A 115,343-nucleotide genomic window follows, 5' to 3' on the forward strand; every position below is an offset into this window, starting at 1 on the left:
TTCCTGGGTCAGATGCTAATATGACGATAGAAGGATGATCTCTGTTGGTAATTTTCAATTCTACTTCATCTCCCGAGAATACCCAGAAACTCTCTTTAGTCGCCAGTCGGGAAAGAAATATTTTCAATGTTCCGATTTGTCCTTCCAACTGGTCAAAAGCTTTATTATCATACGCTGTTTTAAATGGTGAAAGCAAGGAAAATATTTCTTCATTGGTAAAAAGGGTATCAAAAATTTCTTTATAGTTTCTGTTCATAAAGGAAAGAATATGAGGTAAATCAGAATATTTTCCATTTTCATGAGTAGCAAAAAAATAAATGCAGGAAGACAAGAAATTGATTGCCGATTGGGTAAAGAATGCATCTGAGCCTCCTCCGGAGCTGCTTCCTCCTTTTTGTAATGATGACACCATCGATTCTGCCATTTCCTGCGCTTCTGCCAAGGTTTGAATGTATTTTTTATGAAATGGATTTACTCTTTTTGATTTTTCAACTTGGTTCAGATTAATAATATTGAAACTATAATTATAATCTGTTTCTTTACTTTTTTTCAACAGATAATGATAGTAAGCAATCTGCGCTAAATCAGGAAATTTAAAATCATAAATGCAAAGACAGAAACCTTTGGCAATCATTTGTCGAATGGCAGGATTAATCACACCGAAAGATTTTCCAGAGCCAGGAGTTCCGATGACCATTGTTCCTCTGAATGGATTCAGATTGATCCAACCGTTATTACTTTTACCTTTGAAACGGAATAAATAAGGAATATTGATCATGACATCTGATTTTACAAGCTCCTGATTCTGGTCAAAGGATTCTTCTTCTACATTCCATCGGTCTTTTCCCATTTTTTGCTGCATTAATTTTGAAATACTATCTGCTCCCATCTGAAGAATGACGGCTCCTAAAAATGAAAGTGTTGCATATATAACCTGATACAAATTCATTCCAGGAAATATCTTTGGAAGTTTTGTATTTCCAGCCTCGTTCTGCCAAACCAAAGAAGAGAAAATCAGAAGCAATCCCATAACCATTGGAATTACTATTTCTGTCGTAATATTCAGGTCTTTCTTTTTCTTTGCTTTTGTCCCAACTGCAACCAATCCAATTAAAACTAATGTTGCAAACTTGGCATTGATCGGAGGATAAATGAAACTCATTTTGCTGAAATTCTTCAATAAATTGGTAACTACAGGAATATTGGCATTCAGATAAAAGAGCGATGCACAATCTAACGCAACCACGGTGTATACTGCCTTTTGTAGAAAGCCATAAATCTTGATTTGATGTTGTTGCTCTTGCATTAAGTATAATTTTCGAAATATTGATTCAATAATTTGTGTTCTTCTAATAGATTACTATGAAGCTTCTGTTGTTCTTCCTGTAGTTTTTTTTGCTTTTCCTGTATCTCAATAAAATTGTCATTCAACTTATTCAATTGATTAATTACTTCGTGTCCTCTTTTTTCAACACTCTCAATAATGTAGGAGTGATTTGCCTCTTCTGATACTTTTTCATACCATTCTTTAAGAATCAGTAGTTGTTTATAGTCATTTATGAGTCCTTTCCGCTTTTTATAAAAAATGATTATCAAAACAGAATAACCGCTCAAGATTAATAGATTGAGTGCGAAGTACATTATTATAAAACTGTCCATTATATTAATAATTAAAAGGTGTCGGCTTTAAGAATATCGGAATAGTTCACTTTCATTTCAATGGTTCTTCCTGAAAGCTGTTCCTCAATTAACCTTATCATCATTACCTTGGAGTTCGGATAAGTGAATTTTTTGAACACATAAATATTTCTGAAATTTTTTCTGAAATGTTTATTCTGATTCAACTGGAAAAGCGGAGTCATTTCAATGCTTTGATTATTGGTTGCCTTATGGATTTTCTTATCCTCTATTGAAAATTTCAAATCTTCAATATTATAGCTCAGATTAGAGTTGTTCTTAAAGGTCATATCTAAAAATATGTAATCACTCATGACATATACATTATTGAGCTGGACATTAAGCTTGAGATTTTTTTCTTTTCTGATTGGATTTTTTTCTGTTTTTTTCTGAACAATATCCATAGCAAATTTTCTGAGTTCAAGATTGGAAAAAACCATTGTAGAAAACTCTATCGGCTGCATTGCTTCGGGCTGAATTTGAATATTAGTGATGGTATTCAAATTTTCAGAGTTTCGGTAAACGGCTTTGTATTGAGCAATAAAGGATTGTCCGACTACGGTGATAATTCCAATCTGATCTCCATTAAATAATGCAACAGGCTTTTTTACTTTCTCTTTCCCGTCAGAATCAGGAGTATCAGTGATTTTAATTCTGGCAATATTGGCAGTTGGCAAATCTCCTGTAAGTTTCTGAGTAGATAAATCCACATATTGGATGGGTTCCGGTGAAATAATATGGAGGTTGATTCCTTCTGTGATTTCTATTTCAGGCAGATCTGAAAAGATCTGTTCTTTGGTTGCTGTTTGGGCGGTTAAGAATTGTGCTGTAAACAGCAACAGGCTGTATAATATCGTTTTCATTTGTTTATTTTTTTTGTTGGTTTTTTGAATCTTTCAGTTGTTTTTCTTCAATCAGAAATACATACGAATTGTACTTTAATTTGGCTTTGTTGGTCTTTATCAGGTTGGCGATGGATTTGGAAGTGGAAGTAAAAAACTTAGACCCGATACTGGTAAAAAATCCTTCTCCACCCATATCCATCTGGGTTCCCTGTACCGAATTGCTTCCCATTTCTTTGAGCATATCCCTGAATACACTTTGCGGAACATACAAACCTTTCATTCCGTCAACATCGTAAATAGATAAGTTGACAGGGAGAATATCCCCTTTGGTAAATACGGATACAATAGTGAGTTCAACCCTTTGCATTGAAAATCCGGAGATTTGACCATATAGGATAGAACCTTTGTTGAGTTTTCTGTTTCCTACAAAAATGTCTTCCAATAATCGGAACCTGATTCTGCTTCCCAGAAAGCCTTTGTTGTTTTCGTCAATTACCGCTTTGATAAAGCTGTTTTCTTTTTCCTTGTAAAAAGCATTGAAATCGTTATTAATGCCTGATTTGCTTACATTGAAAGTAGAGTTCAGAAACTCATCCATTTTATCTTTGTTTGCTTTGAGTTTTTCTTCAGCTGCCAGTTTATTTTGATATTCAGGATCTCTTGATTTTTCTAAAGAATCCATCACAAGCATTTGTTGTTTTAAATATTTAACCGGATCAGGACTTTGTGTCTTTTCTTTTGGTGTATCAGCGTATCTACTTTCCTGATTTCCATACGATTTATCATTCAACATCCTGATGATTTCCGAAGACCTTTTATAATCCTTATCTTCATTTTGCTGTTTTGGATTATAATAAGAAGATGGGTTTCCTTTTCCCTGATACCCGTTTTGTCTTGAAGACATTGATTTCATCGAATCGATTTTCCTTTTCTGAGCCAGTGATAACTGATCAGCATAGCTTAATAAGCTGTCCTCTTCCTTGTCTAATCCGCTAAGCATCGTTCTATTATCGTCTTTTTTGAAAAATGCATCGTAGGCATCATTTTTCGTCAGAATAGAATCCTGCGTATCTCCCAATGAAACTGAAAGTTCTTTGGGTTTGTCTTTTGGCTTATCCTCTTTCATAAATTGGGCTCCTATGTACGTAAACAGGAAGACAAACGGCAGAGCCAAAAGAGGCAATACATATTTTTTTTGTTTGAAATTAAGTTTTTCCATTTTTTTGATTTTTAGATAAATTACCTCCGGTGCTACCTGCCATTTTTTAATTTTTGAAATTGGTCAAACAGGTATTCTATTCTCAGGCTGTCCTCTTTCTGTAATTCGTTACGATCTCTTTTTACTTTCAGTAATTTGAGTTCATTGACAATCTTTTCCATTTCTTTATCATTGTTTACAAATGATGTCTGACTAGTCTGGCTTTTGGAATACAGAATTGGAGGCTTTATTTTAAAAGCATTTTCAGAAGGATAGAAAATCCCCTGAATCAGTGAGCCTATAAATGAAACTGATAAGAAGATCATTGAATAGGTAAAAAACTTCTTCGGATTCTTTACCGCCCAGCCTAACCATCTTTGTCCGGTTTGTTTGAAAAAAGCATTCATTTTTAGTAAGAGTTTTTTGTTTGATTGGAGAGTTCTTCGTTATTAATAATCCGCCAGTTTTTAAGCAGCACACCGTGAGGATTGTTGGGACTTCGAATAATGTCCTCAAAAAAGCCTTCCGTAATTAATTTTCGGGAGATTACCGATGATTTTCTTGTAATCATTTGCTTTCCGAAAAAAGAAAACTTCTTTTGCCCCATATTGAGCGCAATCGAATCGGTGTGTATACTGACCATTGAACTGGAAGCAACAATCTGATTGAAAAAACCCTTTTCTTTCAGGTTGGTATATTCCTTTTTTCCACTATCATCAATTAGATAAAGAGATTTTTGAATATTTTCCTTAATGTAGTCATCATCGGGAGCCAGTGTGAAAAATAATCGGTGGAACAGCTCAATCTGCGCTTTGTACTCTACAGGTCTATTAAGTAAAACATCAGTTTGTTTTGCCAATACAGGAACCCCATTATCCAGAATATAAATGGATTTTCTGGAATCCTGAATCATTCTGAAAGCAAAGAAAAATCCTGCTATAACAATGAAACTAGCAAAAGCAATACTCGCTATTGAAACCATCTTGTTGATTTTAATTCGTTGTTCTATGTTTTTGATAAGCATTTTTTATTTATTTCTTTTTATTATTCATTGCACTATTCACTCTTCCTGATGCTGAACCCGCTGCTACCGATTTTACAGCAGTAGCTCCGCCTGTTTTTACAGCTAATACAGCTGCCTTTGCACTGCTTGCCACTTTTCCTGCAGCACTTTTCATTTTGGTCATCGCTCCTGCACCTCCAGCTGTAACAATGGTGTCAGCAATGGTTGGTGTCATAAGAACCCCGATTCCGGTAACGATATACGCCACACAAGTAAAAAGTTGATTGTAAATCATGCCAGAATTGCTCACATATAGCATCAAAGCATCTAAATTGGTAATGGTTCCATTGGTTAACAGAGTATCATACCTTTCTATTTCCATGGTATAACCAGAAGCAATGAGTTGCTGCCCAATATTAATCACTGTGTAAGCAACAAAAGTGTAAAGGTTAATATTGATAAATTTTGAGACCCAACTGTATAAAGAATTTTCAAATCCTGGAACTAGCGCCATTCCAACGGCAATAGGCCCTAGGATAATTAAAATATAAGCCCATATTTTTTGTATAAAGAATATCAGATAGACGCAAACTCTAAGAATAGAAAGGCATAAAAATTCAATGATTTCAGCTACCAGTTTCTGAAGTTGAAAATCCATCCTTATAGACCATTCCTTGATGGGTTGGATGAGTTTATCTATTCCATCACTTATGTCATACCATGAATCATCAGCATCTTCATTAGTATTATTAATAATTTCTTGTTTAGCATCTTCCTCCGCTTTTAATTTAATTACAGCATCAAGAAGTTGCTGTTGCTTTTTGAATCTCTGTACCCGCAAATCATTGACTTCGGATTCTATATCGCTGAAAATTGCTATTCCAGGTTGAGCAATGGCTTCAAAAGGAGCCTGTATCAAATTAACAAATCCTGTCCAGTACACAAGAGTAAAACCAATAAGGATAGGTTTCAACATTGGAGTAATTTCCCACTCTCTATCTCCTGCCGCCATTTGCCAGCCCATATATCCGAGATACATCAATGCTCCCAATCCGCCTATTGCTCTTCCTACCAATGCAGAACCTTGTGCACTATCCTGTACGCTATTATCCAGCTTGGTGAAGACTTCCATAAACCACTTTTCAAAAGCACCATCACCTTTTAAGAATTGGAGCAGGTTGCTGTAATCGCTATCTGTCTGAGCAAAGCCCATAACGGGTATTATCATTGCGAAAAGACAAAATATTATTGTTGCTTTTTTATTCATATCTAGTATTTGTGTTGGTATTGCTGTATCACATTCTGAACAATCTGCTTATCCGATGCCGGAGTCCACCCAGAGAGCAAAGCAGTGGATAAATTGTTCTTTAGAATATTCTTATAGTCCAAAAGAAGTGTTGTCCGGTTATTATAACCTCTCAGTTCCTGCACGAATTTTCTCCAACGTATCAATGTTTCGTGGTACATGATGAATCGCTTCCCTCTTGGCATATCCATACTTCTGGACATCGAGTACTTTTCTTTGATTAAGTCCAGTTCTTCCTGCATTCTTTTTAATGTTCCTGTGGTATTCAGCGTTTCGTAGGTTTGCTGGTCTTTCAACCTCCATTCCATAAAGCTTTGTGGAGTATCAGGAAATTCAGTAATTGGTTTCAGCATATGTTTGTAATAAAGCAACCAAAGAGGGTCTGCATCTACCGTGGCGGAAGTCCAATGTGCAAAATCCTGAACACTCCTTTTATAAATGGTATCGGATGTTGCTTTTATTTTTTTTGCTTCTTCTTCCTCATATTTTAATTGTGTGAATCTTAAATTTTGTTCTCCGGTTGGTTTTAATGGTCTTATGTCATTACCTTCCTTATAATCTCTGTTGATATTGGGAGCCCACATTCCCCAAACTGTAGCATAGGCAAAATTGGTCTGAATTCCTAAGAAGTATTTAGGATAGGGACGCCAATCACCCCAACTTTCAAAAACCATCCGTTTATGCTGGGCAACAATAGAGAGATCATTCAGTCGTTTCACACTTTGCCCAAAAACATTGGTGATCACAAATAATAAGAGGAAAAATTTTCCTTTTTTGAATAGCTGTTCCATAATCTTAGTTAAATAGGTATTTGTATTTTTGAATAATATCACTGACTATTAACTTGTCTATATTGAGGTAATTCCGAAGTACTGGAACTTGATAGAGATAAGGAATCTTTTTTGCATTTTCCAACCGTAAAATGATATAGAGAATATTACCGTTGATGTTCCTCACTCTGGTAAAAACCTTTTCGATAAGCATTTCTCGATCACTAGCATCCAACAGAAAGTCCTTATTTTCATTGAGAATATCCTGCGTTACTTCCCGTTGAAGCTTCATTGTTTGTTTGCCGATTTCAACATAATACTTTGACACGAGGATGGCATATTCAGGATGTTGTGCAGTTAAATCCAGCATTTTATTGGAATTGTTTACTATTCTACCCAAATACTGATAGAGATATATCAGCTTTTTACTTTGCGTAAGAGCAGAGTTGACATTTTTTAATTGCTGGTAGATGTATTCCTGAATGGCAATCACCTGAGTAATTTTATTATTAATCTCATCATAAAGTTCTTTCTGTTTTTTGTAGGAATCTAAAAAAGTCTGTTCGCTGACTAGACGAACTCCATGATTGACAGTAATCTGTGATAAAAGTTTTTCATTGATTACCACCTGCTGACTGTTTACAAAGACTCCTATAAACATCAGGATAACAAAGCTTAATTTATTCTTCATTTCTAAAAGGATTTAATATTGTTCATGATACTTTCCACCACTTGTTTATCTCTGTTGATATAGTACTGGAAAGCTCTTTTATTGCGTAATACTTTTGCTTTGATATCCCGTATTTTTAAAAGCATATGGGTAGAGTTTCTACTTAAAGTTTTGACTTCTCCCAAAGCATAATCCAACAAAATTTTACGTTCTGATTTTTCCATTTGATTAATTGCTCCGTAAGACAGGATGATACCTGTTATAAGGCGTACCGTCATTTGCAAATCATCTACAAATTGAACCTGAGAAGGTAAAACCGCTATAATGGAGTAAGGAGCTGTATTGATTTCATCAATAATAGCCGTTTGATTGTCGGTAATTTTGGTGATCTCCCTGCTCATCGCTATTCCTGTAGGAATAGCCTGAATAGCAAATGAAACAATTCTTAGCCTGTCCTGAATTTTGGTTACCTTATCTTTGAAGCCTTTCCATTGCGATTGATTGGCAGTTTCAACAGTAGCATTCAGCGTTTGCTTTTGTCGCATTTCTTTCTGCCTGTCATGTTCTTTCATCGTGGAACTTATTTCTATATTCATCATTGGAAAGGAAACATTTTCTTGCTCCCATGCTGGCGTAGAACCACCACTTGATGATGTAATTATTATATAAACCATCAAACACAATAGAATTTGAAAAACCTTCATCATTTTAGGACATTTAAAAATTTCGTTTATACCTATTCATTATGTTTTCTACAATACCTTTATCAGTATTGATATACCCGGCAAATGGATTAATGGAATTCCAGAACCCTAAGCGGTTGACTTTTTCCAATCGTAGCTTGATTGCCAATAACCAAAGCTTTAGTTTTTTTACATTTTCGGAAATATTGTGCAGGATTTTGTAACGGTCTCCCGTTGTTGCCAAATTCAGCTCACCCGATGCAAGAATATCAGATACATCCGTTACGATTTTCAGACTTTGCTCATACGTTTTTTGAGAAGCTTTTACACCGAATATCGCATACTGAGGATGCTGTGAAGCCAAATGGACAACCTCTGACGAATAATTGTAGCATTTATTCAGCTCGGAATAAATCTGTTGTACCTGAATTCCATTCTGTAATGTCCCTGAAACTTCTTTCAACCCTTTCAGTATTTTATTCTGAATGTCATTAGCAGCTACCATCTGGGTTCCTACCCATGTTTGTGCATCTTTTAACTTTGACGTTTCCTCAATGACTTCATTCTGTTTGGCTTTTAGATTTTCCGAATACAAAATCATCGCAGCCGTAACCGTAGGATCTATGTAGGTATTTTGGGAATACATTAAACTCCCGAATGCTAAAAATAATAGGCTAAACTTTTTCATATTGATATTCCTCTTTATTGATTAATTCTGAAAAACTGATATTTTGATCTTCCATTTCCTGGGAGATGATTTTGAACACATTAAGTTTTTTATTTTGGTTTTTCATTTTACAGTAGTATGACATTACTTTTTCATCCAAAGGATTCCGGTATAGATTGACCAGCGATACGAGGTTTTCAAGACTGTCACCAAACCTCTTCAAATCGCTTACAATCTTGAGCAAAGCTTCATCATAGCTTCCATATTTTTGTACATAATACTCAACAGCGGATTTTTCTGGTTTTTCTGTGGTGTAGGTCAGATATTGCTCTATAGAAACTTCATTCCCGTATACCTCTCCCTTAGAACCTCGTTTGAGATAAAACTCCTTAAAACGGCTTCTTCCGGATTTGTTGTTGAGATTGTTAATCGTAAAAATCTTGTTTTGCTCCACCTTATTTAGGGAAAGCAAAGCTGCAATCCTGTCAAAGTTGTCCTTGAATTTGGTCTGGTCAAGAAGAATAAATGTATCGGAATTATTAATGATAGAATCTTTTACCACCGCATTCCCGATAATATCGTCCAGTTCCTGTGTTACCACTACTGCTTCGCCCCAGAATTTTCTTACGGTTTTGTAGAGATACAAAATGTATCCTCCCATCAGTTTTGAGGCAATAGCTTTCCATGCTTCTTCTATGATAAGGGCTTTACGGCGGTCTTTTCTTAACCTCATTTTCTGGATGAAGGTGTCCATAATAATGAGTGTTACAATGGGAAAAAGCTTTGGATTATCCTTTACATTATCAATCTCAAAAACAATAAATGATTCGTTAAACAGCGTATTGTCAGCAGATTCATTCAAGGTTGTACCGTAACGTCCGCCCCTGTAAAAGTCCTTCAGAACAAACAAGAAAGTTCTCAGATTAAATTCATTCTCTTTGATACTATGCTTCTTATTATTCAAATAAAGAGGTAGGAATTTGCTGCAATAATCATAGAATCCATTGAAGGAAAGCTCTTTGATTGCTAACTTTTCTTCCAATTCCTTAATTTTCCTGATAATGGCTTTTCTAAATGATTCGTTCCATTCTTCGGGTGTTTCAGGTGGTTTGATAATGTCATTGGATGTAATAAGAATCATCTGCGTTTCATTATAGATTTTTCTCCTGTCTTCATCACCAAGCGTTTCATAAGCTTCATATACCTGATAAAACTTTTCACTGTCATAGTCGGGATTATTGATGTTTTTATCAGGATGATAGAATTTCAATAATTTTCTTCCTGCTTCTTTAACTTCATCTGGACTCGCATCGAATGCAATCCCTAAAACATCGTAATAAGTATGTTGTCCATTGACTTCATTCTCATATTGAGCATAAATATCTTCTTCATGAATATTATATTTACCGAGATAAAGAATGAGTTCTTCAGAACTTTTATTTTCATACCACTCAGTTCCCAAGTTGAAATATTGATGATAATAAGACATCAGCACATTGTCTAAAATGGATTTCTGTGCTGACGACATCGTAGCATCAGGACCTTGCCAGATCAGGAAAATCAGATTGGTTAAAAATTCTATTTTTTCAATATTGAATTCTTTTTTATCCATTAGGAAAGGATTCATAGTAATCGGTTTTTCTTCGGTATACTGAATGTATCTTCCTCCTTTATATTTGCATGTTCCCGAATAGGAATCTCCGGTATCCACAATAACCACATCATAGTTGTAGGTCAGATATTGCTCGATAATATTGTTCATTAAAAAACTCTTGCCTGAACCACTAGGTCCTAAAACAAATTTGTTCCTGTTGTTGATTCTCCCTGACTTCATTGGTAAATCCGAAGGATCTACTTTTAGAGGTACACCCTGTCTGTCGGTAAACCGCAGATAAAAATTGGATTCTTCATTCAAAGGGTAACTTTCTTTAAAAAAAAAACACAACGCCGCTTCGCTTGTCGTCATAAATAAATCGTATTCCCTGAGTTCCGTAGCATTACCCGGAATGGCTGACCGAAAAAGTTCCAGCTGGTTATACGCATTTTTAGAAACAATAATTCCTTTTGTGAAGAGCTTGTTTTCAATCATGGACAGTGTTCTTTCCATTTCTTCCAGAGTATTTGTTGAAAATAAAATGGAAAAATGGGCATTGACCACGAGTTGTCCATCAATAGCGATATTATGGAGAAGGCTTTGTATTTCTTCTGCTATAATGGCATTGGACGGAGAATTATTAGCAGCTCCTTCGTGCTTTTTCTTTTTTTTGTCGAGTTCTCTTTGCTGTGGTGCCTGTAACGGAATGGTAATAACCTGATTGTAAATAATGGTTTCATAATCTTCTAGTTCATTGATGAAAGTAAAATTATCAACGGCTGTTTCAGATGCGGCTCCGTTTCCTCCCAATATGGAATATGGCTCTATTTCAGAGGGCAGATCAATGTTTTCTACATCGACATACGAGATATTCTTAACGAACCTATTTCCGATTTGCAGATATTCATTGGTACTTTTGATATTATCAAAGGTGGGAGCATCATTAAACTTCATCGACAAAACACCTGAAATGTAATATTCCAAATCTTTCTCGAATAAAAACTCTGGTTCACAATCGCTCTGCTTCAAAAACATAAACACCTTTTGGCATTTGTCACGAAGCTCTTTATAGCTTTTTTCAGAGAACCCGTAATGCTTGTTCTTCTTTTTCAGCTTATCATCTACGATATCCGTAAATAGTAGTACTGTTTCAATGGTTTTGAATAGCCTACCGTCAAAATGTTCGGAATATTTTTGTTGCAGGAACTGGTTGGATGGTTCTGCGGTATATCTTTTTTTACTGAAAATATCCAGCTTCTGAACTATTCTACCTTCACCGATTATAGACACTACCTGATTGAGAACCGTATGAAAATGCAAATAATTATCGGGGTCTGCTGAATACTGCTCAACAATATTTTTTATTTTAATACCGATTATAGGATTCCCATACTGCCCAAAAAGAACATCAAAATCCCAACCCTTATCTTTTCCATAATCGTAGCCGATAAAAGGAATGTTAAATGCTTGTTTTTTTGTTTTTGCCATTTTGTAGAAGTCTTTTGTTGTTGAACTTTTTGGAAAAAATGAATATCTGATTGAAATTTTTGGTCTTGCTATAAAGACCATATTTATCTTGTCTTTTAAAGAGGACATAAACGCCTCCTGCTGTTGCTACCAGACCCAACAAAGAGCCTAGTAATCCGAACTTTGAGAGCACCAATGCTGCAATGACACCACCTCCAATAACACCCACTGCATAAATGATATACTTGCCTTTGAGTCCGAAGAATACAAGAGGCTTTTTAAGCCCCTTGTAGAGATAGAATCCCATGTTAAGCAAAGAATGAGGTTACAAATTCCGGAACGACAATCAAAAAGATCATTGCACCTCCAAAACCCAAAATTTCTTTATTAACATCTTGATCACCATTCGTCCATTTGTTATAGACTCTAAGACCGCCAATAAATCCTACTAAACCACCAACAGCTTTTAGAATCAGTTTAATTGGATCCCAATAATCTTTAATGTCATCAGCAGCATCCGTAATTGCTGTAGCACCACCTTGTGCCAATATTGGGGTTAATGCAAAAAACAGTAATACAACAGCAAATGATTTTGTAAATAATTGATAATGTTTACATTGTTGTTTCATAATAATTAAAATTTATAGTTAGAATTGTGTGTGTTTTATTAAAAAAAATCATAGAAGGTGTGCAATCCATCATTAATTGAGTGGATCTTATAAGAGATAAAAAGTACTTGCTAAATTTTAAATCATTGAATGATAAACCTTATGTCCTTCTTTATTTGAAATCAACTGGACACTGGTCTCGGCTAAATTTAGGATCTGGAAAAATTTTTCATGATAAGTTTTTGAGAGTTCCTGAGTTGTTTCCGTAGGTTTTTCTTGTGGTACAGTTTCCTCTGTACTAACAGCAGATAATTCATTCTGTTCTATATGTTCCTCAGTATTTTTGTCATCAAGGTAAAAAGCATCAATATCCTCTTCGGATTCAAATTTCTTTCTGAAGTAACTAAGGTCACGACTCTCATCCTGTTCTTGCTTTATTATAGAAAGCTCTCTTGAGTTGAATGAACTGGGTACATTGATATTTTCTACATCGTCAATTCTGATATCCTGAACTTTATCATTGTTATATTCAGCAAATTCATTTAAGGAGAACTCTTGGATTTCTTCTTTTTTTTCAGAGTTATCCTTTTTAAAATAAAGATCGTTGATAATATTTCCTGCGTAATAAAACAGATAAATGGCTAGAATGGTAATTATTATTTTGGTCATCTTCGGTAGAGTATTTTGGGTTATAAAGTGATTTCAAGAGTGTTATTAATATGATCTATCAACTCAGTGAACGAATTCTTTACGGCATATTTCTGTTCATAGGTCAGTTTACGTGTATCAATAGTTTGCAAACAATTCCTTTTGAATACCGGACTTTTCAACAGGGTTCCATATTTCCTGATCTCGGCATCCATTGATTCCTGATTCAGATATTTATAGCCCTTATCGTATTTGGAGCGGATAAATATTCTTTCTGCCTGGCTTTCAAGTAATCCCAGAAAATTGATAAATACCAGTGTCGACTTTACAGAAACATTGGAATACTCGAAAGGAATGACAATAAAATCGCTGTAAATAAGCAGGTCGCTGTATTTCACATCCAGTGTTCCGGCAAGGTCAAACAAATTAATATCTTCACTCTCCTTCAAGTTAATCAGCGTTTCAAAATCTGTAAACGGCTGCTCGTTTTCTTCTATAATTTCTACATCATACAACTTGGGAATGTCCAGTATTTCATCTTCTTTCCATTTGTGGTAAAAGGATTTCTGAAAATCAAAGTCGAATACATTGATCTTTCTTTGGGAACTCATTGAAATATAATTGGCGAAAGCAATAGCAAGTGTCGTTTTGCCAGTTCCGCCTTTTTGGGTTGCAAATGTGATAATCATATATTTAGTTGTTGGTTGTTGGTTGTCAGTTGTTGGTTTTAAAGAAGTATGTTGATTTTTTCATCAACTATCAACTAAAAACCATCTACTATCTTCTCTTTTTCCTTCTTTTCTTGAGTTCATTTTCAGCAGGATCTTTTGCTGTTCCAGAGCTTTTCATCAGCTCAAAAAGCATTTCGTCTATGGCTTTACTCAGCTCATTTCCTAAGCTTCTTTCCTCTTGCATTTCCGGTTTTAGAAATTCCTGATACTGCTGTTCTCCAATCATAGATTTCAGTTCTCCGATGTAATGAAGTCTGGAATGAATGGCGTAATATTTTCCATCCTCCCCCATTATGATGCTGATATTTTCTTTATTTTGTGTTTTGAGGTATACTTTAACATCATCTCTTATAGCACTATATATTTTCTTGTTCTTCAGTTTCTTATTTTCAAAGAGCATAAAATCCTTTATCTGAGCTTCTGGATAATGTTCTTTTAATAATTCCATCAGCATCTTTTTTGTTTCCTGATTAGCGATATTGTAATCCTTCAGGATTTCAAAAAGTTTTTTGTCTAATGTTTCAGAAGTGAACTCAAATAAGTTGTTCATTTTTAAAATATCACTACCTTTATAAACGCTCCCTGTTTTGTGGTCAATAATGGTGTAGCCAAAAGGGCGGAGTCCGCCTTCCAATTTTTCTTTGGTCTGATGTTTTTCATAGGCTTGGTGAAAAACAATGTCGATTCCAAAAGTGTCTTTCAACTTTTTTTGCAGTTCGCTTTCAAACTCGATTTTTGGTTTCCAATCTTCTTTTTGCTTTTCTTCTGGAAGCATTCCCTCTTGTTTCCGTCTGTCTTCCACCTTGAAAACTTTATTGGAATAGATGTTTTTATATTTTTCCAAAATCATTCTAATCTGTTTCGACCTCCCATCGCCTTTGTTATTGTGAAATACAATCTGCTTTCCTGACAGTGTCCGCTGTAGTACTCCGTTTTTTAAAATGTCTAAAGCATTTTCATCATTTGTGCTTTTTTTAAGCTTATAACCATTTTTAGTGAGTAGAGTTTCCAACTGATGGAGGGAACTTATTTTGTAAGTTAGCAGATTGCTTAATTTTTCTTGTTCTTTGAGCCCGTAGAGTTTTTCCATTGTATTGCTCATGGCTCTCTGGGCTTTCAGCTTTTCATAGCTGTCATTGATTTTCTTTCCGGTCTGTTTACTGACTCTGGTAGAAACCAAGTGGACGTGATTGTTATCGGTATCCTTGTGATAAACCACAATATAAGGCTGTTTACCGTATCCCATCTCCTTCATAAAATCTTCAGCAATTTTGGTTAATTCTTCTTTGGAATGCTCCTGAAATTTGGTAGAAATCACAGCGTGAAACTGTGGTTTTCTAACTTTTTCATTTTTCGAAACTGATTTAAGATAATCTCGAACTAGCTTCTTATTGCTCTCTTCAATAATGAATGATGGAAAATTTTTCATCAGCATCAGTTCTCCTTTTCCCTTATCGATTTTCTTATCATTGTAATTGACTCCCGGAAAATCAGACCCTGCCGCATCCATAATCTTGACAATCATTTTGCGAGCATTGAAAAGATTTTGAGAAAAACTTCATTCTGCTGCTTTTTCAAAAGAACTATTTCAGAGAGCTTTTCCGAAAAATCCTTCAGGTCTTGTGTACTGATAAATTTCTGAGCATTGGCAATTTTAGCAATTTGGTTGATATTAGTTTCAATCTTTATAAATATATTATCTTGCTTTTCAATGAACGTTATTACCTTTCTTCTTTCGTCGTTCATCACTCTATTTTCAACAGAATTGATTATCAAGCTAGTAAGTGATATATTCATTGTTACACACTTTTTCTTCCATTCTTTCTTCATTTGTTTATCAATCCTGAAAAAAATAACATCTTCTTTAGTTCTATCTAAATTCATCTTTTAATTGTATGAATATTCTTACGGAACTACCCAGTTTGCAACACCATTGACGGACTTAAGTATATAGGTACCATTGGCTGGAGGAGCAGGAAAGTTTAAATAATTTGTTGTTGCTATTTCACCACTTAAAGGATTTTGAAGTAAGACCTTCGTATAAGTATTATCAGCGATAGATATGTTTGCAGGATTTATTTGAAATCTACCATTCAATCTAAGCCATCTTTCAGAAAAATCACCGTAAATCAAAGTATTAGTTCCCACGGGAGAAATGGGAAGATTACCAGAATTGTCAAATGTATGATTGTGAATCATTAACTTATTCTCATCATTGAAAGCTTTTGAATATAATTCAGAACCTGCAACCCAATTTCCTATAATAACATTATTTTTCCCAGTCATTCTTACTCCAGCAGAGCGTCCAATAACAATATTTCCAAATGGTTGGTTTGCTAGCCTTAAAGCATTACTCCCAATTGCAGTATTATAAGAAACTTTTTCCGTTCCAATTCCTTCTGACATTGCTTGCTGACCAACAGCGGTATTTTGTTCACCAATCCAATTGGAGTTCAAAGCTCCAAATCCAAGAGCAACACTATGGTCTCCTTTGAAAAGATTGCCAACATTATACCCTATACCTGTATTGTATTCATTTTCTATTTCTCCAACTGTTCCAGTAGAAGTTTTAAAGGCATTATTTCCAATGGCAACAGTTCCATTTCCTGTAGTTAGATTTCCAAGAGCATCCATGCCTATTCCTAGATTATTTTGTCCTGTGTGAATGGGATTTAGATTTCCAAAAAAATAAGATTTTGTTTCAGCCTTAAAACCTAAAGCCGCATCTCTTGTTCCTTTCTTTGAATAATAATCTCCTGAAAAAGAAATGAATTGTCCTGAATAATTTCCTCGCTCTACAACATCGTATAATGAATCATAATTTCCAAAAGGAATCCATTTAGTGCCATCAAATACATAATAACCAATAGACTTAACAAGTTCTAATTGTTCTGTTGCTACAGAATCATTATCAAATTTTTCAGTGACATAAATTAATGTGCCCTTTTGTTCGATAGTATAAGTTTTTGAATTAAGTTGTGAAGCTGTTATTCGAGGTGCTATAATTCCATCTAAAGAAGTTTTATCTAATGGCTTTCCAACAACATCAAGTGTTGCTTTTGGAGTTTGTGTATTAATACCGACCTGTCCTTTAGTTACAATAACAGCTAAGCACAGAAAAAAATAAATTAATGTTTTCATTTTGCTTTTTGATTAAAAATTCTGTGACAAAATTGAGTGTAAAGAATATTAAAAACAATAGTATTCAAAGGCTGTGGGTTAAATAAGAACAATACTGAAAAATCTAGATTTTTTAAAGATTAAAAAAGAATATTTTAGGTTAATTTGGATTCTTCTAACTAATTTCAAGAAAAACAAAAAAAACAAGTTCCGCAGTTTTTCATTCCTTTTTGAAAAAAAGCAAGAGAGTCTTTGGATGTAAAACTTGAAAAAGTTTGTATATACAAAGACACATCTTGCCGAAATAAAAGTTAATATTTTTCAGACCTCTAAAAAGCATTGCAAAGTATTGATTATAATTAAATTAAGATTAGTTGCTTTGGAAATAATAAAACTCAAAAGAAATGGATATCTAGCCTGTATCCATTGTGCGCAGGTATTCAATTAACCTGCATCTATTTTACCCAGGTTGGAACTTAACCTGTATCTATTTCACGCGGGGCAAATAATAAGTTGTATCTTTTTTACTCAGGTTTAGAAATTACCCAAGAATCTTTTATTTTGGTTTGAATATAAGCTGTAAATTTCACGAAATTGTATTCATTTCTGATTTTATACATAATATTTGAAATATTTTGAATTCGCTTTTTAACTTTGGTTTTCAATCAAAACTACTGAAATGCAACAATCGTATTCTCGTTACCATACCAATGTAAAACTCTGCTATTCTCCTGGTATAGAAAAACAAATATTCCCTAAAGAATTTACCGATAAAATACCTGCTACTACTTCTCATTATTGGAAGAATAAAAATGTTAATGATTATTTGGGTTATGAATACGAAGAACTCTCTGCAAAAGCTATTGAAGATTTTAAAATATTATTTGATGCTAGAGCAAAGAAAATCAAGCAGCTCTTTTTTGCTTTTTTGAAATTATACCTTTCAATTATAACTATTATTGGGAAAACAAACATTCAAGAAATTCTAAAAATCAATAGAAAAAAACTTATTCCCAATATTGACAGCCTTATTAATGAATTTGGGAATAAGAAAATGATTTTAAAAAAATTAGGAATTACTGTTCAGCAATATGCTCATTGGAAAAAACTAGAACAATATGTTTGCCCTAATTCTTTGATTTGGCTTTGTTATCATAGAGCACCAACTCAAATTAGTATGAAAGAAATTGGGATAATGAAAAAACTAATGACGGATAAAACGATGCTTCACTGGGCATCGGCTTCTGTGTGGGGATATGGTGTGAAAAACGGAATGATATCTATGGCGAGAACTACTTGGTATCACTATTGTAAACTTTTACGGCTGGGAGAGAATAGAAAAAAGTATAAGCCTAAGAAAAAGAAAATCTCGATAAGGGCTGAAGCACCCAATAGAATTTGGCATATGGACGTAAGTGTTTACAAAACTTTAGAAAACACCAAATATTACATCTATACAATTGTAGATAATTTTTCTAGAAAGATATTGGCTTATGATTATGCTAAAGAATTAAATGGTTCTACAAGACTGAAAAGCTTGAAAAGAGCCATAGAACAGGAATTTGGAGTAGATTTAGAAGTCAACCAAATAGTTCCTAAATTAGAATTAATAGTAGATGGAGGAACAGAAAACAATAACAAAACCGTAGAAGATTTTATTAAAGAAAATCAAATAAATATAACCAAATTAGTTGCTTTAAAAGATATAGTCTTTTCTAACAGTATGGTAGAAAGTAGTTTTAGAATGATGAAAACGTATTATCTAAAACAAGGGATACCAGGAGACCAATTTATAGAAGAATTAAAATTTTCTATAGAAGATATTAATACGAGAAGACCACACTATGCACACTTGATTTATACACCAGAAGAAATACACCAAAATCCTGAACTAAAACAAACTAAACCATTTTTGCAGAAAGTAAACCAAAATAGAATAGCAGAAAATAAAAGTTATTCTTGTGAAAAAGGATGTACTTAATACAAAAAAGCAATAATCTTTAGATAATTTTATTAGGAATAATTTCTTTCTATTTTTTTTGAGCTAAGAATCTGTTCTAATTACAGAAATTTTAGAAAATACAGTAAAAATACCGCTATACGAAATTTCGTATAGTGGTATTTAGATTTTACAGAAATTACAACTCTCTACAAAACAGAATTTTAACTAATATAATACCATTTTAAAATGTTAAAACTATTAGAGGTAGCCGTCACATAATGCGCAGCGTGAGCTATTCTTTTTGCCTGTTAGAAGTGGTCTTTTAGAATATACTTTAGACTATTCTGTTTTATAAACCATTCTTGTTCATTATAATCATTAAAATGATATTGATAAGCATTAATATACAGTATATAGATAATAGAAATTCTTTCTTTATCATTTAGGTTCTTATATAAGAATACTTTTTTATCTTCATAATAAGTATATTTCTCCAAAACATATCTTAGTCCATTTTTATTATATTTATCAATAATATTGACATCTAAATCAACAATATCATCTATATCAATAAGAGTGAGAGGAATAACTATTTTAAAATTAAGAGCATTATATAAAAATTCTGAATAATTTTCAAATTTATCTCTGTAGTAATCCTGATAAATAAGATATAGTTCATCTGCATTTATTCTTACAACTTTATGGGGAAAATCTGTACTTTTAATAAATAAAAATTCCTGAAAACGCCCAATATCTATTGTTGATAATTTTACCAAACCGTTGTCTAGAACTGTACCCATATTATCATTAAATACTAAATCATCTTTTTTGAATAGTTCAAAATGATTTGTTTGTTGATTATTTTTTTGACAGGAAAATAACAACATTAGCAAAAGAAGATAGTTTATTTTCATTTTAATTTATCTTAGGACGTTTAAAATTAGGCGGATTTTTTAATGATTTTTTATTTATTTCACCACCATAGCGCGTCCTTGTTTTTTTTCCATTTAACACCCTTTGAATGTTTTCAGTATAAACAGCTCTTATTTCTATAGGATTATCTTGATTGTGTTGTCCAGTATCATCAGATGAATTTCCAATAGCCTCATCGTATTCGTGTTGCGTTTCATGGGCTACTAATTCATCAATAGAAGAAGATTCTATTCCTTTCCAGTCTTTGCCGCTTAAGTCATTTATATTAAATGTTGTCAACGTGTGTTTAGAATCGTTGTCTTTTTTCCCGTAATTCATAGACAGTTGTGTATTATTTGGATTTACAGGATCAGTTACTTCATTTACAGCACCTTTTTGATGTAGGTGTAGTAATTTATCATTTGCTAATTGTTTTATTTGTCCTCTTGAAATTAAATTTCCACCATTTTCGATCTTTCTTAAAGCTTTCAAATATTGATACATAGTAGGATTACCTTTTGAAATTGCTGGATTATATCTTTTACCAGTATTTTCTACTGAATATTGTTTTGTATCTTTATTATAATAAATATTAGCTACATAAAAATTTCCGTTTTTATAAACATAATTAATGCCACTATTATTTACATATATTATCCATCTTCCGTCAGGATCAATTGCATTTATTGGATTATTTGCACAATAAATATATGGTGACATACTCGGATATTTTTCAGCAAGTGGGTCTACATTTAACCACAGTGATACCCTTGGATTATAGTATCTAGCACCATAATAGTAGTAACCCGTTTCAGAATCCTGCTCTTTGCCGTTAAACTTATAAGGAGTATTGTAAGAATTTTTATGGTTCTCTACAAATACCTCTCCACTTGGGAAATACTCTATACTCTGCGTTACCTCACCGTCTAAACCTGTAATAAAACTACTAGAACCAAGATGATCAGGATGATACCAGTACACATCTTTCTCCTGCGCTGTTCCTGTATACGAAGATACACAATTTTCTGCATATCCCGCATTTTGTCCGTAATTAATTGGTAGCGTAATGCTGTTGGCTTGCATAATGGCTAAGCAGGCAGCAGTATTGGCCTCTAATTTTGCTTTAGCAGTAGATTTTTCATTTATATCTGTTGCTCCACTGCCAAATGGAGTAATCAGCCAATTACAATTAAAACTACCAACATTGGCTCCTAATCCTAACCTACTGCTTACTCTTTGTGAACCTGCATAATAATGTTTAGTGTATTTAAGATTAAATTTATTATTGCTGTAGCTAATGCTGGCATTAATTAATCCATTAGGATAGATACTGTATTCACTGGTAGTAGCTGTAGTGCTCACTTGCTCTGGCAATAATACAGAGGATGAATGAGAGACTTGTTTTATTATTCTTTCTCCGCCTGCATCATACGTATAGATTGCTGCGCCATCAACATCTGGAGTAGAAGGATTGGTGTCTACAAAACGTAAGCGGTTTTCTTCGTCCCAAATAAAGGTTTTCTTTTTTACATTTTGGGTGTCACTTATTTTTTTGTTAATTTCAGTAGGGTTTCCTACGGCATCATAGGTATATTGCTCAAAATTAACAGTAGGGTCTGTTGTACTGCAACAAGCAGCATTAGTACCCGGTTCATCTACAATCTGCTTAGGTGCATGCGGTCTTGCTGCATCATAAGAATAGGTAAGTCTATAAGATGTTGGAGTAATTGCCGCCCAAGTAGTGCCATTATCTAGAGATTTATCGTGTTTTTGTTTTTTCTCTGTTACATTGTGCAATTCGTCATAAGACATGGCTACATCATAACGTTGTTTTTCTATCTGGTTAGCGGTATTATATCCATTCCACGTACCGGTAGCAGAGGTAAGTCTGTATAAATCGTCATAATTGTAGGTCATTTCTGTACCTCCACCTAAAAGACCGGTTAATATGGTGGCATTGTTTTTTACAGATTTTACGTTGGATACTTTGTCATAAACATAAGCGTTATCCATAAACAATCTGCTGCCTTTTGCTGCAGAAGTTTGGGCTTTCATACTGGCTAATCTTCTTCTGTCAGCCTCATAATCATAGGTGGTTTCTGTACCGTTACCATATTTTAGATAAACTCTTTGTTCAAATTTATCATAACCTAAATCATCTATGATACTCTGAGTATAACCGTCTTTTACAGAAGACATTGATTTCAGGTTACCTCCTTGGTTATAGGTGTAGGTAACTTTTTCGCCATCAGAATAGATAATAGATTTTACACGGTTCCAAGTATCATATTCCCAAGAGGTATCAAACCAATATACACCTGCTCCAGGAACAGCTACAGAACGTCTGTTATAGACCAACTCACCTAATTTTCCGTATTTAAACATTTGCGTACCTGTAGCATCTGACTGATAGGTTAATCTGCCTACAGAATTATTATCCATCGCTGCCTGATCTTTGGCTTTTCCATAAAAATATTTCACGTTATTCTCTGGAAAATCAGGATAATTAACTGCTTTTAATCTGCTATAGTCGTAATCATACGTTATCGTTTGGTTTTTGGCATTTTTCCTTGATATAAGGTTGCCAGCCAAATCATATTCATAAGTAGAGATTCCACTATCAGGATGTTCTAATTTAGTTCTCCTGCCAAAATCATCATATGTGCTCTTAGTAAGGTTTCCTTTGGTATCTCTAACTTCTAAAATATTGCCTACAGCATCATGTGTAAAGCTGGTGGTTATATCTCCTATTGAGTTGATTTCTTTTACTGTAGTGGTTCTGCCCTTTATATCTGTGTAGGTTTTCTTTATTTTTCCTAATTCATCAGTAAAAGTAGTTTCCATCATTTTCCTTCCCAAATAATCAGTACTGAAGTCATAAGAAATTTGAGATATACCGCCATCTGGCAATGTAGTAGAAATTGCTCTATTAAATATATCATAAGTAGTAACAGTAGGGGAAACACTCGTATCATAATTTGTATTAAATGAAGTGTTTGATGCCCCTACACTTTCTATTGTAGGATAATAAGACCAACCCGGTAAACCTGGTTTATATTCATCAACAAACCCTGAAACTATAAATTTCTGTTCTTCCTGTTTTGTTGAAGAATTAAAAATTGATGCAGATTTTTTCACCTGAACAGGGGATCCCAATCCATCTGAAATAGTAATTGTTTTAATAGATGAAGAAGGAAATTCTGGATTATAGTGCTCCGTAATGGCAAAAAACTCATTGTAAGTTTTATTCGCAGTGAAAATTGACGGATATGTAAAATGAATTGTCCAATCTATGTTATTGAATAATTCATAAGGTCCCACAATATCAGTAGTTCTGCCAAAAGCATCATATTTATACTTCATTGGCTGAAGATTCATTTCTTCTGTATAAAGAGGTACTCCAAGTTTGAAATCATATGTACTCTTACTAGAATAGCCAAAAGCATCTTTTACCTGAATAGGATAAGTTGCTACTTTATCATCATATACATATTCATGATAGAATCTTTGGTTATCAGCATTAGCCGGACCGGTAGATTTTATAATATTGCCATAGTCATCATATTCAAAATCATAGATAGCTGAAGTTCCATCAGTATAATTTTTTATTTCTACTTTTAATAAATCTCCATTTGAGTTATATTGAGCTTCCCTTTCTCTACTAACTGTAGTACCTGTAGTACTTACAATTGTTGGAAGAGACAAATATTGAGAAGCATTATCTGTAGTTTGATAAGAAACAGTAGAGGTTAAAATCTCAGAGTTTCCAATTTCCTGATCGCCATAGTCTTTAAAGCTAGTTAAATTTCCATATGAGTCATAAGAAATAAATTCTGATTTTGTAGATTTAGAACCACCATTAATTTCATAAACTGTTTTTGTAATTAAAGATGGTGTTGGAAAATATGAGAAAGATTTTCGTTTTTTTTCATCTTCTTTTACATAGATAAATTTATCTTCATCTCTCACAAATATATCATCAACTGTATTTGCTATTGATATATCAGAAATAGAATTCTGAGTACTTCTATCCCTTAGAATATAATTATTAACTTCTGAATTTATTTTTTTGTCAAAACTACCTGAATAAGAAGTTTTTTCTTTTAATAGTCCTTTTTTATAATAACTATTATTATAATATTTTTCTTCTAATGATGTTTTATTAGAAGCTATTGTTCTAACTGTTTCAAATCCATAAAAACTTCTCTCAAACCTGCTATAAAATCCATTTTTATACTCTACATTATAATGTTGGTCTAGTTTACCATATGATTTTGTTGCATTATTCTTTATGTCACAATAGCTAAGTACCATTTTTGCATGAGGAGAATCATAGGTATTATCAGATTTTTTATACTCACATTCCCAACTTCCGCCACTTGCTAAAACGACCTCTTTTAATAAATTTACCTGAGATAATAAATTCTTATAAACAAAACCACTATTAGAATCAGATGCAGTAACCATATCCACATATCCGTCCCCATCCATATCTTTAAAGGCAGCTTCAGTAAACCCAACTGTAGTTCCTGAAGATTTACCAATTGTTGTAGTAATCTTAATTCCAACAATAGTAAAAATAGCAGGAAAGACAATTGGTATTAATATAGTTCCTGCTGCATTCCCTCCATAACTGGTAGATTTATTTATACTTTGTAAATAAATTCCTTTGGTACTTCCATAAGAGTAAAATGTATTACCTGCATTAATATAGATCATATTATTACTATAATCAATAACATCTGGTAATCCATCATTGTTAATATCTAAGAGTTCTTTATTTACTTTGTCTTTTGATGTAGAATAATTAGATCCTGCGTCGAAACTACCTTTAAAAATTGAAAGACCTAACCCTGCAGAAAAACTATCTGAAGAAGAATTAGAAAAAATTAAATCATTATTTGCCCAATCTCTACTATTATCAAAAAAACCTTTCGTTACATTCAATTCAAATTTTTTATTATCATATCTATCAGGTAATCCATCTCCATTAATATCAACATAGTTATGTTCTACATTTTGAATGTTTTTATTATAATCAACATTTACTGAAAGAGAGTGAGCACCACCATTTTCTCCTGAAGCTTGATTAGCCATCGACATTCCATCTGTACCAGTATTGATAAAAAATAGTCTACTACTTTTTCCATGTGAAAAACCAAATCCTGAAGAAACACCATTATTATTAGCTTTTGATAACGAAGCAACATCTAAATTATTAATTATAGAATTAACATTTCCAGACCTATACCCAAGGGAATTAGATAATGAAATCTTGTCAAGAATATAATCATCAGGGAATCCATCTCCATTGAAATCTAGCAGAGATCTCACAGACTTAGTTTGAGATTTAAGATTAGTAGATGCTCCAAAACTTAAATTACCTCCAAATAAATTAGCTCCAACTTTAGCACTCGTACTTTCGTTTTCAGTAACAAAACTAGGCGCACTCATTAGATATGATTTAGTATTACAAATCAAATCATTTTCTAAGTCTACTAGTTCTTGAATATTAGGGATTCCTTTTCTACTAGAACTCAAAAATTCCCTATCAACATATGTCTCATAATTTAAAGAAATCCACTTTCTAATATAGTCATAACTTTCTCCAATAAATGGATTACCAGTAGTACATCCACCATTAATAACATCGCCGGCTTCATCTGGACAATTATCATCTGTGTCAGGAACTCCATCACCATCACTATCAGGTTTTTTCAAAAAAACTGCACTTGAATAAACTGGAGTAAAATATTGATTAGCAAAATCTAAAAAAGAATTATCTATTATTGGATTTCCATCAGTATCCAAAGAATAAGGAAGAACATCAGGTGCTGTAGTATTGTTTTCATCTTCATCATACAGACCATCAGTCTTCCATCCAGGACTTAAACTAGTCATTTTAAGTTTTGTAACATCTATTTTCATATCTTGTACAGTCCCTGTATTAGCAAGATGGGGATTTTTGGTTATGTTACCATTAAGAGAAAATGCACCCCATCCTCTATACAATTGTCCAAATCGTTGATCTACTGATGTATTAGAAAGTGCTATATTTAAATCTTGTTCAGAAGAAATCCCTAAATAAGGTGAACTTAAAGAATTCTTGATAACGCATATAGCATTTGACTCATTCACAATTTCTAAATGTAAACCTCCTGCTGGAAGCTGATTTCCACCACCTGTCAATGTTACAAGATAATCACCAGGTGTTAAAGGATATAGTTTCTCATCACCACAAGATTTAACATCATTATATCCACTAGAACATCCAAAATAATCTCCAAAACTAGGACCAATAGAAAGTCCTACAAAATAGCTACCTCCATACGAACTAGTAAAACCATAAACTCTTTTTAAACTTGCGTTACTTTCTAAATGCAAATTACCACTATAAATATTATTATTTGAAAGATTACGAAGATCAATTACTGAGAAGCTTTTATTTCCTGAACTACCTAGGTAGTTATTCATTAGACTCTTCTTTTTGAGATTATGACTTGAAGCTAATAACCTATCAATAAAGTCTTGATTATATTCAGGTGTTGAAACCTCTAAATACATCTTTTTCCCAAAGTCTAAATTTGTAATTGTATAATCTTTAAATGAACTTATGGTAAGAATTCCATTACTTACAGTATATGACTTTTTAGCTATAAGTTTACCTTCAATTTTAGCAGTAATAGTAAATTTTCTACCATTATCCGATGATTTTGGGATAAAATCTGAGTCTAAATAAATAGGGCCAGAAATTGAAGGAATAATATTGTAAATAATGTAATTTCCAATTTTTTTATTATAACTGTATACAACATTTTGAATATCTTGAACAAAATTTAATGAATTATCATTAGAATTAAGTTTAGACAATTTAGCTTTTACAAATAGATCAGGCCAATGAATATTAGAATCAGACAATACTTTTAATTCAGCAGTTTTATCTTTATCGATAGTTATAACTTTAGAATAATTAGAATCGAATAATTTTCCACTTTCAAGAGTTATTGTTGAAGCTGTATCTTCAACTCCATCAATATAAAGAGCTAGCTTTACATCATCTGATAAAATATTAGTGTTTTTATAGGAAACTTCTAAATTGTAAGATCCAGTCTCTTGGGATTGAAAAATATTACTAGGTGTAATGGTAAAATCTTCATTAGCATTATAAACCAATAAGCTTTTTTTATTTTCATCTACTGTTATTGTAGATGAATTAATGTCTGTGTAAGTAATTGTAGGATTCCAATTGACTTTATCTAAGTCACCATTATATTTAGATGAAACTCTAAAAAATAGTTTTTCACCCTTTTGAATATTTAATGATGAAGCATTAAGATTATAAGTTGTAAAATCTCCAGCATTAATATTCTTGACAATTGGATCTGAATCAGACTTTTGAAAAGAAACAGCAACACCATCTAATTTTGTACAGTCTATTTCTTTTGGACATGCGCCATAATCTACAAGGTTAAACTTGTTAACAACATCAATAACACCATTTCTAGGAGCTACCCATACCCTAACAATATCATGAAGAGGATTGTTTTTCTCCATTTCAGTTATTTCATCACCAGAAAAAATTGGTTCAATTTTATTTGTTATACATTCCTTAATGAAAATAGGAACTGGAGTTTCAGCGCTATCTTCAATGAATGTTGGAATTCCATTTTTAATTCTGTTAAAATAGACTTTATTATCCTTAACAAAATCAACTAAACCATCTCCATTAAAATCAAAAAAATATTGATCATTAATAGATTTACCTGAATTTTTATCTACTCCTATATTAAAATATTTAGCTAGCCAAGCTGCTCCATAATTAGAAGAATAATCTACTGAATGTCCAAGAGAATTAATCGTTTGAATTGTTTTAACATTATTATAGCTATAAGAACCGCAATTATCAGTTTCAGAATTATTTTTAAACTCTTCTCTTCCTGAAGAATATGAAACAGAATTTCCCTTAAGAAAAACCTTATCAAGCAGACCATCTCCATCAATATCTATTAAAAAAGTTTTAATATTAGTATTTGACTTATTAGTACCATAGTGTGCTCCAATTGTACCAACATTAAAATTAAATAAGCTCTTGAAACCTTTTACAAATCCAACTCCAAGTCTAAAATTTGTTCCATTACTAGATGTTTTTGACCCATTTATAATAGAATAATTTCCTGAATAATCTCCTCTTGATTTAAAAGCAGTATCATTAAATACTCCACCACCAGCATTAATTGGCTTTTTTACATCAAATGATGAATCAGCAGAAGGAGCTTCATAATAATTAAATCTATGAGTATAAAATACTTTTTCCTGCCCATTTTCAATATAAACTTCTGAAATATCAGATAAAACACTTTTAAATAGTGTTTTATAATCTGATGGTTTATAATTAAGTTTATAAGCTCTTATAAAATTATTATCATAGTATATATTAATTCTATTTAATAATTGACTTTCAGTTCTCAAGAATCCCATTCTCGCGTCAGATCTTATATCTGATCTACCTCCAGATTTATCAAAAGAAACTTTATAAAGTTTAAGAGAAGTATTCTTAGTAGATTTGGTATAAACAATTTCCTTAAGATATAATTCTTTACCATTTTGTCCTGGTTTATTTTCTGTATAAGTTATTTTTTCATAATTATAGATTGCATAATTCCCATCAGCATCTATAATTTTGTATAAAGCCCAATAACCTATATTTCCATTACTATCCTTTAACGTATAGTTTTCATTCGTTTTGTTATCATCGTCATAACCATAAATATATTTTGTTCCATCTTTACTTATTATTTCCCACCAATAATTATTTGGTGAAGTTCCATGCCTTAAAACTTTCTCATATCCTCCTTCTACCCTAGGATAGAATCTGGTAATATCAGAAATAGTTATACTATCTCTTTTAGTTTTAAAAGCAGAAATTCTGTGAGACATTGTGTATTCTCCATTAATATTTTTGAAAGTTAATTGCTCTCCATTATATGTATATGTTTCAGACTCATAAATATTATCATAAGAAGGAGTTCCCCATCTTGTATCTATTGAAATAGAAGGTGTAGAAAGGTTCCAACCTTGACCTAGCCAACTATTACCACCATCACTACTATAGTTAATACTTAAAGATGGTTGAATTCCACTTCTACCTGCGGGTATTTTTAAAGGAAAACTAGTTGTAAGAGTTCCCATATTATTTGGAGTTGGAGGTGGTATATTAACAACACCTTCAGTAGGATTAGCGGCTTTAATGTCTTTAATAGAATTTGGAGTATAATTACCTGTTTCAGGAGACTCAGGAACCTTTATAATCCCATTGATCATATCTGTAAAATGAGTGGTTTTTGAAACTAAGATATTTTCATTTGTAATTAATGAGTCCTTTTCAAGAACTAACCACTTTTTTTGATTTCTATCAAAATAATAGGTTCTTATATCCTGTTCTGTATACCCTACAGGAATTTTTGTTTTATCATATCCTATAGAAACTTTTGCAGGCAAAACAAAATGTTCACCATGTGGGAGGAATCTGTATCCCGATGATTGCGCTGTTACATTGATAATTTCAGAATTCAGAACTGGTAAATCAATTTCATTTAAAGATGATATTGAGAAAGTTTTTCCTTCTTTTAAGGCGTCTTTACCAATATCTAATTTGGCACTTTCATAACTTAAAGAGGATTCCTCAGATTTATCAATAAATTTTTCTGATAAATTAAAACTCTTATTTTTTGGGATGATATAATTTTTTCCTTCTTCAAAAGAAATTTTTATGTTTTTAACTTTATAATAGTAATTAGCGTTTTTAGGGATTGTAAATGTCACATAGTTTTTACCTTTGTTAATTTCATCATAGCAAATCATTTCTTTTTGATGTGACCAAGTATTATTTACTTCTATATTTGGGTTTTTTCCAACAATCTCATCATTAATGAATTTAGATACAGATGTATGGTCTTTCAAACCATATAAGTCATATTCTAAATAATATGTTTTATCAGATTTAATTTCATCAGGTATATCAATAATAAAAACATTATCATAAACTTGATCAATTGGACTCAAGTTATTAACACCTATAATCCCTTCTTGTAAATCAGAAAAATAATAATGAACTTCAGATTTTCTTGGAAAGAAAGAAGATGAAAATTTATCTGTATGCTTATTATCAGATTTAGTGTTACTTCTTATACTATGTAGATTTTCATCAATACTATTTTCTGTATTATTCTGTGTTTTTGAATATTCTTTATCTTTTGTATAATCGACCTTCATCAAAGGTGTGATCTTCTTATTGCTATAAATAAAATTATTTAGCGAATATGCGTGTAACTGAGTCCAACAAAGTAAAAATACGATAAATTTAGAAATTTGATTTTGTTTTCTAAAAAAGTTGAGTAAGTTAGGTTTCATAAAAAAATTATGTTTTCTAGTCGATTATTAGTTTAAATACTTTTTTCTGAGATTCTGAATTAATTATAAGAATGTAACTTCCTTGAGTATATAAAGAATCTTTTATTTCATAAAACTTTTTGCCAGACAATTTTCGAGATTTAATTAGTCTTCCTGAACCATCAAATAGATGAACATTTACTTCTTCTGGCTTTTCCAAAGCAACTTTTATAGTGAAAAATTCTCCAGATTTTGTTGGATTTGGAAAGACTTCAATTCCATATCCTTGAGACTTATATATTTTAATTGATGCGGTTTTTACACATCCTTCTTTTGTAGTTGCAATAACATTATATTCACCTGGGTCATAAATTTTAATCTTGGAGAGATTACTGGAAAAACCATTTGATGAACTCCATTGATATTGGGTAGAATCATCAGTAATATTTTTTGAAGCATCTAATTCAATATACTCTCCAATTTTTAATTCTTTACCCTCACCTAAATCTATTGACAATTTATCATAGCTTTTGATATCAAAGTTAAATGACGAAGTATTATTTTCAGAATCCTTTATTTCCATTTGATATCTTCCTTCTATTAAGTCATCTAATTTGAATTTACCATCATTAGAAGTATGTGTTTCAATAATTCCTTTTTTATTTTTTGCAGATAGAACATATGGTGGAAAACCTCCTTTCATTTGAAGAGAAACACTACCTGTAGTATTATTACAAGTAGGTTGTAATAATTCATGTCTAGCAAAAAGTTTTTGTCCTATTGCGAAAGTGAAAACATCTGTTGAGGAATGATTCTTATCAAATTCAACATTTTTAAAATGTGCATATCCTTTTGTATCTATATAATCACATGGAACGGCTTCTACATTTGTACTGTTGAAATCATTTTTCCCATCTGTATTTATTAATAGCCAAAGTCTTTTTCCTTCAGGCATAATATCAATAATTTCTGAAACTTTAAACAAAACCTCGGACTTAATTAATTCATTTGAATCTGAAAAGTATCTTGTTTTCCACTTTCTTTTTAATATTTGATATCCAAAATCTTCTTTTGCTAATGACAAGGAATCTTTATTATTACCCCATATCAAAAATGTTTGATCTTTAAATTCTGTTTTGTTAACTCTATTATTTCTTTCAAAACTTGAAGCTGCAATAATTAAAGTGTTATCTGAAGAACTTTTAGATTGTTTCTGGTATAAACCCGAAAAATCATCTCTTGCTATTCCTGCTATATTTTCTGAATATTCATTATAATCTTCTTTTTTCCAAATTTTAATACTTCTAGAAGATAAATATTCTTTATATGGATTTGATACTCCATACTTAATAGATAAATAGGTATTGATTCTATCTTGTTCATTTTGATCTAATATTCTTCTATAAATAAAAAACTCAGGGATTTTTCCCTTAAAATAATCCCATTTACTTGAAATATCTTTTCCTATATATAAATTACTTATTCCAGAATTTCCCTGAATATCTTTTATTTTATTTGATGGAAAATCAAACTTTGAATACAATGAAAAAGATACTAATGAGTCTATTTTTTTTGGATCTATAAAATTAATTTGCTCATTATTATTTCTATATAAATTAGATGATGAATAGAAAAGAGATTTTTCTCCAGATTGATCCGTTGTAAATAATGCTGACTCTTTGTCTATTATATCATTTTGATAAACGGTATATAAACTTACTTTATCTAAGTTTTCAAATACAAATGGAGTTTGAAGAAAATTTTCTTTTCCATCAAACAATAATGTTTCGTTATAATTTATTAGTGAGTATTTTGGCTTATTATTGTCTGTTGGGGAATAGATTGTATTTAAATTATTACTATAATCAAAATAAGTCAATTTCTGATTCTTTAAAGAATCAGTTTTTATCCATATACTAACTCCATATACGCCTCCAGGGTTTTGAGAGTAAAGAAAAAATGAAAAAAATAGAGCTATAAATATATTGATTTTGTGCATAACTTTTTTATAATTAAAATTTAACTTTTTAATCCTCTATTCACATATAATTTTATCAATGTATGCATATGAAAAATGCCCATTCAAACCACATCTTGCGGCTATGAATTCAACAGTAAATTCTTCATTATTAGGAATAGAAGAAATGTTTAAATTTCCTATTCTCCATTCTGGGGTATATAAAGTATAAACTTGATCATTTTCCTTTCTTCTCTTATAAATACAATTCTCAGTATCTGCAACAAGACAAAACTCATCAACAGCAACTCCTTGTTGATTTAATATCCTCGCTTTAAAATATGGTTGCTTTCCAATATGTGAGTCATCCATAATCGTTTGCATGACAACTTTATAGTTAAACTGAATCTTATTTGAAGTCTTTATTCTTTTTGAAGTTGTAATTGCGTTTTGAGAGCCATTATAATTTAATTTTAATGCATATTGGTCAAACGCTTTTATATTTCCTAAATAGGGATCAATGTAATTTGAAGGTACCATAGCTGCATAGATATTAGCATTAAAATTATATTTTGGTATATAGTATGTTGATATTGTATTAGACGGAATAATTGCGTTACATTGTGAATTTGAAACATTTGTAAGATAAAAATTAAAATCTTTAGCATATGGGACACCATTATTTGTTATAAATTCCTCAAATTCACCATTAGAGCATTGTTGTACATTATTTTGAGTTGTCTCAACTTTATAAAACTGTTTAATTTGATTATTTAATTCTAAGACTCTTAAGGTCTCTAACTTTTTTTGCTCAATTTCATTCGTTATTATATTTCCCTTATCATTTTCTAATATATTTTTTTGTTTATTTTGGGGAAAAAAAGAAATAGAAATCAAGATAAAAAATAATATGTAGTATTTTTCTTTCATAATCTATTTAATTATAAGTTTTTTTGTTTCTTTATATTCATTGGTTTCTACTAAAACCTGATAAACACCTGTTGGTAATATTGACGTATTTATAGACTTTGTAAAGTTGCCTTTAGGAAAATTCTCCGAGCTAGAATTCATGAAAATTTGCTTACCAGAACTATCATATAAACTGATTTTCACAAACGATGGTTGATTAACTTTAAATATTACATTTACTTCTTCTTTTGCAGGATTTGGATAAATAATAATAAGATTACTCATTTCATCATTTAGTATGGGAGAAGTCTCAACTATATTTGTTCTTACCTGAGCTCTATAATTCATTGTCGAAGTATTACTAAAACAAGGGGTTAAATATGCTCTAAAACCAGCTCCAGCCTCTACTTGAAAACCAGGTTGAAGCGTAATATACTCTGACGCAACATATTCTACTCCTTGAACTGGATTCTTTATTATATTTGATGCTGTAATTATTTTTCCTTTTAATATTTTATTTGTAGTACTTGAAGTTATATCACTTGAGGTTCCTATTAATGAAAGATCATCTTTATAACAAAAATTAATATTACTTACTAGAACAGAAAAATTTTGAAATCCGCTAGGTTTTAATAAAACTTGTTTATTTTTAGGCGAGATAACTATTTTATAAGTAGCATTTACATCAGGATTTTTTATGTCAACTCTTTCAATATTGTCAACATTGTTTATTCCTTTAATTGCTGGACTATTTACGCTATTAATCCCTCCTAATTTCCATGGATAAAAGATTTCTTCTGTACCATTCGAATTTATCTTAACAATTTTCAAGTCCAAATCATTAATAATGTTAGGTGTAGAAATATTAGCTTGCAAATTGCTATCCAAAACTCCTTGAGGATCTGTCCATGAAATTGTAGCTGACAATGGCTGTGTACTAGATAATGGCACGACATAAATTGAATATTCGGTTCCTTGACTTAAAGTTTTTTCTTGAATCAAAGTTGTTTTCTTTAATCCATCGTATGACCCCTCAATATTATCATGAATTGCTTGAGAAGCTCTTTGAGCATCTACTAAACCCCAACCATAAATATAATCTGGTCCTTCTGGTCCTTTATCATTTGCAGTATGTGCCAAAAGTGCTCTTACTGTTGATGACCACATATAGGCAGAATTAGGACTTACAGATTTCCAGTATTGTTGTAATAAAGAAATAATTCCAGAAACAACTGCTGCTGCAGAAGAACTCCCTTTGTAGGTACCATAAGCCTGATCATAAGTGTCAATTGAAGAGTAAATATCTTCTCCGGGTGCGCAAAAATCGGGTTTTATTCTTCCATCATCAGTTGGTCCATAACTACTAAAATCAGATACATCATAATTTTCGTCAGTACTCATAGAAGTGTTTTTCTTAGCAGATCCAATGACTAAAACATTTTTAGAAATACCAGCGCCTTCTAATAAATCATATCCTCCTGACGTGTTAAGTTGAGGAAGTACATCTGGACTTAATCCTCTAGCATTTCCTGCAGCTTTTACAATTTGAAAATATGGTTTTACATACATGAGATTATCCCAATTTTGTGCTGTAGAGTTATATTTTCCAAATTGATAGGATTGTAAATAAATTGGATCAAAACCATAACTATTATTTGCTACTAAAATACCATTCGTATTAGAAATAGGATCATATGCCTCAGATAACATCTCCGTGACATCGTTAACCCAATCATAAGCTCTTAATTTAGAATCATAAGATATTCCTCTGGCATTTGAATCACCATTATTACCAACCAATGTTCCTGAAATATTTGTGCTATGTCTAGAAATTGTTTGATTTTGATTAGACGGATATGTTATTTTTCCTGAAAGAAGTTCATGAGTTGTTCTGGGCTTTGAAAAATCCCATTGTCCAATCACCATACCTGCTCCCGTCAGACTTTGTCTTTGGCTGTTTGCTGTATATAAAGTATTAGCTTTAGTCATTTTGGCAGCTTCTGCATTTAAAGTTGTATAATACAATGGATTTCCATTTTCGTCTGCATCAATCAACTGACTAATATTGCCTCTTTTCTCAATATATTCTTTATAGCCTTTTGATTTTAACAATTGTATATTTCTTTGCTGAATATTCGAAAATTCATGAATCTTATTTTTGAATGAATATTCTTGTTCTTTAAGTGCTTTATTTATTTTTAATGTATCTATTTTCTGTGCATTAAAATTAGTTAACATCATAGAAAAAGTTACAACAAGGAGTCTATTGTAAAAATGTTTCATACATTTCTTTATTTTTTGTTACTTTCTAATTTTTCCACTCGTTCTATTAGTAGTTTAATTAATTTCTCCTGCTCATCTGAACTATTCTTCAAATCTTTGTTCTCCTTGTTTAATTGAATTGAATAAAGCGTTAATTCTTCTATCTTCTGAAGCAATTTAATCTGAAACTCTCCTACATTAACCCCTTCTTTTTCCATTTCTTTAGCCGAAGCTATTTCAGGTAAATGTTTCTTTTCTTTGATGTGTTTTTCTACTTCTTCTAACTTTGGCAATTGATAATCTTCAGCAAATACAAAATCTGCTGTTGGCGTGGCGGTTACTTTTATCTCTTTAGTTTCCACTTTTGCATTAACTTTCATATTACCACTAAACGAGGAGGTCCCTGTGACATCAAATTTAGCTGTAGGGGTATCAGTTCCTATCCCAACATTTCCATTCGGCTGTTCCGCAACAATTTTCCGCCATGCTTGATTTACTTGATTATCGGTTTTTCTATACCATAAATTTTGATCAAAAAAACTTCCAGATATTTGTAGTGCATAGTTATTTGATGGATTACTATGTCTTATATCCAATAAATGCCACCATCCTGTTGCCCCGCTGGGATAGTTAACAGGATTATATGTTTGATAAAAACCACTTCTTACATTACTACCATAACTTCCAGCATCATTCCTATATAATGTATTAGACTGTTGATCTCCATACGAAAGATCTCCACTAATATCTAATTTTGCTTGAGGATTATTTGTCCCTATTCCGACATTTCCAGATGTTGTATTGAGAGTTACTCCATTTACTCCTCCACTTGGTGTATATATTTGTGAGTAGCTAATACCTGAAATTAGAATTGCTGCAGTTAGTATAATTTTATTCATTTCTTATTTTTTAATTTATTGATTTCTTCTTTTAACTCTTTTATCTGTTTGTTTTGCTCTATTGAATAAAGCGTTAATTCTTCGATTTTCTGAAGCAGTTTAATCTGAAATTCTCCTATATTAACTCCTTCTTTCTCCATTTCTTTAGCGGGTGCTATCTCTGGTAAATGTTTCTTTTCTTTGATGTGTTTTTCTACTTCTTCCAGTTTTGGTAAATGGTAATTTTCTGCAAATACAAAATCTGCTGTTGGTGTTGTGGTTACTTTTATCTCCTTTGTTTCTACTTTTGCTTCTACTTTCATATTCCCACTAAACGAAGAGGTGCCGGCTACATCCAATGTTGCTTGTGGATTAGTTGTACCAATACCTAATCTACCATTAGCAATTCTTGCTGATTCATACCCATCATTTGTTATAAACCTAATAGTTCCAAACTTTGTTTTCAAGCCTATATAATCATCATAAGCGATAGAAGAAGAATATCCTACTAATGCGCTCCTCCAGGAGTTATCATCTGGCCTAAAAACAACATTATACTCATGACTTGTCATATTACCAAGCGTTATATCTCCGTTAACTTCTAACTTAGATTGGGGATTCATGGTGCCTATTCCCACATTGCCATTATTAGCAGGGTTTAATATTAAAGGATTGTAGCTAACTCCCTGCTCCTTAGATTGAATAATGCTAATTCCATTATCTAACACCGCTAATTCTAATGACTTGTTATCTGAAACTCTACCTATTTGAAATTGAGAGTTATTTTGAGCTATTTTAATGTAATCATTGGTATTCAAATCTTTTCTTACATCTAATTTTGTTAATGGGTTAGTAGTGCCTAACCCTACATTCGTTCCTGAGACTGTAAATGGGCTGTTTCCAGAACCTGTATTGTTACTGGACTGAGTTACTGCTCCTAAAAGTGTTACGTTATTAAGTCTTAGAGTTCCAGTCCCCGAAGAAGCTTGCCATCCGTAAATACGAAAACGAATTATATATCCTGATTGAACAGTATAATCTGCAAAGTCCCAAGTTATCGTCTGTGAAGATTCGGTAGGAGTAAAATCATTCGTCTGTGAAAAAGTTCCGGTACCATCATCCATTGCTATTCTCCCTGCTACAGGTCCTGAAGCACTTCTTACCAAATCAAACGAAAAAGATGCAAGATTCATTTGATAACCAGATGTTGCAACAATAGTCACTTCTACATAACTGTTCAAATCCTGAACAGTGGCAGTAGGCCAGGCATTGCTGTTAAATGAAGAAGCCGTAGCACTACAATTAACCCCTTGCCTGAAAAAAGGAGTAACATTAACGTTTGGGTTCTGTATGAAAGGTGTATTATTTGGAGTTGGACAAGTTGCCGATCCTGTAAAAGAAAATTTAAAAATTTGGGTTATATAAAAATTTGGAATAATTGATAATAAAATAATGTAGTAGATTTTTTTCATGTGGTTATTTTTTTTATAAAATTCGACTTCTAAAAAATTCATAACTATTAAAATGTAATAATAGAGTATAAACTATTTTGATATTTAATAATTCTTTAAAACTTGTAATTTTTATTTTGGAAATTCGATTATGGCTGAGGTTAACTGAAAGAAATAACCTAACTTCAAGAATTAGGCTCTCTAAATTAAGAGATTCCGACCTAATGTCTTTTTGCCAACGTACTTCTACTTCTTGGGCACATGCAAGGATTCCTACCAAACCGAGTAGGCTCATGTAGAGTTTCTTCATAGATATTGTTTATATAGGGTAACTTGAGAATTACAAAGTAACGGTTGTTACTTTAGATTTCCTCATGTTTAATTATTACATTAGTTTATATAATGTTGATTTGCGTTTTATGGTTAAAAATATAGTGATACAAATGTATATTTTTTTTCAATTCTTTATAATTAATTATATATGAATATTATCATAAAAAATGTTAATCTTAACTCGTAGTGCATTATCAAACGAGATTTATTTTTAATTTATAAATATTTCTATTAAAGACAAATTTATTCAAATATTTGGATGTTGTCAGTTGTAATAACTTCGCAACCTCTTTTCAAAACATCGGAGGCTACATAAAGGAATGTTTTAGAAATGGGGTTGCTCCAATTTCCACAAAAACACGTTTCCGACCATAGGGAGGAAATGTATTTTTGCCGCCCACCCCTATTTTCGGGGGTTTAGTTGGACGGCTTTGTTTTAGAGTTTTATCGGTTGGGACTGAAAATTTTTCAGATTAAGAAAAAAACCTCTGTTTTCTGTCAATCCATTACGGAATAAACTCCAAAACAAAGAAATCCCCATTTGTGCCAGACTAGAATTAATAAACAAATCTTGTTTTTCTAATGCTTCCGCTAAACTACAGCTTGGAGTTTTATCTTCCGCTTCTGAAATTTTTAAAAGTTCTCCAAATTCATCGGTAATAAAAGGCAAATTCTCCACCGTTTCATATTTCTCGGAATTAGGTTGTTTGATATTTCCAATAGTAGAAAGCAAAACCTGACCTGTACATTGACTATTTCCAAAATCTATCCAATATTTGCATTGATTTCTGTAATATCCTTTATCAATTTTCAGTTCATTCAAAATTTCAGCTATTTCAAAACGTGACTTTACACTATCCACACAAGAAATATAAATTTCTGATTTCATATTACTTTTTAACCTCCCTAAATCATCTTTTTCGAATTTTTGAATTTCAGCTTTCCAATCTGTTCCGAAAAATCGATTGATACGATTGATTAATGCAGCTGATTTGTACAATTCCAATTCACTTTCTGCAAATAATTGTCTGCCAAGATTAGCTACTGTAACCACATCATCGTCCCACAATCGAACGGATAATCCTGCGTGATTGAGTTCAGTCAAAGCGTGGTTCATTCTTGCCAATGTAGTTAAGACCTGCGAACCTGTTCCACCAGCTCCGATTAGGTTTACTGATATTGGATTGGTTGGATTGATTAAATTGTTATCCGTGAAATGGACTTTGGTTTTGATTAATTCGTTTTCGGTTTTGGTTGTATATTTTATATTCATTTTAGTAAGGTTTTTAAAGTTCTATTTGCTTTTTTTAATGCATCTTTTGGAAAATTTTTATCCGCATTAATAAGACCTTTCCAAAGGTTTACACAATTTCCGTTGATAGGGTTATGTTCATTCATCAAATGACTGAAATATGAATTAAAAAAATAGTCTTCCCATTTTTCCATAAATTCTTCTACCGAAGAAGATTTTTGAATATTAACATCCACCGTTCCCATACATACATTTCCATTTTCATAGACATTGAAAAAAGGAGCGTAATACAAAGTTGTTTTCTCTGTCGGTCTTCTGTTGTTCGCAAGAGCAAAAATCTTAAGACTTCGTTGAGTTGCCAACCATAGCATTGCAGGAATTTCTGCCGTTCCGTTTGGAATTTCAAGATTTTCGGTAAAAAACATTTGTCGTTTCATTGATTTGGTGTACCACATCACATATCCATTCTCTGCATTTGGATTGATATGCAGAATAGTCGTGGGTAAAATTCCTTTTGGTTTTAAAAACTCTTGGCTTTTTTCTTTTTTGGTTTTTACTGTAAGTGCTTTTGCCAATATTTCAGCTTCCCTTTCGGTCAACGGATGTGCATTGATAGGATTTCCGTTTTTATCCATATCAAAATACTCTACATAAGTTTCTCTGTTTCTTTCATCGGTTTGGTAAAATACCAATGCGTTTGTTGGGTGGTAAAGGTTTCCGAAGTCTTGGGTAATATTTTTCATTTTTAATTCTTATTAAGGTTTTAATATTGTTTAAATGCTTTGATTTTTTTTAAACATTTGAATTTATTATGATTACATATTCTTTTAGCGTAAAGCAATTTGCCAATCACTAAAAACTATTCAAAATATAAATCAGTTCTTCAATCAAGGGAAAAATGCGGTTTTCAAAATCGAGATTGCTGTTTGTGATATTGCTTCCGTCAAATTTTTTAATAACAATTGGTTCTTCCATCGTGGCACATTCCTGGAACTCGGAGTTTACCGTTTCAAAAAGTGTTTGAAATAGTAAGCCTTTATCATCAGCACAAAAGGAAATATATTTGTCCATCGATACAATGGTATCTCTTTCGTACTCATCTGCTTCTCCATTGAATTGTGCATTTCGGTAAATGCTAGCATTGGGATATTGCTGAAAAAGGGAAAATATTTTTCTCGCCAACGAAAAGCAATCATTATCAAAATGGTCTTTGACATTGAAATTTCTCAGACGCTCTTTAAATCGGATTAAATTATGATGGTTGTAAATCTTCTGTTCCATAAAATCACCGATTTGTTCCATTTGTTTTATTTCTGATAAGTTAATTGGAATTTCTTCGCTTTCATCATCAGAAATAAGCCATTCTGTAACCATTTCGTACATCCAAAACAAATAGCTGTTTTGCTTTCTGTAGTATGGAATTTCTACGATGTGATAGAGATATGAACAAACGGATTGCAAAAGCTGTACGGATTGTTTCCGCTTTGGATTTTTGGATAATCGATATAATGGAAGTATGGGAATATAATACAATGTTGCTCTTGTATTATATCTTTCCTCACTTACAAAATAAGTTTTCCCTTTTTCCTCTATCAATCGGACTTCTTCCCAATCTCTTACTTTACTTTTTAGTTGCTTTTGAATATCGTCCAATGCTAGTTTGATATTATAAGGATAGCCTAAATGTCTTGTTTGCGTAGGTTTGAGATTATAATGTTTTGTCAATAGAGAAAGGGACCGATAAAAATCTCTTTCTCTATTATTATTTTTTCTTTGAGTTTGAATTGAATCTTGCTCTGATGATATTGAATTTTGTATATCATTCTCTTTGAGTTTAGGCAAAAAAGTAGTTCTCAAAAAACCATTGGCAATTGGTTTATAGGTACAGATTTCCTCTTGTCTTTTTGTATTTCGGAAGCATCTTTCGGTCGTTTCATCCACTCTGCAAACTCGCCCAATTGTTGGTGCAGTTGCCTTTGTTTTTGGTCTTTGGGAATTTTTAGTTTTCCCGATATAATTTTTCGTTGCATTCATCTATAATTATTAATGGTTAATTGTTAATGATTAATTGTTAGCGATTGGGCTATAATTAATAATTTTAAACAGTTATCCTTTTGTTCCCATTACACTTTCAAATTTGTACTGTACTGTATCATCTTTGATTTGCGGAGCTGAAACTTTTGCGGTGGTTAATATTGGATAGGTATTGGCGTAAAAATTCATTACCGCTTCTACAGTCCATTTTGGTTCGGGGTCTGTCAATTTTATGTCCTGTCCGTTATCTTTGAGTATAAAAACTCTCTCTAATTGGGTTGCTAATAACATATTTTAAAAATTAGAAGTTAGAATTAAGAAGTTAAAAATTTGTTTTAAGGTTGATTTTCAGTAAAAAGACTTGGTGCAAAATGCCTTTCATATTCGTCTTGCTTTTTACGAATAGTCTCTGCATAATCGGGAAACTCAGAAACTTTAGGAAGTGCTGACCACGATTCTTTGTATTTGCCCTCTTTTTCGAGTTCTTCTGCTTTCTGAAAGGCTTCTTTGTATTTCTTTTCTTTGGCTTCCTTATCTTTTTTCTCCTTGTCGTTCTTTTCCTTTTCCAAAGCTGATTGCTTTTTGGCTTCTTCTAGCTGTTTCATAAAACTTTCCATATCCACCATTAATCCCGATGCCGATTGTAATGGTGTGGAAATACTTTCAAAAAATCCGTTGTCTAGTTCTTCGGCTGTTCCTCTAAGATTTAAAGGAGGTATTAATTTTCTTGCTTCGTCTCCGCATTGCTCGTTATTGAGCAATACGGAAAGGACAAAACTGTTTTCTTCTGTTAGTCTAAGTATCATTTGCAAATCACCTGTAAGGTTCAGATTAGCGAGTTGTCTGAAAAAATTAGTTTGCATAATTGTTTTAATTTTTATTTTATGGTTGTTGGCTAATTGTTTTTATATGATGGCAGTATCGTTCCGTTATATCCTTACCTATTCTGAAAGTATCTTTTGTATAATCGTAATGTTCTTCAAAAAATCTCACTTCTTTTGTAGTAAGGTCAATGGTATAGCGGTATGTTGCATTTGCTCGCCTTTCATCCATTGTGCAATGTTCCGAAAGCAAAGCCATTTCTTGTTCGCTGTCGTTAAGCAAAAGAAGTGGCAATATTAGTTGCTCTACTATATAACCTTGTTCGGGTGCAGAACTACTATCCGCAACACATATCAATGATTTTCCATTGCTCAATTTGATATGGAGATTTGAACGTGTCATAATTCTTGGTTTTTAATCACATTAAACTGATTTTTGACTTTCCGTTCCAAGAGGAGTTCCAAGATTTCGCTATCGCTTTCATATTCTTTGTCTTCAAAATGATAACAATCTGTTTCTTCATCATACTCATACTGTTCAAAATCTTCATCTTCGAGATAAATGTCTTGAAGTATTCCATTGTGATGTATTGCCTGTCCGTATATAAGATTTCCCATCTCTTCGTAATCCTGTACAAAATCTACTTTGTAGTATTCTGCTATCTCTTGGATAATTTCAATATTGGGTGACCATCTGGTCTGATATTGAAATACTCCTGTTTCATCATTGTCAAAGTATAAATCGAAGAAAAACCCTCCATTGTATTGATTAACAAATTCGGGAAGTTGCCCTTTTTGTTCTTCTTGTTCTTTTTCAGCCATTGCTTGAAATAGCCATTTTATCTGTTCAATCGTTTCGGAATTCCCTTCGAAAACAACTGTATTACTGCACCAGTTTGCCATAATTTTTGATTTTTAAAGGTTCTGCGTTTTCATAAATGTAAGTACCGCTTGTTTTAAATGGATTTCCTCCCTGTGTCATTCTGATTACTAAATTGAATATTTTGGAAAGTTTCCTTGCATATCGTATTGCTGTGGTTCTGTCGCAATGAGTTTGATAATAAACCTCAATGTCTTCCCATTCTTTTTTGTCATTTCGTTGTTTCATCTGAAAATTAAATTGTGTTTCCATAATTTTTAAGTTTGAATTAAAATGGTAAATCATCATCTGCATCATCAAAAGGATTATCATTGACATTCTGTTGATTGGTGGTTGGATGGCTATTGGGTTCAGATTTTTGAGTGCCACCGTGTAATTTAATATTTGAGGTATGGAAGTTCAGTCCAGACTTTATTTCTCCGTCTTTTCCTATCCACGCACTACTACTTATTCTGCCCGATAACTCCACCAAAGTACCTTTGGTAAGATATTCTGCTATTTTGGCATTTATCCAATAAGAACAGTTGTAATAAGTGGTTTGCTCTTTGCGTTCACCTTGCTTGGTTTTGTAGCTGTTATTAATGGCTACCGAAAAGTTCACTACTTTTTTGTCGTTTTTTAAAGTGTTGATTTGTGCGTTCTTGGTAATTCTACCGATAATTGTGTTCATCATGTTAAATTGTTAATTTTATAATTGATTTTTGTCTGTTATTAATTGAAATTCTCGAGTGAATTGATTGGGTATCGAGGACACTCGGCTTTTTTCTTTTTTTTATTTGGGTCTTTAAAAACAGTATTCTTCGTTGTTTTTTAATTTTTCTAATGATGTTAAAGAGCGACTGCTATTGAATTGATTCGTATAACTGAGGTTCCGACTTTTTCTTTGCCGATGATAATAGAACAGCATCAGGCACACAAAACCCGATTCAATTCCCGTAATTGCTTACAAGTTTTGAATCGGGCTTGAAATCTTTTTGTCCGAAGGATTTAGGAGTGTCTGGAAAAATTATAGGAGAGAAAACGGATAGAATTTTTGTAGAAACCCAAAAAGATTTTTTTGAGTGAATAATGCTGTTCTACATTTGCAATAGTAAAAAGTAAAACCGCAGTAATGCATTATTTCAATGATGCTAAGGTCAACGAAAGAAGAAAGAAAAATACATTAGAAATGGTTTTTGTAGATTTGAAAGTTGGCAAAATATTTGTTTTTAGAGCCACATAAATATAAACAAATTTGTTTATATTTGTAATATGAATTTGCAATGGTTTAAATATAAAGGAATCCATCCTGGTATTATTCTGGAAAGGGAGTTACAAAAGCGGTCAATAAAAAAACGTCCGTTTGCCATTTCTTTGGGTGAATACCCTCAAATCATCAATGATATTACCAAAGGCAAGAGAAGTATTCCTATTTCATTAGCTCTAAAAATAGAAAAGCAACTGGATCTTGAAGAAGGAACGATTGTACTTCTCCAAAGTTATTATGACATTGAAAAAGAAAAAAGCAAGATGCAGATTTCACCAAATCTTTCTATCCTTCGAAAGTCTTTGTTTTGGGATACCGACATCCAAAAAATCGACTGGAATAAACAATACAAAGCAGTTATACAACGTGTTTTTGAGCGTGGAAATAATGTTGAAAAAGAAGAAATCTATCGTTTTTATGGAAAACAAAAAATAGAAACCTCTCTTCATTCCGAAAAAACAAAACCAATGCAACTTCACAAACAATCGTAATTCCAAAAAATGCTATACTACAATACCGTAAACGATTTGCTGAAAAACAGTCTGGAAATTTTAATGGCTTCAAAAATTTTTAAGGATTTCAGACTGGTTGGTGGCACTGCATTAAGTTTACAACTGGGTCATAGAATTTCTGTTGATATTGATTTGTTCAGTGACGCACCTTATGGAAGCATTAATTTTGAAGAAATAGAAACCTACCTTACATCTAAATTTCCCTATATAGATAACTTCTCAAATGTTCAACCTGCGATGGGAAAATCCTATTTTATTGGTACAAATAAAGAAAATACTATAAAACTTGATGTATATTACACAGACGATTTTATACAACCAGTTAAAACAATGGATAATATCCGAATGGCAACTATTGAAGAAATTATAGCAATGAAAATCGATGTTGTACAAAGAGGTGGGCGAAAAAAAGATTTTTGGGATTTGCACGAATTACTTTCAGACTACAAAATAGGTAAGATGCTAGAACTTCATGAACAACGTTATCCGTATAGTCACGAGAGAGATTTGATTTTGAAGAATTTTACTGATTTCAGCCTTGCAGATGACGATTTTGTACCAGACTGCTTAAAAGGTAAATATTGGGAATTCATCAAAGAAGACATTGAAGAGATGGTAGAAAAATTCACAAAATCATAAAACCATATTACGATTACAAAACCATTCATTCAAATCCTTAAAATCAACATACAACAAAGAACAATCATCTACATTTTTGAATTGATTTTGAAGCTTTATTTTAACAGAATTTCCATTAGCATCATTATCAAGAAAAAGTGAAATTTTATCATACCCTTTCAATACTTCCTCAACTTTAAAAAGCATTGCCGTAGAATTGAGAATCAAATAATCTGAATTAGTATTTTCTTTTTTTTCCAAATTTTTAAAAGTCAAATAATCAAAAAATCCTTCAAAAACTAGAATTTGATTAGAACCACTTAACTCATTTTTAATTAAAGTCACATCTTTTTTCCCCAAACACATTTTAGAATATCTATTTCGGACTTCTACTCCGTTTGAATTATTAAAAAAGCCAATCCCAAAATATTTTTTACCTTTCACTTCATACTCAATTTCTTTCACCAAATCTTTTTGTTCATACACTTTTCTGGATTTTAAATACTGTATTAAAGCTGGATGGAGAATTTCACGAATGTTGAGAATTTTGTACTCTTTTTCTTGCATTAATTTTTCATTTTGAAAATCACTTTGTACAAAAAATTCAAATTTCTTCAAATATTTTAAAGCATCAGAAACAGAACATCTATTCATTAATTGAACAATCGAAATCACATCATAACTTTTTCCAGTTCCAAAATCGAATGCTCTATTTTTCACAAAATCAACAGAAAAACTCGGTATTTTTTCTTCTCTATCAAGCGCAAAATAAAAAGCTGTTTTACTGTTTTTTTTCACAGGGAACAAGTTGTATGATTCCAAAACCATTTTAATACTTATTTTCCTTTTTACTTCTTCACAATTCATTTTTTTCTTTTTTAAAGCATATTTTTCATTCCTCTTTTCCTTTTAATAAAAAAAAGACTTTTTAATTTCTTTTATTATACTTTTAATTATTCGTCCAATCAACGTATAGAAAATATTTTAGCTCCTTTTTTTGGTGAGTGCAACTCCGAATTTTGATGAGTGCAATTCCGAAAATGTAGCGAGTATAAATCCGAAAATTTTTCAAATTTTTGGAGAGTTCAATTCCGAATTCAATTTTTTATTTTTATATAAAACATATAATCATTACAATTTCTAATACTTTTATAGATAATTTGAGGTTTCAAAAACATTTAAGTGAGTACCATTCCGAATTCTTATTAAACAAATAGGATATTTTAATATCACATTAACTTAAGAGAGTCCAATTCCGAATTATTAGTGAGTTCAATTCCGAAATTACATAATAATAGGATACCCATTAGGAAGCAACACTCCCATTTTTGAACATTGATATAATTGAATAATTATCTTTTGCATTTCATTTAAAAAATCCATTCCTTGAAAAACAGTTGATTTAATTCCTTTCAATCTATTTTTTTTGATAAACTCAATAAAAGCATTTTCTATCAAAGCTCTAGTTTGCGGAATATTTCTGTATTGATGCGAGAATTGAATCATTTCATTCTCATGCAGTCCATATCTTTTTTTAAAATAGAATAATCTTTTGGTCACATTCTTATTATGTTCAGAAAGCTTTTCATTTGAAAGAAAAGATTCTTTAGAGTTTGAGAGAGGATTATCTTTCAAAAACGTATTATTAAAAAAAGGAATAATGAAGATTGTATCATTGTTGTAAGTATAGTTAAAAGAAAGCGTATTGAATGTATTCAAACTTATTCTTGCGAGTTTCAAAAATTTAAAACAGAAATCTTTAGTAGTTTTATAATTTAACCCAAATTTTTTATTAAACGTAGAAAGTTTCAAAGCCGTTCCTTTTTCAGGCAATTTAGAGAGCCAAATAGCAAAAATAACATGCTTATTATTTCTCACATTATAGACTAAATTATACAAGATATAGTTATATTCAGGAATCACCAAAAGTCTTTTCAGCCAATAGCTACTAACTAAAAAAGTAGTATAACCTCTTTTTTCATAGCTAGGAGTAGAAATCAAACCGCCAAAAGTTCTAATTTCTTTTCCTTTAGAATTGACAGATTTATACCAACCCATTTTAAATTTAGCAAGAAATTCATAAGCATCAATTACCTGTTTAGTAGATCCGCTAGGAGAAATTTTGTTATTTTTGATTTTAATAGACACAAAAACATTGTTTTCTGTTTCAAAGTCTTCATCAAAAAGAGAAAGTTGCTTCGGTCGATCTTGTGGTCTAAACTGTTCATTACTAATAATAGAAATAATATTAAAAATTACACGAAGAGCATTAATTGGAATATCAGCGGCTTTAGAATCTTCAAAGATAAAATCGTCCACAAATTGGTTTCCAAAGCGAATTTTATCAATATTTCTATCTTTTTTTTCTTCAAATCCTTTACGAATAATCCTAAAATTTTTATCAGAACTTGCCATAACCTACACAATATTTATTCGAAACAATTCAATCAATGAGAACTTCATTTTAAAATTCAAATTTTACAATAACCTAATTTTCTCACTATTCAGATTTTTAGAGCCATCATTAAGCTGTATTATTTATAATTGTTTGAGTCAAAGTATTGAAAAACTTTTTTTTCTACTTTTCCGAAATTATTAATTTTTATTTTTTTGAATCCCTTTATATTCTGCCGTCATTCCATTGATGCTCACTTTTTGACTAGGTTTTAAATCAGATATTCTCATTGTATTGTGTTTTATTTTTTTGCCAATCATATTTTTTGAATTTTTTTTATTAATTCTTACTTTAAGATTCTATACGTTTTATGTTTGGAATGTCTTGCAGTGAAATAGAATGTTCCTCATTACTATTTTTCAAATAAGGCAAGGTGCTTTTTAAGGTAGATTTCCAATTGCTAATGGGACGATTGGAGGCATTTTTCCAGTTATTACTTCTCCAATTTTCATATTTTTTAGTGATACTCAAATCCAATTCTGGGTCATAGTCTTTCAATGATTTTGCATACTTCATAAATTCTTCCAAAGAAGGCATGTCAACAATGTTGCTAGAAAGTTTTGGCATACGAATTAGAGTTTCATCATTCAAATTGGCATCTTGTGCAATGTTATTAACTTCCAGGAAACGAATTAATTCTGAATCATTATCATCTTCCGTATTCTTAATTTGTAGATCAACCCTATTATTTTTCAATTCTTCATTTAATTTTATTTCCTTTTGTAAAGGATAATTCAATAATATTAAATAATTACAAGGAAGACCATTTCTACTAACATACTTTATTAAACCTAATTCACTAAGTTTCTCTTTAGTAACCTGAATCGTTTTTCTAGATATTTTTAATATTTTACTTAGTTTAACATCAGAAATACTAACACAATAACTTTTAGAATCATTTCCCAACTTTAATAAATACAGATACATAGCAATAGCATTAGAACCAATAAGTGCATTCTTATTAAACTCCCAAAATCGTTGAATTAATTCTAGGTAATACATGTTATTTTTTTGCAAAAAGCTTTATAGCAAGTGCTTTGTCAATAATAATAATATTACCCCTTTGAATAATGGCTTCATTTAATATTCCTGAAGATTTAATTCCAGAAGCTTTAGAAACGGAGCAACCAAGAATTTTTGCCAATCCTTTTAGGCCGTATTCATATTTACTTTCTGTATTTAAATTTTTAGAAACCTCTAGAAACTCTTCCACAGTCAGTTTCCAAATAGGAGTATTTGGGTCAATATTATTCATATGGTTCAATTTTACATTTTTATTAATCTCTTCGGTCATCATTATTTTTAATTTTACAAATCCAATTTCTTGCTGCAGCCTTCCAGCATTTTATTAATTTTTTATTATTACATATCCAATGTTGTGATTCATAGAAAGAATAAAAAAGTGAGGCATCATTAGAAGTTAAATCCCGTTCTTTAAAATATAATTCAACTTCATAAAATTTGGGAGCAGAAAAATCAGTTTCATTAATTACATTAGATTTAAGATTTTGAAAAGATTGCACTTGAAATATTCTGGGAATATCAAGATCTTTAATTTCGATTAAGCTACCTATATACGAATTATAGTTAGGTAAATAATTAATAAAGCCAGCATCTTGAAGTTCTCGAATACATTTATGATAAGTAGCAAAAGATTTTATTTTACTTAATTTCATTATATCTTCTCTGCAAATGCGAAAAGGATTTATAAATCCATTAACACTCCATAATTGAAAAAGAGAAACATACATACTAATATGAGAAGGGAGGAATTGATCACTCTTCATAATGAACTCAAAAAATTTGTTGATATTTTTGGAATAATTTATCATTCTTCATTAAGGTTAATGTTTTTCCTCTTTTAACATTTTTTGGATATCATTATAATTGTAATATAATGTTCCTCCAATTTTGCTATAAGATAAGGTTCCATTGATTCTTAAATTCTGAAGTGTTCCAGAGGAAATTTTAAGTATTTCTTTCACTTCGGACGAACGCAACCAAAGTTTCTGTTCTGTAGTCTTTAAATAAAATAATTCTTTTATATCTTCTAATAATTCATTTTTAAATTCTTGAAGATCTTCTTTCGTTATGATGTTTACTGCCATAATTTTAAAATATTACTAGGGCAAATTTTATCAAAATCAATCATATAATTTCGGTAGTACTTCGGTAGTACCGAATAATTTTATACAAAAAAGGACACTTTATTCATCAGTGTCCAAAAATAATTGATTCAAATTCTCATTAAGAAGATGTAAAAATTTTGTTCTCTCCTTTTTTCTGGCTTTTATTTCTCCCAGTGTTTTATGAAATCCCGTGAGATTTACATTCAAAGTCTTTTCAGTATGCCTTATTACTTCACTAAGTTCAATATTCCCTCCATTAAAGCATTTTGAATAATAAAGTGCATAAATCAATTCAATTAGACTCACCTTAGGATGTGTCCAATGGATTGGGCTATTATCATTACTATCATGTTGTGAAGATGAATCTATTAATTTCAACAAGTACTTTTCTAGCATATCATTAGCGATTACTTGTGAAACAAAATGATCTTGAGAAGTGGTAAAATTTTCATCAAAACTATGTAAGTTCAACATAAACTTCCCTTTTAAATCATAACGATATCGCACAAAGTAGAGATGATCTAAGTACGTAGCATTTCTTCTATAATAATTATAAAAATCCAAATTTTGATCATAAAAACTCTTCAATAAATTAAGTTTGTTGGTAAAATACTTTTTTAAAGTCTTACTTCCAGCATGAGGTTTATTAGATTCCCAATCCAGAATTTTAGAATAATAAATAAAAAGAGCAATAAAAGAAGGTTTTAATACTTTAAAGAAATAAATTTCCTGAGCTTTTTCATCAAATATATGACTAGAAATTAAACCTTTCACCTCTCTAATCGAAAAATCAATTTCCATGAGTCCCTTTTCACATAAGACTATAAGGTCTTTTTCTTCCCTTTCAAGATTAGAAATTTTCACATCCAAATTACTTTTAATTTTTTCAATTTTTTTTAATAATAATTTCGTCTCCATGTTTTTTTTAAGAAAAATACGAAGTAAAATTAAAAACAGGGAAAAAACCTAATAAAATAGGACATAATTTATATATTTTTCAACTCTTGAATTCTTTTTCTAATAAAATCTTTGGGTCTTATTCCATTTATTTCAAAAAACATATTAGAAAAATTTTGTCTAGAAAGGAAACCACACTCTTCCGCCAATGCTTCTATAGTAAAATGATGATATTTAGTATTGTTATAGAGTTCACGTGTCATGTAGTAAATTCTTAATGTATTGATATATCTTGTAAAATTCATTTTCTTGTATTCATTTATCACCCAAGAAAGATATTTAGTATTAGTACCAATATTGGAAGCTAAAGAATTTAAAGTAATTCCTTTTTTTAAAAACCCGTTATTGTTTTCAAAATTTTTAAGTTTATTCAATACATCCTCAACAATATCCTGATTTATAAACTCCTTTTTTTGAAATTCATACCAATCAGAATCAACAGACTCCATACTTTCAACAGATAAATTATCATTTTCAACTAATAAAATATGACTAGTTGATAATTTTTTTTGAAGTACTTCGTATTTACTTTGAATCATTTTTTCTTTTCTATATTTTGTAATAAAAAGAATCAAAAAAACAATAGAAAATAAAACTAAGAAAAACAATAAGATATTTCGTCCTACCATATCTTTCTCTAATACTATCTTTTCTTCATATAAAGCATTAGTATCATAATCTTTATGGATTTTTGTAGAAAGATAAATAAAATCCTTTCCAATTATACTATCTGCTTTTAGAAGTTGATTCATGTAATATAATTGCTTCTCGTCATTCTTTTGTTTTTTATAGTAATCAATCAGTAATTCATAATTGTTTCTAAGTTCTGGAAGAATAAATTGATTTTTATTAAATATAGAATCTACACTTTCGAATTTATTAATAGCTATAGGCATTTTGTTGAGAGCCATTAAAGATTTACCTTGAAAAAAATAGTTAACAGAAACCCAGGAAAAATCATTTGCATTTTTTAATTCCTTTAAAGAGAGATTAAGGTATTGCAATGCTTTGGGATAATGATGAGCATAATACTCTGAAATCCCTTTAGATTTTAGAAAATAATTATACTCTAAAACAAAATCTTTTTTACCTACTGAATTTTTCAATCCTAGTTCAATTAAGCTATCAGACTTTTGATGCTCCTTTAAATTACGATAACAAACAAGAGCTTGATGAATACTATTTAGATAACCTTTTCTATAATTATAAATTTCATTTGGATGTGATTGTCTATTAAGATTAGATTCAAAATATTTAATACAACCATTAAAATGTAATATAGCTTCCTGATAATATCCAAGATAACTTTTTACTACACCAATATGATAGATCACTTTATAATTCAGGTATTGGTTATCAGACTGTTTCACATAACTATAAGCCTTCAGATATTCATTGAGTGCTGGCATATATTTTCTAAAATTAGAATAGTAAATAATCCCTTTTCCAAGATAAGCAGAAGTAATCAAATCACTTTCTTTAGTGTGATGAGCTGCTATCAACGCGCTATCAGCATATTTCAATTTTAGAAATTTATTTTTTTCAAAATAAATAGCATCTTGATAACCTTCAACCAGCTTTGAATAATCTACTTCATTTTTAGCTTTGAGTATAAATTTGTTTACAAAAGGTAAAGCTTTAGCATTATTTTTATCAAAACCATCGTATTTTTCTTTTAGTGATTCATACGAAACAAGGTGAGCTTTTTGCCCCAAACAAAACATATTACTTATGACAATAAGTAAACAGAGACCAAAAAGGACTAACTTTTTAATTAAATTCACACAAACCCCCATACTAAAACCATTAAATTCCACTAAAACTCCATAAAATCCTCAACAAATTTTAATAAACACTAACAATTTTAGCGAAAATATATTGAAACACCATCAATAAAGCATTTTTAATATGTTTTTTGTTGTAATGATTCATGAATCGTTACGTAATGATTCATGAATCATTACAACAAGTACTTTTTTTAAGGTTAATATCCTAATACTTTTGAACAGAATTCACGAGTAAATCACCTGGCCGGGATAACCTAAAAAAATTTAGAAATCATGAAAAAGTATTTTTTTCTTATCCCCATTGTAATGGTAAGTTTAGCCATTACAAGTTGTAGAAGTAGTGATGAAGTAGAAACCATCACTCCAACAGAAATAACTTCTATCAATACTACAGCAATTACAAACAGTACAGAAGAATCTGACAATGCAGAACAAATGACAGAATCTGCAGATGAAAAAAAAGACCCACCAGTAAAAGACAGACAAGATTGGAGGACAAGTAATTAAAATAATTCGAAACAAAAAAAATAATATGACTAGCCCTACTCCCTCCCTAATAACTTGCAAAACAGGCGCTCCATGTCCTGTTAGTGGATTATGGGAGAGTATGGGCTTTTTTAAAACTACTGTTATTCTTTCAAAAAGAAGTAAGATGCCCGATTACTGTGGCAGAAAAGTAATTTGGAGGCTGATAGAAGAAGGATAATTAATTACAACAAAAGAAAAACTTATCAATAGCAAAACCTAAAATAAAAAGCCATGAAAAATTTCCAATCTATCATTATTCAGTTCACGGTATATTTTCATGTATTGCTTTTTACCTATGCAGCCATTAGTAAGTTGTTAGATTTTGAGAACTTTCAAATTCAGTTGGCACAATCTCCATTGCTGAGTGCTTATGCAGGAATTATCTCCTATAGTGTTATCCTTATAGAGCTAATACTTTCAATAATGCTGTCTATCCCAAAGAGCAGACTGATTGCTTTATATGGTTCTCTATATCTTATGATAGGTTTTAGTGTTTACATCTACCTTATTCTCAATTACAGTGATTTTATACCATGTTCTTGTGGAGGAATATTAGAAAAGTTAGGATGGACAGAGCATTTAATTTTCAACATTTCTTGTGTTATTTTATTAATAATCTCCATTTATCTGTTTGAAAAAAACAAAAATAAACAGAATAAACTTACCATTATTTCAACATCTCTTACCGTGATTATTTCAGCATCAATGGTATATATTTTATTTTTAAATTCTGAATACATAGTCAAAAATGAAAACAACTTTACACGCAGATTTCCTCATCATCCAATTTTAGAAGATTCCTATTTAGATTTAGGGGTTAATTCTTATTATTTTGCAGGGATAGACAAAGACGAAGTTTATTTGGGAAATACTACATCCCCTTTAACACTTATATCAATAGACAAAAATTTTAAAAATATAAAAAAGCACCCCGTTCTTTTAGAAGAAAAAGGCAATATATTCAAATCATTAAGAATTGTTGTGAAAGCACCTTATTTCTATTTATATGATGGAAGTATTCCAATTATATACAGAAGGAGAATTAGGAAAAAAAGAAGCAAGTGTAATAAGCTATAAAAATGCCTATTTTGATCAATTACAAGTAATTGATAGTATAAGATTTGCAGTAAGAAGTCAAAGTCATAAAAGCAAAAAACAAGTACTCGGAATATTAAGTTTATCTCCAATACCTAAACTTAATTTTTCCGAGAATTCCATATCAATTCATCAAAAAAACATATTTGACATTGATGGTAAACTTCTCTTGGATAATAAAAAAATCTATTATGTATTTTATTACAAAAACAAGATTTTAAGTAATGATTATACGTTACAAAAATCTGAACATTTCAATACAATAGATACCATTAGAGAAGCAAAAATTAAAATTATAACATTAAGTAATGGGCATCAAAAAATGGGAGCTCCACCATTAATGACCAATAAAAACGCTGTTGTTTACCAAAGCATTCTTTTTAATCATTCCAATTTAATTGGCAAACATGAAAATAAGAAACAATGGTCAAAATCATCTATTATAGATGTATATAATACAAAAACAAAAAAATATTGGGGTAGCTTGTATGTACAAAACCGCGGTAATAACAAGATGTCTCAAATGCTCGTAAGTGATAAATACATGTATATCCTTATAGGGCAAGAAATTGTTCGATATAGGTTAGCGCAAGCTATAAAAGAGCAATTTAAAATAGGAGAAGCCGAAAACCTATTATCAGAGTAGGCACAATATTAAAATTACTTGATTATGAAAAAGTTCATTTTACCGGTAGCAGTAATATTATTAGGTACTGGTGCTGCCTTTAGTACACAAAGCTTTAAAAAAGCGAACAGTACAATTGTTGAAGGTTACAGAATAAACCAAAACAATCCTGAGCAAGAATGTGAAAACGCTCACGTAGAGTGTTCTACCGAAAGCGGAGCTGTCTGTGAAGATGCAATGGGAAATAGCTTAAGAGAATTTGACGGTACAAGCTGTCCAAATTTATTATACAAACCTTAAAAACTAGGCTGCATTTTGCAGCCTTTTTTCATTTAATTTTTCAAGAAATAATTCCACCAATTCATTACCTGAAAAGTATATTCCAGTTGGTTATTTTTTCTTAGAAGCCCATGTCCATCTTTTGGAAAAAGCAATAGTTTCACTTCTTTTTTTAAACTTGCCAGAGCAAGATACATGGCAACACTTTGATTCCAATTCACATGGTAATCTTCTTTTCCTGCCCAAATCAATAAAGGAGTTTGAATTTTATCAGCATTGAATACAGGGTTATTTTCATAAAAAACATTTTTCATTTCATAGAAATTACCTGTTAATCTAAAACTTTGGTCTGTCAATCTCCATATATTTGGACGCAAAAAATTGATGTTGTAAGAAAAATAAAAACTTGTTATATCTCCAATAGACACTCCACTTACAGCTGTTTTAAATCTATTGGTTTTTGTGATGATATAATTCGTTTCAAAACCTCCAAAAGATTCTCCTGCTATACCCATTTTGCTTTTATCAATACTGTAATATTTTCCAACTTCTTCTATAGCTTCATCTACAGCTCTTAAAGCAGATGCCCCAGGCTCATTTTGGGTATAGATAATTCTAGGTAAAATAACAATATAGCCATTCTCTGCCAAAAGACTTCTATTTATCCCTTGCTGATTGTACCAAGATGGATATACAAAATCTTTATATTCTCTGGCTTTATTCTCGTAAATATGAACAATTGTGGGATATTTTTTTTGAGGATTGTAATGTGGCGGAAGGATAACGGCAGCGTAGTTTTTAAAGTTTTCTTTATCAGAGATTGCTTTATTCCATGTTAAAACTACGGTCTTTGGAAAATTTTCAAAGTGAAAATTTTCTTGATTAGACTGATATAAAATTTCTGCGGTTGCTTTTTTTTGTTTTAAATCACTAGATATCCATTGATATTTTTTTATTTGAAAAGGAGTATTTCCATTTTCAAAAGTATAGCTCATGCCTTTTTCAGACATGGTTACTGTTTCAAAAGAACTTCCTTGAAGAGGCTCTACGCTTTTAAGTTTTCCTTGTGTATAAACCATGAGTCCCTCTTTTAATTCATCTGTCGTTTTTACTCTTAATACTATTTCTTGTTGTGGTAATGTAGGCAAATCATACCATTGGAGCATCTCCACTTTAGAGCTGCCAAACTTCTGTATTTTATATTGAAGATTAGGGTCTTTGTTTTGGGTTATGTTCAGCAATTTCTTTTTTTTAAGGTCATATTCCCATACATTATGAACTCCCGTAAAATAAATTTTTTGTCTATTTTTAGAAAACAAAGGCTTATCTACAGGATATATATTTTTCTTACTTTGTCTGCTGAAAAAATAGAAAAGTTCCTCAGCGTTTTCTGTAATGTTATAAGACTTTTGGGTAATACAATGATAGCTCCACCAGTGCCCTTGGTCAAAATAATAGATGGTGTTTTCATTTTCTAATACATAAAAATCAGTAGTCTTTTCTATTGCCCATTCTATATTTTGGGTTTTCAAATTTCTAAGTTGTATTTTAGGCATCAAGTGTTCATCTGTAAAATCTTCATTTGCTAAATCTAAAACTTCTAATGTATAGTTATTATTAAAAACAATATATCTTCTGGTTACCCCTTCACCAGCCTTGCTTTCTTTTATCTCATCATTGCTATAATCATACAAAAGGGCATTAACCTGTGATTTTTTATACCTTTCTATAAGTGGCTTTAGCCCTTTGTCATTGCTATTCCATTCTTCTATTTGCAATGTAGCATCTTCTGAATTAGAAATTGATGCTAGGTCTTTATAAGCCAACTGGGTTGCAAGAAGAGTATGAGGTTTTAAAAATTTAAAACGATTAAAGTTTTTTAGCTTTTCAGTAATATTTTTATTTACTATTTTTTCTCCCGAAGTATTATAGATTTGCAGGATATATTCCTGTCCTTTTTCCCATAAAAATAGACTTTGAATTTCATTTTCAATTATTTGTTCACCAGTAGCGAGTAACTGTCCTTCTTGTACATCATTTAAAGTTACTTCTTCTTTTTGGGTTTTAAGGTTTATTAAAACAAGTTGTTCTTTCTGGTGAATCATAAATCTATCTTCAGTATTTAGGCTTTCCAGTTCTTTTACATTTGCGTATTTTTTGATGAGTTGATTCTTTTCATCTAACCAATATAACTCGTCCTCTTTAAGTACTAGAAGTGTATTACTTCCTTTGTGATATATGAATTTTTTGACATGAGTTTCTTTCCATTCTTGGCTATTGGACAAATTTTTTACGGTGAGATTTCCAGATGGGTCTCTTAGTATAAAATGTTGATTGTCTAAATAGGCATCAGCAGGATTTGGAAAAACAGCAATAGCTTTATTCATTGTATTTTGCAACAGTCCCTCTGTTCTTCCATCATCATATTTTTTGATAAAATAACTCCACTTCCCATCAGGACTTAAACTTACATTTATCAATTTATGCCAGTTTCTATAGGGGAAGGCTTTCTTTTGAAGCTCTTCGGTAGTTACTTTAGCTTGCTTTTGTTGAGCTTGTTGTTCTTGAGCTGTTATTTTTGTCAGTAGAAAAAGGCTCATCAATACATATACAATATTTCTAATACCCATTATTTTGAGGTTTTAGATTTGGATTGGCTAATAATTCACGTTCGGGTAATGGCAATACTTCCATAAAGGTTTTCCAATTGGACTTTAAAGCGCCCATCACGGTATCTAGCTGTCCACTTCTTTTTAAATCAAAAAAACGTTGTCCAAATTCTGTGAAAAACTCATGTCGCCTCTCGTTAAAAATTGCAACTCGTATATCATTTTGCGATGTAGAGCTAAATACATTAAGTCCTGCTTTAGTTCTGATGATGTTTAAATTTGCCAACGCTTCAAAGGTGTTCCCGATTTCATTATTGCTTTCTGCTAGAATGAGGTAGGCTTCTTCTACTCTTAGTACAATGGAATACTCTTGTGAAGTAGTGGTTTTATTATTGAGTTTGTATTTGTAGGCATGGCTATAGCTGTTTTGACTATTGCTAAGTGTTTTTATCCATTTTTGTTTTCTTTGGTCGTTAGATTCAAAAGAATTGAGCAAAGATGAACTCAAGGCTACATTTGCCGGAGGAATTGTTGTAAAAGTAAAATATTGTCCTTCTAATGTATTGATGCCTACATCTGCTGGCATCCACTGTAGAATAGCACTTTTACTATCTTTTAGAAATGTTTTACTGAGGTCTTGCTCCATTAAATAGAGGGAGTTATTGACCACTTTTGTAGCATATTCTTTGGCATTAGACCAATCTTTTTGGTAGAGATAAACTCGTGACAACAATAGCTGTGCGGCTGCTTGATTGGCTCTTGTTCTATTGCTGGAGGGATATGTTGCCGGCAACAATCTCTCGGCTTGCTTAAGGTCGGCAATGAGCTTAGAGTTCACTTCATTGATAGGTATTCTTTCTGCAAGTTGATTATCTTGGTAATGGGTGGTTTCTATATATGGAATTTCTCCATAGAGATTTACCAAATAAAAATGTAAAAGAGCTCTTATAAAATAAGCTTCGCCACTGATTTGATTAGAGGTGTTTTCATCTAAATAATCATGGCTTTCTTCTATACCTTCTATAATATTGTTTACTGCATAAATCTGTTTATAGGCATTAACCCACATTGCATCTACAACACTGGTGTTTTGTTGTACATTGAGTTCATAAAAAGTTCTATAATCTAACGCTTGATTGGTATATGATGTAATTTCGTCAGTATAGCATCCCAACAGGTTATTAATACCATATAAGTCACCTTTCAGCATGCCATTGGCTCGCAAGTTGGTATAGACATCTGATAAAGCTGAAAGGGCTAGTTTTTTATCTTTAAATACGGTTGTTTGAGAGATTTGGTTGGTAGGTTCACTTACTTCTAAAAATTTCTCACAACTCTGCGGCAAGATGCTAAGGTATGCCGAAAGCATTCCTATGGCAATAATAGGCAATCTTTGTTTAAAAGAATAAGGATTTTTTATTTCATTTTCTGTATTGATTCTTTTCATGGTTTTAAAATTTAAGGATGGCTGTGATGGAATACGTTTTCATAGATGGAAGATATACTCCTACTACTTCTGGGTCTATCCCTTTATAAGAGGTTATCGTTGCGAGGTTTTGCCCTTGCCCTATTAATGTGAGACTTTCTATCCCTTTTGTTTTTAGGGGGATTTTATAACTCAATTGTACATTATTGAGTCTTATAAAAGAAGCATCTACAATTACGGCATCACTGGAGGTATATCTCGAAAAAGCGGTTAATGCTGCTGAGTTTCCTCCAGTGGTGGGTCTCTGGTAGCGAGCATCTGTATGCTCAGGAGTCCAATAGTCGAGCATATAGGTGGGGATATTTCTTTGAATACCAAGTAATGAAAGGTTATAATCCATGCTGTATTGTCTTTGTTTTACCCATTGAACCAGAAAACTGAAGCTAAGATTACGATAACGGAACTGGTTGCTAATGCCTCCAAAATGTTTTATCCCTATTTCTGCTACTTTCTGGCGGTCATTGGTATCTAGTTTTCCATCTCCATTCATATCGCTAAACTGATAAACTCCTGTTACGGGATCTACTCCTTTATATTCATATACTTTTTTAATATTCATGGGCTGTCCTACCACATAGGTATTGGCATAGGAACTACTGCTGAGATTGTCATATTCTAGAAGTTTGCTTTTGGGAAGAGAAAAGTTGGCACTTAACTCCCATTTAAAAGAGGTATTTTTATAAATGGATGCACTCAACTCTGCCTCTATTCCTGTGTTTTGTACTTTTGCTGGAAAGTTACTCTGTAAGGTTAAAAAGCCTGTAGTGGCAGCTAAAGGTACACCTACCAATTGATTGCTTGAACGATTTCTATACCATGAAAAATTAATGTTTATTCTTTCTTTTAAAAGCCCTAATTCTATGGCTGCTTCTAGCTTGGTTGTTTTCTCCCAACTGAAATTTGGATTATAAAGTCTTGATGGATACATCCCTACAACGCCATCATACAATAAGGTTGCTGTGGTGTAGGTGTCTAAATATTGATAGTCTCCAATTAAATCACTTCCCGCGGTTCCTATACTTGCTCTGAGTTTTCCAAAGCTTAATAGTTTTTTTAATGTTTCATTGTTTTGGATGATATTTTCTTTACTAAATATCCATGCTGCTCCTATAGCTCCGAAATTGGCAAATCTATTGTTCGCTCCAAATCTACTCGAACCATCTCGCCTTGCTGTTAGGTTGATGAGATATTTTCCAGAATAGTCATAGTTAAACCTCCCATAGAATGCTGAATATCGGTATTGTATTCTGGTATCTTCATTTACTTTTTGAACTTTGGCATTGGATATATTTTGAAGCAAATCATTTGACGCAAAATCACTGCCTTGCAATCTTAATATATGGTCTTTCTTTTCTTCTAGGGTGAGCCCTATTAAGGTATTGACGTGGTGTTTTTGCCATTCTTTATTCCATGTGATTTGTGGCTCGGCAATCCAACTATTTCTTTGAACATTCCCTAAGTAAATAATGCTATTGGTACTGGTATAATTCAGGCTTGGATTATAGGCTGTTGAAGGATTGGTTCGTTCTTCTTCCTGAAGGGTTTGGGTATATCCGGCATTAAGTTTTAGGGATATACTAGGAAATAATTGATAATAGGTATTTACTTGCGCGGATAAGGTTTTTAGCTCTGAGTTGTATTGATTTTCTAATTTAGAAATGGGATTATCAAAAGTGTTATCCTCCCAGTTGACGGCTCCTGTACTTGTATATAACGCTGGTGCATTAGGACTCAGAATAATTTGGGTGCTAAGGTCTCTTTCTATAAGGTTATTGTCTTGTAAAGTATAATAAATCGTTGGGCTGATGCTAAATTTTTGGTCTGCACTATGATGTACCATATTCAAATTAAACCCTTTTCTCTCATAGCCATAGTCTTTTCCATAGGGGGTAGCTTGTTCTTGACGGTGGATACTCATATACCATTGCGTTTGTTCACTTCCTGAGGAAAGAGAGAGTTGCTGTTGCATATTCAGATAGGGCTTGCCTATGAGGGTTTTAAACCAGTTGGTATTTCTTTGGCTGTCCCATTTTCCATTTACATCGTATGCTGTAGCGGGATAATTGGTAATATTATCTAATCGATAAGCATCTTGTCGCATCTGTAAATATTGTGGCGTATCTGCAAACGTGATAAACTGGTTGGATTTTGAAACTGTAGTATTTAGCAATAACTCAGCACTAAGGCGTTGACTTTTTCCTCTTTTCGTGGTGATGAGAACTACACCATTGGCTCCTCTGCTTCCATAGATGGCGGTAGCATCGGCATCTTTTAATACTTCAAAGCTTTCTATATCATTTGGATTGATGCTGTTTAGTGGGGAACTTTCTCCTTTGGATAGCATTCCTGAAGATAATGTGCTGATTGAGTTGTTTTGAGCATTTAAGGGGATGCCATCTACTATTATTAAGGGATAGCTTCCATCTGACCTTAGGCTGTTCTTTCCTCTAATCTGAATGTCAAAACCGCCTCCTGGTGCTCCACTATTTTGAACAATGCTTACTCCTGAGATTCTTCCCTGGGCTGCACTCAGCACATTGATTACAGGTTGATTTTCGAGTTGCTTATTGCTAAGTTTTGCTATATTTCCGGTTCTTTCTTTGTCTTTCACTTGGTAGTAACCGGCATTCAAAACCACCTCATCTATTTGCTTTTCTTTTTGTAAGTGGATATTGAGGATATTTTGCTCTCCTACTTCTACTCTTGTCTCAGAATAATCGGGGTGTTTAAAAATTAAAATGGCGTTATTGCCTGTGATTTTGTATTGATATTGTCCTGATGAATTGGTGGTGGTTACGCTGTCGTTTCCTTCTTGTGATACTACTACTCCAGCTATTGGTTTTTGGTTTGTGGTTACCGTTCCTTTGATGGTTCTTTCTTGCCCCTGGGCTGAACCATACAAGACCATAGTGGCAACTAGGCTTACTTTAAGAAAGCCCAATTCCATTTGGTTTTTTTTCATAATTTTGTTTCAGTTTTTTTATTAAACTAGCCGCTCTTCCTTGCTCCTGTCGCCAAACTTTGCAGGAAGGGCTTTTTTTTTACATTACGTATTCTATCAAAAAAGTTCATGAAATGGTGGCTGAGCACTGACCGAAGGTCTGCGAACGAAGTTCACGAAGCCCACTTTGTACTTCTAACTTCTAACTTTTTACTTTTTACTTCCTTAGGTTGGGAGACATTATATTACATCTCCCTTTCCTAAAGGTCAATAATAAAATTTGATATGAATGTTGAATGTATGTTTCCCGTGTAAGCCCGAAAGCCGCAATGGTGCGCTGCCATTGTATCCGTCAATTTGATACTATATTTTGAAAAGCAGCTTAGAAAAATGTAGAGATAGTACGGGCAGCATAAAAAGAAAACGGCATGGGACTCTACAAATCAGATCTGGGGTACTGGTATACCTTACGTACAGATAAGAGAGAACCCACGCCCTAGGTCGTGAGCCTCAAGCTCATCCTCTCGTACGTTAAAAATTACCAGTTTTCAGATCGAGATTCTAAGCAATAGCTTCTAATATTTTGTTGAAGTATCGCAAAGTTACATTTTATATAACTTATTTGACAAAAATAAATAAAAATTTTTTGGTACGCAATACCGTACCAAAATATTTTAATTAAAGTGGTTACTTGCGTTTATGAAAGAGCAGTTTGAGGACATAATCAAAATTAAAATTGCTATTTCTTTGCGAACTTTACTAAAACAGAATAAGGAATATTCTCGTAAAATAGAAAAGAGTGAAGAAATCACTGATAGCTATGACAAAATTGCTGTCAATGCCGATATAAGAAAAGCAACAGTGACTCTCGCATTTAATGGAGTTACAAGAACTGCTATGACTACTATTATTCTAATCGTAGAGGCAATGGGTTACACTTTACGAGACTTTTCAAAAATCTATTCCGAAATTAATGACAAACAGATTAGTGATTTTAGGAAAGAAAATAATATCTAATTACTTTAAGAATTCAAAAAACTAGTTAAGCCAATAATCTTATTGTCTAAAGTATTATAAAGTACCTCTACAAAGAAATTATATAATTTATATAATACAAATTTTGTCTTATCCACTTCTTTTATCCCAATAATAACACCTTGAGTGAAAACCAAATAATATTGTTCTTGTTGAGAAAGTTGTGTAAATTCATAAAAAGATATAAAAGAATTCATGGTTACTTTACAACTTCTTTATAGTATCGTTCTGAGCATTGTTCTAATACCTCATTTGTTTCTTTTAAATCTTTTAAAAGAAAATAGATCCATATAGAAAGACCAATTACAATAACGGAAGAGACAAAGCTGTAAATTTTTAATGTATTCATGATTTAGTTTTTTGTAAAAATAAGGAATAAGCATTTACGGAGAAATACAAATGACATAAAATTATATGCTTAATAATTAAAAATAATATTTGTAACCCCTTGAAAATAATATTTATTAAAGTATTTATACAAAAATAGAACCCGAGTTTACATTTTATATAAATTTAGGAAAAAGAAATTTTTCATCATTAATTACAGTAATATTACTATTAAAATAATAAATTAATGTAGCTATTAATATCAAAAATAAAACTATAATCCAAAGAATTGTATACCATCTTTTCTTTTTTTTGATATATTCTAAATCTGAATTATGTTCTTCATCATTGTTAAGAATACGGGCTATATCTTCTTCAGTTAATAAATCAGTGTATCTTGTTTTAAAATCTTTATAACTCTTTTTAAATCTACTTTCTTGCTCATTCAGTTCATATATTGAAATTATCATATAAATAAGAGTTATCCCGATAAAAACTAATGTTATCAAAGTGCTATACAAAATAAAGTCTACATTATTTTTTGGTGCAGCAAGAATTCGCGTTACTATCAAAGATGAGAAAAATGTAACTAGTGAAAGTGCTGACTTTTGAAATCCATTCGCAAAGTTATCTGTAAAACTTGCCACGCGTTTGCCATAATCCAAGATTTGGTCAGACATTTTATTTCTGACTTCGATGTATTGTTTTACATTTTGTCTCTCATAAATCTTGTAACTGGATTTTAAAGATTCAAATACATCACCTTCAAGCTCTAAACTGGAGACTTTTCTTAAATGTAAAGAAATTAAGTTTCTAGCTAATCCAATCTTATCTAAAATATTTCCGCTACTGTATATCCATAAATATATATTGTAAAAATCATCTAAATTACTAATACTAACATTATTAGGATCAATGAATTCACTAATTGACTTATAACCATTAAGTTTATAATAAAAACTTTCTTTTGTAAGATCTGTGATATCAAAAATTGATGATATCACAAGTATTTTGCCTAACCTTTGAAATTGCTCCAATGTTGATGATTCCATTTCACCATTACCTTCGAAAATGAAATCTTCTGGAAGAACCTTTAGTTTACCAAAAAATGACGAATGATTATTAGAAGTAATATTAGTAATTCTCTTTTCACGATAATCATAATCCTCTTCTTCTTCTTGATATTGAGCGGCAATAAAGAATTTACTACTATTTAATGTGCCAACAAAATCATTTATTAATAAATAAATCTTTGATGTATGATTAAAAACACTGCTTGAGAAAAAGGTTGCTAAACTTAAACTGTCAAATGATTTTATATAATTGAAAAAACAGTCTTTTGAATAAAAGTGAAATTGGTTATTGGTTGAAATCTTATAAATATTGATTTTAATGTTGATTTTTTCTCCCTCTTCATGACTTGACAATAAATTATTTAGATCTTTGAAATTTGATGTAAAATTATTATCATCTTTGATTACAACAGATTCACCATGATCAATAGAAAAATAAAAAGAACAACTATCCGAATTTTTGACTTCAGTAAAAACTTTTTTGAGAGCTTCTTTTGTAGGCAATAAGATTGTAGAATATGAATATCCTACTGTAAATTCATTGAAATCTTCTTCAAAAATTTCAATATTGTTAGGAGTTCCAATACTATTAAAAAAATCAATATACCTCATAATTGCATAGATTAACCACCAAATTCGTCAAAGCCCGTTGATGTCTTGATAAATATACCTTTCTCATTTCGGTCATTACGAGCACTTTCTATTGTACCAGGATTTACTTCTCCTTTAAGAATCAAATCAATACTCTCATGTAAACTAATAGTTTTCTTAATTTTCGCAGTGATTGCCTTTTTAACTAAACTAAACTGAGAATCAAAAGCAAACTTTGTGGGAAGTTCTCTAGTCTTCATCGCAAATTTTTCAATATCTAAATCTTCTTTCTCTGGAACATATCCATCTAAACATTTTTCAATATAATCCTCTATTTCAAACTCCTCATTCGAACGAAAATAATGAATCGTAGTATTTCTTAAATTCCAAAAATCAATATTTGATTCCTTTCTAATAATATTAAGTATTTTAGATTCTATAATAGAAAATGCTTTTTTCGTATTTTCCTCATCCTCATATTTTTTTGCGAGTTCTAAGAAAGTATCCCACCAATATTTTGATATTGATTCATTAATATCATTAACATAAATCTCTTCTATATTTTTGTCATTGTCAAAAGTAATTTGAACAGATTTAAAAATCTTTTTCTTTAATGGAAATCCATCTTGCCGGGTAAAGGTTTTCCTTTCTATATAAGAAAGAGTTTCAGCTTTACAAATTATCATTTTTTCAATATTTCTATCTGTGATATGGGAAATTATAAGCAAACCTTCATGCAATTGTTTACCTAATTTTAAGATCTTTTCCTGAGCATCAATTTCGATTCTCAGTAATCTATCAGCAATAGCAGCTACTTCACTAAAAACAGCATTTTTCTTAACTATTTGACATACAATATTTATAACTTCAGTATGCTTACTATTTAATATGAACTGCCTACCCCCTTGTGTTGAAATCTCGTGTACAATCCCTTGAATAAAATTCATATAATCTGATTTGTTTTCAGTTGCTTCTAAACGAGTAAGTTTATTAGCTTCTAAATTTAAAGCATATGAACTGACATTATGAATCTGGAGATCTCGTTTTTGAAATGTTTCATTTGGTTCAAAATTATTCTCTGCCATTTAATGTAAAATTTAATTAGAAATTATTGAAAAACTAAATTCTTTTCAAAGTATTTAGCCGATTAAAATAGGTTATTAATTTGTTTGAAATCTGATTTTCAGACTATTATTTTTTACCAAATTTAAATAAAAAAAATGAAATGAGTATGAAAAGTCACTGATTAGAAGTCCATAACATTCGGGTTTATTGTAAGTTGATAGTACTTTTACATTTAGGATAGTTGGTACAACCTAAAAAAATACCATATTTACCAGTTCTTTTAGTCATGAAGCCACTATTGCAATCAGGACAGAGAAATTGATTTTCTAAAATTGACAAATCGTTGAACGTTTGATTGCATACTGGAAAATTGGAACAGCCTAAAAATTTTTTACCATTTGAAGTATTGTCTCTAATAACAAGTTTGCCAGTTATACAATATGGGCAATTAGTTGTTTTTAGTAAATCACCATTCGAATTTACCAAGTAGTTATTGTCTGATAAAATTTCTTTAACAAATAACGAAACATCAGATGGGATGAGTAGAATGTTTTCATTTTTAGTTCTAGTTAATGCTACATAAAATAGTCTACGTTCTTCTGCTAATTTATATTCTTCTTGCTCACTTAGTAATACATGTAAAATAGGGTCATCTGACATTTTATTTGGAAAACCAAATAGGTTATTTTCTAGGTTTAATAATATAACATTATCAGCTTCTGTTCCTTTTGATTTGTGTACAGTTAAAAATTTAATATCAACTTCTTCGAAGCCTTTAACTTTTAATTTACCAGATGATTCATAATATTTAATTCTGTCATCAGTAGTTAAATTAATTAATCCATTAACATCAAAACTATGTCTTCCCAAAACTAAAATATTTTTATTACCATATTTTTCTTTAAGTAATTTTACTGTGTTTATAAAAGTACTCACTAGATTATCCTCAGGATAATGCACAAATTTTATCGGTTCTTCTAATGTTTCTTTTTTAGATTTAGGATTCTTAGAAAATTGTCTTGGATTTTTTTTAATAAAATCTGAAGTTATGTCAATAAGTGATTGTGAATTTCTATATGTTTGTTCAATTAAAAGAAGTATATACTTACCAACATATTTTTCAAAATTACTGAACAGTGAAATATCACTACCTGCAAAACGATATATAGATTGCCAGTCATCACCAACACAAATAAGTCTAGCACCAGATATATCTCTAATTTCTTTAATCAAATTAAAACGGGAATATGATATATCTTGATACTCATCAATAATGACGTATTTGTAACTGGTTTTTGATGTATTTTCTTTAATTAAATCTGTAGCATGATTAATCATGTCATTAAAGTCTATTTCATTTCTTTCTTTTAATGTATTATCATATTTTTCAAGAATTGGAAGTACAAACTGTAAAAACATTTCCTGTCTCTCTAACATAAATGAATTTTTAGTTTTACTACTATCAGAAAATAACTTTTGTAATGATTTTTTTTCTAATTTTCTTGATTTACTTAAGTTTATAAAACTTTCAATTAATTTAATAATTTAATTACCAAAATTTTCATCATTATTTGAAACTTTGGTATAGATAAGTTTTGTATTAATAGGTTTGAATGAAACATTACAATTCTCCAACATTTCTGTAAGTTTTTGAATTAAAATGTTATCCCTATTATAATAAGAATAAGTTTCAATTAGTTTTGTATTGTATTTTTTGTGAGCTTCTCTTTTAATCTGCATCCCTTTTAAGTATTCTTTTTCATTGAATGGATTTAACCATTTTGCTCGATTATTTTCATCAACCCCAAAATACTCTAAATAAATATCATAATCTTTAAGATAAAAGTCAGGACGATAAATTACTTCTCCAAAAGGGTATGGCTTTTCATACTCATAATTGATACCATTGAGATATAAAAAATTTGCTATTATAAGTTCCTCAACACTTTTAACTCTTTCGCCTTGAATAGTATCAAGTGAAGATTTGGAAATCTTATTTAATGACTCGCACTTTGACTTAAGCGTTTGTAAATCAATACCTTTTTCATTATCTATTTTATCACCTAATGAATCATAATTATCAGAATCCTCAGGGATATTCATATAGCAAGCTACATATTGAATGTAAGACTGTAAAGCTATAGAATTATTTAAAATATCTGTTTTTAAATATTCTTTAATTACACTGCTTAAAGTATTTTCATTTGTTACTGAGGGAACAAATGATTGATATTTTTTAATTACATCGTAACTAAGTTTGTGAAAAGTAGTTGCCTCTACATCTAATTCCAATTTTTTTAATCTTTCATTTAACTCTTCTACTGTTTTTTTGGTAAAGGATAATAATAGTATTTCTTTAGAAGAAATATTTTTCTTTTCGACTAGATATTTAACTTTACCTAAAATTGTGAGAGTCTTACCAGAACCTGCACCAGCAATGATTAAATTTGAATATTCATCAGTTATTAATGCTGTCCTCTGCTGGTCATCTAATTTTTTTCCCTCGATATCATCAAAATATTGCTCTAATTTTTCTTTTTGAGTATTTACATAATTCTGATTATAAGAAGCAATGAAATTGTCAAAATTTGAAAAAATATCATTAAACTTTTTAACTGTTTCTTCTTTTTTGTAGTACTTTGTCTTATTCTTAAAAAACTTTCCAACATTTGAGTAATTTGATTTTATCTGTTCTCTTTCAATCCAAGTTACATAATCACTAAATCTATTCATTTGTTCTACGAAATCTTTGATTTGCTGCAAATTTTTCAAATAAACTATGTTTGAATATTTATTCTTTTCTTTTTTAATGTATAGATAAAAAAGAATCAAGGAAATTGAGATTAAGAATGTAATAATTAGAAATTCCATTTTATAACTAAAGTTCTTTATTGCTAAAAAAACAAAAATTTAAATAAAAAAAATGAATTCAGAAAGAAAAGTCACGGATTAGAATCTGAGCTATAAGGTTACAACAAAGCTATATTATAAAAACTTTTTCATCATGGTTTGCAATGAATATAAACTTCAGTGTTAGCTTCAAAACAACTAGAGATAAGTGAAGAGATGAACCATAATATTTGTATTACTTCATTCCTTTCACGAAATGATTCACCATTTTTCAATTTATGTAATCTGTCTTCCAATGCAGATTTTGATATAAAGTTAATTACAATATGAACCTGCTTTTTTATATTTGGATATCCTTTAATTTTTTTGAAATAAGAAATAACATCATTTGAATTTTGCTCAGTTCTAATTCTATTTATTTGTGTTTCTACTGAACCATTTTTGTATTTGTTATTCCATAGATTTTCTTTAATTTCCCATTGATCATCAGAAGGAGACAAATTACCTAAATTTTTTAGAGCTTGTCCTACAATATCCTGAAAGTCAGAAGCCGAAAAATTGGAATTCTTATACTTTGAATGATAAAATGCAATTGATTCTTCATTTAATCCTATGTGATCAGCCCATTCTTTAGAAAGGTCATCACAAATAAAATAATCATAATCTGTCTTGAATTTATTCTCTACAAATCCAAAAACAGATTCACTATTAAAATTTTTAGAATCAATTCTGAATTGTCCTTTCTCTGAAGTAACATTTTCAAGCTCAGGACTTTCTTTGAATATTTTTAATACTGAATCTAAATTTCCCAATAATCTATTATCTTTAAATAATTTTCGATTACAATAAATAAATTCAGGGTTATCAAAAGTTATAATGTAGCTTCGAGTCCAGTTTATGACTGATAGAATAGGATAGCATAAATCCGTTTCATATTCAATATAAAGTTTTGAAAGTTTTTTTGAACGAAGTGTTATGGATTTATCATTTAGAAATAAACTTAAATCATTTACTATTTTATTTTTTATCCTATATATGTCGTCCTCAATTTTCTCAATTTCTAATAAAAACTCGAATTTTTTTAAAATTGGAATCAAGTTAATTTCTCTTTCAATAATTTCATCAGATTTTTTTATCCGATAAAAACATCTACGTATTTTATTTTCTTCAAATTCTTTGTAAATTTTGCTCAATACAATTAGAATTGATGTTGGTGTCAATTCATCTTTGTGTTTAGAATAGTCTATAGATGTTGCGAATGATGACAAAAAATTTATTTTAGGAATATAGTTTTTTATTTTATGAACAGTATTGTTACACCAAATAAGAAACCCGTCAAACGTATTTTTAGGACCAAGTTGATTAATTCTAGAGGAATTAACTGATATAGTAACCTTTTCCTCATCATTGCTTACTCTAACTGTATTAAGAATATATCCTTGTAATCCAAAACTTGATACATTTTCTTGCAAATTTGGTGACTCTAAGCTTTTTTGTCTAATTGCTCTATCCGAAATATTCATATTGTCCATACTTAATTTTTCAAAAGAAGTGTTATCTTGAGAAAAAATAGAAGTCATTACATTATAATCCAAAGGTTCAAAATCAGAAAGGAAATCAGTTATTTTAGAGATATTTTTTCGAGCAATTACAAGGTGTTCTTCAAAATCAATTATACAGATGTAAGCTAATTTTACTTCTTCCCAATTAGTAATAAAATCTTCAATAAAAGATGGCTTTTTAATATATTTAAAAACTAATACAGAGTAAAATATTTCACTACCATCAATTAGTATTTTTTGCTTTTTAACAATTTCAAGTAAAGCTTTTCCTTGCTTATCAGCTGAAGCTTCCGAAAAAGTTCTCTTTATACTTCTCTTGGATAAAAAACCTGATTTTTCTTTAAGAAAAAAATAAGCATTCTCATGTAGAATTATTTTTTCTAATAATTGTGAATTTGTCATTTGGTTTTATGGGGTAAATTTTTAAAAATGTTGAATATCTTGCCGTCTGCTTTACGAAGTTTCCTCTGGGAGTGTTGCTTCCGAGAGGGAATTTTGCAAAAGCGCTTGATGTTTTGAATGTCTGCGCGTAGCGACTATATTACATCAGAGGATACAATCCGCGTATCCATTGCACCAAAATCTAATTTTAAATGTTTATTTGTTAAGAATTTTGAGTTTCTGTTTATTTGTTTTGTACAAATATATTAAAATCAGTTGATTATAAAATACATACCTCTGCTTTTTTATCAATAATTTAAATTATTAAAGTAAAGTTAAATTAAAAAATATTTCTCGTTTACGGAAAACCGTAAGGTGACATAAAAAAAACTGCATACATTTATTTCTGTTTAATCAAAATATTAATAAAATGAACACAATTAAAGCAATTAAGCCTGGACCCAAACTCAATAAGCCAGATGGAACGCCAGACCGAAGAAGAAGAGTTACACCAGAAGTAAAGCCAAAACACCCAGAACTAAAGCCTCACAAGCACAAACCTGGAGACTCTAAATAGATTGAATCCTCTTTTCTATTAATAATTACATCTTTAGTAATTTTAAAGAAGTAGTTTAATTATTACGTATACATTTTTTTTTAAGATATAATAAATAAAAAATACTAATAAATGAGAGAAATGTTTAATCTGTTCGGCTATGATGAAATCTCCAACGATAAAAGAAAGTGATTCTTATTAATTTAATTTCAAATTTGGTTTTGTAATTTTGAAAGATGGTAGTAAAAATACAATCGATAGAATATTTAAAATTTTCAATTGGCAGTTATCATAGTGAATATCGCCATTTTATTTTTGAGGATGGTTTTTTTACGTATAAAGAAACCCAATTTGATATGGAGACAGAGATTAATCCAATTGGATATTTAGATAAAGATTTTTATATAAAATTAATTGAAATTTTGAATAAAACTCAATTTACTAATTGGCAAAGAAAATATGAAGATGTAAATATAGTTGATGGTACAGAATGGAAGTTAGAAGTAAAGTATAATAATAGAAAAACCAGTAAAATAACTTTTGGGTATAATCAATTTCCATTAATAATTGAAAAAGATGGGACTAACAAAATTATTGATTGTGAAAAAGACTTCTTTAAAATGATGAAGTTGTTTAATCAGATTATCAAAAGGAAACTCTATTTCCATTAATTTTATTTCAATTTAATATAATTTATTACAGATTTTACGGTTTTCCGTTTTTTATTATCGTTTGGTTTTGTATTTTTGAAAAAAAACTAAACAAATTGATATCATTAAACAGCTTTCAACAGCAAGTAGTAGATACTAAAGAAGGACCACTTCTTGTGATTGCTGGTCCTGGTTCTGGTAAAACGGCAACTTTGGTAGAACGTATTGTTTCTCTTATTCAATCAGGTGTTCCTGCGGAAGAAATAATGGTATCTACTTTTACCGAAAAAGCAGCAAAAGAACTTATCACCAGAGTATCTAATAGATTATTAGCACTTGAAATTCCTGTAAATCTTAATGAAATGTACATTGGTACATTGCACTCGATTTTCTTGCGATTTATTGAAGAATTTCGCGAGTATTCTACGCTTAAAAGAAACTACCGTCTTTTAGATCAGTTTGACCAATGCTTTCTAATATTCAAAAACCTAAATACATACTTAGAAGTTGATGATCCCGCAGAAATTATAGGCACTCATTATCAAAACAGATGGGCGAAGGCAAATAATCTGATGACTTACATTGGAAAGGTGTCAGAGGAATGCCTTGATGTTGAGGATTTGTGTAATGCCGATGAGGATGAAATCCGTGCTATTGGAGAATATTTCAAGATTTATCAAAATCAGTTAGCAGAAGAAAATGTCTTAGATTTTTCATCAATTCAGACAGAAATACTTCGTTTGCTTGAAGAAAACCCTAAAGTTCTTCAACAACTGCAATCTAAAATAAAATACATAATGGTAGATGAGTATCAAGATACCAATACCATTCAAGAAAAAATCCTTTTATTATTAGCTTCTAAAAATCACAATATTTGCGTTGTGGGTGATGATGACCAAGGTTTATATAGATTCAGAGGGGCAACAATTAGAAATATCTTAGAGTTCCCAAATAACTTTAAAAAAGGCACTTGCAAGCAAGTTGCCTTAACAACCAATTACCGTTCACACCCAGACATCATCCAATTTTACAATAATTGGATGGCTCAATTGGATTGGACAGAAGGAAATAAAAAATTTAGATTTGAGAAAACGATAACGCCAAGAGAAGGAGACTTTCCTGAAACTGCTACTGTCATAACAGTTTCTAATGACCAGTCCTTTGAAGATTATTGCAAAGAAGTTTTGGCTTTTATTAATGAAATGGTTGATTCTGGTAAAGTCACAGATTACAACCAAATTGCATTTCTTTTCAAATCGGTTAAGAACGAAAGGGTTGTTGCACTTGCAAATTATTTAGAAGAAAACGGCATCAATATTTTCTCACCCCGTTCTTCACTCTTTTTTGAGCGCAATGAAGTTCAACTACTTTTTGGTGCATTAATATTTATCTTCCCAAATCTTTTTGAAGACCTAAAGTGGAATGATGATGCTAATCTACAAATATGGCACACGTACGAGCATTGGAAAAATAAATTTGCTGAAGAACTTCGTTCTGACCCAGACAAACATAAGAATTTGCTCCAATGGTGCCGTACAAAGGCTAAAGAACATTTGATTCTAAAATCAAATACAAACTACGCTTTTACAGCTCTTGTTTATCAACTCTTAGAATTTCCAATGTTCTCAGAACATTTAGAGTTAGAATTAACAGATAACAAACTTCGTCTAAGGTCAGCATACAACATTGCACTAGTAACAAAGTTGCTTTTCAAATTCGAATTCTTATATAATGTAACGGTCTTAACACCTAAAAATGTACAAAAAACATTACAAGAACTTTTCAATACATACCTTCGCTTCATTATAGATGGCGGTATAGAAGAGTACGAAGACTTTGATGAATATGCACCTTCTGGTTGTGTTTCATTTATGACTATTCACCAATCAAAAGGATTGGAGTTTCCTATTGTTTTAGTAGGCTCACTCAACTTAAATCCAACTAAACAGTTTGATGAAGTAGATGTAATACTTCAAAACAACTACTACCATAAGCAACCATTTGAGCCAATTGAAAAAACTAAATACTACGACTTTTGGAGATTATTTTATACGGCTTTTTCAAGACCTCAAAATGTCTTGGCACTTACAGCCTTCGAAAAGAATGGACAAGGGAGAAATCCTTCTAAGCATTTCGAAAAATCATACAAAGAAGCAGTGCCTTGGAGGTTGCACGCCTTCGATATAACGCAGTTAGAATTAGAAACAATTAAGCCAGTTAATATAAAGAAAGAATATTCTTTTACCTCGCATATTTTGCTATACGAAAACTGTCCACTACAATACAAGTTCTATAAAGAGTTAGAATTTACAGAAGTTCGTACAGGAGGTGTTTTAGGGGGTAGCTTATTGCATCAAACCATAGAAGATATTCACAAAGCAGTACTTCGCGACGAAGTGCATACACTTACGAACGAAAATATTACAGATTGGTTCAATGAGAATTATTACCTATTGTCAAAAAGCCAAAGGTCTTATCTTCACCAAGGTCAGCAAGATGCTTTATTATCACAGGTATTAAGATATAGGGATAATCAGTCAGATCGTTGGCATTTGATTAAAGAAGCCGAAGTCGATGTATCTTTGGTGAAGGAAGATTACATTCTTAAAGGGACGATTGACTTAATAGAAGGCGAAAATGGTACCGTAGAACTCATAGATTTTAAGTCAGGATCCAAACCCGATGTCAATTCTAATGAGCCAAAAACAAAACAGGTCCTATCACAATACCGCAGACAACTAGAGATTTATGCGCACATAGTGGAGGAACGTACAGGTCATGAAGTGAGCAAAATGCACTTGTACTATCCTAAAGAAGAAGATGCAAGTCCTTACATTACTTTTAAGTCTAATAAGGATAACATCCAACATACCATTTCAGTTTTTGATGACGTGGTAACCAAAATAGAAAATAAAAATTACGATATGTCCAACACTGTAAAGTCTGAGAAACAATGCGGAGAATGCGATATGCGTTTCCATTGCAACCCAAGACATTACAGTTTAAAATAAATATATATATGTCATTAGATAATACATTAGGATTTAATGTTCAACAGAAAATTGATACAATTGAAGATTATAAATTTGAACCAATTAAAGGTTATCCAATGCTACATTGGAAAGGAAAAAGACCTTTCACATCAACCCAGTTTTATCCTGCGCAGTTAAAAGAAACCCACGGGGAAGAAGTTAATGGATGGCTTAACAAAATATTTTGGGGCGATAATCTTCAAGTGATGAGTCATTTACTACGAGAATACAGAGGACAAGTTAAATTGATATATATAGATCCTCCATATGATTCGAGAGCTGATTATAAGAAGAAAATTGAGATTAAAGGGAAAGGAGCTATTGGAAATTTTTCTGCGTTTGAAGAAAAACAATATACTGATATATGGGCTAATGATGAATATCTCCAATTTATATATGAGAGAATAATGTTAATGAGAGAATTGTTAAGTGATGATGGTTCAATTTATTTTCAATGTGACCCAACTAGGGGGCACTATATAAAGATAATATTAGATGAAATATTTGGAAGTTCAAATTTTGTCAATCAAGTGATTTGGAAACGCACTTTTTCACATGGTGATTCAGGCCAGGGTGCAAAGCATTTTGGGAGATTGCACGATATGATTCTATTTTATAAGAAATCAGAAAGCACAAAAATTAACGCTGTATATACACCATATAGTGAGAAGTATATTTCTGATTTTTATAAGTATGTAGATGAAACTACTGGTAAAAAATACCGTTTAGTATCTCTTCTAGGTCCTGGTGGAGCAGCTAAGGGAAATCCATATTACGAATTTCTTGGAGTTTCAAGATATTGGGTTCATTCAAAAGAAAAAATGCAGAAATTATATGATGAAGGTATAATAATTCAATCTCGTCCAGGTACTGTTCCACAAAAAAAGAGATTTATTGATGAGTCTCCTGGAGTACCATTACAAGATTTGTGGTTTGATGTAAATGCTGTCCAAGGAACATCTTTGGAGAATCAAAAATATCCAACTCAAAAACCTGAAAAGTTGTTGGAACGAATACTACAAAGTTCATCAAATGAGGGTGATTTAATATTTGACTGTTTTATGGGATCTGGTACTACTCAAGCGGTTGCCATGAAGCTAGGGCGTCGATTTATTGGTGCAGACATTAATTTAGGGGCTATACAAACGACCACCAAAAGACTTCTAAATGTTGCTAAAGAGTTAAACAGTACTTTTCAGGAGGAAACAAAATATACAGGCTTCCAAGTCTACAACGTTAACAATTACGATGTATTCAGAAATCCAGTTCAAGCAAAAGAATTGTTAGTAAAAGCATTAGAAATACAACCGCTACCCAACAACTCTCTTTATGATGGGGAGAAGGATGGACGTATGGTTAAAATAATGCCTGTCAACCGTATTGCTACAAGAGCAGACCTTAACGAACTCATCACCAATTTCGACTATAAAAAATTCGAAAAACTAAACGAAGAAAACCCTAAAAAGCCAGTTGAACACATTCTATTGGTATGTATGGGACACGAGCCAAGCCTAGCAGCAGAACTAAAAAGTTCAGTGCCTTATACACTAGATGTTGAAGTGGTGGACATTCTTCGTGATAAAGCTAATTTAGAATTCAAACGCGATGCAGAAGCAGAGGTAGTAATAGAAGGTGGTAAACTATTAATTAGAGAGTTCTACCCAATGAATTTGCTTCAGAAATTATCGCTTCAAAAAGAAAACGTAAACAATTGGAAGGAGCTTACTGATAGTGTAATGATAGATTTCAATTACGATGGTGCGGTCTTCGAACCTCAAATTGTAGACGTCCCAGAAAAAAATGAACTAGTAAAAGGTGTTTACGATATTCCTACCAATGCAGGAACAATCCATGTAAAAATTACAGACCTTCTTAGTGAATCTTTAGAGTTAACTGTTAATCTGTAATTACAATGGCAAAGAAAAAAGCAGCTCAACAAATAGACTTTCCATTTTACGAGTATCTACAATTATTTTTAAAGGAGGAAAAGAAGAAAATCTATTCTTCTTTCACCCCTTTATCGAGAAAATTTTTGGCATTCAACAACCCAGATAATCCTACGGCCTATCTACGTTTACCGCAGTTCGAAGCCTTAGAAATGTACATTTTCTTAAAAGAATACTGCAACAACAAATATTTGTTCGAAATTTTCGAAGATTGGTTCAGTAAGAAAAATAATTTTGAAAACCGTTCCACTACGGGTATCACATCTGCAGGTCAAATGACACTTTTCGGTGCAAGTGAAGCGTTTAATGGAGATGATATTGCTACATTTAATGAAGTTTTCAATCAGATTAAATCGTTCCAGCAAATATATCCCAACTATATTTTTGCTTTAACAATGGGGCTTGGTAAGACCGTTCTAATGGCAACTTCCATCTTTTACGAATTTCTCTTAGCTAACAAATATCCAAAGGATGAAAAATACTGTCATAACGCATTGGTTTTCGCACCAGACAAAACAGTTTTACAATCCCTAAAAGAAATTGAAACTTTTGATAAAGCTCTAATTATCCCTCCTGAATATGTAAACTGGTTAGATATCAATCTAAAATTCCATTTCTTAGACGAAAGCGGTGATGCACTGAACACGATAGAAAATTCAAAGTACAACATCATCATTTCAAACACCCAAAAGATTATTCTTAAGAAGCAACACAAAGCTAAAACGCCTTCTCAAGAATTATTTTCAGATACCAGCACAACTTATAAAGCCAAATCTTTAAACAAAGATTATGAGGATCTTTACGGTTTTGAAATAGACACTGATGCGGAGCTAATTACTAATCAAAGATTTGCAAAGCTTACTAGATTAAAACAACTAGGGATATACGTTGACGAAGCACACCACGTTTTTGGTAATGCCTTAGCTCAAGACTTTGGGCTTAAAAAATCAGCAACTTCCCTTCGTGTAACAATTAACGAACTTGCAGAAAACTTAAAAGAAGCAGGTACAGCAGTAGTAGGTTGTTACAATTACACAGGTACGCCTTATGTTGGCAGTCGCCTCCTTCCCGAAGTTGTATACTCTTATGGCCTTAGAGAGGCAATAAACAATCAATATCTAAAGAAGGTTGACATCCAAGGTTTTGAAAACATAAAAGATAAAACCCTTGCATTTGTAAGATTAGTAATCACTGAGTTTTGGGAAAAATACGGAACAAAAAGATTTGAAGGTATGCTTCCTAAATTGGCATTCTTCGGTTCTACAATCGACGAAATTCAATCAGAATTGCGACCTGCTATAGAACAAGTTCTTTCGGAATTAAATATTCCAACCTCTAAAATCTTAGTAAATGTTGGAGATACTTCCGTAACATCAAACGATGATATCAGAGAATTCAAACTACTAGATACGCCACAGTCCGAAAAACAATTCATTCTCTTAGTTAATAAAGGAAAAGAAGGTTGGAACTGTCGTTCACTTTTCGGCGTTGCATTACATCGCGAACCAAAATCTAAAGTATTCATACTACAAGCAACGATGCGTTGTCTCCGTTCTATTGATCCAAAACAACAAACTGGTTTAGTATTCTTATCAGACGAGAATATCAAAATACTAGATGCGGAACTTCAAGAAAACTTCAAAATGTCAGTTGATGACCTTACGAAATCTGGTAAAGACAAAGAATTGGTAGAAGTCAGAATTGTACCACCGCCGGTAAAAATTAGATTCAAAAAAGTAAGAAAATTACACCAACTTAAGGACAAGACAATATCCGAAAAAGTACAATTCAATTTTGACGAAGTAGATTATGAACAATACAAAATAATTGGTTCGCACAGAAGTATTCATGACATGTCAAAGAAAATTTCACGAGACAAAGATTTTTCAAATTTCAAAGACAAAAGAGAATTTTCTGAACTTACACTATGTGCTGAAATATCGAGATATCTAAATCTAAGCCCTCTAAAAATCAAATCTATCCTTAAAGATTCAGAAGGAAGGCTTACCAATTATTTTGGAAAAAATAAATGAGTTCAACGAATTGCTTTATGACTGGATAATTCCAAGACTTTTCAACGAGCTATACGAGTTAGAATCCTTTGAAAAAACAGACGAAGTTGAAGTAGAATTGGTAAAAGAACCAAAGGACAAAGATTTTTATTATATTAATGCTAAAGTCAATCTAATAGCATCACTCGACGATCCTAAATTTTCGTCATTCAAAGACAAATCATTCCATCTGGACAACTATTGCTTCGACAGTAATCCTGAAAATCATCTATTTTGGACACTACTAAACGACGATAAAATCAAAAAAGTATGGTTTACTGGAATGCTAACACATGGTCAATCAGATTTCGTAATCAATTACATTGATCCTGTTTCGAATACCGTGAGAAGCTACTACCCAGATTTCTTAGTACAACTAGAAGATGGCTCTTATACAATTATCGAAGTAAAAGGAGATAACATGATAGATGATGTAGTTGTAAAAGCAAAAGCAGACTATGCCCACCAACTTGCAGTAGCAAGCAACATGTCTTACTTAATGCTCAAAGGCTCAGATGTTATAAATGGAGCTGGTTTAAACTAGTAATTATTTAACGATAAAGAAAAACTCATAACGTAGAATATGAATACCACAGAATTTCTAGAAAATACTTTAGAACCTATACTTGTTGGTGATTTACTGAAACAATCAGAAGGTAATCCACTATACAACTTTTATATTCCCGCATACCAAAGAGGTTACAGATGGGACAAAGATCAAATAATGGATCTTTTAGACGATCTATACGATTTTATATACATTACTAAAGGAGATAAATACTGTCTTCAACCAATAGTCGTAAAAAAAATGACTGATGGCAAATATGAAGTCCTAGATGGTCAACAAAGGCTAACAACAATTTTCATTTTATTAAACTGTATTAAGAAGTACAATACACTACTCAAGACTTATTCGCTTTCATACCAAACAAGACCTGATAGTGAAACATACTTACAAACAATCTCAAAAGAAATAAATGATTCAAATCCTGACTATTATTATATTAGTCAAGCCTATATTTTGATTGATGAATGGCTTACAAATCAGATTGAAGAAAAACCCTCCATTGCAAGCGATTTGCAAACGGCCTTTGGAAATTCAGTTGAATTTATTTGGTATGAAATTCTTGAAAATACCATTGCGGTAGATGTCTTTACAAGGATAAATGTTGGCAAAATTGCATTAACAAACGCAGAGCTAGTTAAAGCTGTTTTTTTAAGTAAGGAAAATATGAAGCTAGGTTTTTCAGAAAGAGATTCCGAAGTCCTAAATTTAATCCAAAATAGAATCGCCTTCGAATGGGATGAATTAGAAAAAAAATTAAGAAATGATAAATTTTGGTATTTCATATTACAATCCAAAAAATCATACGAAACACGTATAGACTATATTCTAGAACTACTTTCTGACCAAAGTTCTCAAACAAATGACTATGCTTCCTTTAGATATTTTTATTCAAAAATTAAAGAGAAGAAACAAAATACAGAATTAATAAAAGAACTTTCTGCCAAAAATTATTCATTAATCGAGGAGGAATGGGATAATATAAAATCAGTTATTGAAGTTTTCGAAGAATGGTATGCCGATCCTTTCTATTATCATTTTATTGGATTTTTAATTCTTCAAAACTTTTCTATTGTTGACATTAAAAACAAATTCTTATCTGCAACAACACAGGAGTTCAATAGTTACATTAAAGAGTCTGTCTATGACATGTTTGAAGGGATTGATATCACATCCTTACGATATGGTCCCGATTCCAAACTAATATCTAACTTACTTTTACTATTCAATATTCACAGCACATACAAGGTTCCAGATAACACAACTAGATTCCCATTCAATTCTTATAAAGATAAGATATGGAGTTTAGAACATGTCTATGCTCAAAATTCAGAAGACTTCAAAGAAAAAGATTATATCAATTGGTTACGCGAAAACTTAGCAGCAATTGAAAAGAAATTCAAATCCAAAGAGGCAAATGATCTTATCAAAGAAATGAGACATCAAATAAAACACTTTGAGGACTTTGACGGTAAATTTGATAATATCGATTTTGTGAGTTTAGTTTCATCATCTGAAAAACTTTATTCCCAAGGTTTAGAAGAACTGGATTCGGAGTCTCTTTTAGAACTTGAAAAACTACAAGAAGCATTAGAAGATGAATCCGATGTTTTGGGAGATTCATTTGATGAAGAACTTGTCACAGAACAAAATAAAATTAATTTCTTATCAGAAAGAGATTCCATTGTAAACCTTGCATTATTAGACAGAGATTCTAATTCTTACTTAAGCTATTCCTTATTCGATGTTAAGCGTTCTAAAATTATTGACTTAGATAAAGAAGGAGCATACATACCATTAGAAACAAAAAGGGTATTCCTAAAATACAATACCAAAGAACCAGATAATTTCTTCTACTGGACCGTAAAAGACAAACTTGATTACCTAGAAAAACTACAATTAACTTTAGAAAAATTCAAAAACTAGTATGAGAACAACATTATGGAATTTACTCACTAATAACATTCCCGATCATTCAATAAAATTTGGTGTAGTTATCCCAATGATACAGCGTGATTATGCGCAAGGTCGTTCAAATCCTAAGTCTTTAGAAATTAGAAATCAATTTATTTCAGACCTTAAAGTTGCGATAGAAAACTCAAAAAAAGAAGAAGAATATCCACTAGAATTAGATTTTGTTTATGGCTATATTCAGAATGATATTTTTTATCCTCTAGATGGTCAACAACGTCTAACAACACTTTTTCTGCTTCATTGGTATCTTTCATTTAAAGAAGATGATCTGAAGCTTACTTCACCAACGCTATCAAAGTTTACGTATCAAATTAGACAAACATCCAAGGATTTTTTTAGAAAATTATTAGAATTAGACTTTGATAAAGAGAAATTTGATGATCCTGAGTTTATATTATCAACCTACATAAAAAATCAAAGTTGGTTCTTATCAAAATGGATCACTGATAATACTATCTTTTCATGCTTAAATGTATTAGATCTAATCCATGAAAAATTTAAGAAAGCAGATATTCTGTTAGCGGACTTAACTAGTAATGACAAAACACCTATTGTATTCAACTTTCTTGACATAGAAAAACTAGGAATGTCAGACGACCTATATATAAAAATGAATGCTCGTGGGGTTTCTCTAACTAGTTTTGAAAATTTGAAAGCTGAATTAAGTAAATTAATCAAAGAAAGTAAGTTTAATGAAAAACACATATATAATTATGAACATTCTGAAGGTGTCTCAAAATTTGATATGTATAAATACTTCATTACAAAAATAGATACAGTTTGGTCAGATTACTTTTGGAATAAAAGAGACATTAACACCAATATATTTGACAACAAACTACTTAATCTTCTTTCATACATAGCCTTAACAAATAAAGCAGCAGTTGACCCGGAAGATTTTGAACAGATACGTAATAAATTTGAGGCAAAAAAAATACTCCCTACATTCTACCAATTCATCGAAAGTAAACTTCTGGATGAAGAATCATTAGTAAACTACATTGATATTTTGGATTTCTTAATAAAATCAGATAGTTCTTATATTGAATATTTCGACCAAAATAATCCATACTTAGACGTTGAAGATCTTCTCGATACGAGTGTATATAATGGCGTTTATACACTTTCGGCTACCGACAGACTAAAAGTTTACTCTATCGTTCATTTTCTACCATTACTAAAAGAGCGTGATAATGCAAGTTCAGAATTGCTAAAAATGACAAGGCTAATCTCCAATCTTTCAACGGTTTCTAATTTTTACAACAACTATAAAGATCTTAATACTAGTTTGGTTGGATTATCCACTATATTTCGCAACTATACTGGAGACATCTATTCTCAATTCTTAAATTCGGAAATTTCAGGTTTCTACAAAGATCAAGTAATAGAGGAAAAAATTAAGATAATTCTCCTTTCTAAGTCTAAAGAATGGTCTCAATTAATTCAAAAAATAGAATTAGATCCATATCTAAATGGTCATATACTTGTAATGCTAAAATTCTCAGGAATATGGGATGAATATAAGTCAAATACTTCTTTGGAGTGGGATACTACACAAGATTTACAATTCTTTGAAAGCTTAAAAGATTACTATGCAAAATACAATATGTATTTCAGTGAAAAAGGTTCTATTGATTTTGGAAATCAACTTTTCAGAACAGCAATGTTATCAATAAATGATTACTTAATCCACGCAACGAATTTTCATTTTATCTCTGATGATAATCATAGAGATACCAGTTGGAAAAGATTATTCAGAGAAAGCGACAATGAAAAATTCGCAAAATCCATTGGTACTTTAAAAACCCTTTTTGATTCTTCAGATCTAAATATTGCTCCTAAAACAAATCTCAAAAACGTAATAAAGTCAAATAAAACTAATGTATCGGATTGGAGAAAATATTTCATTTCGAATCCAGACCTACTATATTATCAATCGGGCTATGTTTGGTTAGATAACAACTATAAAATGATTTACTTATTAAATGCTTCTAAGTATAGTGTAAAAGCTTATGAGTTAAGAACACTACTATTACAGAGAAAACTTGCAGATTTAGATATTTCTACAATAATTGAATACAAACAGGAATATGGTAAATCTATTATTACACAAATAGGTAGTAGAAAATCAAAAGTAATTTTTTCATTTGACAAAAAAGACACATTTGAAATAATTGAAAGAGGCAAAGGCTCAACCATATTCAACTCAGAAAAGAAAATTATTGATTACATTGAAGAAAACTATAAAAAATAATTTTTATGAGCCGATTAATCTCATTAATCAGCTCATTTTTTAATTATTATTGAGTCGTCTAGAAATATTATAACTTTAAGTATTAAATCAATATATATATATTTACGCTCTCTCAATCCACTAAATCAGGAACTTCAACCATCAACCAACACCTTTGTCGTTCATAGTAAAGACATATTATACAAACGAATTTCTCAAAGGACAAAAAGTTTGAGCTTCGTCCCTACTTTATTGTATTTTTTTCAATCCAATTCACAACGCGCTCTCCGTTGTGATAATATTTCTAAACTCAATATTAAGTTAAATTCTCCAGAGCTTAACAGGTAACTGTTGAGCTTTTTTATTTTATGGAAAATATTATTTGCTATCTTTGTTGTACAGAGTGACCAGTTCGGCTGCACACTGTACCTCAGCCAACTGATATACTCAGTTGTTTTTTTATTCAAAACCGCACCCCCTTAGCAATCAATAAATCCACTTGCAGCTTCACCCATTCTTTTGTAGGAGCTTCCAATTTTGCTATTTCATAAGCACTTTTCAAATATTCAAACACCTCATCATCATAAAGCGCAGAAAGAAAAACATACAAATTTTTCCTATCCCTGTTCTCAAAATAATCCTCATCAAAATCTATGATGGTATTGGCACTATCTTCCCAACGCTCCTGAAAATAACCATCAAATTCTATTCCTTTCTCCTGTGCAAATCCATGCAATAAATCCATGCAATCATTCAAGTACGATGATACATTCCGAGGCTCATTCGCCAAATACTCTTTAAACAATTCCAGAATTCCTTCCATTCTAGTTGAGGTATTAAAACACGAATATAAATATTTTTCAAATCCCTTAATCCACTAAATCAAGAACTTCTAACAATAATTTTTCATAATTACCTCATTCACCTGCACAAAAACCGTCTCTAGTCCAAGTATTCCTATAGCCAGTTATTTGTTTGTTTCATTTCGCTAATTTCAATGATAGTTAAACAATTTTCCTCCCTTTAGGGTTGGGGAAAAGAAAATTGTTTCCACCAAAACTTTTCCACACTCCCCCATTCATTTTGCATTATTTTATACCTTTGAAAAATGAAATCCAAAATAGAACTTTTCAAACTCGAAAACGATGAAAACATCACAATTCCTGTTCTTCCAGCCAAGGTAAAAGCTGGTGGTTACGGCAGTTTTGAAAGTCCTGCTTTAGACTTCCCCGAAGACACTATAGACCTGTTAAAACTCTTAATAAAAGACAAAGAAACCACTTTCTTTGCTCGTGTTACTGGGGATTCTCTCATTGGTATAGGCGTTTTTGATGGTGATATTCTTATCGTTCAGAAAGGTCTATTTCCACGCGAAAATGACATTGTCGTAGTTTTTTACCAGGGTGAATTTTATGTAAAGAGGTACAAACCTAAATACAAAGAAAATTCTCTAAGATTAGAAAAAATAAAACTCAAGTCAGAAAATCCTGATTATGCGGATATGGACATCAATGAAGATACGGACTTCGAACTTTGGGGCGTTTCCACTTGGAATCTACATAAACTAAGAAAATAATGTTCGGCTTAATAGATGGCAATAATTTCTATGCGAGTTGCGAAAGAGTTTTTCGACCAGACTTGCGAAACAAACCCGTTGTAGTTCTTTCGAATAATGATGGGTGCGCCATTGCACGTTCCAATGAAGCCAAAGCTTTGGGAATTACAATGGGGCAACCCTATTTCCAAATAAAACACCTAGAAAAAGAAGCAGGTCTCACCGTTTTTTCTGCCAATTTCATACTGTATGGAGATATCTCAAATAGAATTGTTAATATTTGCAGAAGATATTGCAAAGACATTGAAGTGTACAGTGTAGACGAATCATTCCTAGACTTCCATGGTTATAACCATGTAGATTTATACCAACATTGTTTAGAGCTTAGGGAAAAAGTTTTCAGAGGTTTAGATATACCTACAAGTATTGGGATTGCACCCACCAAAACATTGGCAAAGGTGGCCAATAAAATAGCAAAAAAATTCCCTGAAAAAACAAAAAGCGTCTATATTATAGACACCCCAAAAAAGATTGAAAAAGCGCTCCAATGGTTCCCTTTGGAAGATGTTTGGGGTATTGGCAGAAGATATTTCGAAAGGTTTTCAGCTCGTGGTATCAAAACAGCTTGGGATTTTACCCAACTTCCAGAAGCTTTCGTCCAAAAAGAAATGGGTATCCTTGGTTTAAGAATGCATAGAGAATTACGTGGAATTCCACAATACGACCTTTCCGTTCCAAAACCCAAAAAAGGAATTGCAACCACCAGAACTTTTGACAAACGTACAGACGATTTAGAAACCTTAAAAGAAAGAGTTTCTACATTCGCCTATAAATGCTCCGAGAAGCTGAGAGCTCAAAAATCATGTTGCAGATACGTAACGGTTTTCATCATGACAGACCGCTATAAACAGGATTTAAAGCAGTACAGCAATTCCATTACCATCACATTAGCCAATCCTTCCAATTCCGCTATTGAGATTTCAAAGGCAGCACTTCAAGGACTGGAGAGAATTTACCTGCCCTATTTCCAGTATAAAAAAGCAGGTGTAATGGTCACAGAATTTGTTCCGGTAACAGAGCGCTTGACTTCTTTATTTGATGAAGATTTACATGCCAAACACCAACCAATTATGAAAGTGATAGATGTAATGAACAAAAGATTAGGAGCAGACAAAATAAAACTCGGCTCCATGGACGTACAAAGAACTTGGAAGATGAATCAAAAAAATCTTTCTCCTCGTTATACCACAGACCTCCACCAAATCATCAAAGTCAAAGCAAAATAACCCAATATCAGTTCCCATCTTTCAGAGGACTGGTATTCCGAGAATCGGAATGACGGGGTGTTTATTCCCAAAACTTCAAAATAATTTTACTCCCTTTAGGGTTGAGGTAAAAAATTTTTAAACTTAACATCTAATATTCCTAACAATTCCATAATCTCAAATTTCATTAATTAAAAAATTCCTATTTTTGATTAAACCATTATTTCACCATCATGTGCAACTACGTAAGAATTAAATCCACTCCAAAAGAACTGGAACAAGCCTATCAGGCAGAATACATTGGAAATGATTATACCAGAGACGACAAAATCAATGGTTTTGCAAATCCAAAAATACCAGTGATTTTAGACCACGATACAGACCGTATCGTTGCAGCGCAATGGGGTTTTCTCCCCTCTTGGGCTAAGGACAGCGAATTCGCTAAGAAAACCCTGAATGCAAGAATGGAAGAAGTACACCAGAAGCCAACCTATAAAAACTACACCAATAACCGTTGCCTTATTTTAGTCAATGCTTTCCATGAATGGAAATGGTTGGATGACAAAGGAAAAAGAAAAGACAATTATCTCATAAAAATTAAAGACCAAGATATCTTTGCCATTGGCGGTATTTACAATGTTTGGCACAATCCAGCTACTGATGAAGAAATCCTTACCTGCACCATAGGAACCACGGAAGCCAACCCATTGATGGCAGAAATCCACAACACCAAACACCGTATGCCAATCCTTTTGCATCAAGATATACAATACCGTTGGTTAGATGATATCCCAGTAGAAGACTTTCTATACCCAAACTACAATCCAGAACTCACCGCCCAAAACCTCACAAATTTAGAAAGCCAATCATTATTTTAATTGATGTCTAGAGAATAGAATCTTATCAATATCAGATATCTTAATTTATGCAAAAAAAACTCATTTAAAAGAGGCTTGTTTGTTTTTTAATATAAACGAAATCAATTTTTACGATTTCTATTGTATATTGTTTTATGTTTTATCCATTGTATTGAGACGTCAAAAGGTGTTGTAATATCAAGAGAGGAAGTATTATGTCCTAAAGTTGGAAACAAGGTATATTCAAAAGGTTTGCCTTGAGCTTTAAAAGCATTTAATTGCTCTATACACAATTTTACAGGGATTTGTATATCCTTCTCTCCAAAGAGCCATAGACCAGGAATTGAAATGGCATTCAAAGAAATTTTTGGGTCAGTTGCCACAAATTGATATTTATCGGGGTCATTTTTTGTATGTTCGCGAGCATCTGCATCTGTATGATTGTCCCAAAATTTATCATTTCCATTTGTATAAAATTGAAATCGAAGTTGTTCTAAAGTTGTAATTGTAGGACAACTAAATAAAACCATAAATTGAATTTGTGGATTTTTACTTGCAGCAATTGGAATTATCCATCCTGCTTGACTGAAACCAACTAATCCAATTTGTGTTTTCTTGTCTTTCAAATAAGTTTGCAAAGTTTTCACAGCTTCGCTTGCGTCGCTAGATAATAAATTAAGGTTGACAGAGTCTATATTATTAGTACCAACAGATGGACCAACATATACGCCACCAGATTCTCCAACACCACGTTTATCATACGTCAATACAGCAATTCCTTCTTTCGCTAATCGTTTTGCAAACTCCATTTCTCTTTTCACAGGGTCTGAACCATGAACAATTACAACTGCTGCAAATGGTTTTTCGGGTATCAAAATTGAACCTGCAAGAGAGACACCTTGACTGTCAAACTTTACCTCTTCGATGGTATAATCTGTTGATTGTGAAAATACATTTAATGGTAATATCATTAATAATAAACCAAAAAATGAGGTCTGAATAAAGCTGATTTTCATTTAAAATAATTTGGATTTGTGATGAATTGTTTTATTTTGCAAGTTACAATTTATTTATTGTTGTTTTATTTTTTAAGAAAATCTAAAGTTTTATTTAGCGCTGGATTGTAAACAAAAATGTAAATTCAAAATTAATAACTTATTAATAGTTAATAATTATTTTGTAATTTTAATCATTAATAAAACAATAAACCATGAATTTCAAAATTGAACTCAACACACAAAAACGAGGCTCGAACATTGTTTTTCACAATATTATTTTTGACTTTTTTAAAATAAATATTGTAGAAAGACATAAAAAATCAAAACATCCCCAAGCCTCTTTAGAATTTGCATTATTTAAAATCAGGACTATAGATAACAATATCATCAAAACAAAAGAAGGTAATTCCAGATTTAAAATTAAAAGAAATCATTTAGAGACGTACAAAAAATTAATTCAAATATTAAATTCATACGAATATAAAAATAGACTTATTGATAGAAAAAATGCTGAACAAAAATTAGTTGACTTTATTTTAAGTTTAGTTATTTCTAATTATACGATATAATAAATTAAAATAGAGCTCATCGTTTTTAGAAATAATAAGTTTAGTTTACAATAATCACAAACGAAAAAAGCTAACTCTAAGCGAATTAGCTTCTATATTCATTGATTATTAAAATAAGTTAATTACATTCTGTATTCTTAAGAACTGATAAATTCAAGAATATCTTTATTAATAGTCTCTGCTTCTGTAGTTGGCATTCCATGAGGAAATCCTGGATAAATTATAAGTTTACCATTTTTTAATAATTCCGCAGCTTTTACCGCTGTTGTAGCATAAGGTACAATTTGGTCATCATCGCCATGTAATACTAATACTGGAATATCTACAGTTTTAAGGTCATCTGTAAAATCTGTTTCTGAAAAAACTTTTATACAATCATACTGAGCTTTTATTCCTCCCATCATTCCTTGTCTCCACCAGTTATCTTGAATTCCTTTTTTAACATCAGCTCCTTCCCTATTATATCCAAAAAATGGGAAAGTTATATCTTGATAAAACTGAGCTCTATGATGCTTTGTATTAAATCGAATATCATCAAAAACTGCCAAAGGAACACCATCTGGATTATTTTCATTTTGAATCATATAAGGTGTAATTGCACTAACTAAAACAACTTTAGCCACTCGGTCTTTACCAAACTTTGCAGCATATCTTATTGCCTCTCCTCCACCTGTAGAATGTCCAATATGAATTGTATTTTTTAAGTCTAAGAATTCTACTAACTCTGCTACATCTGCTGCATAGGTATCCATATCATTCCCTTTAAAAGTTTGAGTAGATCTTCCATGCCCTCTTCTATCATGTGCAATTACTCTAAATCCTTTTTCTAAGAAAAACATCATTTGAGCATCCCAATCATCAGATGTTAAAGGCCAGCCATGATGAAAAAAAATGGGTTGACCGGTTCCTAAATCTTTGAAATAAATTTCTGTTCCGTCTTTTACTGTAAACTTGTTCATAATTTTTAAATTTTAAATTGTTAATAATATTTTGATATGGCAAAATTGAGCTAAAAAAATAAAGGTATCAATGGACACTTTTCTCTTTGTATTGTACTTTTTTCCTAGTGATATAAAAATAAAAGCACAGCTTATAGCTATGCTTTATAATTAATTTATCAAATTTTAGAATTTTTTCTAAATGAGGCCGGCGACAAACCAGCATTTTTAGTAAAAAAGCGAACAAAGTATGCATCATCGTCATAATTTAAGTTATAGGCAATTTCTTTCACTGACATGCTTGTATAAAACAAAAGCCGTTTACTTTCTAAAATAAGTCTATCTTTAATTATATCATTAGGTGTTTTCTTACTGATAAGACTAATTTTTTTACCTAAATTTTTTGGGGTCATAAATAGCATATCAGCATAATCGGACACTTTATGATGAGTTTTATAATGTCGTTCTACTAACAAACTAAATTTTCTTAAAAAATTAACTTCTGTTTGCAAGTCATCATTTTCTAAATAATGTTGTTTTTTCCAAATTCTAGTAGATTTTAAAATAATTAATTTCAACAAAATTCTCAGCATTTCTTCAGTACTAGAATCTTCACTTTTCATTTCATTTTTTATTTCATTAATAATATTTTTAATCTCTTGAGATTGACTATCATTTAAAGAAATAAAAGGAATTTCAAAAACGTTATTATACAATATTCCATCACAGGCTACTTCATGATCATGAATTTCAATACAATAAAAATCTCTATTAAAATGCATTAGAGTAGCTTCTATGGCTTCACATGGCTTTATTACTACTTTAGGATTAACAAATAACAACGAATCTACATCCAACATAAATTCCTGAAAATCAACTTGTACAATTGAGCCTCTTGGAAAAAACAATATTTTTATGTCATTTTCAATAGAATTCCAAAAATCTTCATCTAAAGATTCTTTTGAAAAAGATATATTCCCAAAACGTTTATATGAAAATTCCTTAATCATAAAGTGAAATAATTAATAAAAATTTCAATTCATCTAACACTTGTTAACTTATTAATATTGAAACTAGAGCAAATATAAACTAAAGAAATCTTATTATAATATTAATTAAACATAAAATTCTATAGAAATAAGAAATTTGCAGAAAGTTTATTTAATTAAAAAGCTGCCTCGAAATTGAAGCAGCTTTAAGATTTATATTAGCTCATTTTTATTGAATAGCTTTAGTATTTTTCACTTCAAAGCTAGATTTTGCGGTATAAACTTTTCCATAAAGGTCTTTAACTCTTACCTCCACTTCATGCTTCCCTAAATCTAATTTTTTAGAGAAAGGAGCTGTCCAAATATGTCTCGAATTTTCTGGATTATTAGGTCTTCTTCCAACAAACAACTCATTGGTAGTATCCCATTTTAAAACACTGTCTGTAAACTCAGGGTCAATAGATTCAGTATAATCCATTTTTTTCCATTCACCACCATCTATTCTATATTCTAACTCATCATTCTTACTACCCATAAAAAAATTAGCAACAATTCTTGCTGAATTTTTAGATTTAAAAGGGATTACTTTAGGAATCCAAAGATTAATCTGATAATCTTCTGATTTACCAGCAACTTTATAAGTAATTTCATAATCATTATCTTTAAAATTAATAAAAGAGTAGCCTCTATAAGTACCATCTCTCATTACAGATTTAGGAACACCTATTTCATCAGCCGTACCAGAATACCAGTCACCAGAAGTTGTTCCTGCATTGAATTCGTGAATAGGCTTCATCCCATCCCAACCTTCTTTTTTACTGTAAAAAAACTGACTTTGCTTATGGGTATGTGCTGACATCATCAAAACATTCTGAAAAGGCTTCAAAATACTGAACAGCCTTTGCCTGTCTTCCATTCTAAAATGGTCGTCATTTTCATTTTCTGGTGTTAATTGAATATGAAAAGACAATACAATTAACTGATTTGGGTTTACATGTTTTAGATCATTTTCCACAAAATCCAATTGTTCTTTTCTAAAACCACCCCAATAGCTTTTTCCATCTCTAGGATCTGGATAAAGAATATCATCTAAAATAATAAAATGAACATTTCCATAGTTGAAAGCATAATTATTCGGACCGAAATTAGCTTCAAAAGTTTCATCTGAAAGTTTATCATCTTTGGCTTCGTAGTTCATATCGTGATTTCCCATAACGTTGTACCATGGCAATCCCATTTCTTTCACAGCATCTATATAAGCAGGATGCAGGTTTAAGTTATCGCCTACTAAATCTCCTAGACTAATCCCAAAAACTGCATTTTTCTTATTATTTTTAACTTCATTAATAATACCTCTTTTGAAATAATCCATTTCCTTTAAATCATAAGGTTGAGGATCTCCAAAAACCAAAATTTGAAAATTAGCATCTTCTTTTTGAGGATAAAGAGGAAAATTAATTTCTTTAGGAAGTTCACCTGAAGGTTTTACTCCAGCATATTTAAAATCTTTAGGAGAACCATTGGGTTTATGATTATAGAAAAACTGCGGTAACTGAGAAGCATTTTTCTGCGTCATATATTGTGAAGGCTTAATTACAAAAATGATATTATCGTCTTGCACTGGCAGTGTATATTTACCATCGGCCTCCGTTTGTACCACTTCAACTCCGTTAGAAACTGAAATATGAGCAATTCCTTTCTCTTTTTTATCTTTAATTCCGTTTCTATTTACGTCTTCAAAGACATAACCTGTTGCTGTTTGCTGAGCAAAAGCAAAAGTTGAAATAAACGAAAAAATTATAAGTTGTATTTTCATTTTTTTAATATTTAATAATTATTGATTCCACCAGTTAATCACATTGATATTATCCCCGCCCATAGATTGAACAGCGGCCTGATAGTTTTCTTCATTCAAAATTTTGGGTTGTGTAGGATACATTAATCTTTGAGGCATTTTACCATCATTTAGTAAACCTCCATTGTTTGGCAATACAGGATAGCCTGTTCTTCTTTTTTCATACCATTGCTGTTGGTCAACAAAGAAAAGAGCTACATATTTTTGAAGCATAATTCTTTCTAAAGTACCATTGTACATAACACTAGTATTTGAAAAATAATTAGCAGGAAGAGTAGCATTCCATTGTTCGATGGCTGCTTTCACTCCATTCTCATAATATGTTTGTGCACTACCGTTAATAATTCCTTTAAATGCCAACTCAGAAAGTATAAATTGTAACTCTGCGTAAGGAAAAATTAAAATTTTCGCAGGTGCTTTGGCTAAATTCTGATTCATATTAGAAGGCTGATAACTGAATGTAGTTCCGCTTGCAAAACCCACAGGAACACCTTTGTAACCTATATTTTGATTATTACTCAAATTTTTAGCCTGAGAGAAAAACAAAGACTGTCTAGGGTCATTATTAGCCTTCAAAGTTTCTACAAAAAATTCACCTGCGGCTCTACTTGTAGTAAAATCCTGAGGTCTAGCAATAGGAGGTAACAGTGGAGCTACCCCTGTAACACCAAGAGTAGTACTTTCTGTATTACTCTGAAAGATTGGAAAGACAGTAGGATTATTAACAATTTCTTGAATTCTAGAATAAACATCTACATCACCATTCCTTTTCAGAATCCTAGTTAACAACCTTAAAGAAAGAGAATTACAAAATTTTTTCCAATTGAGCACTCCATTTGTATCATTATTAGCATTGTAAAACAAGTCTTGGTCTGACAAAAGAGAAGAAGTTACAAATAATGAATTTGCCGTTTTTAAATCATCTAAAAGCTTTACATAGATATCTTTCTGCTTATCAAACTTAGGTTGCGTAATCCCTTCTTCAATTTTAGACGCCTCAGAGAAAGGAATATCTCCGTATGTATCTGTGAGGTTAGCATACATCCATGCATTCATTACCAATGCGATTGCCTGATAATTTTTATTGTTCTGCTGAACAGCTAAATCATACATTTGTTTTACTTGTTTCAACCATTTATAAGAAGTATTCCAATAAGAGTTTCCTGTACTTTCTGTAATGTAATATCTACCTATATTATTACCTTCTCCGGGGAAATCTACCGCCACTTGCATAATATCAAATGTAAAATCATTAGCTCTCAGATAGGCATTAGAAGCCATATTGTATTGCACAGGAGCTAACAAACTACCAGGTGTAGGATTGGTAATTTTACTTGTATCGGTATTAATTTCTTCAAAAGTTCTATCACATGACGAAATCACAAAAACCATCGTCAATACACTTAATACTTTAATAAATTTATTTTTCATGTTGATATTAGAATTTAGCATTGAGTTGAATTCCTACAGTACGGGCAGTAGGAAGTTGCCCCATTTCTATTCCTGGAGTTATCGAGGAATCGTTAAGCGTTGCTGCTTCTGGATCAAAAAGAGGAAACTTAGTCCACATCCAAAGATTTCGTCCAAATAAAGAAACACTTAAATCGGACATTTTAAGTGACTGAACAACTTGTTTAGGAAAGAAATATGTGATATTGGCTTCTCTTAATTTAAGATATGAAGAATCAAATGAATTGGTTTCTATATTTGCTCTTCTATAATAATCCGCATAGTAAGAAGACAGAGTTACCGCCTTTGTATTAGGCGAAAAACTCCCATCAGAATTTTGAACAACCCCCTGTCCTATTATTGTTCCGCTAGGATTATCTCTTCCCATTAAAGTATTGGTTAATTTACCTTGCTCTGACATTTTATGGTGAGACTGAGAATAAACTAAACCTCCGTATTGCCCATCAAAAGAAAAACTCAGAGAAAAGTTTTTATACTTAAAAGTATTTTGTAATCCACCTCTCCATTTTGCATAAGCGTTTCCAATATATTCTATTTGCGTAGATTTAGCCGTAAGTCCGTCTGAACCATATATAACTTGTCCGTCTGGTGCATATTGCAGTTTGTATCCATACATATCTCCCAAAGAACCTCCAACTATAGCATTAAAGAAAACCACACCTCCAACGCTTCCCATGGTATAAGGTTCCCCTTTAAATTCTTGTGGGAGAGAAAGAATTTTATTTCTATTTAAAGACCAATTAGCAGATACATTCCATGAGAAATTTTTATTTTTTACAGGATATGCATTTAGAGTCATTTCAACACCCCTATTTCTCACTTCACCAGAATTAATAGTCCTTGTTGTATAACCGGTCTCTATAAGAGATGGAACGTCTATAATTTGGTCTTTTGTATTATTTTGATACACCGTAACATTATAAGTTAATCGGTTTTTGAAAAAGCTAAAATCCATACCTGCTTCAATATTAGAATTCATCTCAGGTCTTAAATTTGGATTTTGATAATTTGAAAAAATTTCGGCAGAACCAGTAAAATCACTAGTATTATAAAATTGAACCAAACTATAAGGATCAGTATCATTTCCCACTTGTGACCAAGACGCTCTTAGTTTCCAAAAATTAAATTTATTTGATTTAAATTTCAGAATATCCGAAAGAATGAATGATGTAGAAACTGAAGGATAGAAATAAGAACGATTTTCTTTTGGCAAAGTACTGCTCCAATCATTTCTAGCAGTAACATCTACAAACCAAAGATTATCATAATTGAAAGTAGCTAAACCATACAAACTATTTGTTTCTTTATCTTTTGGCTGAGCGATTTTAGAAAGTAGCGAAATAGCATTGGTGAGTTGATAAACACCAGGCACCTTAAGACCTGTTGCCCTATAATCATTCAGTACATATTCATTAGCTCTTATATTTCCACCAGCTGAAGCACTCACATTAATTTTACCATAATTATTTTTGAAAGTAAAAAGTACATCGGTATTGTATTCTGAATTTTTGATGTACTGCTCACGATAATATCCTTGTAAATAATTAGCAGAGCTGTAAGGTCTTTTGGTTGTTCTTTCTTCATTGGTTATTTCAATTCCAGACCTTAGCATAACATCAAAATTCTTATTAAAACTGTAAGTTGCAGTTAAATTTCCTGTAATGAATTTTTTGTCAACTCCGTTCAGCATTTGGTATGCAATAAGATAAGGATTGTCTATATAAGAACTAAAAGGATGTATTTGGTCTATTTGATATTTATCTTTCTTCCAAATAGGTTTATACCATGCCAAATCAACATTTGGATTTTGAAAAATCATAAAATAAGAAATAGACTGATTGTTGTAACCTGTAGCCGGCAAATTATCGCTCTTTGTATAATTATAAGCAAACTTGGTCACAATTCTTAGTTTAGAACTCAATTTATGATCGAAAGATAAAGCATAATTAAATCTATCAAAACCTGTATTAGGCATCATCCAATTATTTTTCACATATGACAAAGAAGTACGAAATGATGTTTTATCATTAGAACTTTCTATACCTATAGTATTAGAAAAAGTAGTTCCTACACCCCAAAAATCTTTCACATTGTTTTTATATGGTCTCCATAATTGTCTTGTAAGACTTTGGCCTTCTACTGAAGGATCATATTGAAAATAGTATTGTCCGTCAAATTTTGGTCCAAAAGCACTACTTGTACCACCTGTGCTAACTCCATCTGGAGAAGCTCCATAAGAATAATAAAATTGTCCTGCTGTATTTTTAGTTAAAGTACCTTGTCCGTATTCATACTGCCAATCTGGCCATTTTAAAACAGTATCAAAACTTGTAGATGAATTAAAAGTAACTCTTATTTTTCCTGATTTAGATTTTCCAGATTTAGTAGTAATCATAATCGCTCCATTAGCACCTCTAGACCCATACAAGGCTGATGCTGTAGCTCCTTTTAGAACAGTTACAGATTCAATATCATCGGGATTAATACTGTTAAAATTATTACCATAATCTACTGGCAAGTCCCCTCCTGTTCCCGCTCCATAAGCTGCATTTCCTGTTCCTGTATTTGTTCCTCCTAAAGGAACCCCATCCACAACAATAAGAGCTTCATTATTATCTAAATTCATAGAAATACTACCTCTTAAAGTAATTTTAGCACTTCCAAGTGGACCAGCTCCAGCCGTTTGAATCTTCAAACCCGACACTTTTCCTTCTAATGCTTGCGCCCAGTTATTATTTTGAGTTTTTTCAAACTCTTCAGAAGTAACTTTTTCTGCAACATACCCCAAAGACTTGTCTTGTCTCTTAATTCCTAGTGCTGTTACCACCACCTCATCGATACTTTTTACAGTATCTAATTTTGCTTTTTTAGACTGAGCTTGTAACGGTGAAATGCCCACAAAACCAAGAGTTGTTAAGAAAATAATCTGTTGTGTTCTTTTTCGCATTTTCTTTTTTGCTCAAAAGTATCCTAATTACCCCTTAATTAATTTTAACACATTTTTAACATATCTTAAATTATTCTTAAACCTAAATTAAACAGAGCATTAATAATATCTTTCATTATTATTAAATAAAAGTGCTCATTATTTTTAATGACATAAAAATCAGATTATTGAAAAATATGAGCTTTATAACGATATTAATAGTTTTTAATATGATTAGAATTCTAGAAAGAAAAATCATTATTTTAAGATTAACACTTTAGCCAACTATTAACACATATTTTTAATTGATAATATAAAAAAAGGCTATCTCAAAAGTATCGAGTATAGCTTTTTTATTGTTTTTTGTATTCGAATACAAAAATTTTCTTTAAGAAGAATCTCAACCTAAATCTTGTATTTTTGAGACTGTTCCTTTTTAGTCAATTTTTATTATTTTTTAATAATTTTAGCTTGGTAAACTTTTCCAGCTACAGTTAGGTTAATGAAATATAATCCTTTTGGATAAGCAGTTAGGTCTATTTGAGTATTACCTAAATTTCTAAATTGTTTCTCAGCTATTTTAGTACCTATCACATTATAGATGGTATAATTACCGTACGCATTATTTAACATTGGATTTGCCTTAAAGAATGCAATACCATCCGTAGGATTAGGATAAAGTAAGATTTCATTATTAGAAATTGCAAAATCAGATGCATTCAATACTCCTCCTGCAAAGTTGTATAGGTAAGCGAATGCTTGGAAATATTGGTTTGCTACGTTTTTATCGTGAACAATTAAAGTGTTTTCATCATTTTTTGTTTCTGCAGAAGATGACCAGTTGTGAGAACCGGTAAGGACTTGAGGGTCTGAGGCTGCATTGAAATTATCAACCAACATAAATTTATGGTGTAAAATACCCGCACCAGTATATTTAACGACTTTGGTAGTCCCAATAGCTGTTTGAAGTGCTGTAAAGTCGTTACCAGAAGGATTTTGGCTATCGAAAACTGCATTAATAGCAGTAATACCAGTGTTATATTTGTTGATTAAAGCATCTCGGATATCGTCTCTTGTGATGAGCATATCTGCGATTTCTATATCTGTATTGGCTGAGTTGATTACGTTAACTATTTTAGCTGTCACACCATCAGAAGGGCTAAAATAAGAATTGACTACTCTACCACCAATTACAAAAGAATGTGGAGTATTATCTGTCTTATAAGGCCCAAATTTAGAAACGGTAGTATTTGGAGTCAACGTATTAGAACCCCACATTTCTTCAAACTCGATTTTGTAAGCTTGAGCAAGAGCTTGGTCTTGAATTGCAATAACGTTGTTTCTATCAGGACCATCAATTTGAACAGCAGTCCAATTGGTTGAGCCTGTCCACAACCAAGGGATATTAGGGTCTGAACTATCGGCATCAAAGATTACAAATTTATTGTGCATAATGCCATAACTAGAACTTGTAGGACTAGGTAAAGTATTAATACCAGGATTTAACAAAGGTATCATTGCACTAGAAGTACTACCATCATAAACTACTCTGACTTGGACACCACGAGCATAAGCATTGTTAATAGCACCTGCAATGCCAGAAGTAGAACTCGGAGAATAAGAATTGTAAATTGCAATATCTAGTGTACTTTGACAAGCGTTGATATAATCTATTAATTTGTCATCTAAGGTATCAGCAAGATTTACGGCATTTTGATATTGAGCTTTAGAATTATCTACAGTATGATTGAAATAAACGTTAATTGTTCCCGTAGAGGCTGACTTTGCAGCAATATAATTAGTTTTAGTAGTACCATCATTAAGGGAATATTCTAATTTAATAATTTGTGCCGGTTGAAGACTATCAAGGACAAAAGAATTAGAATTTGAGACTTGAGCAATTCTTTTTTGCATTTGAGATTTATTATCAAAAGCTTTAAGAGAAACTCCTTTGTTGAAATTGATTTGAACTTTATTATCCACGTAGTTTAAAGTATAATCATTTTCTTGTATTGTCTGAGAAAAAGAAAAGATTGAAATAAAAGTGGTTGATAATAAAAACAGAGTAGATTTTAATTTCATTGAATTTAATTTTCAACAAATTTAATTAATAATCAATATCTTGATCACATAAAAAAATAATATTTTTACAATACCGAATAAATTCAATTAGAATGATAAATAGACAAGAATACATCATACAGCTTTTAAAAGAAGGACATGACCAAACTGAAATAGCAAAGCAATTCAAAAAACACCCTGATTTCAAAATAGCCGGAAAATCTACTATTGAAAAAGAAATACAAGCAATAAAAAAGAAATATGGTGTAAAAACTATGTTTCAATTAGGATTAGTAATTGGAAAAGATGAAAAATAGTCTAAAAAAACTATCTTTGTATTAAGTAATAGAAAAAGTATTTTCTTTTATTTAAAATAGTCTTACCACTCAGCAATGAGTGGTTTTTATTTAAAGAAACTGTATAAGAAAAATAATTTAAAAATGAGTGTTCTTACAGATTTAAAAGCTCGTGGTGTGGAGGATATTCACCAATAATTTAAACAGATTTACACAGACTATCCGTTCTGTTTTTTCTGAATCTCAAACCCAAATCTGTGTCGTACACCAAATCATAAACACCTATAAACATGTGTTTTGGAAGGACAAAAAAGAATTTTCTGCCGATATGAAGCATATTTACACCGTCCCAACAAAACAAGCGACTCAAGCAGCTCTCAATGATTTTGCAAGAAAATGGGAAAGTAAATTAACAAAAAACGAACCTCTCTAAAATTGCTTCTAAAGAGGTCCTGTTTTATCTTTTTTAATGATTATTTTTAAAAAATGGTAGTTATGCAACGGCTACCGATTGGTGGCTAACCATTTTTACAATCATTAAAGATGCCAATTTTTAGCATTTGTTTTTTACTCTCTGATAGTTGTTTTGTCATTTAACACCAGTTCTGCAATTTCGTCTTTACGTTTAAAAGAAACACCTTTATGCGATTGCATATATTTTATTAAGTCATAAGCAGTTTTCACCATTTGAGGCGTTCCGCCAATTCTATCATGAAAGCTAATGGAAAGTTGTCTGCGTTTGGTTTCACTCTCTTCATATAATTGGTCAAATTCGGCTTTTACTTGGTTAAAAAACTGATCAATTGAAAAGCCTTTTCCTTCAATTAATAAAATATCGTTACAGCGTAATGTATAAGGCACTACTGCAAAATCTTTGTTTTTTACTTGAATAATAAAAGGTTCATCACGGCTTAAATCATCAATGTGATATTTAAAACCTAATTCCTGCAAAATGTTTAATGTGTTTTCGCCTCTTCGGAGCCAGTTTGCATTGTAACCGATTGGCGTTACGCCAGTAATATTTTTTACAGCATCAACACCATCTTTAATGTATTTTTTTTCTTCCTCATAAGGCAAATTGTAGGAGTCATTCCAGTTCATACCATGTGCAGCTGCCTCATGCCCACGGCTTACAATTTCTTTGGCCAAATCTGGTTTATTTAACACAGCTGCTCCCACCATGTGCGATGTAACTTTTATGCTCAGTTTGTCCCAGTTGTCTAACATTCTCGGAATGCCTTCTTTATAACCATACTGAAACCAAGTATTTGCGGGTAAATCTTTGTATCCATCTTTAATTTTTGGAAAGGGACTATCGGCAGTATTGGGCTGATTGCCAGCTTCGAACTGCATAGAAACGGAAACCACCAACCGTGAGCCATCTGCCCATTTGGTTTTTTCATTAGTTGTTTTCTGTAGTGGAATAGTTGCTAAGGTTTCCAATGGATTTACAACACTTGCTAGGCCTACAATGCTGCTTTGCTTTATAAAATCTCTTCTTGTGCTCATTATTTTATTTTTTTAAAAAATTATCGATTGAAATACTGTTGAAATCAATAAAGAAAAGCAGTATTATAAGATAAATAGCGTGAATTAGTTGTGATGGAATTGCTTCCCAATTCTCGATTGTGGTGCTTCCGAAAATTAGTAATGCCATTAGTAAAAGTGAAACATAAATGCTTTGCTGTGTAAACAAACCAATTAATAATAAAAGACCAGCTGCCACTTCCACAAAAGGAATCACATAACTGAATGGAACAATCATTACTTTTGGTAAATATGATTTTTCCATAAAACCAACCATCCAATTGCTAAAACCTTGCAATTTGGGTATACGTACCAAGCCGTGGCCAAGCAAAGACAGGGCTATGGGTAAGCGAAGAAAAAAGAATGCTGTTGTGTTCATTTTTTATAAATTTAATGATACAAATTTCAACATAATTAAATGCTAATTTGTTGTAAAATAATTGGATTGTTTTGTACATTTGCAGGTATGGAAATTAGAAATCTATTTCAACCATTTGAGCTGGATTTAGTGGAAGTAACTGAATATGAATCCAATAAGCACAAGAATACTTTTTTTGAAATGGTTTTTGTGTTGGATGGAAAAGGTGTACAAATAATTAACAATAATAAATTGCCTTATAGCTGTGATAAGTTGTTTCTAGTTTTTCCGCAAGACACTCACACATTTGAAGTGGCCACACCAAGCAGATTTTTCTTTATACGCTTCAACGAAACGTATCTAAAAACCCAAAGCAAAGAATGGATTCAGAAGTTGGAATTTATTTTTCACAACAGCAACCATTCGCCAAGTTGTATTTTGAAAACGATTACCGACAAACCCTTGATAAGAGCTTTGGTAGAAGCGTTAATCAGAGAAAAAATAAATCAGCAACCACAACAGGAGGAAGTTATTAAGCAACTGATAAATATCATTATTACCATAGCTGCGCGAAACATTTTGTTGGTTCTTCCTCTAGCTTTAAAAAATCAATCGACTATCAATGCGTTGCCTTTGGTGAGTTACATTCATCAAAATATTTATGAACCAAAAATGTTGTTGGCAAAAACATTTGCAAAACATTTTAATGTATCACCAACCTACATAAGTGAATATTTTAAGACGCAGACAGGGCAAAGTTTACAAGAATATATCACTGCTTATAAACTAAAACTTATTGAAACCCGCTTACAGTTTACAGATATGCACATCAGTGAAATTGTAGATGAATTAGGCTTTAGCGATGCAAGTCATTTAAATAAATTGTTTAAAAAATATAAAGGTGTTAGCCCAAGTGAATTTAAGAAATCTGTTAATAAGTAATTTGGGTACGGGCTAAGTTGTATTTGCAACTTTATAAGTCCATTATTCCTGCACAATGGTTTCTTAGAATTGCCTACATCGTCAGACTGTGAAAAAACATCACAATCTGTCAAACAAATATAGCGTTTTATTTATTTTAATAGCGATAAAAATCATATTTTTATGTATGCAATATATTCAAGGGATTTCCCGCCATCAGCCACAGTTGATTAGTTTAGAAGATAAGATAACGGCTGATAATCCTGTTCGGTTTTGATACCCCAAAACTGAACCTTGAGCGAAGTCGAAGGACAACAAGGGTTTTTATTGTTCGTGCTTCGCAAAAGACGAAAACTTAGCTATTGTGCGTTCATTTTTTTTAATCTATTCTACCACAAGTCCAAGTAGCTTGAGCAATTGGCTCCCCTTCAAAATAGGCTATCCCAGATTGTTTAATAATGCTATTGCTTACCCTAATATTCTTTATCTCATAACGAATTTGATTGCCATAGGTCACGCCTTTAAAGAACTGAACATCATTCATGGCAGCAAGCCCAAAAAAGCCATCTGCTAATTTAGCTTTCTTAATTCCTGCTCCACCACATTGAGCCATTGATTCAATAATAATCATTCCTGGAATATATTCATAATCAGGAAAACTACCCATAAGCATCTTGTCATCCTCTTTATTAAAAGTTTTTAAACCGATTACTGAATCATTATTTGCGCTCTGTATCTCATCTACAAAAATGAATGGATATCTATGTGGAATTAAACCTTCTATTTCTTTTTTCATTATTTCTTATTTATTACAAACGCAGGTTTCTCAACATGACGCACAACTTGTTTATATACTCAGTTTTTTGCTGTTTAGTTGAGCAAAGCTAACTGTTTCTAAGTAGCTATACACAATAATTGTTGCGTTTTATTTTTTATCACATTGTTGTTAGTTTTTTATTAGTTTTGATGAATGCCTAGCATTTCGATGATACTAAATTAACTAAAATAGTTGAACTGAAATGATAATTCTCTTATTCCTTTGAAAAAAATATTAAAAAAAGGGAAAAAAGAGCAGCAACTAAAAAAGAGCAAAACAATCCAGACTTTAAAACCTTCGTTTTAGGCAGGCTTATTTTTAGAATTTTGAGTATTAAATAAAAATAAACCTCTCTAAAATTGCTTCTAAAGAGGCTCTTTTATCTTTTTTAATGATTATCTTTTAAAAATGGTTGTTGTGCAAAAGCTACCGTTACCTGCGGTTATTTTAGGTAATCAAATGTGTTTTCAAGTTTAAATTTTGGGCTTCTTTTTAAAAAATCCATAAAGAAAGCAGTATGAGTTCCGCCCATTAATATAAAAATCTTGTCATTTTTGCCAACAGGAATTTGGTTGAGATTAGAGAACATAACTAAATTTCTATGATAAAATTTTCCTGCTTCGTCTGCTCCTTCGGAATTATTTTTACTTGAATTGTATAATAATAAATCAGCATTAAAATTTATAAGACTTTCCAAATATTGAGGATGATTATTTAATTTGAATAATTCAAAAAAAGGAATTCCTTTCTCTGGATTTTTCGCATCATTTTCATCACTCAATGCAGAATATTTATTTAATGTTGTAGTATCTACACTATTTATAACATTTACATTATAGTTATACCCTTCTTTAAAGTCAATTCCATAAATTTTTTTTGCCCCGCTAAGTCTTCCAACTTCATAAGCTAACAATTCTCTTTCGTCAGGATTTATAAACTTTTTCATTGGTTTTTTTAAATAATCTGAATATGAAATTTGTCTTATACTATCATTTTTAGGTAAATCTTCAATAACAATTATTGTGGGCTTAAATTCAGCCAATAACTTAGCTAATCTTTTAATTTCTTGCTGATTTTTTTTGTCGTTTTCATCAAAATCTGTTGAGTTTGCGTCAGAAGTTTCTCCCATATGAAATGTTGCTACATTTAATATAGGAATTGCATCGTCAAATTTAGTTTTATAAATATTCTGTTTATCGTAACGCACATTTTGTGCAAAAAGATTTAGTGTTGTCACAAAAAATAAGAATATCAAAAGTTGTTTCATTTTTATGCAGGTTAGTTTTATAATCGCAAGTAACGTCAGACTGTGAAAAAACATCATAATCTGTCAAACAAATATAGCATATTATTTGAGCTATAGCGTTAAAATCGTATTTTTATGTATGCGATATATTCAAGAAATTCCCGCTATCAGCTACAGTTGAGTAGTTTAGAAGATAACGGCTGATAATCAGGTTCGGCTTATTGATGCCATTGTAAAAACTCACCAATTTTACGACTAAAAAAATTGCTTTTTTTGTTTTTTTTCATAGAATATGTTGTGTGTATGTACCTTTTTATAACTGCTTGTTTGGAAATTTGTCTCTTAACATTTGAAAATGATCATCTCCTGTTAAAATCAAAACCCTTTTACCTTTATTTTTTTTTATTATGTTTTGTATGTTTTTTAGAATATGTTGGTCACGTTCTTCCGCAAAACTGTATATTCCATAATAAGGTGTATCTTTAAATTGTTTTTTTATACAAGCATAATATTCTCTGACCCATTCCCCATCTTTGCTTTCTAAAATTTGTTCCAATGACATCTTTTGAACAATAGAAGCTCTTTTTTTTTGATATTGCATACATGTCATCATCTTCTCACTATTAATAGAGTCATTTTCTAATAATTTTAATTGTTTTGCTTTTGGTACGTTTTGGAAATAGTTTTTAGGTAAATCTGATGCTTTTGTTGTCTCAATATCTTTACTCCACCAATCAAATCCAACAATTTTTTTATTTGGAAAATATTTTCTCATCATAACAAATTCTTGGGGATAAGTATTTTTTAGGACAGTCGTATCTTCATTAATATCAATGTTTCTTATCTCAACTGCTATAATATCTGGATTAATTCTCTGAACAATTGCACGAACAGAGTCATAGTTGTACATTTGATTTATTTGATGAAGCTTATGAATAGTTGGGATAAAATAAATATCACTTAAACCTGTTTCCGCTTTTTTTGAAATTTGACAAGATAGAAATGAAAAAAATAAAATTGGAGTGATGAATTTGAATAATAATTGTTTCATAATAATTTATTAATTGTAAATATTTCTTGGCATTACAACAATCTTCGCTTTCTATACCTTTAATATTTTCAAAATTAAGTAAAAATAACAAGATAGAAAGCAGTAAAGGATGAATTTTACAAAAAAATTACATGAAAAGATATATTGAAAAATGAGCCAAAGTAATCAATCACCTAAAAAATAAAATTTTTGGTAAGGGATTTTCATTTAAAACGATATTTCACTTGTCTTGTCCTAAATTAACTATACACAAAAAACAGTGTATATGAAAGATCAAGAATCATCAATTTATTCGGTTCGTAAGAACAATTAAAGACATTTTGATAAGCGATTAGTTTTGAAAATTGTTTCAGAAATTAAAAAAGGATTACCTCGCAAGGAGTCGATTCAAACCTATGGGTTAAGTACATCAACTATAGATAGTTGGATGCGTAATTATAGTTCACAAGATTACCAAGAAAACATAAAGCGTAGGGCATATACTCCGCATTTGAAATGTACTATGGCCTCAGTAGATTAAGCTTAAAATAAAGGCACTCAATACGCTAATTGATGTTGCTGAAGACCAACTCAAAATATCTCTTGAAGAATATATGGATAAAGATTTATAGTTATTATAAAACAAATGCACGAAAGAAGTACTCAAAAGTATTTCTTTCGTGCAAATAAATATTATTACCTCCTATGCGTTTTAAATTTGATTCATCGCATTAAATGCAGCTTGCGGATCTGAAAGGTATAGTTGTCTCAATCCTGCGGTTTGCCCAACTTTGATTTCATAATCGTCCTTTCCGATGCCTTCAAGAAGTTCTTCTGCAACGGCTAATGGAGACATGCCATATTCCTCTCCACCAATTTCTTTCGAGAATTCCGTATTAACCAAAGGTGGCATCAATTCAAAACTTTGATACTTATATCTTTGGCTAAAGTATGACGAAGTGCTAAAGTATAAGAGAGTAGTTTTAGAATGATGAAAACTTATTATCTGAAACAAGGAATACCAGAAGACAAATTTATAGAAGAATTAAAATTTTCTATTGAAGATATTAACACGAGAAGACCGCATTATGCACACTTGATTTATACACCAGACGAAGTACACCAAAATCCTGAACTAAAATTTTTGGAGAAAGTAAACCAAAATAGAATAGCAGAAAACAAAAGTTTTTCTTTTGAAAAAGGATGTACTTAATACCAGAAAAAGCAATGATTTTTAGATAATTTCATAAAGAAGGATTTCTATCTATTTTTTTAAGCTAAAAATCTGTTCTAATTACAGAAAATACAGTAAAAATACCACTATACGAAATTTCGTCTAGCAGTATTTAGATTTTATGGAAATTACAACTCTCTACAAAACAGCATTTTAAACAATAAAATACCATTTTAAAAAGCTAAAACTTAAATTGAAAGTTATTAGAGGTAGCCACGTAGCAGCTTCCATTGTCAAACCTAAACAGACGTTGTATAAGTAAAAAGAATTTCTTATGTTTGGATTGTTAAAATAAACCAAGAACCTACAAATTAAAAGGTGAGTAATTCGGTGAGTATCTTAATTAGAATTCTTTAAAAGACTTACAAATAAAGGGGTTTTGCAAAAGGTGGTTATCCCTCACTCTCCGCAAAATTCGGGATTGTAATTTTTCCTTTCAAAAGCATTGAAATAAGCTTGAGCCCAAACTTTATCAATATCTACTTCTTTGGAATATTCAAAATCAAATGAATATACCTCAAAAATCAACCAGCGAATGCTTCCTGTTTCATCGGTAAGAAAATCAGTCCGATTGGTAGAACCTACAAATTATTTGTACCATTTTTTCAAGTGTAGAAAAGTTTTAAGCCTAACTGTAATGATAGTTAGGCTTTATTTTTTGCGTAAAGAAAATTCGATTGCTTCTTGTTGAATTTCATCATTTGATTTATGACTGTTTTTTAACAACCATTCATCAATTTTTTTTCTTTCAAAAAAGAGAATTTTTCCAGAAGGTTTAGAAAATGGGATTGAATTAGTATGAACCAATTTGTAGATATAGGATTTCTTGAATCCTGTATAATCTGAAAGCTCTTCTACATTAAGAATTGTTTTGAGTCCGAAAATATGCTTTTCAATTCGGTTGAGCTTATGAATAATGATTTCGTTATTTTCCATCTGTTTCTTTTATTCGATTTAACGAAGCAAAAGTCAGCATGAAAAACTATAAATACAATACTATCAATAGATTGTGGGCTAATTAAGACTAATCTGGATTAATTTGGAATCTCCAAAAGTGTAAAAAAGAATAATCTAGATTAATTTGGAAGGTTAAACATATTTATATCCAAAAGCATATAATATTTATTTATATTGAACAATTATATTTAATTGCATATAATTTTGTGTTTTTGCTTAAAATAATAACAAATAAATCTTACATTTCAATCTTTAATTCCGGAATTATTTCTGCTGCTTCTCTTGCTTTAGAATCTACAATTTTTGCATAAATCTGCGTGGTTCTGAGTTCTCTATGTCCTAATCTTTTTGAAACGGTATAAATGTCTGCACCATTTTCCAATAATAAGACTGCATTAGTATGTCTTGCTGAATGAAAAGTAATATGCTTAGAAACAGCTGCACGATTACACCATCTTATAATTTCGGTATTGTAAGTCATTCCATATTTCAAACCCTTAAAAACTCTTTCCTGGTGATCTTGTCTTTCACCTAACAATTCTCTGGCTTGTTTTGAGATATACAAATACTCTACTCCATCTGTTTTTTCTTGTCTAAAATTTACCTTGCTTACTTCACCTTCATCTCTAACTTCGCACCACTTTAAAGTATTGATATCTGACCAACGAAGACCAGATAAACACGAAAAAAGAAATGCTTTTTTCAAAACTGGATATTTACACTCTGACTTTGCTAAAGATTGCAATTCATCAAAAGTGAGATATTCTCTCTGACTTTCTGCTTGTTCAAATGATTTTACTTTAGTAGAATAATTAATAGAAAGAAAGCCGTCATCAAAGGCTTTTTTTAGACAAGCTTTAAATTTGTTGAAGTAAGAATGTTTTGAATTTTGAGACAAAGGCAAGTTGCTTTTCGTAACAGCTTGTTTATCAAAATAATCCTTCACTTTTTTTACAAAGTTTTCATCAATTTCATCAAAAGTTAGATTTAGTTGGACTATTTTCTTTAAATGAACATAAGTAGATTTCCAGTTTCCATAATTATCGTGAGAGAAATTAATTTCTCTATCATCTACCATTTCAGAAAAGAAATTCAGAAAGGTTCTTTTTGCTTTTGTGGTGCTTTTCATCTCAAACTTACCTTGTATGTAATCTGTTTTTTTTATAGCCAAGATATTTTCAGCAAGTTTTAAATTTTCCTTATTCTCGTTTCTTTCCGTAGTTGTTTTAGGATTTTGATGCAAATAAATTTTCAAATATTCTTGAGTTCTCAAATGTTGTCTTTTACCATTAGCATCAATCGTTGAACCTTTGTAGTATTCTAAATAGAGACTTATCTTCCCTGTATTAAGAACTTTTTCTTTTAATGTTATTTTCATTTTTTTAGTTTTACTAAACTGCTTCTGTTAGCTTGTTTACACAAATTTGTACACCTTTTGTACTTTTTGTACACCTCAAATCAAATGAGGTGTACAAAAGGTGTACAAATATATAAATAAAAGATTAATAAAAGAAAATATAATTTACATAAATTGCTGTAAATCAATCAAAAGAAAGAAAAAGAAACTAAAGAAAAGCATATTTATTTCCCGATACAAAACTTAGAAAAAATATTACCCAAAACTTCATCGTTGGTAAATTCGCCTGAGATTTCGCCAAGATGTTCTAAAGCATTTCTGAGTTCATAAGCCAATAATTCGGTGTGAATTTGTCCTGTAATAGCGCTTTCTACTCTGAGTACAGCATCCAAAGATTTTTGCAAAGCTTCGTAATGACGCTGATTGGTGATAACAACGTTTCCTTCCTCAGATTTTAATTGCTCAACATAAGAAGAGAGTTCATTTTTCAAATCCTGAATATTTTGATTTTCTAAAGCCGATATTGTGATAAAATCAAAAGCATCAGCAATCTCATTTCTAAAAATTTGTTCTATTTTTTCATAGTGAGTAGGTATTACTTCATCTATTTTTGTAGCACAGATAATTAATTTCAAATCGTCTCTTATCAAAGACTTTATCATTTCAATATCTTCTGAGAAATTTTCTGTTGCGGCATCTACTAAATATACCAAAATTTCAGCTTTTTCTACTTTTTCTTTGGCTTTTTTCACACCAATAGCTTCAATTTCGTCTGTTGTTTCGCGCAAACCTGCAGTATCTATCAATCTGAAAGCATGACTTTTAATGTAGAGAATTTCCTCTATCGTATCACGAGTGGTACCAGCAATATTACTTACAATAGCTCTTTCTTCTTTTAATAGAGCATTTAGTAATGTAGATTTTCCAGCGTTTGGTTTTCCAATAATGGCAACGGCAATACCATTTTTTACCGCGTTTCCATATTGAAAACTATCTAATAAATTTTGAATTTTGAATTTCAAATTTTGAATTAATTTCACCATCGCAGAACGGTCGGCAAACTCTACATCTTCTTCAGAAAAATCGAGTTCAAGTTCTATTAACGAAGTGAAATTCAACAAATCGTTTCTTAAGATAGAAATTTCATTTGTAATTCCACCTTTTAATTGATTAAGAGCTACTTTTCTGCTAGCTTCATTCTCAGAAGTGATAAGGTCTGCAATAGATTCGGCTTGAGACAAATCTATTCTCCCATTCATGAAAGCACGCATGGTAAATTCTCCTGCTTTTGCCATTCTGGCACCATTTTTAATCAAAACTTCCAGAATTTTTTTCCCAATATGTGGCGAACCATGAAAAGAAATCTCCACAGAATTTTCTGTAGTAAAAGATTTCGGAGCTAAGAAAACAGACGCCATTATTTCGTCTATTACTTCATTTCCATCTACAAAATAGCCGTAATGCACGGTGTGAGATTTTTGTTGAGTCAAATCTTTTCCTTGAAATGACTTTTGAACAATAGAAATAGCATCATCACCAGAAACTCTAATAATGCCTATCGCTCCTATTCCGTTGGCTGTTGCCAATGCACAAATGGTATCTTGATTCATTTTGCAAAGATATAAAAAACGAAAAGAGTGACGAATTTTGAGTTTTGTTGAATGATGATAAAAGCGAACTTAAATCTTAATATAAATCTTTTTCTTATCTAAAATATAGCCCACAAACCAACAAATCATCATATAAATAAAAGCGAATAAAAATGCTCCGAAATAATCTCCTACAGGTTGAAAAATATTCTCATAAAACCAAACGTAGGAAGATTTTCCAGCAATAGGAATTCTCCACATCAACGGAACTAGAAGCTCTGACAAAAGATAAATTGCCAATGTATTTTTACCAAAAACTTCAAAAAAATACAATCCTTTTTTCTGATGAAGAAAATCTGAATAATATACTACTAAACCCAATATGGAAGCAGACAAACCGATAGTGAGCAAGACGTAAGAACTCGTCCATAATTTTTTATTGATTTCAAAACCATAATTCCACATAAAACCAACAGCAATAAATAGAAAACCTATCATGAATATTCTTGATAAACCTTCAAAAGTTTTCCCTTTTTCTTGAATTAATTTTCCTACAAAATAACCTGCAATTACATTTACCAAAGCAGGAAAAGTACTCAGCAAACCTTCTGGGTCAAAAGCAAATCCTTCGCCATGATAAATGTGTCCTTCGGAAAAAAGTTTTAAATCTAAATCCAATACTGGATTATGATGCATATCATAAGAGCCGTAAACGTAGTAAATCAACCTATAGCTCAACAAAATAAAGACGCTTATATAAAGTGAAACTTTAGGTTTAAAATAATACAACAGCAAAGATGCCATTCCGTAGCAAAGAGCTATTCTCTGCAAAACTCCAAAAATTCTTGTTTCTTCAAAAGGAAATGTTTTCGCATTAAAATCTGCATCTACATTATAAAACGGAAACCAATACATTAAATATCCCAGTAAAAAAATAAGGAAAGTTCTTTTAAAAATCTTTGTTAAAACTTTACTTTGAGGCATGTTTTTCCATTTATCCATCACGAAACTCATAGAATTTCCTACAGCAAATAAAAACGACGGAAACACCAAATCTGTAGGCGTAAATCCGTTCCAATTGGCATGTAGAAGCGGCGCAAATGTAGTTCCCCAGTTCCCTGAAGTATTCACGATAATCATAAAACACACCGTCATTCCACGGAAAACATCTAATGCTAAAGAACGATTATTTAGTTGCATAAGCTATTCATTTTAAAGTAAAAAGTAAAAAATAAAAAGACTAAATCCTTAAACCTAATTCCTAATCACGAACATATTTATCATACATTTTTGTACTCACTTCCCAAGTATTTCCTTTCGGTTTTGTAGGATAAAGATTTTGAGCCTCAGACCAATCCCAAGCAAATTCATTTACTTTTTTAAGAGTTTCTTTTTCGTCTAAAGCTTTGTTATTTTCTACTGCAGAAATGGCATCTTTGATGAAAATCTCCCATCTTTTACCATAAAAATCCTTCATCAATCCAGCGATTGAGCGATTGCCATAATCATTCAAATCTCTGCCTTTTTCTCCCCAAACGGTAATTATTTTTCGGGCATCTTTCTCGTAATAATGCTTTTCCGAATCAATATCCGTCATGGCTTTTGCTTCTTCAATCCAAGTGCCAACCAAATAATTTTTATTGGTTGCCAAAAGTTCATCAATATCATTAATCAGTTCTAACATTTTTTGTCCTTGAACTTTCATTTTAGCTACATCTTTTGCGTCATAAGCTTGGGAGAAATCGTCTCTGTATTTCACAAAAAGATTTCCCAAAACTTGTTTTCCCACAACAGTTAAATCGTCGTTATAGGTGTCTGAATTTCCTTTTGCTAAAATCAACTGTTTCCAAGCAAGTGCCAAATCTGAGTTTTGGTATTTAATATCAGGATTCACCGTCCAGTTAAAATGTCCTTTCAGAGTAGGTTTAGAATTCGTTAAATCTCCTTTTCCTACATCCGAATAATCCACATAAATTTTCTCCGAAAGAATCTTCCAAGCTTCAGCAGAATTTTTATTAGGCTTTCCAAGTCTTATTTTTGCATAATTTTCAACAAAAGGTTTCATACTGCTGCCTTTAGTCCAAGCCTTATCTAGGATAAATTCGTACATCACAGGATTATTGCCAAAACCTTCTAAAGTAGCACCCAATCCCCAAAAATTCTTACCTCCATTTTTAAAAGTATTCTCCAATTTTTCGTCTGCATCTTTCAGATTACCGTGTAAAGTGGTATTGCCACCGAAATTCCCCAAATAGCTCCAAATGTAAGGTTGCCCAAAGAAAGATTCTGTATTTTTCCAAACTTCTTTATTGTCACAAAAATAATCTAGTAAAATCATTTTACCTTCTGGAACAGCTTGCAAATAGGCTTTGATACGTTCATTAGTCCATTTATCTTGCATGAAATAAAAAATCCATCCCATTTGCAGCCATTGTGCATCTTTATCAACTTTGGTTAAAGATTCGTAAATATGCTTAGAAACATTCGCCAAATATTGAGGCTCCCAACTTGGAGGCGTTACCTCGTTGAAAGGGTCTGTGCCATAGATGTGGTCTGTTCCAAATTCTTTGGTTTGCTCTTTTAAAAACTCTTCTTGAATTTGATTAAACAAAGGGTCGAAAGAATCTAAGAAATAGCTTTGATATTGCTCGCTGAAATTTCCCCATTCTCCAAGTGAAGTAATTTTAGCATTGGGGAATTTATTTTTAAGCGCTTTGGGAACATGTCCTGCGAATGCGGGCAACACAGGTTTCATGTTAAAACTTCTGGCTCTTTCCAGAATTTTCTTTTGCAGAGCGGCTTGTCCGTCAATCCAAGACATCGGAAGCGGACCTTCCCAATGGTCTATATTCGCCATTCTGTGCCAAGGTAAATAGGCTGGCCCTGTAAAGAAACTTCTTACTTCATCATCAGTCAATCCAAATTTTTTCCAGACGTTGAGCCAAACTTTTTCTTGTCCGGTAATCGCCAAAGGCAAATTAACTCCGTTAAGAGCCATCCAATCGATAAAACGTTCCCAATCTTTCCATTTCCACCAAGGCATGGTATAACCGAACGTACAATAATTTAAGAAAAAACGATTCTGAACTCTTGCATCATTCTTAATAATTTCAGAGAAAACGGGCATTTTTTTTGGTAAAACAATTTGATTGGCAGCCAACCAAGATACCGAAGTATAACAGTAATTTTTAAGATAATAATTGAATCCCACTGCCATAGAATTGGCATTATTGGCAGTAATGTGAAGCTTGTTTTCTTTAAATTGAATTTCGTAATAGTCTTTTTGTTCAGCATTACTTTGTTGATGAAAAACCACTTTATCCGAATACTTTGGTGCAATTCTATTTACCAAAGCACGAGCTTCTGCTACATCTTTATTTTGAGAAAAACCTAAAAGAACACACAACGAAAATAAAAGTGAAAGAAGTCTTATCATTTGAGTACCGCTATTTTTTTGATGGTTAAAGATAAGAAATTATTGTCTCATTTTGATTGTTTTCAAATTAGTGAATTCTACTCTGCTCGGGCAAGAGATAGGTTTCAAATTTAACTAACGTTATATAAACATGCTGAAATGTTATGATGGTGAAACTTAACAAAATCGTTGGAAAGAATGATTTAGAAAAAAAGTAAAACTACATTTCAATATATAATAAATAAAATAAATAATTCAAAATAAATAATTTAAACCATTTATTTAAAGTAAATTTTAACACTAAAAATATTAAATAGTTAATTGTAAAATATTGAATTTAGGCAATAGAATTAAGAAAATAACTGTAGATTAAATGATTACTTTTAGCATCTTTGCAATTCTTAAAAGAAAATTAACATGGGCGTTGCAGAAATACTATTACAAAGAAAAAAAGCACTAGCAGAGAAAAATCTAAATGAAGGGAAAGCCTTTTTAGAGGAAAATGCTAAAAAAGAAAGTGTAGTTTCTTTACCTAGTGGCTTGCAATATGAAGTAATAACTGATAGTGAAGGCAATAAACCTTCTGAAACAGATACAGTAGTTTGTCATTACCACGGCACTACCATTACAGGAAAAGTTTTTGACAGCTCTGTACAAAGAGGTACACCAGCCAAGTTTCCGCTCAATAGAGTAATTTATGGTTGGACGGAAGGATTGCAACTTATGTCAATTGGAAGCAAATGGAAATTGTTTTTACCTTCTCATTTGGCTTATGGTGAAGAACAAATTTCTAAAGAAATAGGACCTAACAGTACCCTTGTTTTCGAAGTGGAACTGTTAGGAATAGAATAATTATTTCTTTATTCAGCTTGTTTTAGTGTAAAATAAAAGACACTTCCTTTGCCTAATTCGCTCTTTACCAATAATTTACCTCCTTGTGCTTCAATA

Annotated in this window: 96 protein-coding genes and 3 pseudogenes (2 of these 99 only partly in view); 25 read left to right on the forward strand and 74 right to left on the reverse strand. The window is 31.4% G+C overall.

Annotation, left to right across the window (positions count from 1 at the left end):
- The 19 genes from QM746_RS11075 to QM746_RS11165 all read right to left on the reverse strand — a co-directional run.
- Positions 1–1,306: the 5' portion of a type IV secretion system DNA-binding domain-containing protein gene (locus tag QM746_RS11075; protein WP_414984274.1), read on the reverse strand. The gene continues 683 nt to the left of window position 1, outside the view; 1,306 of the gene's 1,989 nt are visible here — the first part of the coding sequence; the start codon lies at positions 1,304–1,306; its stop codon lies beyond the left edge, outside the window.
- Positions 1,306–1,659, reverse strand: a complete 354-nt coding sequence (locus QM746_RS11080) for a hypothetical protein (protein WP_414984275.1) — start codon at positions 1,657–1,659, stop codon at positions 1,306–1,308. Before QM746_RS11080 ends, QM746_RS11075 begins: the two co-directional genes overlap by 1 nt.
- Before the next feature lie 11 nt (positions 1,660–1,670).
- Positions 1,671–2,540 (reverse strand): DUF4138 domain-containing protein, encoded by an 870-nt coding sequence (locus QM746_RS11085; protein WP_414984276.1) that lies wholly within the window; start codon positions 2,538–2,540, stop codon positions 1,671–1,673.
- Between the two features lie 4 nt (positions 2,541–2,544).
- Positions 2,545–3,741, reverse strand: coding sequence for a conjugative transposon protein TraM (traM, locus tag QM746_RS11090; protein ID WP_414984277.1), 1,197 nt, complete (start codon positions 3,739–3,741; stop codon positions 2,545–2,547).
- Positions 3,742–3,773: 32 nt separating this feature from the next.
- Positions 3,774–4,127 (reverse strand): hypothetical protein, encoded by a 354-nt coding sequence (locus QM746_RS11095; RefSeq protein WP_414984278.1) that lies wholly within the window; start codon positions 4,125–4,127, stop codon positions 3,774–3,776.
- 2 nt (positions 4,128–4,129) lie between these two features.
- Complete coding sequence (gene traK / locus QM746_RS11100) at positions 4,130–4,744, reverse strand: conjugative transposon protein TraK (RefSeq protein WP_414984279.1); 615 nt, start codon at positions 4,742–4,744, stop codon at positions 4,130–4,132.
- A gap of 7 nt (positions 4,745–4,751) precedes the next feature.
- Positions 4,752–5,990 carry a hypothetical protein gene (locus QM746_RS11105; protein WP_414984280.1) on the reverse strand — a complete coding sequence of 413 codons (1,239 nt, stop codon included), beginning with the start codon at positions 5,988–5,990 and terminating at the stop codon, positions 4,752–4,754.
- A gap of 2 nt (positions 5,991–5,992) precedes the next feature.
- The gene (locus tag QM746_RS11110) at positions 5,993–6,820 is read right to left on the reverse strand and encodes a hypothetical protein (RefSeq protein WP_414984281.1); all 828 of its coding nucleotides are present in this window, start codon (positions 6,818–6,820) and stop codon (positions 5,993–5,995) included.
- A gap of 4 nt (positions 6,821–6,824) precedes the next feature.
- Positions 6,825–7,490 carry a hypothetical protein gene (locus QM746_RS11115; protein ID WP_414984282.1) on the reverse strand — a complete coding sequence of 222 codons (666 nt, stop codon included), beginning with the start codon at positions 7,488–7,490 and terminating at the stop codon, positions 6,825–6,827.
- Between the two features lie 2 nt (positions 7,491–7,492).
- On the reverse strand, positions 7,493–8,176 hold the full coding sequence (locus QM746_RS11120) for a hypothetical protein (protein WP_414984283.1): 684 nt from the start codon (positions 8,174–8,176) through the stop codon (positions 7,493–7,495).
- A 10-nt stretch (positions 8,177–8,186) separates the two neighbouring features.
- Entirely contained in the window at positions 8,187–8,840 is a 654-nt protein-coding gene (locus QM746_RS11125; protein ID WP_414984284.1) for a hypothetical protein, read from the reverse strand.
- Positions 8,827–11,901, reverse strand: coding sequence for a TraG family conjugative transposon ATPase (locus QM746_RS11130; RefSeq protein ID WP_414984285.1), 3,075 nt, complete (start codon positions 11,899–11,901; stop codon positions 8,827–8,829). Before QM746_RS11130 ends, QM746_RS11125 begins: the two co-directional genes overlap by 14 nt.
- Positions 11,873–12,187: a DUF4133 domain-containing protein gene (locus QM746_RS11135; protein WP_414984286.1), complete on the reverse strand. Its 315-nt coding sequence runs from the start codon at positions 12,185–12,187 to the stop codon at positions 11,873–11,875. The genes QM746_RS11130 and QM746_RS11135 overlap by 29 nt, the downstream gene beginning before the upstream one ends.
- A gap of 1 nt (position 12,188) precedes the next feature.
- Complete coding sequence (locus QM746_RS11140) at positions 12,189–12,509, reverse strand: DUF4134 domain-containing protein (protein ID WP_414984287.1); 321 nt, start codon at positions 12,507–12,509, stop codon at positions 12,189–12,191.
- Between the two features lie 117 nt (positions 12,510–12,626).
- Positions 12,627–13,157: a hypothetical protein gene (locus tag QM746_RS11145; RefSeq protein ID WP_414984288.1), complete on the reverse strand. Its 531-nt coding sequence runs from the start codon at positions 13,155–13,157 to the stop codon at positions 12,627–12,629.
- Between the two features lie 20 nt (positions 13,158–13,177).
- The gene (locus QM746_RS11150; protein WP_414984289.1) at positions 13,178–13,825 is read right to left on the reverse strand and encodes a ParA family protein; all 648 of its coding nucleotides are present in this window, start codon (positions 13,823–13,825) and stop codon (positions 13,178–13,180) included.
- A gap of 88 nt (positions 13,826–13,913) precedes the next feature.
- Complete coding sequence (locus QM746_RS11155) at positions 13,914–15,392, reverse strand: relaxase/mobilization nuclease domain-containing protein (RefSeq protein ID WP_414984290.1); 1,479 nt, start codon at positions 15,390–15,392, stop codon at positions 13,914–13,916.
- Positions 15,389–15,751, reverse strand: a complete 363-nt coding sequence (gene mobC / locus QM746_RS11160) for a plasmid mobilization relaxosome protein MobC (protein WP_414984291.1) — start codon at positions 15,749–15,751, stop codon at positions 15,389–15,391. The genes QM746_RS11155 and mobC overlap by 4 nt, the downstream gene beginning before the upstream one ends.
- Before the next feature lie 21 nt (positions 15,752–15,772).
- Positions 15,773–17,008 (reverse strand): hypothetical protein, encoded by a 1,236-nt coding sequence (locus QM746_RS11165; RefSeq protein WP_414984292.1) that lies wholly within the window; start codon positions 17,006–17,008, stop codon positions 15,773–15,775.
- Between the two features lie 658 nt (positions 17,009–17,666).
- Between QM746_RS11165 and QM746_RS11170 the strand changes: the two genes are divergently transcribed.
- Complete coding sequence (locus tag QM746_RS11170; RefSeq protein ID WP_414984293.1) at positions 17,667–18,968, forward strand: DDE-type integrase/transposase/recombinase; 1,302 nt, start codon at positions 17,667–17,669, stop codon at positions 18,966–18,968.
- Positions 18,969–19,237: 269 nt separating this feature from the next.
- Here QM746_RS11170 and QM746_RS11175 read toward each other — a convergent pair whose 3' ends face one another.
- The 17 genes and pseudogenes from QM746_RS11175 to QM746_RS11255 form a co-directional block, all read right to left on the reverse strand.
- Positions 19,238–19,843 (reverse strand): hypothetical protein, encoded by a 606-nt coding sequence (locus QM746_RS11175; RefSeq protein WP_414984294.1) that lies wholly within the window; start codon positions 19,841–19,843, stop codon positions 19,238–19,240.
- A gap of 1 nt (position 19,844) precedes the next feature.
- Positions 19,845–30,251: a SpvB/TcaC N-terminal domain-containing protein gene (locus tag QM746_RS11180; RefSeq protein WP_414984295.1), complete on the reverse strand. Its 10,407-nt coding sequence runs from the start codon at positions 30,249–30,251 to the stop codon at positions 19,845–19,847.
- A gap of 16 nt (positions 30,252–30,267) precedes the next feature.
- A complete protein-coding gene (locus tag QM746_RS11185; RefSeq protein ID WP_414984296.1) occupies positions 30,268–32,229 on the reverse strand; it encodes a T9SS type A sorting domain-containing protein in 1,962 nt (653 codons plus the stop codon).
- A gap of 36 nt (positions 32,230–32,265) precedes the next feature.
- On the reverse strand, positions 32,266–33,117 hold the full coding sequence (locus QM746_RS11190) for a hypothetical protein (protein WP_414984297.1): 852 nt from the start codon (positions 33,115–33,117) through the stop codon (positions 32,266–32,268).
- A gap of 3 nt (positions 33,118–33,120) precedes the next feature.
- Positions 33,121–35,379 (reverse strand): S8 family serine peptidase, encoded by a 2,259-nt coding sequence (locus tag QM746_RS11195; RefSeq protein ID WP_414984298.1) that lies wholly within the window; start codon positions 35,377–35,379, stop codon positions 33,121–33,123.
- An 8-nt stretch (positions 35,380–35,387) separates the two neighbouring features.
- The gene (locus QM746_RS11200; protein ID WP_414984299.1) at positions 35,388–36,257 is read right to left on the reverse strand and encodes a hypothetical protein; all 870 of its coding nucleotides are present in this window, start codon (positions 36,255–36,257) and stop codon (positions 35,388–35,390) included.
- Positions 36,254–36,574: pseudogene (locus QM746_RS11205) on the reverse strand (hypothetical protein); the annotation flags it as partial. The gene QM746_RS11200 and the pseudogene QM746_RS11205, both read right to left, overlap by 4 nt.
- Before the next feature lie 1,147 nt (positions 36,575–37,721).
- Positions 37,722–37,997, reverse strand: a complete 276-nt coding sequence (locus tag QM746_RS11210; protein WP_414984300.1) for a hypothetical protein — start codon at positions 37,995–37,997, stop codon at positions 37,722–37,724.
- A gap of 459 nt (positions 37,998–38,456) precedes the next feature.
- Positions 38,457–39,293 carry a PRTRC system ThiF family protein gene (locus tag QM746_RS11215; RefSeq protein ID WP_414984301.1) on the reverse strand — a complete coding sequence of 279 codons (837 nt, stop codon included), beginning with the start codon at positions 39,291–39,293 and terminating at the stop codon, positions 38,457–38,459.
- Entirely contained in the window at positions 39,290–40,015 is a 726-nt protein-coding gene (locus QM746_RS11220; RefSeq protein ID WP_414984302.1) for a PRTRC system protein B, read from the reverse strand. Before QM746_RS11220 ends, QM746_RS11215 begins: the two co-directional genes overlap by 4 nt.
- Positions 40,016–40,124: 109 nt before the next feature.
- Positions 40,125–41,306 carry a hypothetical protein gene (locus QM746_RS11225; protein WP_414984303.1) on the reverse strand — a complete coding sequence of 394 codons (1,182 nt, stop codon included), beginning with the start codon at positions 41,304–41,306 and terminating at the stop codon, positions 40,125–40,127.
- Positions 41,307–41,378: 72 nt separating this feature from the next.
- Positions 41,379–41,597, reverse strand: coding sequence for a PRTRC system protein C (locus tag QM746_RS11230; protein WP_414984304.1), 219 nt, complete (start codon positions 41,595–41,597; stop codon positions 41,379–41,381).
- 44 nt (positions 41,598–41,641) lie between these two features.
- Positions 41,642–42,169, reverse strand: a complete 528-nt coding sequence (locus tag QM746_RS11235; protein WP_414984305.1) for a PRTRC system protein E — start codon at positions 42,167–42,169, stop codon at positions 41,642–41,644.
- Between the two features lie 19 nt (positions 42,170–42,188).
- Positions 42,189–42,530 carry a penicillin-binding protein gene (locus QM746_RS11240; protein WP_414984306.1) on the reverse strand — a complete coding sequence of 114 codons (342 nt, stop codon included), beginning with the start codon at positions 42,528–42,530 and terminating at the stop codon, positions 42,189–42,191.
- Positions 42,527–43,030, reverse strand: coding sequence for a hypothetical protein (locus tag QM746_RS11245; RefSeq protein WP_414984307.1), 504 nt, complete (start codon positions 43,028–43,030; stop codon positions 42,527–42,529). Before QM746_RS11245 ends, QM746_RS11240 begins: the two co-directional genes overlap by 4 nt.
- The gene (locus tag QM746_RS11250; RefSeq protein ID WP_414984308.1) at positions 43,011–43,259 is read right to left on the reverse strand and encodes an addiction module toxin RelE; all 249 of its coding nucleotides are present in this window, start codon (positions 43,257–43,259) and stop codon (positions 43,011–43,013) included. Before QM746_RS11250 ends, QM746_RS11245 begins: the two co-directional genes overlap by 20 nt.
- Before the next feature lie 16 nt (positions 43,260–43,275).
- Positions 43,276–43,677 (reverse strand): single-stranded DNA-binding protein, encoded by a 402-nt coding sequence (locus tag QM746_RS11255; protein WP_414984309.1) that lies wholly within the window; start codon positions 43,675–43,677, stop codon positions 43,276–43,278.
- A gap of 581 nt (positions 43,678–44,258) precedes the next feature.
- Between QM746_RS11255 and QM746_RS11260 the strand changes: the two genes are divergently transcribed.
- On the forward strand, positions 44,259–44,744 hold the full coding sequence (locus tag QM746_RS11260) for a helix-turn-helix transcriptional regulator (protein ID WP_414984310.1): 486 nt from the start codon (positions 44,259–44,261) through the stop codon (positions 44,742–44,744).
- Between the two features lie 9 nt (positions 44,745–44,753).
- On the forward strand, positions 44,754–45,404 hold the full coding sequence (locus QM746_RS11265) for a nucleotidyl transferase AbiEii/AbiGii toxin family protein (protein ID WP_414984311.1): 651 nt from the start codon (positions 44,754–44,756) through the stop codon (positions 45,402–45,404).
- Here QM746_RS11265 and QM746_RS11270 read toward each other — a convergent pair.
- The 8 genes from QM746_RS11270 to QM746_RS11305 form a co-directional block, all read right to left on the reverse strand.
- A complete protein-coding gene (locus QM746_RS11270) occupies positions 45,399–46,250 on the reverse strand; it encodes a toprim domain-containing protein (protein WP_414984312.1) in 852 nt (283 codons plus the stop codon). The genes QM746_RS11265 and QM746_RS11270 overlap by 6 nt on opposite strands.
- Positions 46,251–46,667: 417 nt before the next feature.
- Positions 46,668–47,798, reverse strand: coding sequence for a hypothetical protein (locus QM746_RS11275; RefSeq protein ID WP_414984313.1), 1,131 nt, complete (start codon positions 47,796–47,798; stop codon positions 46,668–46,670).
- Positions 47,799–48,129: 331 nt separating this feature from the next.
- Entirely contained in the window at positions 48,130–48,840 is a 711-nt protein-coding gene (locus QM746_RS11280) for a hypothetical protein (protein WP_414984314.1), read from the reverse strand.
- Between the two features lies 1 nt (position 48,841).
- Positions 48,842–49,093: a DUF3853 family protein gene (locus QM746_RS11285; protein WP_414985147.1), complete on the reverse strand. Its 252-nt coding sequence runs from the start codon at positions 49,091–49,093 to the stop codon at positions 48,842–48,844.
- A gap of 22 nt (positions 49,094–49,115) precedes the next feature.
- The gene (locus QM746_RS11290; protein WP_414984315.1) at positions 49,116–49,625 is read right to left on the reverse strand and encodes a hypothetical protein; all 510 of its coding nucleotides are present in this window, start codon (positions 49,623–49,625) and stop codon (positions 49,116–49,118) included.
- A 57-nt stretch (positions 49,626–49,682) separates the two neighbouring features.
- Positions 49,683–49,946 (reverse strand): helix-turn-helix domain-containing protein, encoded by a 264-nt coding sequence (locus QM746_RS11295; RefSeq protein WP_414984316.1) that lies wholly within the window; start codon positions 49,944–49,946, stop codon positions 49,683–49,685.
- 99 nt (positions 49,947–50,045) lie between these two features.
- Positions 50,046–50,885, reverse strand: coding sequence for an RteC domain-containing protein (locus tag QM746_RS11300; RefSeq protein ID WP_414984317.1), 840 nt, complete (start codon positions 50,883–50,885; stop codon positions 50,046–50,048).
- A 68-nt stretch (positions 50,886–50,953) separates the two neighbouring features.
- Positions 50,954–52,741 carry a helix-turn-helix domain-containing protein gene (locus QM746_RS11305; protein ID WP_414984318.1) on the reverse strand — a complete coding sequence of 596 codons (1,788 nt, stop codon included), beginning with the start codon at positions 52,739–52,741 and terminating at the stop codon, positions 50,954–50,956.
- A 243-nt stretch (positions 52,742–52,984) separates the two neighbouring features.
- On the opposite strand from QM746_RS11305, the gene QM746_RS11310 reads away from it, so the two are divergent.
- The 4 genes from QM746_RS11310 (at position 52,985) to QM746_RS11325 (ending at position 55,259) form a co-directional block, all read left to right on the forward strand.
- The gene (locus QM746_RS11310) at positions 52,985–53,218 is read left to right on the forward strand and encodes a hypothetical protein (protein WP_414984319.1); all 234 of its coding nucleotides are present in this window, start codon (positions 52,985–52,987) and stop codon (positions 53,216–53,218) included.
- Positions 53,219–53,470: 252 nt separating this feature from the next.
- Positions 53,471–54,316, forward strand: coding sequence for a MauE/DoxX family redox-associated membrane protein (locus QM746_RS11315; RefSeq protein ID WP_414984320.1), 846 nt, complete (start codon positions 53,471–53,473; stop codon positions 54,314–54,316).
- Positions 54,246–54,980, forward strand: coding sequence for a hypothetical protein (locus tag QM746_RS11320; RefSeq protein WP_414984321.1), 735 nt, complete (start codon positions 54,246–54,248; stop codon positions 54,978–54,980). The genes QM746_RS11315 and QM746_RS11320 overlap by 71 nt, the downstream gene beginning before the upstream one ends.
- 24 nt (positions 54,981–55,004) lie before the next feature.
- A complete protein-coding gene (locus QM746_RS11325; protein ID WP_414984322.1) occupies positions 55,005–55,259 on the forward strand; it encodes a DUF6520 family protein in 255 nt (84 codons plus the stop codon).
- 32 nt (positions 55,260–55,291) lie between these two features.
- Here the strand turns inward: QM746_RS11325 and QM746_RS11330 are convergent, their stop codons facing one another.
- Genes QM746_RS11330 through QM746_RS11340 form a run of 3 tightly spaced genes read right to left on the reverse strand, consistent with a single transcriptional unit; the run spans position 55,292 to position 62,295 of the window.
- Complete coding sequence (locus QM746_RS11330) at positions 55,292–57,868, reverse strand: alpha/beta hydrolase family protein (protein ID WP_414984323.1); 2,577 nt, start codon at positions 57,866–57,868, stop codon at positions 55,292–55,294.
- Positions 57,858–59,294, reverse strand: a complete 1,437-nt coding sequence (locus QM746_RS11335) for a RagB/SusD family nutrient uptake outer membrane protein (RefSeq protein WP_414984324.1) — start codon at positions 59,292–59,294, stop codon at positions 57,858–57,860. Before QM746_RS11335 ends, QM746_RS11330 begins: the two co-directional genes overlap by 11 nt.
- A 4-nt stretch (positions 59,295–59,298) precedes the next feature.
- Positions 59,299–62,295, reverse strand: coding sequence for a SusC/RagA family TonB-linked outer membrane protein (locus QM746_RS11340; protein WP_414984325.1), 2,997 nt, complete (start codon positions 62,293–62,295; stop codon positions 59,299–59,301).
- Between the two features lie 678 nt (positions 62,296–62,973).
- Here QM746_RS11340 and QM746_RS11345 point away from each other — a divergent pair.
- Positions 62,974–63,291, forward strand: a complete 318-nt coding sequence (locus QM746_RS11345; protein ID WP_414984326.1) for a hypothetical protein — start codon at positions 62,974–62,976, stop codon at positions 63,289–63,291.
- Between the two features lie 5 nt (positions 63,292–63,296).
- Here the strand turns inward: QM746_RS11345 and QM746_RS11350 are convergent, their stop codons facing one another.
- The 6 genes from QM746_RS11350 to QM746_RS11375 form a co-directional block, all read right to left on the reverse strand.
- Positions 63,297–63,506 carry a hypothetical protein gene (locus tag QM746_RS11350; protein ID WP_414984327.1) on the reverse strand — a complete coding sequence of 70 codons (210 nt, stop codon included), beginning with the start codon at positions 63,504–63,506 and terminating at the stop codon, positions 63,297–63,299.
- Between the two features lie 306 nt (positions 63,507–63,812).
- Positions 63,813–65,321, reverse strand: coding sequence for a hypothetical protein (locus tag QM746_RS11355; protein WP_414984328.1), 1,509 nt, complete (start codon positions 65,319–65,321; stop codon positions 63,813–63,815).
- 11 nt (positions 65,322–65,332) lie between these two features.
- Positions 65,333–66,385 carry a hypothetical protein gene (locus QM746_RS11360; protein ID WP_414984329.1) on the reverse strand — a complete coding sequence of 351 codons (1,053 nt, stop codon included), beginning with the start codon at positions 66,383–66,385 and terminating at the stop codon, positions 65,333–65,335.
- Between the two features lie 184 nt (positions 66,386–66,569).
- Positions 66,570–67,910 (reverse strand): UvrD-helicase domain-containing protein, encoded by a 1,341-nt coding sequence (locus tag QM746_RS11365; RefSeq protein WP_414985148.1) that lies wholly within the window; start codon positions 67,908–67,910, stop codon positions 66,570–66,572.
- The gene (locus QM746_RS11370) at positions 67,911–69,236 is read right to left on the reverse strand and encodes a UvrD-helicase domain-containing protein (RefSeq protein WP_414984330.1); all 1,326 of its coding nucleotides are present in this window, start codon (positions 69,234–69,236) and stop codon (positions 67,911–67,913) included.
- A gap of 131 nt (positions 69,237–69,367) precedes the next feature.
- A complete protein-coding gene (locus QM746_RS11375) occupies positions 69,368–71,179 on the reverse strand; it encodes a hypothetical protein (RefSeq protein ID WP_414984331.1) in 1,812 nt (603 codons plus the stop codon).
- A 409-nt stretch (positions 71,180–71,588) separates the two neighbouring features.
- Here QM746_RS11375 and QM746_RS11380 point away from each other — a divergent pair, with 409 nt between their 5' ends.
- From QM746_RS11380 to QM746_RS11415, 8 genes are all read left to right on the forward strand, one after another.
- Positions 71,589–71,735, forward strand: a complete 147-nt coding sequence (locus QM746_RS11380) for a hypothetical protein (protein ID WP_414984332.1) — start codon at positions 71,589–71,591, stop codon at positions 71,733–71,735.
- A 215-nt stretch (positions 71,736–71,950) separates the two neighbouring features.
- Positions 71,951–72,385, forward strand: coding sequence for a hypothetical protein (locus QM746_RS11385; RefSeq protein WP_414984333.1), 435 nt, complete (start codon positions 71,951–71,953; stop codon positions 72,383–72,385).
- Positions 72,386–72,480: 95 nt separating this feature from the next.
- Complete coding sequence (locus QM746_RS11390; RefSeq protein ID WP_414984334.1) at positions 72,481–75,375, forward strand: UvrD-helicase domain-containing protein; 2,895 nt, start codon at positions 72,481–72,483, stop codon at positions 75,373–75,375.
- Between the two features lie 8 nt (positions 75,376–75,383).
- Entirely contained in the window at positions 75,384–77,303 is a 1,920-nt protein-coding gene (locus QM746_RS11395; protein ID WP_414984335.1) for a site-specific DNA-methyltransferase, read from the forward strand.
- A 5-nt stretch (positions 77,304–77,308) separates the two neighbouring features.
- Positions 77,309–79,375 (forward strand): DEAD/DEAH box helicase, encoded by a 2,067-nt coding sequence (locus QM746_RS11400; protein WP_414984336.1) that lies wholly within the window; start codon positions 77,309–77,311, stop codon positions 79,373–79,375.
- The gene (locus QM746_RS11405; RefSeq protein WP_414984337.1) at positions 79,359–79,937 is read left to right on the forward strand and encodes a Tn7 transposase TnsA N-terminal domain-containing protein; all 579 of its coding nucleotides are present in this window, start codon (positions 79,359–79,361) and stop codon (positions 79,935–79,937) included. The genes QM746_RS11400 and QM746_RS11405 overlap by 17 nt, the downstream gene beginning before the upstream one ends.
- Positions 79,938–79,976: 39 nt before the next feature.
- Positions 79,977–81,884: a DUF262 domain-containing protein gene (locus QM746_RS11410; RefSeq protein ID WP_414984338.1), complete on the forward strand. Its 1,908-nt coding sequence runs from the start codon at positions 79,977–79,979 to the stop codon at positions 81,882–81,884.
- Between the two features lies 1 nt (position 81,885).
- Positions 81,886–84,186 carry a DUF262 domain-containing protein gene (locus QM746_RS11415; protein ID WP_414984339.1) on the forward strand — a complete coding sequence of 767 codons (2,301 nt, stop codon included), beginning with the start codon at positions 81,886–81,888 and terminating at the stop codon, positions 84,184–84,186.
- A 442-nt stretch (positions 84,187–84,628) separates the two neighbouring features.
- On the opposite strand, the gene QM746_RS11420 is transcribed toward QM746_RS11415, so the two are convergent.
- On the reverse strand, positions 84,629–84,988 hold the full coding sequence (locus QM746_RS11420; RefSeq protein WP_414984340.1) for a hypothetical protein: 360 nt from the start codon (positions 84,986–84,988) through the stop codon (positions 84,629–84,631).
- 285 nt (positions 84,989–85,273) lie between these two features.
- Here QM746_RS11420 and QM746_RS11425 point away from each other — a divergent pair, with 285 nt between their 5' ends.
- The 3 genes from QM746_RS11425 to QM746_RS11435 all read left to right on the forward strand — a co-directional run bounded on the left by QM746_RS11425 (position 85,274) and on the right by QM746_RS11435 (position 87,863).
- Positions 85,274–85,741, forward strand: a complete 468-nt coding sequence (locus QM746_RS11425; RefSeq protein WP_414984341.1) for a LexA family protein — start codon at positions 85,274–85,276, stop codon at positions 85,739–85,741.
- On the forward strand, positions 85,741–87,006 hold the full coding sequence (locus QM746_RS11430) for a Y-family DNA polymerase (RefSeq protein ID WP_414984342.1): 1,266 nt from the start codon (positions 85,741–85,743) through the stop codon (positions 87,004–87,006). Before QM746_RS11425 ends, QM746_RS11430 begins: the two co-directional genes overlap by 1 nt.
- Positions 87,007–87,218: 212 nt before the next feature.
- Entirely contained in the window at positions 87,219–87,863 is a 645-nt protein-coding gene (locus tag QM746_RS11435) for an SOS response-associated peptidase (RefSeq protein ID WP_414984343.1), read from the forward strand.
- Positions 87,864–87,964: 101 nt separating this feature from the next.
- On the opposite strand, the gene QM746_RS11440 is transcribed toward QM746_RS11435, so the two are convergent.
- Complete coding sequence (locus QM746_RS11440; RefSeq protein WP_414984344.1) at positions 87,965–88,858, reverse strand: alpha/beta hydrolase family protein; 894 nt, start codon at positions 88,856–88,858, stop codon at positions 87,965–87,967.
- Positions 88,859–89,052: 194 nt separating this feature from the next.
- Here QM746_RS11440 and QM746_RS11445 point away from each other — a divergent pair, with 194 nt between their 5' ends.
- Entirely contained in the window at positions 89,053–89,409 is a 357-nt protein-coding gene (locus QM746_RS11445) for a prevent-host-death protein (RefSeq protein ID WP_414984345.1), read from the forward strand.
- Between the two features lie 137 nt (positions 89,410–89,546).
- Here the strand turns inward: QM746_RS11445 and QM746_RS11450 are convergent, their stop codons facing one another.
- The 6 genes from QM746_RS11450 to QM746_RS11475 all read right to left on the reverse strand — a co-directional run bounded on the left by QM746_RS11450 (position 89,547) and on the right by QM746_RS11475 (position 99,669).
- Positions 89,547–90,368, reverse strand: coding sequence for an alpha/beta fold hydrolase (locus tag QM746_RS11450; protein WP_414984346.1), 822 nt, complete (start codon positions 90,366–90,368; stop codon positions 89,547–89,549).
- Positions 90,369–90,526: 158 nt separating this feature from the next.
- Entirely contained in the window at positions 90,527–91,357 is an 831-nt protein-coding gene (locus tag QM746_RS11455) for a helix-turn-helix domain-containing protein (protein ID WP_414984347.1), read from the reverse strand.
- 208 nt (positions 91,358–91,565) lie between these two features.
- Positions 91,566–93,152: a calcineurin-like phosphoesterase C-terminal domain-containing protein gene (locus QM746_RS11460; protein ID WP_414984348.1), complete on the reverse strand. Its 1,587-nt coding sequence runs from the start codon at positions 93,150–93,152 to the stop codon at positions 91,566–91,568.
- 18 nt (positions 93,153–93,170) lie between these two features.
- Positions 93,171–94,622 (reverse strand): SusD/RagB family nutrient-binding outer membrane lipoprotein, encoded by a 1,452-nt coding sequence (locus tag QM746_RS11465; RefSeq protein WP_414984349.1) that lies wholly within the window; start codon positions 94,620–94,622, stop codon positions 93,171–93,173.
- A gap of 7 nt (positions 94,623–94,629) precedes the next feature.
- Positions 94,630–97,608, reverse strand: coding sequence for a SusC/RagA family TonB-linked outer membrane protein (locus tag QM746_RS11470; RefSeq protein ID WP_414984350.1), 2,979 nt, complete (start codon positions 97,606–97,608; stop codon positions 94,630–94,632).
- 429 nt (positions 97,609–98,037) lie between these two features.
- A complete protein-coding gene (locus tag QM746_RS11475) occupies positions 98,038–99,669 on the reverse strand; it encodes a phospholipase D-like domain-containing protein (RefSeq protein WP_414984351.1) in 1,632 nt (543 codons plus the stop codon).
- A gap of 92 nt (positions 99,670–99,761) precedes the next feature.
- Between QM746_RS11475 and QM746_RS11480 the strand changes: the two genes are divergently transcribed.
- A complete protein-coding gene (locus QM746_RS11480) occupies positions 99,762–99,965 on the forward strand; it encodes a hypothetical protein (RefSeq protein ID WP_414984352.1) in 204 nt (67 codons plus the stop codon).
- A gap of 123 nt (positions 99,966–100,088) precedes the next feature.
- Positions 100,089–100,353: pseudogene (locus tag QM746_RS11485) on the forward strand (transposase); the annotation flags it as partial.
- Positions 100,354–100,511: 158 nt separating this feature from the next.
- Here QM746_RS11485 and QM746_RS11490 read toward each other — a convergent pair.
- Both QM746_RS11490 and QM746_RS11495 read right to left on the reverse strand, forming a co-directional pair.
- Positions 100,512–101,453: a polysaccharide deacetylase family protein gene (locus QM746_RS11490; RefSeq protein WP_414984353.1), complete on the reverse strand. Its 942-nt coding sequence runs from the start codon at positions 101,451–101,453 to the stop codon at positions 100,512–100,514.
- A gap of 4 nt (positions 101,454–101,457) precedes the next feature.
- A complete protein-coding gene (locus QM746_RS11495; protein ID WP_414984354.1) occupies positions 101,458–101,850 on the reverse strand; it encodes a MauE/DoxX family redox-associated membrane protein in 393 nt (130 codons plus the stop codon).
- An 87-nt stretch (positions 101,851–101,937) separates the two neighbouring features.
- Here QM746_RS11495 and QM746_RS11500 point away from each other — a divergent pair, with 87 nt between their 5' ends.
- A complete protein-coding gene (locus QM746_RS11500; protein ID WP_414984355.1) occupies positions 101,938–102,771 on the forward strand; it encodes an AraC family transcriptional regulator in 834 nt (277 codons plus the stop codon).
- Positions 102,772–103,129: 358 nt separating this feature from the next.
- Here the strand turns inward: QM746_RS11500 and QM746_RS11505 are convergent, their stop codons facing one another.
- The 4 genes from QM746_RS11505 to QM746_RS11520 all read right to left on the reverse strand — a co-directional run bounded on the left by QM746_RS11505 (position 103,130) and on the right by QM746_RS11520 (position 106,756).
- The gene (locus QM746_RS11505) at positions 103,130–103,546 is read right to left on the reverse strand and encodes a 3-hydroxyacyl-ACP dehydratase FabZ family protein (protein WP_414984356.1); all 417 of its coding nucleotides are present in this window, start codon (positions 103,544–103,546) and stop codon (positions 103,130–103,132) included.
- Positions 103,547–104,009: 463 nt separating this feature from the next.
- On the reverse strand, positions 104,010–104,834 hold the full coding sequence (locus tag QM746_RS11510; protein WP_414984357.1) for a DUF5694 domain-containing protein: 825 nt from the start codon (positions 104,832–104,834) through the stop codon (positions 104,010–104,012).
- 292 nt (positions 104,835–105,126) lie between these two features.
- Complete coding sequence (locus tag QM746_RS11515) at positions 105,127–105,864, reverse strand: DUF5694 domain-containing protein (protein WP_414984358.1); 738 nt, start codon at positions 105,862–105,864, stop codon at positions 105,127–105,129.
- 691 nt (positions 105,865–106,555) lie between these two features.
- On the reverse strand, positions 106,556–106,756 hold the full coding sequence (locus tag QM746_RS11520; RefSeq protein ID WP_414984359.1) for a hypothetical protein: 201 nt from the start codon (positions 106,754–106,756) through the stop codon (positions 106,556–106,558).
- A 75-nt stretch (positions 106,757–106,831) separates the two neighbouring features.
- Here QM746_RS11520 and QM746_RS11525 point away from each other — a divergent pair, with 75 nt between their 5' ends.
- Positions 106,832–107,056: a hypothetical protein gene (locus tag QM746_RS11525; protein ID WP_414984360.1), complete on the forward strand. Its 225-nt coding sequence runs from the start codon at positions 106,832–106,834 to the stop codon at positions 107,054–107,056.
- A gap of 420 nt (positions 107,057–107,476) precedes the next feature.
- Here QM746_RS11525 and QM746_RS11530 read toward each other — a convergent pair.
- The 6 genes and pseudogenes from QM746_RS11530 to QM746_RS11555 all read right to left on the reverse strand — a co-directional run.
- Positions 107,477–107,653 (reverse strand): annotated as a pseudogene (locus QM746_RS11530) (VapE domain-containing protein); the annotation flags it as partial.
- 75 nt (positions 107,654–107,728) lie between these two features.
- Complete coding sequence (locus QM746_RS11535) at positions 107,729–108,013, reverse strand: helix-turn-helix transcriptional regulator (protein WP_213189205.1); 285 nt, start codon at positions 108,011–108,013, stop codon at positions 107,729–107,731.
- Between the two features lie 259 nt (positions 108,014–108,272).
- Positions 108,273–109,412 (reverse strand): site-specific integrase, encoded by a 1,140-nt coding sequence (locus QM746_RS11540; RefSeq protein ID WP_414984361.1) that lies wholly within the window; start codon positions 109,410–109,412, stop codon positions 108,273–108,275.
- A gap of 203 nt (positions 109,413–109,615) precedes the next feature.
- The gene (gene mnmE / locus QM746_RS11545) at positions 109,616–111,001 is read right to left on the reverse strand and encodes a tRNA uridine-5-carboxymethylaminomethyl(34) synthesis GTPase MnmE (protein WP_414984362.1); all 1,386 of its coding nucleotides are present in this window, start codon (positions 110,999–111,001) and stop codon (positions 109,616–109,618) included.
- 69 nt (positions 111,002–111,070) lie between these two features.
- Positions 111,071–112,180 carry an acyltransferase family protein gene (locus QM746_RS11550; RefSeq protein WP_414984363.1) on the reverse strand — a complete coding sequence of 370 codons (1,110 nt, stop codon included), beginning with the start codon at positions 112,178–112,180 and terminating at the stop codon, positions 111,071–111,073.
- Between the two features lie 61 nt (positions 112,181–112,241).
- Positions 112,242–114,416 carry an alpha-N-acetylglucosaminidase gene (locus tag QM746_RS11555; RefSeq protein ID WP_414984364.1) on the reverse strand — a complete coding sequence of 725 codons (2,175 nt, stop codon included), beginning with the start codon at positions 114,414–114,416 and terminating at the stop codon, positions 112,242–112,244.
- Between the two features lie 396 nt (positions 114,417–114,812).
- On the opposite strand from QM746_RS11555, the gene QM746_RS11560 reads away from it, so the two are divergent.
- A complete protein-coding gene (locus QM746_RS11560) occupies positions 114,813–115,247 on the forward strand; it encodes an FKBP-type peptidyl-prolyl cis-trans isomerase (RefSeq protein ID WP_414984365.1) in 435 nt (144 codons plus the stop codon).
- A gap of 8 nt (positions 115,248–115,255) precedes the next feature.
- On the opposite strand, the gene QM746_RS11565 is transcribed toward QM746_RS11560, so the two are convergent.
- Positions 115,256–115,343: the 3' end of an ATP-binding protein gene (locus QM746_RS11565; RefSeq protein WP_414984366.1), read on the reverse strand. 1,643 nt of this gene lie beyond the right edge of the window; the window shows 88 of its 1,731 coding nt (coding positions 1,644–1,731); the start codon falls outside the window, past its right edge — the gene reads right to left on this strand; its stop codon occupies positions 115,256–115,258.

This window comes from Cloacibacterium sp. (genome assembly GCF_047601505.1).
Lineage (GTDB): Bacteria > Bacteroidota > Bacteroidia > Flavobacteriales > Weeksellaceae > Cloacibacterium.

Bases quoted from the DNA above. Each gene is read 5' to 3' on its own strand.
- QM746_RS11080 (WP_414984275.1), bottom strand. From the start codon at position 1,659: ATGGACAGTTTTATAATAATGTACTTCGCACTCAATCTATTAATCTTG.
- QM746_RS11085 (WP_414984276.1), bottom strand. From the start codon at position 2,540: ATGAAAACGATATTATACAGCCTGTTGCTGTTTACAGCACAATTCTTA.
- traM (WP_414984277.1), bottom strand. From the start codon at position 3,741: ATGGAAAAACTTAATTTCAAACAAAAAAAATATGTATTGCCTCTTTTG.
- QM746_RS11095 (WP_414984278.1), bottom strand. From the start codon at position 4,127: ATGAATGCTTTTTTCAAACAAACCGGACAAAGATGGTTAGGCTGGGCG.
- traK (WP_414984279.1), bottom strand. From the start codon at position 4,744: ATGCTTATCAAAAACATAGAACAACGAATTAAAATCAACAAGATGGTT.
- QM746_RS11105 (WP_414984280.1), bottom strand. From the start codon at position 5,990: ATGAATAAAAAAGCAACAATAATATTTTGTCTTTTCGCAATGATAATA.
- QM746_RS11110 (WP_414984281.1), bottom strand. From the start codon at position 6,820: ATGGAACAGCTATTCAAAAAAGGAAAATTTTTCCTCTTATTATTTGTG.
- QM746_RS11115 (WP_414984282.1), bottom strand. From the start codon at position 7,490: ATGAAGAATAAATTAAGCTTTGTTATCCTGATGTTTATAGGAGTCTTT.
- QM746_RS11120 (WP_414984283.1), bottom strand. From the start codon at position 8,176: ATGATGAAGGTTTTTCAAATTCTATTGTGTTTGATGGTTTATATAATA.
- QM746_RS11125 (WP_414984284.1), bottom strand. From the start codon at position 8,840: ATGAAAAAGTTTAGCCTATTATTTTTAGCATTCGGGAGTTTAATGTAT.
- QM746_RS11130 (WP_414984285.1), bottom strand. From the start codon at position 11,901: ATGGCAAAAACAAAAAAACAAGCATTTAACATTCCTTTTATCGGCTAC.
- QM746_RS11135 (WP_414984286.1), bottom strand. From the start codon at position 12,187: ATGGGATTCTATCTCTACAAGGGGCTTAAAAAGCCTCTTGTATTCTTC.
- QM746_RS11140 (WP_414984287.1), bottom strand. From the start codon at position 12,509: ATGAAACAACAATGTAAACATTATCAATTATTTACAAAATCATTTGCT.
- QM746_RS11145 (WP_414984288.1), bottom strand. From the start codon at position 13,157: ATGACCAAAATAATAATTACCATTCTAGCCATTTATCTGTTTTATTAC.
- QM746_RS11150 (WP_414984289.1), bottom strand. From the start codon at position 13,825: ATGATTATCACATTTGCAACCCAAAAAGGCGGAACTGGCAAAACGACA.
- QM746_RS11155 (WP_414984290.1), bottom strand. From the start codon at position 15,392: ATGATTGTCAAGATTATGGATGCGGCAGGGTCTGATTTTCCGGGAGTC.
- mobC (WP_414984291.1), bottom strand. From the start codon at position 15,751: ATGAATTTAGATAGAACTAAAGAAGATGTTATTTTTTTCAGGATTGAT.
- QM746_RS11165 (WP_414984292.1), bottom strand. From the start codon at position 17,008: ATGAAAACATTAATTTATTTTTTTCTGTGCTTAGCTGTTATTGTAACT.
- QM746_RS11170 (WP_414984293.1), top strand. From the start codon at position 17,667: ATGCAACAATCGTATTCTCGTTACCATACCAATGTAAAACTCTGCTAT.
- QM746_RS11175 (WP_414984294.1), bottom strand. From the start codon at position 19,843: ATGAAAATAAACTATCTTCTTTTGCTAATGTTGTTATTTTCCTGTCAA.
- QM746_RS11180 (WP_414984295.1), bottom strand. From the start codon at position 30,251: ATGAAACCTAACTTACTCAACTTTTTTAGAAAACAAAATCAAATTTCT.
- QM746_RS11185 (WP_414984296.1), bottom strand. From the start codon at position 32,229: ATGCACAAAATCAATATATTTATAGCTCTATTTTTTTCATTTTTTCTT.
- QM746_RS11190 (WP_414984297.1), bottom strand. From the start codon at position 33,117: ATGAAAGAAAAATACTACATATTATTTTTTATCTTGATTTCTATTTCT.
- QM746_RS11195 (WP_414984298.1), bottom strand. From the start codon at position 35,379: ATGAAACATTTTTACAATAGACTCCTTGTTGTAACTTTTTCTATGATG.
- QM746_RS11200 (WP_414984299.1), bottom strand. From the start codon at position 36,257: ATGAATAAAATTATACTAACTGCAGCAATTCTAATTTCAGGTATTAGC.
- QM746_RS11210 (WP_414984300.1), bottom strand. From the start codon at position 37,997: ATGAAGAAACTCTACATGAGCCTACTCGGTTTGGTAGGAATCCTTGCA.
- QM746_RS11215 (WP_414984301.1), bottom strand. From the start codon at position 39,293: ATGAATATAAAATATACAACCAAAACCGAAAACGAATTAATCAAAACC.
- QM746_RS11220 (WP_414984302.1), bottom strand. From the start codon at position 40,015: ATGAAAAATATTACCCAAGACTTCGGAAACCTTTACCACCCAACAAAC.
- QM746_RS11225 (WP_414984303.1), bottom strand. From the start codon at position 41,306: ATGAATGCAACGAAAAATTATATCGGGAAAACTAAAAATTCCCAAAGA.
- QM746_RS11230 (WP_414984304.1), bottom strand. From the start codon at position 41,597: ATGTTATTAGCAACCCAATTAGAGAGAGTTTTTATACTCAAAGATAAC.
- QM746_RS11235 (WP_414984305.1), bottom strand. From the start codon at position 42,169: ATGCAAACTAATTTTTTCAGACAACTCGCTAATCTGAACCTTACAGGT.
- QM746_RS11240 (WP_414984306.1), bottom strand. From the start codon at position 42,530: ATGACACGTTCAAATCTCCATATCAAATTGAGCAATGGAAAATCATTG.
- QM746_RS11245 (WP_414984307.1), bottom strand. From the start codon at position 43,030: ATGGCAAACTGGTGCAGTAATACAGTTGTTTTCGAAGGGAATTCCGAA.
- QM746_RS11250 (WP_414984308.1), bottom strand. From the start codon at position 43,259: ATGGAAACACAATTTAATTTTCAGATGAAACAACGAAATGACAAAAAA.
- QM746_RS11255 (WP_414984309.1), bottom strand. From the start codon at position 43,677: ATGAACACAATTATCGGTAGAATTACCAAGAACGCACAAATCAACACT.
- QM746_RS11260 (WP_414984310.1), top strand. From the start codon at position 44,259: ATGAATTTGCAATGGTTTAAATATAAAGGAATCCATCCTGGTATTATT.
- QM746_RS11265 (WP_414984311.1), top strand. From the start codon at position 44,754: ATGCTATACTACAATACCGTAAACGATTTGCTGAAAAACAGTCTGGAA.
- QM746_RS11270 (WP_414984312.1), bottom strand. From the start codon at position 46,250: ATGAATTGTGAAGAAGTAAAAAGGAAAATAAGTATTAAAATGGTTTTG.
- QM746_RS11275 (WP_414984313.1), bottom strand. From the start codon at position 47,798: ATGGCAAGTTCTGATAAAAATTTTAGGATTATTCGTAAAGGATTTGAA.
- QM746_RS11280 (WP_414984314.1), bottom strand. From the start codon at position 48,840: ATGTATTACCTAGAATTAATTCAACGATTTTGGGAGTTTAATAAGAAT.
- QM746_RS11285 (WP_414985147.1), bottom strand. From the start codon at position 49,093: ATGAATAATATTGACCCAAATACTCCTATTTGGAAACTGACTGTGGAA.
- QM746_RS11290 (WP_414984315.1), bottom strand. From the start codon at position 49,625: ATGAAGAGTGATCAATTCCTCCCTTCTCATATTAGTATGTATGTTTCT.
- QM746_RS11295 (WP_414984316.1), bottom strand. From the start codon at position 49,946: ATGGCAGTAAACATCATAACGAAAGAAGATCTTCAAGAATTTAAAAAT.
- QM746_RS11300 (WP_414984317.1), bottom strand. From the start codon at position 50,885: ATGGAGACGAAATTATTATTAAAAAAAATTGAAAAAATTAAAAGTAAT.
- QM746_RS11310 (WP_414984319.1), top strand. From the start codon at position 52,985: ATGAAAAAGTATTTTTTTCTTATCCCCATTGTAATGGTAAGTTTAGCC.
- QM746_RS11315 (WP_414984320.1), top strand. From the start codon at position 53,471: ATGAAAAATTTCCAATCTATCATTATTCAGTTCACGGTATATTTTCAT.
- QM746_RS11320 (WP_414984321.1), top strand. From the start codon at position 54,246: ATGATGGAAGTATTCCAATTATATACAGAAGGAGAATTAGGAAAAAAA.
- QM746_RS11325 (WP_414984322.1), top strand. From the start codon at position 55,005: ATGAAAAAGTTCATTTTACCGGTAGCAGTAATATTATTAGGTACTGGT.
- QM746_RS11330 (WP_414984323.1), bottom strand. From the start codon at position 57,868: ATGGGTATTAGAAATATTGTATATGTATTGATGAGCCTTTTTCTACTG.
- QM746_RS11335 (WP_414984324.1), bottom strand. From the start codon at position 59,294: ATGAAAAGAATCAATACAGAAAATGAAATAAAAAATCCTTATTCTTTT.
- QM746_RS11340 (WP_414984325.1), bottom strand. From the start codon at position 62,295: ATGAAAAAAAACCAAATGGAATTGGGCTTTCTTAAAGTAAGCCTAGTT.
- QM746_RS11345 (WP_414984326.1), top strand. From the start codon at position 62,974: ATGAAAGAGCAGTTTGAGGACATAATCAAAATTAAAATTGCTATTTCT.
- QM746_RS11350 (WP_414984327.1), bottom strand. From the start codon at position 63,506: ATGAATTCTTTTATATCTTTTTATGAATTTACACAACTTTCTCAACAA.
- QM746_RS11355 (WP_414984328.1), bottom strand. From the start codon at position 65,321: ATGAGGTATATTGATTTTTTTAATAGTATTGGAACTCCTAACAATATT.
- QM746_RS11360 (WP_414984329.1), bottom strand. From the start codon at position 66,385: ATGGCAGAGAATAATTTTGAACCAAATGAAACATTTCAAAAACGAGAT.
- QM746_RS11370 (WP_414984330.1), bottom strand. From the start codon at position 69,236: ATGGAATTTCTAATTATTACATTCTTAATCTCAATTTCCTTGATTCTT.
- QM746_RS11375 (WP_414984331.1), bottom strand. From the start codon at position 71,179: ATGACAAATTCACAATTATTAGAAAAAATAATTCTACATGAGAATGCT.
- QM746_RS11380 (WP_414984332.1), top strand. From the start codon at position 71,589: ATGAACACAATTAAAGCAATTAAGCCTGGACCCAAACTCAATAAGCCA.
- QM746_RS11385 (WP_414984333.1), top strand. From the start codon at position 71,951: ATGGTAGTAAAAATACAATCGATAGAATATTTAAAATTTTCAATTGGC.
- QM746_RS11395 (WP_414984335.1), top strand. From the start codon at position 75,384: ATGTCATTAGATAATACATTAGGATTTAATGTTCAACAGAAAATTGAT.
- QM746_RS11400 (WP_414984336.1), top strand. From the start codon at position 77,309: ATGGCAAAGAAAAAAGCAGCTCAACAAATAGACTTTCCATTTTACGAG.
- QM746_RS11410 (WP_414984338.1), top strand. From the start codon at position 79,977: ATGAATACCACAGAATTTCTAGAAAATACTTTAGAACCTATACTTGTT.
- QM746_RS11415 (WP_414984339.1), top strand. From the start codon at position 81,886: ATGAGAACAACATTATGGAATTTACTCACTAATAACATTCCCGATCAT.
- QM746_RS11420 (WP_414984340.1), bottom strand. From the start codon at position 84,988: ATGGAAGGAATTCTGGAATTGTTTAAAGAGTATTTGGCGAATGAGCCT.
- QM746_RS11425 (WP_414984341.1), top strand. From the start codon at position 85,274: ATGAAATCCAAAATAGAACTTTTCAAACTCGAAAACGATGAAAACATC.
- QM746_RS11430 (WP_414984342.1), top strand. From the start codon at position 85,741: ATGTTCGGCTTAATAGATGGCAATAATTTCTATGCGAGTTGCGAAAGA.
- QM746_RS11435 (WP_414984343.1), top strand. From the start codon at position 87,219: ATGTGCAACTACGTAAGAATTAAATCCACTCCAAAAGAACTGGAACAA.
- QM746_RS11440 (WP_414984344.1), bottom strand. From the start codon at position 88,858: ATGAAAATCAGCTTTATTCAGACCTCATTTTTTGGTTTATTATTAATG.
- QM746_RS11445 (WP_414984345.1), top strand. From the start codon at position 89,053: ATGAATTTCAAAATTGAACTCAACACACAAAAACGAGGCTCGAACATT.
- QM746_RS11450 (WP_414984346.1), bottom strand. From the start codon at position 90,368: ATGAACAAGTTTACAGTAAAAGACGGAACAGAAATTTATTTCAAAGAT.
- QM746_RS11455 (WP_414984347.1), bottom strand. From the start codon at position 91,357: ATGATTAAGGAATTTTCATATAAACGTTTTGGGAATATATCTTTTTCA.
- QM746_RS11460 (WP_414984348.1), bottom strand. From the start codon at position 93,152: ATGAAAATACAACTTATAATTTTTTCGTTTATTTCAACTTTTGCTTTT.
- QM746_RS11465 (WP_414984349.1), bottom strand. From the start codon at position 94,622: ATGAAAAATAAATTTATTAAAGTATTAAGTGTATTGACGATGGTTTTT.
- QM746_RS11470 (WP_414984350.1), bottom strand. From the start codon at position 97,608: ATGCGAAAAAGAACACAACAGATTATTTTCTTAACAACTCTTGGTTTT.
- QM746_RS11475 (WP_414984351.1), bottom strand. From the start codon at position 99,669: ATGAAATTAAAATCTACTCTGTTTTTATTATCAACCACTTTTATTTCA.
- QM746_RS11480 (WP_414984352.1), top strand. From the start codon at position 99,762: ATGATAAATAGACAAGAATACATCATACAGCTTTTAAAAGAAGGACAT.
- QM746_RS11490 (WP_414984353.1), bottom strand. From the start codon at position 101,453: ATGAGCACAAGAAGAGATTTTATAAAGCAAAGCAGCATTGTAGGCCTA.
- QM746_RS11495 (WP_414984354.1), bottom strand. From the start codon at position 101,850: ATGAACACAACAGCATTCTTTTTTCTTCGCTTACCCATAGCCCTGTCT.
- QM746_RS11500 (WP_414984355.1), top strand. From the start codon at position 101,938: ATGGAAATTAGAAATCTATTTCAACCATTTGAGCTGGATTTAGTGGAA.
- QM746_RS11505 (WP_414984356.1), bottom strand. From the start codon at position 103,546: ATGAAAAAAGAAATAGAAGGTTTAATTCCACATAGATATCCATTCATT.
- QM746_RS11510 (WP_414984357.1), bottom strand. From the start codon at position 104,834: ATGAAACAACTTTTGATATTCTTATTTTTTGTGACAACACTAAATCTT.
- QM746_RS11515 (WP_414984358.1), bottom strand. From the start codon at position 105,864: ATGAAACAATTATTATTCAAATTCATCACTCCAATTTTATTTTTTTCA.
- QM746_RS11520 (WP_414984359.1), bottom strand. From the start codon at position 106,756: ATGCCACCTTTGGTTAATACGGAATTCTCGAAAGAAATTGGTGGAGAG.
- QM746_RS11525 (WP_414984360.1), top strand. From the start codon at position 106,832: ATGATGAAAACTTATTATCTGAAACAAGGAATACCAGAAGACAAATTT.
- QM746_RS11535 (WP_213189205.1), bottom strand. From the start codon at position 108,013: ATGGAAAATAACGAAATCATTATTCATAAGCTCAACCGAATTGAAAAG.
- QM746_RS11540 (WP_414984361.1), bottom strand. From the start codon at position 109,412: ATGAAAATAACATTAAAAGAAAAAGTTCTTAATACAGGGAAGATAAGT.
- mnmE (WP_414984362.1), bottom strand. From the start codon at position 111,001: ATGAATCAAGATACCATTTGTGCATTGGCAACAGCCAACGGAATAGGA.
- QM746_RS11550 (WP_414984363.1), bottom strand. From the start codon at position 112,180: ATGCAACTAAATAATCGTTCTTTAGCATTAGATGTTTTCCGTGGAATG.
- QM746_RS11555 (WP_414984364.1), bottom strand. From the start codon at position 114,416: ATGATAAGACTTCTTTCACTTTTATTTTCGTTGTGTGTTCTTTTAGGT.
- QM746_RS11560 (WP_414984365.1), top strand. From the start codon at position 114,813: ATGGGCGTTGCAGAAATACTATTACAAAGAAAAAAAGCACTAGCAGAG.